The organism is Pseudoalteromonas shioyasakiensis (assembly GCA_013391845.1).
Lineage (GTDB): Bacteria > Pseudomonadota > Gammaproteobacteria > Enterobacterales > Alteromonadaceae > Pseudoalteromonas > Pseudoalteromonas apostichopi.
Map to the genome: position 1 here is coordinate 3,005,658 of CP058414.1, position 115,343 is coordinate 3,121,000.

The following is a 115,343-nucleotide window of genomic DNA, read 5'->3' on the forward strand; positions in this document are numbered from 1 at the left end:
CGAACATCACATCAGATAGATCGTAATCAACTTCTAAGTAGTGATCGGCAAAATGGCTGTTTTGCTCTGGGTCAAGTACTTCAAGTAATGCTGATGCTGGGTCGCCACGCATATCTGATGACATCTTATCGATTTCATCTAATAAGAATAATGGATTCTTCACACCGACTTTAGTCATATTCTGGATTAATTTACCAGGCATAGAACCAATGTAAGTACGGCGGTGACCACGGATTTCCGCTTCATCACGAACGCCACCTAATGCCATACGCACATATTTACGACCCGTAGAACGTGCGATTGATTGACCAAGTGAGGTTTTACCGACACCAGGAGGACCTACTAAACATAAAATTGGGCCTTTTAGCTTATTAGTGCGTTGCTGCACCGCTAGATACTCAATAATACGTTCTTTAACTTTATCTAAGCCGTAATGGTCACTATCTAAAATCTTTTGTGCGCCAGCTAAGTCTTTTTTCACCTTAGAGCGTTTTTTCCAAGGTACATTGATAAGCGTATCAATGTAAGAACGCACAACGGTTGCTTCAGCCGACATCGGCGACATCATTTTTAATTTAGTTAACTCAGCGTTCGCTTTTTCTTGCGCTTCTTTAGGCATACCTGACTCTTCGATGCGTTTTTTAATTGCTTCGAATTCATCGGGTACATCATCAAGTTCGCCAAGCTCTTTTTGAATCGCTTTCATTTGCTCATTGAGGTAATACTCACGCTGCGATTTTTCCATCTGCTTTTTCACGCGAGTACGGATTTTCTTCTCAACTTGCAGTAAGTCAATCTCGCCTTCCATCAGCGCCATTAAGTACTCAAGACGCTCAGTAACATCGGCAATCTCAAGTACTTTTTGCTTTTCAGGTACCTTAAGTGGCATGTGTGCTGCCATGGTATCAGCAAGACGTGCGGCTTCATCGATACCTGACACAGAAGTAAGTACTTCAGGTGGGATCTTCTTATTAAGCTTTACATAGCCTTCAAATTGGCTAATTGCGCTGCGAATAAAGATATCTTGCTCTTGCTCGTCGATATGGCTTGATTCAATGAACTGTGCTTCAGCAACAAAGAAATCATCGTTATCTAAAAACTTTTCAACGCTCGCACGTTGTGTGCCTTCAACAAGCACTTTAACGGTGCCATCAGGTAACTTTAATAACTGAAGTACTGTGGCAATGGTGCCAACACGGTAGATATCATCTTGCTGCGGATCATCAACAGAGGCGTCTTTTTGCGCCACTAGGAAAATTTGTTTGTCCTTGTCCATCGCCGCTTCTAGGCATTTTATTGATTTTTCACGACCAACAAATAGCGGGATCACCATGTGTGGGTAAACCACTACATCGCGCAGTGCCAACACGGGGATTTCGACTCGATCTGTTCTCTCAAGCGTCATTATATTCTCTTCGCACTTCATTTATTTTAAAGATTACTCAAGTATATGGGGATATGTAAGGGAAAGTTCAACATATTTGTAAAAAAAGGAGCCTTTGGCTCCTTTTTCGTGTTTAACTGCTCAACTTTTAAACTATTACAGCTTTATTCTGATGCAGCTTTGTCTTGGTTACCGCTTTGGTAAATCAAAATTGGGTCTGATTCACCTTTAATAACGGTTTCATCAATAACCACTTTGCTAACATCATCCATTGAAGGTAGCTCATACATAGTATCTAGTAATACACCTTCAACAATTGAACGTAAGCCACGAGCACCCGTTTTACGTTCCATTGCTTTATGAGCAATAGCACTTAGTGCATCTTCACGAAACTCAAGCTCAACATCTTCCATAGCAAACAATGCAGAGAATTGTTTAGTTAATGCATTTTTTGGTTCGCTAAGAATTTGAATAAGTGCAGCTTCGTCTAGCTCAGTTAATGTCGCAACAACCGGAAGACGACCAATGAACTCTGGAATTAAACCGTATTTCACTAGATCTTCTGGTTCAACATCTTTAAATGTTTCGCTTAGGCTGCGGCTACCTGATGATTGCTTAACTTCAGCGCCAAAACCAATACCAGTATTCTTATGGCTACGTTGCTCAATCACTTTATCTAGGCCAGCAAATGCACCGCCACAAATAAACAGAATCTTAGATGTATCTACTTGTAAAAATTCTTGCTGTGGATGTTTACGACCGCCTTGCGGTGGCACAGACGCAACAGTACCTTCAATTAGCTTAAGTAAGGCTTGTTGCACACCTTCACCTGATACATCACGAGTAATTGATGGGTTATCAGACTTTCGAGAAATCTTGTCAATTTCATCAATGTAAACAATACCGCGCTGTGCTTTTTCTACATCGTAATCACATTTTTGCAGTAGCTTTTGAATAATGTTTTCAACGTCTTCACCTACATAACCAGCTTCAGTTAATGTAGTTGCATCAGCCATAGTAAATGGAACGTCAAGTAAGCGTGCCATAGTTTCAGCAAGTAATGTTTTACCACTACCTGTAGGACCGATTAATAGGATATTACTCTTACCAAGCTCAATGTCCGCATTGATTGTTTGATTGCGCAAACGTTTATAATGATTGTATACCGCCACCGACAGCACTTTTTTCGCGTGGTCTTGGCCAATCACGTAATCATCTAGGTGATCACGAATCTCTTTCGGCACAGGCAGTTTATCAGACGCATTATGCTTCGGCGCAATGTCTTTGATTTCTTCCCTGATAATATCGTTACACAGCTCAACACATTCATCACAAATGTATACTGAAGGGCCAGCAATTAATTTGCGAACTTCGTGCTGGCTTTTGCCGCAAAAAGAGCAATATAACAATTTATTACTTTTGTCGCCGTCTGTAGGAGTGTCAGACATTCAGCTACCTCATTTATTACGTTGGCAGTAGCATAAGGCTACTGCTAATTCACTATGTTTAACTATATCAAAGAATATCAGTTTTCGCATAGTAAAGGGTGATAGCTAACAATACGTTATTATTAGCTATTCAGATTACTTCGATTCGCGGCTTGAAAATACTGAATCAACTAGGCCGTATTCAACTGCTTCACTAGCAGTCATAAAATTATCACGGTCAGTATCACGAGAAACAACTTCTAGTGGCTGGCCAGTATGTTCAGCCATTAATCGGTTTAATTTATCTTTGATTGATAAGATTTCACGTGCATGGATCTCAAAATCAGATGCCTGACCTTGGAAGCCACCTAATGGTTGGTGGATCATCACGCGTGAGTTAGGTAAACAGAAACGCTTACCTTTAGCACCCCCTGACAGTAAAAATGCACCCATGCTTGCCGCTTGGCCAACACAAATAGTGCTTACATCAGGTTTAATAAAATTCATAGTATCGTAAATCGCCATACCCGCAGTCACAGAACCGCCTGGCGAATTAATATAAAGATAAATATCTTTTTCTGGGTTTTCTGATTCTAAAAACAGCATTTGCGCAAGAATCAAATTTGCCATGTTATCTTCAACTTGGCCAGTTAAGAAAATAATGCGTTCTTTTAAAAGACGTGAGTAAATATCATATGAGCGCTCGCCTTTAGCTGTTTGTTCAACAACCATAGGGACTAGTGCGTTTAGAGGGTCTGTCATACCGCTATTCATTCTTATTTAATTCCTTATCCGCTGCGACTCATCCTTACTATAAGGAAAGCACATTTATAATAATGTTAATTAAGCTGCCTATTCAATCTTTATAACTATATAGGAACTTATCAGAATAATTTCAATCCTAGCCGAAAAAAGTTCTGAAATAACATCAGTATTGTTGGTTTTTTTGAAACTGATACCACAAACTAAAATGGCCCGAGTACGCTGTATAAATACAGGGTAACACGAGCCATTTAATCGCTAGCGAGAGCTTAAGTCAATGACTTATTAAGCACCTTGCTGTGGATTCATGATGTCGTCGAATGCTTTTTCAACGTCAGTCACGTTTGCTTTAGCTAGGATTGCTTCAACTGCTTGCTCTTCCATAGCTACGTTGCGCATTTGCTGCATAAGCTGATCGTTTGCTTTGTAGTACTCTACTACTTCAGTTGGATCTTCGTATGCAGAAGCTACAGTTGCGATTAATTCTTCAACTTTAGCGTCGTCAACTTTAAGCTCGTTCGCTTTAATTACTTCACCTAGTAATAGGCCAGTCTTAACGCGAGTTACAGCTTGCTCGTGGAATAATTCAGCTGGAAGCTCAGGCATGTTTTTAGCGTCGCCACCGAAACGTTGTGCTGCTTGCTGACGTAGTGCATCAATTTCTTGATCTACTAGCGCTTTTGGCACTTCGATTTCGTTGTTAGCTAAAAGACCTTTGATAGCTTGGTCTTTAACGTTAGCTTTAACCGCTTGGTCAAGCTCACGTGTCATGTTCTTTTTAACTTCTTCTTTAAGAGCGTCAACACCGCCTTCAGCTACACCGAATTTAGTTGCGAACTCGTCATTAAGCTCAGGAAGCTCTTGAGTTTCAACTTTCTTAACAGTGATTGCGAAAGTAGCAGCTTTACCTTTAAGGTTTTCAGCATGGTACTCTTCAGGGAATGTTACTTCAGCAACAACTTCTTCGCCCGCTTTTTTGCCAACGATGTTGTCTTCGAAACCTGGGATCATACGACCTTGACCAAGTTCTAGTGGGAAGTCTTCAGCTTTACCGCCTTCGAACTCTTCGCCTTCGATAGAACCAACGAAGTCGATAGTTACACGATCGTTCTCGCCTGCAGCTGCGTCAACTTCAGCCCAAGAAGCGTGTTGCTTACGTAAAGTTTCTAGCATGTTAGCTAGGTCTTCGTCAGTTACAGATACAGCTGGTTTTTCAACAGCGATTTTATCTAAACCTTGAATTTCAACTTCTGGGTAAACTTCGAAAGTTGCATCGAATTCTAAATCTTTACCAGCTTCTAACGCTTTAGGAGCGAAAGTAGGTGAACCAGCTGGGTTAATTTTTTCAGAAACGATAGCTTCGATGTAGTTGCGTTGCATTAATTCGCCAGCAACTTCTTGACGTACCGCAGCACCGTAACGCTTGTTGATGATAGACGCTGGTACTTTACCAGGACGGAAACCATCGATACGCTGGGTTTTAGACAGTTGTTGTAAGCGTTTTTTTACTTCAGTCTCAACGTTCTCTGCAGGAACGGTGATGGTCAGACGGCGCTCAAGGCCTTGAGTCGTCTCAACAGAAACTTGCATGATTTACCTCAATCTTCAATTTTGGCGACTTTTCGCCTTCCTTACAAACAAGGTGATCTCCATGAGTGATAGCAAGTTTTAACGCTGAATATTTCAACTTAAAACGGCGCATTGTAACCATGAGATACCATTGCTGCTTTGCCTCTATGGGCACTATGTTAAACAATAGACGCGGCATTATAACCTAATATTTATGATAGTCGAGTCTGGGGGGCAATTATTTGGCGTATATAGCAGCAAACAGCGTTTAAGTGCGTAAAAAACGAACGCAAAAAATAACAAAAGAGAATTAAGCTGATTTAAAAGGTATTGAAAAGAATTAAGTAGCTTCGGCTAGAGGGAGTGAAGCTTAAATTTTAAAAGAGGTCGGTAATTCAGCATTTGAACCTGCGACTGAATTTGAGGTACCCAAACCAATCGTTCTATGACCTTAAACTTTTTAAAAGTGGTCGGCGATGCAGGATTTGAACCTGCGACCCCTTGGACCCAAACCAAGTGCGCTACCAAACTGCGCTAATCGCCGATACTGAGAGAAGTTTTGAAAATTAAGACCACTTAAAAAGTGGTCGGCGATGCAGGATTTGAACCTGCGACCCCTTGGACCCAAACCAAGTGCGCTACCAAACTGCGCTAATCGCCGATATCTTAGAGTAAATTGGGGTGACTGATGGGGCTCGAACCCACGACAACCGGAATCACAATCCGGGGCTCTACCAACTGAGCTACAATCACCACGGCATTTACATATTTTCAAATGGCGCACCCGGAAGGATTCGAACCTTCGACCAACGCCTTAGAAGGGCGTTGCTCTATCCAGCTGAGCTACGGGCGCATCGAAAACTTCATAAGTTTGCCTGTAAGCACCATTTACAAAAAGTAAAGTGGTCGGCGATGCAGGATTTGAACCTGCGACCCCTTGGACCCAAACCAAGTGCGCTACCAAACTGCGCTAATCGCCGATGCTTACTATTGTTTGCGAGTGACCTCGTTAACAACGGGGTGCATAATAGTGATTTGACCGAGTTAGGTCAAACATTTTTTTAAGAAAATAATTCAATCGGTCACTTTTAGTTCATAATGGTTAAATATTGCAAATATAAGCTAAAATTTGAACTCTTTTTTATAAAGTAGCGCTTTATATAAGATTGCATCTTGGCGCTATGATGCTTTTCTGCGAAAATACGCAACATAAATAAATATGATCAAACAAACATGATTTGTGTATCCACGCCCCCTTTATTGGATAATCATATTTAGATGTATCAGTATCAAGTTAACTAACCCCAATTAAAGGTCACCCATGACGGCAAACATCATCGATGGTAAGGCAATAGCTAAACAAGTACGCAGCAATGTAGCAGAGCGAGTTGCAGAGCGTGTAGCGAATGGATTACGCGCTCCAGGACTAGCAGTTGTGTTAGTTGGTCAAGATCCAGCTAGCCAAGTGTATGTTGGTTCTAAACGTAAAGCATGTGAAGAAGTCGGCTTTATATCTAAGTCTTACGATTTACCTGGCGACACGACTGAGCAAGACTTACTTGCATTAATAGATCAACTAAACGAAGACAAAGAAGTAGACGGTATATTAGTACAATTGCCTTTACCGCAAGGTCTTGATGCTGAAAAAATTCTTGAGCGCATCACACCACATAAAGATGTTGATGGGTTTCACCCTTATAACATTGGTCGCTTAGCTCAGCGTATGCCGGCACTTCGTCCATGTACTCCAAAGGGGATTATTACCCTACTCGACTCTACCGGTGTTCGCTACAAAGGTATGCATGCAGTCGTTGTTGGTGCGTCTAACATTGTTGGTCGCCCTATGTCACTTGAGCTATTACTTGCTGGCTGTACAACCACGGTATGTCATAAGTTTACTCAAGATTTAGAAACGCATGTTCGCCGCGCTGATTTATTAGTTGTTGCGGTTGGTAAACCTGAGTTCATTCCGGGTGATTGGATTAAAGAAGGTGCTATCGTAATCGATGTGGGCATTAACCGTCTTGAATCTGGCAAGCTTGTTGGTGATGTTGAATACGATATTGCTGAACAAAAAGCACATTTCATTACACCAGTACCTGGTGGTGTTGGCCCGATGACAGTGGCAAGCTTAATCGAAAACACGCTTGAAGCTTGTGAAAATTATCACAGCTAAGAAAAATTACTTTAGTAAAAGGGCTGCCAATTGGCAGCCCTTTTTTATTAGCTTGTTTGTTGCTTTAACAATCTTAGCTTTAACATCTGAGGTAGCACTGAAAATATGATCATCAAAAACATCAGTAGGTATTGCCAGTCTTGATACTGTTCGTTTATGAGCACAACAGCACACACTATTCCCGCTATTGGGTTGGCAATGGTGCCAAATGAAAACTCAGCTACACTCATGCGCCCTAATAACCAAACATACAGAGTATAGGCAATGGCTGTATTGGGAACGATTAACCAAAATAGCGCAGTATATTGAAGCGCTGAAATAGGCTCAAATACTACTTGGTATTGCTCTGGGTTTAGCACACTTCCATCAATAAAAGCAGCAAGCAATAATAGGCTGCCTCCAATGATTAATTGCCAAGTAAGTACGACCCACCAATGTATATGCACAGACAAGCTTTGTACTAAGGTACTACCAATTACAATAGTAAGTAAGGCACCAAATAAAGCCGCAACTCCTAATACATTCAATGCCACATAAGCGGGATCAAATAATAGCCATGCAAGCACGACCAATGCCATAGCGCAGAATGCTTGAACTTTTGCTGGGCGCTGCCCTTTAGCAAGCCATGCATATAATAAAGCGACAACAGGCACTGAAACCATTCCCACACCTGCAATTGCTGCTGGAAGGTTGACTGCCATAATAAAAATAAAGGCAAAAAACAGCGCTATATTCACAGCACCTAAAGTCAGTAAACTGGGCCACTGCGAACGAGTCGGCAAACTAGGCTTAAGCAATAAAAATAATAATCCTGCAGGTAAAGCACGCAATGCGCCTAATAAAAGTGGCGGCCAATCAGGTGTGGCATATTTGGTCACTGCATAGGTGGTGCCCCATAAGAAGGCGGGGATCATGGCAAGTATAATATTCAAAGTCTGTCCTTGTTAATACGAAGAGATGCCAATGTAAAACCTCAAGCAAAGTTGAGGTCAATAGCTATACCATCTAAAAACAAAAAAGGTTGCCACGTTGGCAACCTTTTGATGGGTAATGTCTCAATTGAGGCTTATGCTTTACGCCATGTTGTTTTACCAGCAGAATCTTCTAGTACAACACCAAGCGCATTAAGAGCATCGCGCGCTTCATCAGCAGCCGCCCAATCCTTGCTAGCACGGGCTTCATTACGTTTTGCAATTAACGCTTCGATGTGTGCAACTTCGTCATCAGCTTGACCACCTTGTAAAAAGGCTTCTGGATCTTGTTGTGCCACACCTAGTACCTCTGCAACACTGCGCAATACATAAGCAAGTTTTCCTGCTTGCTCTGCATCGCTATCTTTCACACGATTTAGCTCTTTTGCTAATTCAAATAACACTGGTAGCGCTTCTGGTGTGTTAAAGTCATCATCCATCGCTTTTCTGAATTTAGCCACATATTCATTGCTGGCTAAATCACACTCAATTGGTGCTACGCCACGCAGTGCAGTGTAAATTCGCTCAAGAGAAGAGCGCGCTTGCTCAAGGTTTTCTTGTGAATAGTTAAGCTGACTACGGTAGTGGCCTGAAATTAAGAAGTAACGAACTGACTCAGCATCGTACTCTTTTAATACGTCACGTACGGTAAAGAAGTTGTTTAATGACTTAGACATCTTCTCTTTATTAACCTGAACCATACCTGTGTGGATCCACGTATTTACGTACTTGCCGTTATTTGCACAGCATGACTGAGCAATTTCGTTTTCATGGTGCGGGAACTGTAAATCTGAACCTCCACCATGAATATCAAAGTGTTCGCCTAAGTGCTTAGAGCTCATTGCCGAGCACTCAATATGCCAACCAGGACGACCCTCACCCCAAGGAGATGACCATGAAGGCTCACCTGGCTTAGCTTTTTTCCAAAGCACGAAATCAAGTGGGTCTTGCTTATCTTGAGCAACTTCAACACGTGACCCTGCTTGTAGCATAGTTAGGTCTTGTTGTGACAAAGCACCATATTGCTCAAATGTAGAAACATCAAACAATACATCACCATCTGCAGCAACATAGGCATGGCCTTTAGCAATTAAACGCTCAACCATAGCGATGATTTCATCCATATGGTTTGTCACTGTTGGCTCAACATCAGGACGCAGCATATTTAAGCTGTCGAAGTCTTCATGCATCGCTTTGGTCATACGAGTCGTTAAATCATTAATTGACTCGCCATTTTCGTTAGCACGCTTAATGATTTTATCGTCAACATCGGTGATGTTACGTACATATTTTAAATCGTAGCCAATGTGACGTAGGTAACGCACAATCACGTCAAAACCTACAAAAGTGCGAGCATGACCGATGTGACAGTAATCATAAATAGTGATACCACACACGTACATGTCGATTTTGCCATCAACAAGGGGTTTAAACTGCTCTTTTTGTCGCGTAAGTGTGTTGTAAATTTGTACCATTTATAAAATGTCCTTAACGGTGTTTCGAGATTCTCTATGGTAACACTTGCAAAGCCGCCGCTCTAGCGCTTTATCAACTGAATAAGCACTTTGTTAATCCTTCTCAATAAGCACTTTGTTAATCCAAGGCAACTACTATAAAATAGCCCCATTATTAAACCAGATATAGGAAACCTCATGGTTGTACTACACACAAACTTTGGTGACATCACTATCAAGATGCACGAAAGCGACGCACCAAACACAGTTAAAAACTTCTTAGAGTATGCAAACTCTGGCTTTTACAACGGTACTATCTTCCACCGTGTAATTGATGGTTTCATGGTACAAGGCGGTGGTTTTGAGCCAGGTATGGTGCAAAAAGAAGTGAACAACCCTATCGAAAATGAAGCAAATAATGGCCTTGCTAATAAAGTAGGTACATTAGCAATGGCACGTACGCCGGATCCACATTCAGCGACTGCGCAGTTCTTCATTAACGTTAACGACAACGACTTCTTAAACTTCAGCAGTGAAACATCACAAGGCTGGGGCTACTGCGTGTTTGCAGAAGTTGTTGAAGGTATGGACGTGGTTAACAAAATTAAAGGTGTTGCTACAGGTAGCGCTGGTTTCCACCAAGACGTACCTCTTGAAGATGTAATCATCGAAAAAGTAACGGTTAGCTAATTTAATCGTTTAGTCATTTTAAGCGGGCCATTGCCCGCTTTTTTGCGAGTAACCATGAAACAAAGTTATTTTATTGCCGATCTCCATTTAACAGAAAACCGCCCAGACATTACTGCGGCATTTTTTAATTTTCTTGATAGTAAGATTATTAATGATGACGTTGATGCGCTGTATATTTTGGGTGACTTTTTTGAAGTATGGGTCGGTGATGACTATCAAACTGAGCTTTCAAAGAGTGTTGCCGCACGTTTAAGCCAAGTAAGCAAAAGTGGTACTGAGGTGTTTTTTATTCATGGCAACCGCGATTTCATAATGCGCGAAGACTATGCAAAAAGCGCGAGTATGACTTTATTACCTGAGCAGGTTGTTATTGATCTATACGGGACGCCCACAGTTATCCTGCACGGTGATGAAATGTGTACTCAAGATGTTGAGTACCAAAAGTTTCGTAAAAAAAGTCGTGGTTGGTGGTGGCCAAAATTAATGCTCGCTATGCCGCTTTGGTATCGCAAGAAAATTGCCCGCAACGCCCGAGAAAAATCAAAACAAAGCCAAGCTGGCAAAGCGTTAGAAATTCTAGATGTTACTGAGGATGCGGTATTAGCCATGTTCGAAAAACATCAAGTTACGAATATGATCCACGGTCATACCCACCGCCCAAATGTGCACCATTATAATCTAGCCGATAAAACTTTGACGCGCACCGTCTTAGGTGACTGGTATGAGCAAGGTTCATATTTAAGAGTTACGCCCGAGCAACAAAAACTAGTCCACACTCCCTTTAAATCGCTGACATTTTAACTATGCTTTAACTATTATTGTAAAAAACGCATTATCTATGATTAGTCGGTTGAGCCTTTTTTTTTGCTGTTTACTATTTAGTTTTTCAATCAATTGTCAAACTTGGCAATTGGTAACAGAGCCTTATCCTCCTTATTTTATTGATAACTCAAGTAAGCCTGGCTGGCTTCACGAAGTTATAATTGCAGCGCTTAAAACCCAAAAACAAAAAGCCACCATTGAACACACCCATTGGGCTCGGGCATTAAAACTCGCAAAGCGCCATAAACGAGTAGCGGTGCTGGGGGCATTTTATACCGAGCAACGTGCAAGAAATTTTACATATTCGCAATCCTTGGCAACTGCACATACCGTTTTATTCAAGCGTGTTGATAACAAAGTAACCTACACAGGTTCACTATATTCATTAAAGCCTTATACAATTAGTAAAGGTGAAGACTATGTAGTTAGTGAAGAGTTTGAACATCACCCAGAATTGAGTGTGACAACAACAGGAAGCTTAATTGAAAGCTTATTATTATTGAAGCATGGTCGTGTTGATTTAGTAGCAGGCACTAAAGAAGTTGCCTTGTATTGGCTCGAGAATAGCGAACGCTTAAAGCAAGCAAAGCCAACAGAGTTAGAAATAATCACTCCTTACCTTGCAACTCAACAATTGCATGTAATCACCGAAAAAAAACACCCTCAAGGGGAGCTTTTTCAACAAAGTTTATATTTAGGCCTAAAAGCGATTATGGCGTCTGGTAAACTTTTAGAGATAATGGAGCGATATGAGCTGAATGAAAGTGAAATGAGTCATATTACGCAACTATACGAGCAAGCCTACTCTAACTAACCGTGCTCTTCTGCACGATTGGCAAAGTGATTTTAAACTTCGTTGCTATACCCTCAGGTAAGTCAGTATTTGCAACTAGCTGGATTTTTCCGTTTAGAACACTCGTAACCCACTCATGTACAAGGTACAAACCTAACCCTGTATGGCCATGCTTTCGAGATGTTGTAACAAAGGGATCAAATAAGTTGCTACGTAATGAGTCATCAATACCACAGCCATTATCAGAAATAGTAATACAAACGTCACCTTGTTGATTTAAATAAACATGTAATTGAATCAGTTTGTCATCAAGCTCGTTAAAAGCGTGAGAAACTGCATTAACGATTAAACTCTCGATAACCTGCGAGATAACTCCAGGACGACTCGTGATATCTTTTTTGACATCGATGTAAGTTTCTATTGTTACTTGTGAGGCTTTAAAGCGAGACTTTAAACCAAGTAATAGATCACTGATGACTTTTTCGATATTAAAACTAACGAGCTGATCATTTGAGCGGTCATGTGCCATTTCCTTAAAGCTTTTAACATGAGAGATAGCTTTATCTAAATTAACCCTTGATATCAATAGGTTGTCGTCAATTTTTTCAACGCTAGACTCTAAGAACTGCTTAGTGAAGCCTTCATCTATTTTATCTTTGAGTTGTTGATTAATTAATTGCGCATTCGATAATGAAATTGCAGCACCACCGAGTGGCGTATTCATTTCATGAGCTACACCTGCCACCATTAAACCAAGTGATGACAACCTTTGCGCTTCAATAAGCTCACCTTGTAATTGATGTTGCTGCTTTATATAACGTTGTAATTTGGTATTGGCAGCTAACAGTTCTTGCTGCTCTTGCTCTAGGTGTGATCTGGCTTTTATAATTTTACGCTGATCTCGATAACTACGTTTCAGATACAAACCAGAAATTGATATTAAGGTAACAGCACAAGCTAACGCTATAATAAAAGATCGTAAAATAATCTCGTTTTGCACCGAATCATCAGCCTCTACTAGGACAACAATATCGTTTGTGCCAGCTGCGTTTTTATTGCCTAAATTCATTTTTAAAAAGCTAGTTGCATGACTATGTGATGCAATAAGCTCCTGAGATTTAGGCAGCTGGGTAATTGCTTGCCATAATTGGCTATCTTCATTACCTAATGTCAGCATTGATTTTTCTCGCATGAACCCCCACTCTTTTTCTTTCTGAGGGTGTAATAACCAATAACCTTCACCATTAATTAATTGTATTTGTGCTTGTAAGGTACTGAGTGACTTTATTTGCTGTAAGGTTTTCGATAAGTCAAAGTTGACAACCACTAGTCCATCTAATACAAAGTTATCGCTTGTGGTTCGATAAGATGCTCGCAATGTCGGCTCATGGGGTGTAACAACAGCCCCGCGCTCTACATTTAAATCTATTGGGGAGATATAAACTTCACCCTGACTGTGCTCCATTCCCTCGGTAAAATAATAACGGCTACTTTTATTTTGTAACTGTTGTTTTGGTACTAGCTCTGCTTGCCCTGTTTTAAAGTTAACCCGAACCTTTTCTTGGCCTTTTCTATCTAACCAACGTATTTGCGAAATGTTTTCTGCTGCTAAACCAAAGTTCACAAAATGGATTTGTATCTGTTCCTCAAGTAATGCGATTTCATCACTTTGCTTTAATATGTCATCGGCTACCAGCAACTGAACCACTTTACGTACATCACCAAGCTCACGGCTTAAGGTGTTGTGAGCGGCAAGTAAGGTGTTATCTTGCAAAAGCGTGACACTACTTTTTTGTATTTGATATTGAATTACATAAACCATCAAGCTTAATAATAAGCTAACAGCAGCCATGACCATAAATTTAAAAATCAGACTCTTTTTCAGTGACTTATATTGGCTTGTTACTTCTACCATACTAGTTATTTAGACCTGCCCTTTAGCCATTGCAATGCATCATCATAAAACATGGGTTTTGCATAATAGTAGCCCTGCCCTTTGTTACACCCAGCTTCAATAAGCCAGTTATGCTCGGCTTCTGTTTCAATGCCCTCTGCCGTTACTTCAAAGCCAAATTTATCTGCCAGCAACATAATCATTTCGATAATGTGTTGGTTAGATTTTGACTCTTGGATGTTAGTCACAAAACAGCGATCTATTTTTATTATCTGCGCAGGTATTTCACTAATATGGGCAAGCGACGAATAGCCAGTACCAAAATCATCAATACTAATTTTTATACCTAAACCCGCAAAACGACATAAGCATGAGTTAATTTTTTCATAGTCAAAAATCGCTTGAGTCTCTGTTACTTCAAGCTCTAATAACGAAGGCGATATATCATACTCTTCAATACGTGCGGCAATCTCAACAAAGTAATCATCGGCTAACAAATCAAACGTAGATGCATTAAACGCAATTGGCAAGCTAATGCCCTGCTCTGCAAATTGCTTAATCGTTTGCATTATCTTATCGAAAATAAGCTTATCCAACTCACTAATAAGTCCCGCAGTTTCGGCAAGTTCGATAAACTCATCGGGCCTAACAAATGTTCCATCGTCTCTTTGCCATCGCGCCAGTGCTTCAAAACCAACCACTTCATTTGTGGTTAAATTAACCTTGGGTTGTAGCGCTACTTGGAGCTCTTTGTTACGAATTGCGGTGCGCAACTCTTGCATCAATTCATAGCGCCGTGTAATAGCTTTAGTATTGTCTAATGTATAATAAAGAAGTTCAGCTCTCTGTGTGTTTTCTTCGTTAAGGGTGGATTCTGCAAGGTTAAAAATTTGCTCAGCATTATGTTGTTCAAAGGCGATTAGTTGCATAACTAAAATACGCACATCTAAAAACTGCCTTACTCCATCAATTTCAAAAGATTGACGTTTTAAAGAGTCAACAATACTCTCATCTTCAAATGCATGACTTGAAACTAAAACACCTAAACTATCACTTTTAAATACGGCAATACGAGGGTGATACGGCGCCAATGCTTGCAAAATATTCTCGAGCATTTTGAGATGTGTTTTTTTACAAAATTCATGACCAAACCGAAAAGACTTTTCGTCAAACTGGAGTATCTCAAATACCACTAGCTGAGTTTCAGACTGTTCGTATTTGTTCATATTATCGATTTCGCGCTGTAACCAGTTTCTATTGGGTATATTTAGCGTTATGTCGGTATATGCAAGCTCAGTAAGGCGGTTCATCAGTGCGATATTCGAAAAGCCCGTACTGACATTTTCACTAAAAACTTTGAGTAAAAATACATTATGCTCATCAATTGGCGTATCTGATTTTACAATCGTGATGTAGAAGCTAATATCAACATCACTGGTATCAAAGTAAAAAACACTATAATGCTCAGAGAAAACGTGTTCTTTTTTTTCTCTGGCTAAAATATAGGATTGTTGTGCTTCTTCACTGAGCAAATCTGTGCTGAGGTCTTTACCATCAAGCCCCCTAAAGCAGCCGATACTAGTAAGAACTTTAGGATGTTTATCAAAGTGCTTTTCATTACCAACACATAACACGCCGCCTCCCTTAGATAGGTGCAAAATTTTACCTATCTCATCTAACACCGCATGGGAAAACGCACGTATATCGTGTTTACTATTAATGCTTCTTGCTGCATCGAGTACTAGCTGAAGCCCTTGTTTAGCATTTGAGATTTGCGAAATGTATTGATAAGTACGAAGGTGGCTACTAACGATAGATTTAAGCTTATCTACCGTCATGTCTGACTTATTCCAATACTCGTCGATATCAAGCGATTGCATGACTTGTGGTTCAGGGGCAAAGCTTGGCTGCCCTGTTAATAGCACTATGCGTATATCGTTGTTACCTAATACATGGCGAATGGTATTCACAAGCCGTAGGCCAGAATCATCTTCTTCCATCACCACATCAAGAAATACAATAGCGATGTCTTTATGTCGGGATAATACAGATGATGCCTCTGACACTGAATTCGCGGTCAGTACCTCCAGTGACTGATTGTCATCGAAAGATATAGCATTAAAACTATTTAATAATGCTTGTTGATAGTTTAGGTCGTCTTCAACCGTTAATATTTTCCATTTTTTTTGAGTATGCGTTTGTTCAGAAGCACTCTCTTTAAACTCGAAAAACTCATTAGAATCACGCATAACGTCTCCTTTTGACAACTTATGATTCTATTTTACGAACATTAATAGATATCTAGGTCAAACGTAGTACAAAATATTTAAAGGTACAAATATTTCCCTGAAGATAAAAATAAGTAAGTCTCGGAAAAGTAATAAAAATTATAAACTACGACAAGGATAAGGCTTAATTATTAAGAAAACGGATTGTATAAGGTAGGATGAAGCAAAAGAGCGCCAAGCAAGCGCTCTTGGTTATTTTTACGCAGGCACACCGCTATGGAACTTAAAATCTTCATCTGGGGTTGAAATAAGATCGGCTTCAAGCTGACCAAAGAATTCAACACGCTCTGTAATATCAAATTCACTGATTTCTTGAGCAAGGGTTAAATAGTCTTGGTAATGGCGGGCTTCAGAGCGCAGTAGTGAAATATAAAAATCACCTAAACGCTTATCTACATGTGGCGCTAATTTAGCAAAGCGCTCACATGAGCGGGCTTCGATATAGGCACCAATAATTAACTTATCAACTAAAGCATCTGGCTCGTAAGTTTTTACATGGCGCAGCATACCTTTTGCATAACGACATGGGGTAATACTTTTATATTCAACACCGTACTCATCCATGATCTCAAGTACTTGATAAAAGTGATGCAGCTCTTCTTTAATCAACATAACCATTTTATCGATGAGGTCTTGCCCATAAGGTGAGTTCGATTTTGGGATCATTGATTTAGTTAGCTTATTTTTATCTACAAGCTCACGCCAATCCCCTTCTCGCTTATAAATAAGCGTCTCAAAAGGTTTTAGCCACTCAAGTAAAGCGTCACTACTTTGCTTATCAACCGCGTACTTACGAATTAAAAACATCGCACTTTGCGCGGCCTTTAATTCACTGAATGTAAATATGTGCATATATGATTTAATTTTACATATTAAGGTAAAAGCTGTGCCACAACTTTTTATAACAAAAAATACATTGTATTAAATCAACTATAACAAAAAGGAATAACGAAAAATAAAATCCTAAAAAAATATTATTTCTCTTTTGTACAGTTTTACTCCACCATACAAATGTCACCACAAACACAAATTTTCTAAGATTTTATTTAAGGAAATAAAAATGAAATATTTATCAAAAAGTTGTGGTGAAAAAGTACAAGATCTTAAAAAATCATTACAAAGTTCATCTCAAAATAATGAATCCTTGCCTTTCGCTTTCGGAAGTGATGGCTGGGATACTCCACCTTCTTGGCTTCTTGAAAACTATATTACAACCCCCTCCGTTGGCTTTTACATAGGTAACTCTCAAGATTTAAAAACATTCATTGTTACCCAAATTGCATTTTGCGTCGCGACTGGCATCAACTTTGGAGGTTTGAAAGTAAGTAAAGGTGGTGTAATTTTTGTGTGTGCTGAAGGTGCAAATAGTTTTCCGAGAAGGTTAAAAGCTATAGAGGATAAGCATAATATAGAAGTAGGCAATAACCTCGTTAGAATAGAAGAGCCTATATCATTACTCAATACACAAAATGTCGATGCACTTGAATCTTTTATAAAAAAATATATAGAGGATTTTGGGATAGATTTAAAACTAATTGTTTTAGATACATTTTCTCAATGTAGTGCAGGGATAGACGAAAACAAAGCTGGTGACGTAGCAAAGTACATAAATGCGTGTAAAACATTATCTGAAAAATACTCTCTATCGATTTTAATTACTCATCATAAAAACAAGGACGGTAACTATCGGGGCAGCACGGCCCTCTTCGGAAACTCAGACTTTATAATTGAAACAAAAAGTGAGAACAATAAAGTAGAAAACAACAAAAAGGTAGTACGCGCGCACATGAGCTTAAAGAAATCGAAAGATACTTCTACTTCTATTGCTCATACACTTGAATTCAACGTAGTAACTTTTGATAAAGAATCAAAAAATGGAGGGAAAGAGAAGCTAAAAGATAACTTCGGGAATATTGTAACTAGTCTAGTTTTTGACAAGCTCTACGAAAAGCCAACTCACCAAGAGAAATCCACACAAAAAAATGACATCTTCAATAAAGCTATTATAGACATTATAAAAAGTAAAGAAGGCTTACCTATATCTCAAAAAGACATAACTACTGAAATAAACTCCTTATTCCCAGAAAATAGAGAAAGCACTAATGAAAAAAATGTTTCAAATGCATGTAGAGAATTATGTTCAAGAAAAATAATAGAGAAAGAAATTAAAGGCAGAAGTAATGTTTATATGTTAACTAGAGACCCTGCAACAGATTCTGTGGACCTTGAAACATAGTAAACGGCCTTTACTCCTTTTATTAAGTCTTACTTACCGTTACCCGTATATATATACGGGTAACGGTAAGTAAGACTTAATCTATGAAAGGTAGGAGATATATAAAAAATCCAATTAGCTCATTATCAAACCTAACGGTAATCATTATGATTTAACCATTCAATCTTATTCGATTCAAAATTATAATGAACAAAAACCATATAACCTTGAGCCATATTTTCAGTGCTACAAAAGCCGATTGAATCTAAACTTTTTAGACCTAAATGGTAATCAGTTAAAAACTCCATAAACTCTTTAACAATTAATTTATAGTCACAATTTTTATCATACTTCGGAAGTAACAATTTGAATGTGTAGCCATCTTCTGTATCAGCGTGCAATGCGCAAGCCAGAGAAAATGGATTGTTAGAGCTTAACTTTCCTCTGGTAGCAAATATCGTTGGTTCTATTCTGGGCTCAGACATTACTGTTGAAGTTAAATTTGATATGTTTTCTTTTAAAGATAAATAATGATCTTTTCCCATCTCTTTTAGAAAACCGTCAAAATAACTTTTGCCAACAAATATCATTATTGCTGGAAAAATAAACCATTCGGCACACATCATTGCACCCATAGGTTCTTTATTAGGTTCTACTATTAAATTTAAACCATCTGCTTTTACAGAGCTTTCAAATTCTCTAAAGATATCTTCGGGAATATGTTGATCAAAAATAATTCCAATATGCGGCTTATGCATTTTTTGTCTCTCCAACATACAATGTAACTGATAAGATAAATGATATTAAGATCAAAAGATAGATACACTGCTCAAGCTGAACTAGTGGAAAAAGTAAATAACTCATTGCCGAGCATTAACCCTAATACAAACGCAAAAGAGGTTTCTGCAACACTAAATGAATTATTTTTAAATAATATAATAAAGAAAAAGAAGGAAGATCCAATTCTTATTCGTTAATAGAATTTTAACTTTATAAGTTCCACAAAGAACAAAATTGTTGGGAAGATAAAAAGGGCCGAGCGAAACGTCCCTTTTTTATTTATTTCTATTTCTGAGATTTAAACTTTCATAGCCAATCATGCTAGCTATATAAAGTTACAGCATTACATTACATCCCTTAAGGAACAAAGTTCAAGCTATCAGATAGAGACTAAGTGATAACTGAAAAATCTACTCTGTAAATTTTTCTAAATAGCACCCAACAAAATTTTCAGCATTAAGAGGAGAGCATGACAACAAATGATTACATTGTATTTTTAAGTCTTCACCTGATAATTGCGACTCAATCAAGTGTTGAAGCAAAACCCTGAGGTCATCAATTAATTTCGCTAAATTTATATAAGTAAAAGCATGAGAAGCACCAGCAACTGCAGCTTTTGTAGCAATATTCTCCGGATGAACACTCACACGTATACATTTATAGCCTGGGTAATGTTTAGCGAACCATTCAGCTGCTACTAATAGCTGCCCATGCTCATCTTTAGTTAAAGCATTCTTTGCTTTTTTCCTACTTTTGGCCTCAATAACTAATCCGATATTGTTAGGTAACAGCCACAGAACATCTGGACCTTCTCCATTGTCATCATGTCTTTCTGCATAAAACCCTAACTGTTTTGCGATATCACTCAGTGCTTGTTCAAACTGATTTGCAGATGCATTCTTATTTAAACTTGCTACAGTATCCTCAAATGACTGAATTAAACCTCTTCTCAAACGGTACTCACTTAATGCATCACATATCACATCCGCCTGTAAGTTAGATATAAATGCGGGTCTATAAGGTGGTAAAACTTTTGGTCTCATGAGGTTACGATTTAAACCATAAGCAATTCGCTGTAACTCCTCAGCTCTTTTAGTATGCCCCCATTTATCTGCGATTCTGGCTGAAAACTGTTGAAGCCAGCCCGCAATCTGGGGATCTAAGCTAACTGAATCAACCACCTTTTCTATTCGTGAAATAGCTTTGTCAGGATATCCATCATACCAAAGATTAAATGCCTTTCTCTCACCACTAGCTTGAATAAATTCACTGCTATCATTCACTGTTTCACCAACCAAATCAGCAAGTGTTTCCGCATGATACTCAACCCAATCCTGATCTCTGATTATGCTTCTATGTATAGTCGTTGCAAGATCTTCAAAACTAGATACCTCACTACTGATCTCAGCTCCCATCTGCAACTGTGCTCTCGTAGCATTAGTAAGATATTTAAAATTATTTTTTTTTGCTATCCATGCCGCCAAATCAGAACCAACCATAATAACAACACAATAATCACCTGCCCCTCTAGCACCTCGACCTACTCCTTGTTCAATTCTTTGTGCTAGCATTTTAGTTATTGTCTTGCCTCCAAAAAGTGAACTAGCTCTAAATAGCTCGTAGTTTGAAGTCCCTGAAGGAAGGCCGCTCATAACTAATAGACGACAAGAATCCCCTGGCAAATCTATTCCATCATATCTGTTTGCGAAAATAGCAGGACCAAAACATTGCTTTAACTGCAAAGATTCGACCATGGACTCCACTTCTTTAGACCCTTTAGCAACGGTTCCAACCCCCTTCCATTTATCAGCGGATCTATCAGACGATGTAAGAACAACCGATCCTAATTTATTAGATTTAGCCCAATCAAGCAGTACATTCACTTCATTTAAGTCAGTGGAATAGTTCATCAAATCTGGTATTAAAATCATTCGTTCACTTATACCAGCAAGTGAACGAGAAGTAAGTGGATTTTCAACAAACCTTGGGTCAGCATTGAACATCCTGATGATGTCACTATCATCAGCAATTGTTGCTGACATATAAATACGTCTTGATGCGTTTGAAAATGATGGGAATAACTCTGTTAGGGGTAAAATTGCTGTTATAGTAAAACTGTCTTTACTTATTAAAGCATGACATAAATGGAGATTATCTCTTAGTAGCGGCCAAACTAAGGCAAAATAATTAGAGTTTTCTTTTAATATTTCTCTAACTGTATTCAGCTTCTGGTGCCAGGACCAATATGGAACTTCAAGCACTGAAAACTCATTTCCACTTCGTACATCATCAAACGTACCCAACTTCTCAATATCATCAAATGCCTTTCTGAACAAATCAGATAAAGTATTGTATATATCAAGATGCTTATCTTTTTTTATCTCGAGCGTAAATGAATCTCTGACTACAGAAAAGGCTGCATGAGCATCATCTAAAATCACAGTGCCAACATTTTGTGGAGATGAAGAACCTCTGATGCCAAACTTGCTTTTCCCATTAAATAGAGCTTTATAAGTTCCAACCATAAGCGAGTTTGCATTAATAAAATCATCATTTAAGGGCTTGCCTTTTTCATAAGGAACAGCATGTATTCCTAGTGATTTAGCTTTTTCAATAGTTTGATTTACTAACTGTGTCGTGGGTGCAAGATACAACACAGGTTCAGATGTTTCATTCAATGCAGACTGAGCCATAAGTAAACCAACAAGTGTTTTCCCCCCTCCTGTATGAAGTTTTATTACCACATCCTGTTGGTTCCTCAATGAAAACCAAGACTTTAAGACTTCAGCCTGACTAGTATAAAGATCATTTATACCTATAGGCTTCGGCAACCTTCTAAATATTTCGAGTGGTTCTATAGCTTTTGGTATTTTTTTTTGATTTCTTAACTTATTAAAATCAACCATATTATTGCAACTCCTTTTACTAAACTAACTTAATTTCAGACTATATAGCTACTCAGACTCGTTAACTAAGCTCTCTGCAACCTTCGAACACAATACATAGACTACAAGTAACTGTAAGATCTTTACCTTATCAAGTCTCAGTTTGATTTCATTTATACTATCGATATTATCAAACATGTTTCCATGAACAATTTTATGTCTATTTTGATTAAGATTATCCAAAAACTCCTGCCAAAGAGTACGATTTCGGTATTTTTCTTTATTCAAATTAAATCTGTTTATAGAGCCATCGTAAGGAAACTTTGAAGTTACAATATTGATAATGTTCTTTAGACGATTCAAATTTCTAGATGCTTTCTGACTTGACTCAAATGTATTATCAAAAAAAGAGCTGTGCAAATTTTGAAAAATGTCAGATATACCAAACCCAGCCAAAATATCTTTTATTAATTGTGGTTTTGGGTTTTTGTTATCTTTTACCAAGAAATGTTCAGGCTTCAACTTAACATCTTTGTATTCACTGAAGTCAGCTATCATATTTTCAATTCGATGTGCTGAGCTATTTTCAGAGCCTAAATACCCGATGCAAAATGTTCTTTTAATACTGTGTGGTATTTGATGAAAATCCAGGTTATTGTTTATGTCTTGAATCACATTCCTTGTGATATCTTTCATAAATCCTTCCATGTGAGAAACCATAAGTATTGATATAGAGCGACAAAGTGCATTGTAGAGTAGAAGATTTTCTTCTATACATTTCTCAGCTTGCTCTATGAGAATATCCACTTCACCCCATCGCTGATCTAATTCAGAAATGTAGTCTCTTACAAACGTATCCATCTCTAAATAAGCTCTTTAGCCATATTTATTCTTTTATGAACTTTTGAAGCATCATTTGTGCTCCCTTCTATTGCTGCAAAAAAATCTTTGTTGCTGAATAAATTGTTTAAAGCTTCTCTGTTTAAAACTTCGTTTTGAATACTAGCTTTTATTGATAAGCCTACAACAGCATCATAAACTGAAACATTAAAATCAGACATTTTTTTGAAAGACACACCATCATTTGATCTGTACTTTGCAAAAGGTAAGTCATCAAGTTCGTCATGAATTTTCTTCATTACAACTTCAAACTCGTGCTTGAGGCTATCAATTACATTTTCGTCTAGTTTATTAAACTTTATCATTTGAGATGTTAAGAATGTTTTAAGACCTCCTTGATAAGAGAGATAACCATTATCATGACCAAATGCAAAAAAACGCAATACAAGCTCTTCGTCTTCCATTTTTTCTTTTCGTTTGTCTGTAAGCTTAGTATTAAGTACGAAGTGTTTATTTTTTATCAACTGTTTGATTAGGGTTTTGAAAGGTCCCCTGCATGTTGCATTTCTCAACTCTTGTGGTTCAAGTTTTACAGACCCAGAATTCAACCTTTCAAAAATATCGTACTTAACTTGTTGATCTAAAGTTGAATCGATTCTTAAACACCTAATACTTCGTTCTTCTAATCTTCTAACCAAAAAAGGTGGAAGGTCTCTATATTTACATCCGTTCAGCTGGGGCAAAACTTCAAGGCTGTTAAGTTCAATTTCATTTTTAAAAAATTTAAAAATGGCTGTTAATCGCTGCTGCCCATCAATGACAGAATACCGAGCAACATCGTCATCCACTTCATCATCGACATCAATATCCTGCGAGATGTAAATAAAAGGTACTGGAATATTCAAGATTAAGCTCTCGATCAATCTTGATGAAGTCTCACCGCTCCAACGGTGCTTTCTCTGATACTCGGGGTTCAGCTTTATAACATTATTTGCTATTTTTTTTACTATCGTATCTAGATCATATTCGATTGTTTGAGTTTTAACTGTTCTTTCTTTAGCCTTTGACTGTAGGTCACTTAGATTATCAATTAGAGAGGTCATCTTTTGCCTTTATTTTAAACTCAATAATATATTACTAGACCAGTTTTAATGTCATAATTCAACTCATTTTTTTCTAACATTCTGTTTTTTAATATAAGTTTACCTTTAAGCTCTTAGTACACTTAAAAAACGGTTAAATAAACTGACCCCTCTTACCTTGAAATTTCACGGAATCAATTACTTACAACTTAGGTTTGTTACCACTATGGAGACTGACTCTTTTAAATAGGCGACTAACAGTTCTTCTACAACGCACTTTAATTGCAATCTCTAGTTCTTCTGCGAAGCTATGTAACTCATTAATTTTACTTTCTAGCCAACTCTTTTTGGTTTCTTGTATCTGAATTTCATTTGAAAGTTGATCTGACTTTTGTTTTTGTAAAGTTAATTGACTCTCTAAAGCCTTATTACGACTACTAAGTTCTTCGACTTTTTGCGCAACTTTATTGAGTTTTTCTTTTACAAATTTCTCTTTTTGTAGATGTTCACGGCCAGTAACATTTTTTGACACCCCACGTTCAAATCCAAGCGGTTTAAATGCATCAGCAACAACATCTTGCATTTTCTCAAAGTGTGGATTTAGTTGATTAGTCCTTGATTTGAAATTTTTCCCTTTAGCTGAAATTTTGCGTAACGGTGAAATCCTGTTTATAAAGTCATAGTTAAAAAAAAAGCATGCGCATGAATGTTACGAACAAAGCGCCCTCCTTCATATCGCCCTTCATCTAAATGTAAATCAATCCCTATTGGCTCAAAGCCAAATTCATTTTTTATCTGCACAGCGTATTTACGTAAATAATGAATTAAAAGCTGCTTTGCTTTCTTTTCTCCATATTTTTTCTCAATTTTTACGTATTGATGTTCACTTAAAATAACGATGTGTTCAAACAATAGATTGAAATCTTTTCTAACTTTTTTACCAGTGACCAGCTTGTATCGGGCGCATGCTTGATTAAGAGCTTCAGCGCCGTTCTTACAGCCTTTGGTATACAAACCGAGGTTGTTATGACTAAACTTAGGGTTTACGTTTGCTGAGCATGTAAAGCCATTCCTACTCGGATTTGAGTGATCTAAAACAATGAATGCTTTATCCGCTTTGTAGTACTGAGTTCTAACTGAAGCAAAGGCTTTAAGATTACTCATCTGCCCCCCTATTTCCCTCAAATGAGGTACAGCTTTGATATGTAGGGTATTCAATTTTGATGTCTACTGCGCAGTTAATAAATCTAGCTTGAGTAGAATCTTCATCTCCGAGAAAATTACCATTCTGACAGAAGGAACATGTCGATAATAACTTAAAAGAACGGCAAGCATTCTGTAATTTTTCTGAGTCTATAGCAGCACTTTTATTAAGCCACAACTCTGAAAATAAACAAATATTCTTTTTATCAATTCCTTCTAAATTAAACTTAAGCATTAAATTTCGCCATTCTTCAATAGTTACATATGGGGGTTTCCCTAAATGAATAGGTATTTGATCACGAGCAATGTATAACTCCATAAAATCCATAAACTCTTTAGTTCGACTCACCTTTACAGAAAAATTAGACTGAAGATGGTACTCACGTAACTTCTTCTTCAATGCCTCCTTAACTTCTGACACAAATAATTCAGCGCCTTCGTCTAACAGAATATTTTTGAGTTCTTCATCCATAATTTTCAATTTTAAACAGCTCATAAACATCTCCTACTATGTTATAACGTATTATATCATATTTTCTTTTTTTCAATTTTTTTGCAAAGCAAAAACCCACCGCAAGGCGGCCTATGAACATAGGCTTTAGTGGGTTAAAGTTTTAGGGGAGGTTTTCAAACGCTTCAATTTACATTATTGGATATATGAAATTTATATATGTGAAGGGACACCACTATGAAACTTAAAGTCTTCATCCGGACTTAAGATAAGCTCAGCTTCAAGTTGCCCAAAGAACTCAACACGTTCGGTGATATCAAACTCACTGATTTCTTGCGCAAGAGTTAAATAATCTTGGTAATGACGCGCTTCTGAGCGCAGTAGCGAGATATAAAAATCACCTAAGCGTTTATCAACATGTGGGGCTAATTTAGCAAAACGCTCACACGATCGGGCTTCGATGTAAGCACCGATAATTAACTTATCAACCAAGGCATCTGGCTCGTATGTTTTCACATGGCGCAGCATTCCTTTGGCATAACGACATGGGGTAATGCTTTTATATTCAATACCGTATTCATCCATGATCTCAAGAACTTGATAAAAGTGATGCAGCTCTTCTTTAATGAGCATCACCATTTTATCGATAAGGTCTTGCCCATAAGATGAATTCGATTTTGGGATCATTGATTTAGTCAGCTTGTTTTTATCTGCAAGCTCACGCCAATCCCCTTCTCGCTTATACACAAGCGTCTCAAATGGTTTTAACCACTCAAGCAACACATCACTACTTTCTTTATCAACCGCGTACTTACGGATTAAAAACATGGCAGACTGAGCCGCTTTCAACTCACACACGAGATGGTCTAATAAAACTATGTCGAGATTTTCTTTTTTTTGTGCTTTTTTAATCCACTCTTCAGGTGTACCACACTTTAAAAAACTATCTATTGGCTTCAATAGTTTGTCTATATCATTTATGTTCATTATTCATCATCTTGTAATAATATATCTAAATTGCTACTTTCTGAATACAGGTTGCTATAATTGAAAATACGGGCCGCATCTTTAGCAGAAAAAGCTCTATCTCGATTTGGTTTCAATAATCGGTCGACATCCCAGTCGCAAGTACGAACTTCAGTAACAAATTCACTCTCTTTATAGTAATCTTTTGAACCGTAAAAAATACATTTATAGGCTTTTGACTTACGATCGTAATTCGTAAATTTGAGCCTAGCGATCACTTGATTTTCTTCTAAGCTGAAAGATAATTCTTTATCCTTTAAAAAAATCTTATTACCTATTCGATTTAGTTCCAGATTATACTGTAAAGGGTCACTATGTGATAATTTAACTATTTTTTTTGAAATGGCAGCTAAATTAAGACTTTTTTCTATTTTTGATTGTATTACAGATAGTTGAGCTTCAATATCATTTATTTCAGCATCTAAATCTTCCATCAAACTAAAAATCGTTACTGAAACTTTTTCACTTTTTCTATAATGCTCCTTTAGATCTGCCTGTTTTACTTGAAGCTCTTTTAGTTTATGTATTAATTTAACTTTTTGCTCATGATTGGCAGAACTACGTTTTAAATCTGTTATTTTTGCAAGTATTAAATGTTCAACATAAACAGAAAAGAAATGATAAGCTACTACATAGGGAAATGTTGTTGGTGCATCACAGCTCTCCCCCCCAGATCGCTGTTTTCTACTGCATCGAAGCAGTGGTAAAGACTTAGCCGATTGTTGGATGCTCATACCTGAGCCACAATGCCCACATTTAACTAGACCATGCAGAGGCCACTTTCTATCGGGTCTAACGCTCGTAAATAATCGCTCTTTACATATCCGCTGAGCATTATAGTAATCTTTATCACTTACAACCGACTCGTAAAGCTTTTCATTATAAACCAAACCGATACATTTTGGGTTTTGAATTATTCTTATAATTTTTGTCGGATTGATGTTTTTTAAAGGTTTTATATCACCGTACTTTTTCCTTAACGACCTTTCAATCAAAACTTGGCCAAACCCTTCGGCATGCAATTTGAAAATATCTCGGACTACATCGGCGTATTCATTTAAATTTCCTTTTTTGTCTAACCAAAAAGGCATCCGCATTTTTGGCGCTATTTTATTTTCTTTTGCGTTGTACTCTCGTCGACTCCAAGAACTTTTTACTTTTTCTGAACGCCATTTAGAATCTGAATGAGCTTTATCAATCTCAACGATTAAACGCATACGTGTAGATAAGTCATTTCGCTTACTTGGTGAGTAAACACTTTGATCTCTAGCTGTAACGATAGAAATATCATTATCCCAAATTTTATCTAGTAGCTTCCCTGTTTCAGTAATGGTCATACGAGACAATCTAGAAAAGTGCTCAACAAGGATAATAGAGCCTCTAGGAACTACTTTTGACTCTATTGCAGCTACAAGCCTCCCCAAAGAACCCGAACTTAAATGCTTTCCTGAAAATGCTGATACACCGGCATCAATAAGAGGTTTACCTTCAAGTTCAACTACTTCACAGTCAGGATGATTACGCAACCACTCTCTTTGCGCCTCTCCCTGCCTATATAAGGAACTATTCCCTTCTTGTGCTTGAGAACTAAAGCGCTGGTATAAATAAACGTTACCAGATAATTTATCGTCTGACATAGTTGTTACTCACTGAATTATATATGCACATATTATCATTAAGCTCACAAATTAAGTGGTCAATTAGAACTATATCTAAGTTTTCTTTTTTAGTTGCCGCAGCAATCCACTCATCGGGTGTTTCACACTTTAGAAAAGAATGAATGGGTGCTAACAAATCAGAATAAGGCACAGAATAACTTCTCATCAAAAATCTTGGTTTGATTTTACCACATAAATAAGTCCGCATTCCATGACCCACATCAGTGCAAAGTAATTTTCTATATGCACTAAAGAGTTACATTTAATCGACTATTTCGTCTATTTCAGCTTCTTGACAAGACTTAATTACTGAACCATAACTTAATCAAAGCTGTACAAAAATAAAACAGCTCATATTCCTTTTTTACAGGGGCAATAATTATGATTCTAAACCACTTATGGGGCTTGTACGCTCACCCACTCGAAGAATGGCAGACAATTGATAACCGTCACGAAAGCTTGCGCTATAGCTTATCGCATATATTATTAATTGCCTGTATCCCTTCTATTATGGGCTACTATTCATCAGTTTATTTGGGCTGGAGTATCGGTTCAGGTGAGGCAGTATACCTCACCCATGATAGTGCATTACTTATCGCAGTTGCGATGTACTTTGCACTGATTGCGGGCGTTTTTGCTCTTGCTTATTTAGCACATTGGATGGCTGTGACCTTTGGTGCAAAACCTACGTTTACACAAACTCTAGAGCTTGCAGCTTACACAGCAACGCCGGTGTTTATGTCTTCATTTGCCGCATTTTTACCTGAGCTATGGTTTGTGGTATGTGTTGGTCTTGTTGCTTTAGCTTACTCTGTTTACTTGCTTTACACTGGAGTGCCAATTTTAATGCACATTCCTGAAGAGCGAGGCTTTATTTATGCCAGTTCAGTAGTCACTTGTGGGCTAATATTACTGGTAATTATTTTAGCTGCGACGGCTATTTTATGGACTAACGGAATTGTCCACCCTATGTTTGCTTAGTTTCATTGTTACTATTCATTCTTTCGATAACAAAAAAGCGGCTGAGCCGCTTTTTTTATTTTTGGCTGTTGCGTCTCGTTAACGCTATCTCGCCATCGATATGAATATCTCTCTGAGGGAAAGCAATGGTAATGTTATTTTCTGCAAATAGTTTATAAATGCTAAAACGCAGCTCACTTCGCACTTGACGAAGCGGCGCTTCTGATTCAGCACACACCCAGAAAATAGCGCTAAAGGTTAGAGAACTATCGGCAAAGTCATCAAATAACACTGACGATGCTGGCGTTTTTAAAATAGCTGGATGCTCATCAAGAATTTGTTTCATTAGCTTCTCAACCAACACAACATCTGAACCATAAGCAACACCAACGTTCACAAAAGAACGTGCATTACGGTCAATCAATGTCCAGTTTGTCACCGTGTTCTCTAATAAGTGACTATTTGGTACAAGCATATGCACGCCATCATTACGGCGGATACGAGTTGAACGAGTATTAATTGTCTCGACGACTCCTTTTGCATTGCCCACTTCTAAAAAGTCGCCAATACGGATTGGTCGTTCCCACATTAGTATCCAACCACTGATAAAATTGTTGATAATGTTTTGCGCACCAAATCCGACGCCTATTGCAATTGCACCAGAAACAAATGCAAAAGCTGTTAGAGGAATATTAAGTACTTCCAGCGAAGTAAAAACGAGAACGGCTATGGTAACGACCAGGTAAATGCGGGTGAATAGATGAACCGTGTCAGGACCTAAGTTTTTTGCCAGTAACGCTTTTTTAATTAATCGACCAATCCAGGTGACCACAAACCACATTAAAAACAGCGCCAAAGGGACTTGAATTACTTTAAGCACAGTAATTTGCACATCATTGTAGGTGAACAAAACAAACGATAGTGCAGATTGCAGATCAGCAAGGGTCATAAATTAACATTCCTAGTAAAAATCAGTTTGGTTCAGTTGTGACTAAGTTTAGCACGGCATAATAGGTGAAAACTTGGTAAATACTAAGTTCTTTATGCGCAATATGCGCTAATTATTAACTATTTTAGTCTACAGCTGCTATATACATAGAGAGAGCTTGAGGTTTCACAGGCTTTGAATAGCACGAGGAGAGCACAATGTCACAAATGACACTCACACAAAAACTTGCCACTTTACAACCTTTGGTTGATCTAAACTTATTTGAATCAAGTTTAGAGTACCGTAACCGCATCTTAAACTTACTTGCTGAGCAAGAGCACTCACTGAATTTAATAAACAAAGAGTTTGGCAACGCCATGCCAGAAAGCTTTGGCTCAGAGAAAAAGTTTGTGTTGGGTTACAACTAACCTATGGTGATGTATTACCAACAAGATTTAAATTGGCAGCTAGTGCCACTTTTTACTTAAGTGAGCCATTAATAAACAATTGATGGCTTTTTACACACCTTTATCCCTTCATTGTCATTATTTGCGTTCAAATTCCCCAATAAAACGACAAACTTGATTGTTTCTAGCCAAAAATTTGATAAGTTAGAAAAGATTTATCCACATTTTTGGAGCTCTCATGCGTAAGACCTTAGTAGCAACTACAATTGCTAGTGTGTTTTTATTATCTGCTTGTAGTTCACAGCAAGCTGACACTCAAACTCAAGTTGAAACTGCCGCTGAAACACAAACAGCCAATGTTGCAAACGTTCTTTTCAAGCCAAGCCCTTTACAATACATGGCCCCTGAGTTTGATAAAATTTCAACCAAAGATTACGAGCCAGCGTTTGAAGCAGGCATCGCACAGCAAAAAGCTGAAATTGCAAAGATTGCAAACAACCCAGAACCAGCAACATTTGAAAATACCCTTGTTGCAATGGAGTTTTCTGGTGAGCTATTAGACCGCACATCTGCGGCATTCTTTAATTTATCTGGTTTGATTTCTGACAGTGAGTACCAACGTATCGCCGCGAAAATGGCGCCGATTATGTCAGCTCACACTGATGACATTTACTTAAACAAAGCCTTATTTGCTCGCGTACAGAGCATTTACGACAACAAAGCCTCATTAAATGCTGAAGATCAACGCCTTGTTGATTACTACTACAAAAAGTTCGTTAACGCGGGTGCAAAACTAACTGAAGCTGAAAAAGCCAAAATGCGTGAAATCAACGCAGAGCTTGCCAAGCTTTCAACCGAGTTTTCGCAAAACATCTTAAAATCATTCAAAGAAGATGTAATTTTAGTTAAAGATAAAAGTGAATTAGCAGGTTTATCTGAAGGTGAAATCGCAAGCCTAGCTGCCGCTGCCAAAAAAGCAGGTAAAGAAGGTTACATGATCACCCTTGTGAACACGACTCGCCAACCTATCTTACAAAGCCTTGAAAACCGTAAGTTACGTGAAAAGATTTGGACTACCTCTTCAACGCGCGCCCAAGCAACAAACGGCCCTATCATCATTAAAGAAACTAAGCTACGTGCGGAAAAAGCCGCATTACTTGGTTATAAAGATTGGGCTTCGTATGTAATGACTAATCGTATGGCGCAAACAACTGAAAATGTTTACGGCATTCTTGATGACTTAGCACCGAAAGCGGTTGCTAAAGCAGAAGCAGAAGCAGAGCAAATCCAACAAGTTATCAAAAAGTCAGGTGAAACATTTGCACTACAGCCTTGGGACTGGGCGTTTTACGCTGAAAAAGTTCGCCAAGAGAAGTACGACTTAGACCCAGCTTTAGTTAAGCCTTACTTTGAAATGCAGTCAGTGATCCACGACGGCCTATTTTTTGCGATGAATAAACTTTACGGTATTACCTTTAAAGAGCGTAAAGACCTACCTGTTTATCACGAAGACGTAATGGTGTTTGAAGTATTTAACGAAGATGGCAGCGCTATCGGCCTATTCTACATGGACCCTTATGCACGTGAAGGTAAACGTGGTGGTGCGTGGATGAGTGCCTATGTTAGCCAAAGCGGTCTAAAAGACACCATGCCTGTGATCTACAATGCACAGAATATTCCTAAGCCAGCTGAAGGTCAGCCAACATTGATGACTTTCTCTGAAGTAACTACGATGTTCCATGAGTTTGGTCATGCTGCACATGGTCTATTCTCTAATGTAAAATACCCAAGTTTAGCGGGCACAGCAACAGCACGCGATTTCGTTGAATTCCCTTCACAAGCAAATGAAGACTGGAATATTGAACCCACAGTACTTGCAAACTATGCCAAGCACTACAAAACAGGTGAACCAATTCCAAAAGCGTTACTTGCAAAAGTACTAGAATCACAAAAGTTCAACCAAGGCTTCGATACAACTGAATATTTAGCCGCGGCACTACTTGATATGGAATGGCACTCATTTGGTGTTGATGCTGACATTACAGACGTACAAAAGTTTGAACATGATGCGTTAGACAAGCACGGTATTGCTTACTACCCGGTACCACCTCGTTATAAGTCTTGCTACTTTAGCCACACATTTGCCGGCGGTTACTCTGCAGGGTACTACGCTTATCTTTGGACTGAAGTGTTCGCAGCTGATGCGTTTGCACACATGACTGAAGAAGGTGGTTTAACACGTGAAAACGGTGATAATTTCCGTAAAGAGATTTTATCAAAAGGTAACAGCCGCGACTTAATGCAAAGCTACATTGAGTTCCGTGGTCAAAAACCAACAACAGATGCGTTATTAAAGCGTCGAGGTTTGGTTGAATAACCTAAAATTATTCGCAAAATGATGAAAGCCCGCAATTAATGCGGGCTTTTTGTTATAGTGCAATTTTTAAAATTACAAATTAATCAAACATGACCTACTTATTTGCTGTTACCCTGCTTTGGGCCTTTTCGTTTAGTCTTATTGGCGTTTATTTAGCAGGCCAAGTGGATGCATGGTTTAGTGTGTTAATGCGAATTGGCTTGGCAACTTGCGTATTTTTACCATTTTTACAATGGCGTAAGACCCCTAAGGCCCTAGCACTCAAGCTAATGGCGATAGGTGCGGTACAGCTTGGCGTGATGTACAGCTTCTATTACCATTCATTTTTGTACCTCAGTGTGCCCGAAGTACTGCTATTTACGGTAATGACACCGCTTTACATTACTTTGTTAAATGATTTGCTTGAAAAGCGTTTTAATGCCAAGTTTTTATTCGCCGCAATGCTAGCTATTTTGGGCGCCGTCGCTATTCGTTACGAAGGGGTTGATGAGAACTACCTCATTGGTATGTTAATGGTGCAGGCAGCCAATATTTGCTTTGCTACCGGGCAAGTAACCTACAAACGTTTAATGCAAGATGAGCAATTACCTCACTCTAGAGTGTTTGCTTGGTTCTTTATTGGCGCGTTAATTGTCGCACTGATTTGTTACGGTTTATTTGGCAATACTAGTAAGCTACCCACCACAACGACGCAATGGGGCGTGTTAATTTACTTAGGCACGATTGCTTCAGGGCTCGGTTATTTCGCTTGGAATAAGGGGGCAACCATAGTCAATGTAGGTGCCCTGGCAGTAATGAATAACTTACTAATTCCAGCTGGGATAATCGTTAACATTGTTATTTGGAACCGTGATGCCGATATCATCAAGCTTGCCATCGGCGCAGCGATTATCTTATTAGCACTTATTATAAATCAGAAACTTAATAAAACTGCCACGCAGACATGATAGGCTAAACTCTATTCGATTAGAGGGATGCTGTTATGCGCGCACTGGTTTTATGTTGTTTAGTTTTCGTTATTCAAGGCTGTAAAAACCTGCCTGTGGAGCAGGCTGTTCAAGTTGGCGCGCGGCCTTATTATTTAATCGACAAGATGGCAGATGGGCCCTTAAAGCAGCAACTTGCGACATGTGGCAATGGCCCTTTTTACAAAACTGACTTTGTAATTGGTCATCGCGGTGCCCCCATGCAGTTTCCTGAGCACAGCAAAGAGTCATATTTAGCCGCTGCAAGAATGGGCGCTGGCGTACTTGAATGTGACGTTGCCTTTACTAAAGACAAACAACTCGTGTGCCGTCATTCACAGTGTGATTTACACACCACTACCAACATTTTAGCGATTCCTGAGCTGGCAGCAAAATGCAGCCAACCTTTTACCCCGGCCAAAGACGGCCAACCAGCTCAGGCTAAATGCTGCACCAGCGATATCACTCAAGCTGAATTTTTAACCTTAAAGGCTAAAATGGATGGCTCCAACCCAAATGCCAAAACGGTCGCAGAGTATTTGCAAGGAACACCAAACTGGCGCACTGATTTATACGCAAACAGTGGTACCGTAATGACCCACCAGCAAAGTATTGAGTTATTCAAATCACTGGGTGTAAAAATGACACCCGAGCTAAAAAGCCCAGAAGTCAGCATGCCATTTAACGGTTTTAGCCAGCAAGATTATGCACAAAAAATGCTTGATGAATATCAGGCCTTAGGGGTGAATAGCCAAGATGTTTATCCACAATCATTTAATCTTGAAGATGTGAAGTATTGGCTAAACAATCACCCTGAATTTGCAAGCAACAGTATTTATCTTGATGGCCGAGATGAGCAAGCACACTTTGATGCCATGGATGAAACAACTTGGCAGCCTTCAATGCAGACTCTATATAACGACGGAATACGCATTATCGCACCGCCAATGTGGATGCTTTTGAGCCTTGATGAGTCAGGTGCAATCGTGCCTTCCCTTTATGCTATTAAAGCTAAACAAGCAGGGCTGAACATTATTACTTGGAGTTTAGAGCGCTCTGGTCCATTAAATAATGGCGGTGGTTATTATTACCAGTCGATTGCCCGTGTAATTAAACAAGATGGGCAAATGATGAAAGTGGTAGACGTCCTTGCTAAGCAAGTGGGTGTGATGGCTATTTTCTCAGACTGGCCTGCTACTCTTACCTATTACGCAAGCTGTATGCAGTATCCTGCCTCAGAGAGTTAACTGAGCATCAATAAATTTCAAGGGCTTTTACTCGTCCAAAAGGTGGGGCTGAGGTATTATTAACTAAACCGTTTTTTACAAGGATTAACATGATTATTCAGCACCATAACCACGACATAGCGACTAAAACAGGCGCAATGCGCACCAGTATTTATCGCCCTGTAGAAGAAGGTAAATACCCGTGTGTTATCTTTTACTCTGAGATTTTCCAAGAAACAGCACCAATTGCACGCTCTGCGGCAATACTTGCTGGTCATGGTTTTGTTGTGTTAGTGCCAGAAGTTTTTCATGAGTTAAATCCTATTGGGACGGTACTCGCCTATGATGATGCAGGTAAAGATAAAGGCAATGCCGACAAATGGGCAAAACCGCTTGAGAGCCATGACTCAGATACTGACGCTTTAATTGCATTTGCGGCTCAGCAAGATTACTGCACAGGAAATGTAGGTGCGATGGGCGTATGTATTGGTGGTCACCTTGCGTACCGTGCTGCTTTAAACCCAAATATCAAGGCCGCTTTTTGTTTATATGCGACAGATATACACAGCGATACCTTACCAGCACAAGTGGGTAACAACTCATTTGAGCGCATGGCAGATATTAAAGGTGAGATCCACTTTGTTTGGGGTAAACAAGACCCACATGTACCAAAAGAAGGCCGCCTCAAAATTTACCAACAAGCGGTGGCAACAGGCATTAATTACCAGTGGCAAGAAGTGAACGCCCAACATGCGTTTATGCGCGACGAAGGCGACCGATACGACCCAGCTCTTGCCATCAGCATGTATCAACAAGCAGTCGCTTTATTTAATCGCACACTTGTTTAAATCGTCATAGTGGCTACTTGATTAGTAAAATAATCCTTCAAGTAATCAAGTAAAACCCGCAGCTTTTTACTTCCCGCCGCCCCTGGCGGGAATACGCCATAAAGTTCAATATCAGCAGTCTTGTAATCATCTAATATTGTGCGTAGTAATCCCGCTTTGATCCTTGGCAATGCATCATAAACAGGGATCTTCGCTAAACCATGCCCAGCTTCAACAAAGGCAGTTCGCGCAGCAGCGTTATTTGTACTTATGCCACCACTAACAGCCACCTCAAAGCGGCGTTTATCTTTTTCGAGCGTGACAACAGCACTACTTGGTTGATACACCACCCATGTATGCTCTGCTAAATCGGCAATGCTCTTTGGTATAGGGTATTTTGTAAAGTAATCGGCTGAGCCGCATAAGCAGGTCGCCATACTTGCTAGTTTAGTCGCTTGTAAATTTGAGCTTTCAAGGGCTACGCCTCTAATCGCTAAGTCATAGCCATCTTTGATGATATCAACCACATCATCACTGAGCTGTAAATCGATATCTATTTTCGGATACAAACGCTTAAACTGAGCAAGTGCAGGTACCACAAGCTGCAAACCAACATTTACCGGACAACTTAGCTTAATAACCCCAACCGGTTCACTCTTTAAGTTCTCAAGATGTAAGTTAGCAGCCTCAGCGTGCTCGGTGATAGCCTGACAACGTTCATAATAAGCTATACCCGCTTCGGTAAGGGTCATGGTGCGCGTTGAGCGATTAAGTAACGTAAGCTTTAGTTGTTGCTCTAATTTCTTTAAGTGGTAGCTGACAACAGCCCTTGATAAACCTAGTTGTTGAGCTGCTTTAGTTAAGCTGCCTTGCTGCACAATATGGGCAAACACCACCATGCTTTTTAATTGCTCGAACGATACTTTCATAGAGACTCCTAATCTAACCTGAATCATTGTATCAATTATTAAACCAATGAAGTCAAATTTATCTGCGTTGTTTAACTCTATTTTCGCCCCTATAGTGTTATTAACGATATTTAATAAGCAAAAAGGGATTCACTATGTCAGCTAAGAAAATTTTAATGGTACTTACTTCTCATGATGAGCTTGGCGATACCGGCCATAAAACAGGCTTTTGGGTGGAAGAGTTTGCAGCCCCCTACTACGCCTTTATTGATGCCGGGGCAGAGGTAACTTTAGCATCTGTTAAAGGTGGCCAACCACCAGTTGATCCAAATAGCGCAGCGCCTGATGCTGCAACTGATGCGACTAAACGCTTTGAACAAGACAGCGCAGCACAAACATTAATGGCAAATACTAAACCATTAAATGAAGTAAAAGCCGGTGATTTTGATGCCGTTTTCTACCCAGGTGGCCACGGCCCTTTATGGGATTTAGTTGATAACCAAGATTCGATTAACTTAATTGAGCAATTTCTTAACTCAGACAAGCCAGTGGGTGCCGTGTGTCACGCCAGTGCAGTACTGCTAAATGCGAAAAATTCAGCTGGTAAATCTGTAGTATTTGATAAAAAAGTCACAGGCTTTAGTAACTCTGAAGAAGATGCCGTACAGCTTACCAATGTCGTACCATTATTGGTTGAAGATGAGCTCAAAAAGCAAGGCGGGCAATATCAAAAAACCGATGATTGGGGTGTACTAGCCATTGAAGATGGCCTTTTAATCACAGGGCAAAACCCAGCAAGTTCTGAGCTTGCTGCGAAAAAACTGCTTACCAAATTAGGTTAGCCCTAAACCTTAGGTAAATACCTTGTACGTCAAGGTGTTTACCTTCACTTTTAATAAGTTATACTCATTCGGTCAAATTGATTTAAGAGCTTCTCATCATGACTGAAAAAAAAGCTGCCAAACTTCCTCCTATCAGTAGTAAGCGATTCGCAATTTTAGGCATTATGCTTGTGTGCCTTGTACTGCAAATAATTAATAGCCTACCCGGCATAAACTTAAACGGTTTAGGTATTTTGCCACGACAAATGTCAGGCCTATCAGGGGTGTTTTTTGCGCCATTTTTACATGGTGGTTGGGCACATCTTTTCAGTAATCTAGTGCCATTTGCTATTCTCGGGTGGCTAGTTTGCCAATTTAGCGTTAAACGTTTCTGGCTGGTGTTTGCCGGTACAGCAATTATTGGCGGTTTATTAGTTTGGCTATTTGGTCGCAGCAATATTCATGTTGGACTAAGTGGTGTTATTTACGGTTTATGGGGCTACTTAATTTGCTATGGCATTATGCACCGCTCATTCAAAGCCATTTTAATTAGTATTGCGGTTGTAGTGTTATACAGCGGCCTGATTTGGGGTGTCTTCCCGCAGCGCATTCATATTTCATTCGAAAGCCATTTATTCGGCGCAATTAGCGGCGCACTCATCGGCTATATTATGGCAAAGCGTGATAAACAAAAGTACCCTAAGCTTTAAACTGAAAGCTGAGAGCTTCTAGTCTCGCAACTTCATTGTCACCATCACGACACCATGATCCGTACTTTGATCATCATAGGCAAACTGGGGGTTGATTAAATGCTGATCATAGGTGTGATAATCAACTACCTCAAAAAAGCTGCCCTGAAACCCGGCATCAAACTCACGGGATAACAGAATATAATCAAATACTGAGCTGCTACTACCAAAATAGTGGGTGGCTTCTCTGTCGTTCTCGGTGACAATATGGCGCTGATAGAGTTGCCAACTATCTTGTAGTTTGAACTCTGAACGAGACGGGCTATTTTGCCTATAACCGCTAAAACGAAGGTGGTCAGCGATTAAATGGTTAAGCACACCATCGTGTAACTCATTATTAAAGTCCCCCATCACAATCACAGGGTTATTGGTGTGCGCTCTGCGCTTAATGATTTCTACGAGTAACAGCGCTGCTTCACTGCCACGCTGCATGCTTGATGCCCAGCGTCCAAGAACTTGCGATTTTAACTGCATAACTAAGTTTTGCTGTTCGCTGTGGCTTTCATCATCTTGGTGATGGAGCATGCTGCGCTTTGATTTAAAATGCACTACATAGCAATCGACGTGTCCTAAGTGAGGTACTTCAAGTGTCGCGCGAATAATACTGCGGCTAAAGTTAAAATTATCACTCAAGCCCATCGCTAAAATATCACCTTGCTCTGCCTCAACCTGACTGACAGCAACAACTTTATAGCGTGAAGCAATGGCAACAACCGGATCGCGATAAATAAAATCATCAATCACCGTTGGCTCATCAACCACTGCAAAATAAGGGTAACCCTGCGCGTTAACTTGTTGTTTTAGTTCATTGATACTGAACACTTCTTGAAAGCCAATAATATCTGGCTGCTGGTTTTTAAGGTAATCGGCCAACCAGCGCTGCTTTTTAGCCCATTGCTCAGCGCTATAAATTCGCTGAAAATCATAAAATGCGTCAGGTGGCGCTAAATAATTATATAAATTAAACGTCGCGACCTTTAATTGATAGTTTTCTCTCACTCAATTCCTTATTCGTCTAACCACTGTGTGGCAATAATTGGATCTTCAAAATATTTCACTTCGCCACTAATAAACCAGTTGCCCACTTTACTTGCCACTTGTTGCCAGTTTTTGTTGCCAAGCACTGCAATACGGCAAAATTCTTTGTTGTGTTTAAGCCCCAATTTGAAGTCATCCCAAGCGGCTTGCAACTCCCAGCCTTCTAGTTCAGTAATATCAACATAGGCTCTTATTTTTGCACCTGGGACTGCGGCTACTGCATTATCAATGAGAGGGGTGAGGGTTTTGTAATCGTCGTGCGTTAACTTACCCACCACTTTAATAGTGAGATAAAAAGTCGTACCTGTTCGCTCAAGCCCTATAGCTAAACCATGCTTTTTCATGTCATCCTCCTTATTATTCATAATTAATAACTGTACTTCCCTTGATCTATCTGATCAACTAGGATGGTAGTCTCGTAATGACATTCATTAAAGCACAATTTAGGAGTTTCAATGAGTAATACCGACAGTTATACGCCACCTAAAGTGTGGCAATGGGATGCAGAAAACGGTGGTGAATGGGCGAAGACGAATCGTCCGGTCTCAGGTGCGACCCACGAGCAAGACTTGCCCGTTGGTAAACATGATCTTCAACTCTACTCTCTTGCGACACCGAATGGCCAAAAAGTGACTATCATGCTCGAAGAGCTATTAGAGCTTGGTATTGATGAAGCCGACTACGATGCATTTTTAATTAAAATTGGCGATGGTGATCAATTCTCTTCAGGGTTTGTGAGTGTAAATCCTAATTCAAAAATTCCAGCCTTAATGGATCACAGTACTACACCCGTTACGCGCGTGTTTGAGTCAGGCGCAATTTTACAATACCTGGCAGAAAAGTTTGATTCACTAATACCAAGCGATCATGCCAGTAAAACAGAATGTCGTAATTGGTTATTTTGGCAAATGGGTTCTGCCCCCTATTTAGGCGGTGGCTTCGGTCACTTTTATAGTTACGCGCCTTTCAAAATGCAGTACCCGATAGATCGCTTTACTATGGAAGTTAAACGCCAGTTAGATGTACTAAACCGTCATTTGAGCGACCATGACTACATGGCAGGTAGCGAATATTCGATTGCTGATATAGCGATTTGGCCTTGGTATGGCAATTTAGTGCTTGGTAACCTATATGATGCAGCTGAGTTCTTAGATGTTGAGTCATACAGCCATGTTCTTCGCTGGGCGAAACAAATTGAGCGTCGCCCTGCGGTAAAACGTGGTCGCAGAGTCAATAAAACATGGGGTGATGAAACTGAGCAACTAGCTGAGCGTCACTCTAAGGATGATTTTTAAGGGCTTTACTAGCCCTTTTTTATAACTTTAAACCACATGAATAAACTCAGCAAAGAAGACATTTACCAACGCCTCAGTAACACTGAAGATGCCCGTGCTTGTAAGGCAATTGATGAAGCAGCTTGTAAGGTAGTACCCGGCAATTTTATTACCTTATTAGTTAGCCAGCTATTCAGTAAATTTGCCGATGCTCTATTAAACCCAAAAGTAACCCTGCCCTGGCTTTTACAAAGCATTAATGTACCAACTAGTTTTATAGCATGGCTTGTGCCTATCCGTGAGTCTGGTTCAATGCTGCCACAACTGGCAATTGCAAGTTTAATTCGTCAGCTATCGGTCAGAAAGTGGGTGTGGGTGATTGGTGCGATTGTGCAAGCTTTATGTATTGTTGGCATGCTAGTTTGTGCTTTGACCTTACAAGGCCCAAGTGCTGGTTTTGCTATCATTGCTATTTTGATTGTCTTTAGCCTCGCTCGCGGCTTTAACTCGATTGCCGCAAAAGATGTACTGGGCAAGGTCATACCTAAACAACAACGCGGCAGCATTAGTGGTCTTGCTGCCAGTTTTGCCGGATTTGCGACGCTCACCTTTGGTCTTGGTCTGTGGTACCTACAAAGCCTTGGCTATGAAAATGGGGTTTATGTCGCATTAATGTTGGCTGCTTTGATGTGGTTGTTTGCAGCACTCAGTTATAGTCGTATTCAAGAATACAAAGGCGCAACCGAAGGCGCTGAAAACGGCTTATTACATGCCTTATCAAAATTAAAACTGCTTTATCAAGATAAGCAATTTGCACATTTTATTGTCACGCGAGCATTGTTGTTATGCTCTGCTTTGAGTGCACCTTTTTATATTGTCCTTGCCAGTGAACAAGCTTTCGACTTTTCATTGCTTGCTACGTTTATGGCACTTTCTGGGCTTGCCAGTTTAGTCTCTGCGCCTATTTGGGGTCGACTAAGTGATTTATCGAGCCGTAAAGTATTAATGTTTGCTGCTATGCTTGTTACTGTTAATGGCTTCGCGGTGTATTTAGTTGCTTATTTCAGCCCACAAACGCTCAATGAGTTTCTGGCTATTACCACTATGTTATTTTTTACTCACAGTAGCTCATCAAGGGGTTCGACTTGGGCGTAAAACCTACCTTGTTGATATGGCTGAAGGTAACAAGCGTACTGACTATGTTTCCGTCAGTAATACGGTGATTGGGGTTATATTATTATTACTCGGTAGTGTCGGCTTACTAAATAGCTATTTAACAACTGCTGAGTTGATTTTTTTCTACAGTATCTTAGGCTTAGTTGGTGCTATCAGTGCGTGGTTTTTGCCTGATGTCTAGATCCTGCCATAAAAAAGCGCATAATCGCGCTAATTTTGTTCCCATAAAAAGGATTTACTATGAAAAAGGCAGCTTTTGCACTTCTTACGCTACTTACACTTTCTGCTTGTAGCACCAGTGTGCCTATTCGTAACTTTGACGCTAACCCTGTACCGCAAATGGCCTCTGGCCAACATGACCTTGAAAGTATCAAAACCAATATTTTAAAAGCATGCATGAAACTAGGCTGGACATGTCGTTCAAATGCCGAAGGTCAAATCTTAGGTAAACTTGATATACGTAAACACCAATTACGCGTTGATATTACGTTTAACGAGCAAGAATACTCTATTGATTACAAAGATTCGATAAACCTAGATTACAATGGTGAAAAGATTCACCGCCAATACATTAACTGGGTTACCAACTTAATGCGCAATATTGACGCTGAATTAGCCTATAAATAAAATTGACGCAGAATCAGTAATTAAAAAAGGCGACCTAGGTCGCCTTTTCTCTGCTAGTTTTAAACAATTTAGCTGATGTAAAAGGTGGTAACCCCCGCTATGAAGTTTAATTGGCTAATATATTTACTTTATAAAGCCTGTTCCAAGTTCTATTTCACAGCTATGAAAAGCAGCCTAAAAACTAACCCACCCCATTCATTCGTTTAAAACGAATAAACCACTCGATTAATAGCATTATTAATTTATTTATTGCTAATTATAATGACTGCACAACTTCAGTTTTCTTAGGTGACATGATGAAAAAAGTACTTGTGTTAAATTCATCTTTAAATGGTGAACAAGGTAATTCAACCAAGCTTAGCCAACAATTTGTTGAGCAGCTTGCTAACAACCAACAAATTTCAGTAACAACTCGCGATTTAAGCGACAATGCGATTGCTCACTTAACGCAGACAGAAATGGCTGCTTGGATGACTGATGCAAATGAACGTAGCGATGAGCAAAAAGCCCTTGCTGCAATTTCTGACGATTTAATCGCTGAACTTAACGATAACGAACTTATCGTTATTGGTATGCCAATGTATAACTTTGGTATTCCATCAACATTTAAAGCTTGGATTGATCGTATTGCTCGTGCTGGTATTACATTTAAATACACAGAGCAAGGCGCTGTAGGTTTAATTAAAGACAAAAAAGTAGTGGTACTTGCTGCTCGTGGCGGTATGTATCAAGGCACCGACATGGATACACAAACTAAATACTTAAAAGATGTACTTGGTTTTGTGGGTATGACAGATGTTAACTTTATTTATGCTGAAGGCTTAGCGATGCCGGGCGCAGAGGAAAGCTTAGAAACGGCGGCAAATGAGATTAAATCTTTCGCTGCTTCAATCTAAAACGCCAATACCTTAAAGCTAAGCAATAAAGCGGTCATCATGACCGCTTTATTATTATCTGTACTCAACTCTTAGTAATCTAAAACGCTTTATAACCCGTATTGCTGCTCAGAAGTTAAAAGTAGCAATAGTCATGAGTAATTTAAAAAAACAAGCAATTAATATAGTGTGGTTTAAGCGTGATTTAAGGTTTTCTGATCACACACCTCTTGCCAAAGCAGTACAATCTGATCTCCCTTGCTTGTTAGTTTATAACTTCGAGCCTTTGCTGATTGAAGACCCTCATTACAACTTAAGACATTGGCGCTTTGTTTATCAGTCATTAGTCGATATGAATAAACAACTTAAAAAGTATCAGACTCAAGTTGCTATTTATAATCAAGAAATGATCAGTTTATTTAAAACACTTAATGATGAATTTGAAATAAAGACCGTATACAGTCATCAAGAAATTGGCCTACTAAACACCTACAACAGAGACAAAGATGTTAGGCATTGGCTTGAAAAAAGAGCAATTACATGGAATGAAACACCTCTGGGCGGTGTAATTAGAGCTCGTCCCAAACAATGTGACTGGCAAGATCACTGGCACACAGTGATGAATGAATCCCTTGATAACCCTGACTGGCTCAAGTTTAAAGCAATACTACCTAAAAAATATCAAATACCGAACTACATAAATAAATTAGCATCCCATGATAAATATTTTCAATATGGCGGACCTCATGCTGCTAGAGCTACCCTGAGGAGTTTTATCGAAAGTCGTGCTGCAGGTTATCAAAAAGGAATTTCCAGCCCATCACAAAGTAGGTATGCATGCTCTAGGCTCTCTCCTTATTTAGCATGGGGAAATTTAAGTCTGAGACAAGTTTATCAGACATTAAAGTATTACCTCCCAAAGCAACCTAGAAGCTGGCGTCGTTCATTACATGCTTTTGAGTCTAGGCTTCATTGGCATTGTCATTTTATGCAAAAGTTCGAAACTCAATGCAGTATGGAGTTTGCACCGCAAAATGCAGGCTACCTGCGTAACCCTTATCGCGATGATGAACTCGTTGCAGAGCACTTAAAGCGCTTTGAGCAAGGTCAAACAGGTATTCCTATTATTGATGCTTGCATGCGCTGTCTAGCAGCAACGGGTTACATTAACTTTCGAATGCGCGCTATGTTAGTGAGTTTTATGACCCATCATATGAATATCCATTGGCAATCAGTCAGCTTTATTTTATCGCGTTATTTTTTAGATTTTGAGCCAGGTATTCACTACCCACAAATCCAAATGCAAGCATCGGTCACAGGAACTAACACTATTCGTTTATATAACCCAATTAAGCAATCAAAAGACAAAGATCCTGATGGCTTTTTTATTAAAACCTGGTGCCCTGAGCTTAAAGAATTACCCATAGAGGATCTCCACCAGCCATGGCAACAGCCACCAATGGAAGCCGTGTTTAATAATTTTAAACTCGGCGAGGACTACCCAGAGCCCATGGTCGATATAGAACGCGCTGCCGAGGATGCTCGTGAGCGATTATGGTCATTTCGAGAGCGTGATGATGTGAAGCGTGGCACAAAAGCCGTACTACGCCAGCATATTACGAGCCTTAAAAGGCAACAGCATGGTTCATAAAAAGCTTAATTTACCCAGCAAAACTTGCCCAGTTTGTGACAGGCCATTTATGTGGCGTAAAAAGTGGCAGCGTGACTGGGAGCATGTTAAATACTGCTCTGAGCGTTGCAAGCGCGAAGCGAAAAGAAATATTGGCGTTTAAGTTGCACTTATATCGTTAACTCACAGTTTTCGGCACAAAACCCTGAAAGCCTTTCACGGTAGCCGAAAAAATTTACAAAGGAGATGACAATGACGATTAAAAAATCTGCACATACGAGTTGGTCTGGTGATATTAAATCTGGCAAAGGCTATATTTCTAGTCAAAGCGGTGCGCTTGATAAACAGCCATTTGGTTTTAATACTCGCTTTGAAGATAAGCCAGGTACTAACCCTGAAGAACTGGTTGCAGCGGCACACAGTAGCTGTTTTAGCATGGCGCTATCGCTGGCATTAACAGAAGCAGGCTTTGTCGCTGACGACATAACTACCAAAGCAACAGTGAGCCTTGATGAAGTTGATGACGGCTTCGAAGTGAGCCACATTGCACTTGATGTCAGCGCGAAAATAACTGAAATTTCGACCGAAAAGTTTGAGCAACTTTGCGAGCAAACCAAGCAGGGCTGCCCTATTTCTAAACTGATGAATGCCGAAATATCACTCACCACAAAGCTTAATTAATCACACTTGGCCAAGCGTTGCTTGGCCTTTTCATACCAATATGCTTAATTAAGTATTATGGCGATTAGGTATGCGACTCTTACAAACCCACAACACTTTATTACAATGTAAATACCAGCTTGTTGTATTATGTTTCTGAAACAAAACCAAATACAACAAGGATATGTATGTTTAAACAACTAGCCCCTATTGCTCTTGCAACACTTGCTTATTCAAGCTGCTCAATCGCAACAGAACAACAAGTAAATAAACAATGGTTCAATAGTATCGACTATACGCACATCGAGAATAACAGATATAGCTTTAATGCTTACCAATTAGTGAGCCATTACTACTTTGAAGAGCAGCAGAGCTCGGGTGTGCTCGATGATTATGGCTACCTAGATACAGATTCAAACATCCGAGTGAATTACTTTAATAGCGATTACACTGATTATCTTGGCATGTTTGGTGAAGGTTATTATAAAAATTGGTTTGTTACAGGTGAAATTTACGATGTTGATGATACTGATGACTATACCTTAGGAATAGGCTACTTATTTATTGATGCCTTAAAAGTCTCTGTAAATAGGGATGTGCGTGAATATGGTGATGATTATTTTCGCTTAAAAGCCCAGTATAACCTCCAAATCAACGATAAGGATTACCTTGGTTTTAGCGCAGAAACAGATGATGAACTCGACGTTTGGAATGTCTCTGCCAGATACTTTAATCATTTAAGCGGCAGCCATTACATTACCGTCGATGTTGGCCACCAAGACAGCCTTTATGAATCAGCAAGCAATGCCATGATCAGCTACTACTTCGGCGATCACTATGCCATAGGTGCAGGGTTGGATGACTCTGAACTCGTTTTACAAGGTAAGTACTTTATTAACGATCGCTATTATTTAACCGCGAATTACACTGAAAGCGGCTCTGCTGAACTTTATAACCTTAAGTTTGTTGCCCAGTTTTAAACTGGAATGAGTCACCAGTTTAAAACAAAAACGCCACTTTAAAAGTGGCGTTTATTAGTATGTAGAATTACATATTACCTAGCTTCATCATCATTGCAGTGTACATTTTTAAGTTCAGTGCTAACTGCTCTTCAGTAATAAACTCATGCTCTGAGTGGCCTGTGTACTTTTTACCTGGCATTGATGGACCGAATGACACCGCATTATCAAATAGCTTAGCATTTGTGCCACCACCGATTGATACAAAGCCCGCGTCTTTATCGCCGGTAAAGTGCTTAAAGATATCGAGTAGCGCTTCTGCATGAGGCGCACCATCTAACAGCATTGGCGTACCAATTACCACTTTAGTGTCTTTTAACGTGACATTATTCGTGGTTTGCCAAGCACTAAGCGCTTCATTAATTTGCTGCCTAAGCACGGTTTCTTGTTTACCCACTGGACGACGCATATTAATCGACAGTTTAATGTCGTTACCGTCGCGGCTTAATAAAGTTGGCGAAACGGTCATCGGACCCATAAAGTCATGCTTGTAACCGATTTCACCGAATTGCGCGCCATATAAATCAAGACCAATTAGCTGATTGATAAACTCAATTGCTTGACCATCGCTATTGTTCTCAAGATCGATGCCTTTGAAGATTTCAGCAAGGTGAGCAATCGCATTTTCACCCGCTTCTGGCTCCGATGAATGCGCAGAAATCCCCTTCACTTTCACTAACAAACCATTTGCTTGCTCAGTCATCGCCACTTTGACGTTTTTAAGCTTAGCGACATTATCATGTAATTTAGCCACAGTCGCCGCATCAGCGTTATGCACTAACACACTGGCATCTTCAGGGATTTGGCTAACAAAGGCGCCGCCTTTTAAGTCACTGACATATAAACCTGTTTGTGCTGAGGTTGCTGAGAAAGTCGGCGCAATTAAGCTCCAGCCTTTTTCTGCAACAACCACAGGGTATGAAGCATCAATAGTGACAGCATATTTAGGTTGCTGATAGGTTTTCATGAACTCTTCGAGTGGTGCCCAATCAGATTCTTCAGCAAGGTAAACCATTAATTCAATGCGGTTATTTAAAGTAATGCCGTTGTCTTTAATCGCCTTCATTGCATGCAATGCAGTCGCAATAGCACCTTTGTCATCTTCTGTCCCACGGGCTATTAGCTTTCCTGGCTCAGAGGTTTTATCCATTTTAAATGGACTTTGCTGCCATTTACTGACATCTGCTGGCTGCACATCACCATGGGTTACTATGGTTACTTTGTCAGCTTGGTTACCCATGCCAATTAATACTGTGTAGCCTAAATCTTGGTAATCAAAACCAAACTGCGCCGCTTTCATTTTTAAGAACGACTTAAAGCCAATGAAATCAGGGTTATCAGGAGTCGCTAGACCTTCTTTATTCACTGTTGGGTACGAAACTAAATTCTCTAAGGTATGAATTTGCGCTTGTTGATATTGCTCTACCGCGTAGTTAGCCAGCTTTTCACTTTGCTCAGACACAGCTGCCTGACTAGAGAAAGCACTTAATAAAAATGCAGCAAGTAATGAATGTTTCAAGATAAGCTCCAGAGTTTAAGAAGGTTTTTAGAAAGTCGCCTTGATTGTAACGCTTATAACGCCGACATAACATCTCTAATTCAAGCAAAATAGATCGCTTAAAAATACCAACAAGGTACAATAGCCACTCACCCTATTAATTCGTTTGTTAGACTCATGAACCGCAGAAAAAAGATCTTCACTAAACTTAAGCAAAAAGATAAGCGCGCCAATGCAAAATTGCATAAAAGCAATAAACCGGCATATATCTCAAAAGCAGAACGCGAAAAATTAGCACAGCAAGAAACTGAGCAGGAAAGTTAAAATACCTAGCGGTCAGCGGTAAGATTGTAGGCGCGATTTTACATCGCGCTACACAAAGAAACACTAAACCCCATAAAGAGAATAAAAAGCGTTGCGCTCTAGATAAAAAAGTATTTATTCAATTATCTTACCCTGATTTCTTCAAGGAGCTTCTAACGCTTTCTCTGGCTTAAAAGCACCTGCTACAATTCGTAAATGTTAAGCAAAATGCGCAATTTCAATCAGGTAACGACTTAGGGGCCATGGCAAACTGGCCTCACTTCTGAAAAGCATTAACGAGTAACTATGAAAACGAGGCAACAACAACGCATTGAGCTAGTCTGTGACTATATTAGTCAGCATCTTGATGAACCTTTATCACTGGAGACACTCAGTGAGGTGGCATGTTGCTCGAAATATCATTTTCATCGTTTATTTGTCGCGGGGGTTGGCCTAAGTGTCACCAAATATGCGCAACTTGCGCGCTTAAAGCGGGCCTCATTTCGAATTGCATTTGAGCATCAACTTAAAGTTATTGATATTGCATTAGAAGCGCAATTTGATAGCCCAGAAGCATTTAGCCGTGCTTTTAAGCGCACATTTAAGCAGTCTCCAAGCGAATTCAGAAGCAAACCAAACTGGCCTAATTGGCACACACAGTTTGAATTTTCATTACCCGATAAAAAGGTTTGCCCTATGAACGTAAATATTGTTGATTTTAAAGCACAGCCTGTGGCGTTACTTACCCACCAAGGCGCTGCAAATACCCTTATGAATACCGCTGCACAATTTATTGAGTGGCGCAAAGAGTCAGGCTTTTCACCCGTTAAAACGAGTAATACTTATGGGATCCCATATAGCGATCCGGCAACGACTGAAGACCATGCATTTCGTTTTGATTTTGCAGGCAGTATCACCTCACCGATTACTGAAAACCCGCAAGGCGTGCGTAATGGTGAAATCCCAGCAGGACGCTGTGCAGTAGTACGTCATAATGGTTCTCATGACACCATTAGCGATACAGTTTACTACTTATACCGTGAATGGCTGGTGCAAAGTGGCGAAGAGGTCCGAGACTTCCCTTGCTTTTTTCATTACCTCAACCTCATCCATGAGGTAGATGAATGTGACCTGCAAACGGATATATATTTGCCGATAAAATGATTGCGAGTTGCGAGACAAAGATTGTAGGCGCGATTTTATATCGCGCAATATAAAAAGATAACGCGCGAAATAAATTTCACGCCTACGACAGCTTATTTCACATTTTTATCGGACACGTGACCTGACTCGCTAACTTTACTCTCGTAACTAGAAACTCTGATTTTTAATCTGAAAGCTGACGGCTGATAGCTGACAGCTCTCTTTCCCCTAGCAACTCGCTAACTCCCTTCCCTAAAACCTATAACTCACACTGGCATTATACGAGCGGCCTTGTCCTGCAAGTTGCTCAAAGCCATTACTCATATCTTGCTTATAATTAGCAATACTTACACCGCCAAGTGGCTGTTGGTAGTATTCATCAAGTAAGTTGGTAATTGCTAACTTAAAGGTTAAATTTTGCCACGTTTTCTGACTTGAGATAGCCAATAGCTGATAGCTGTCGGTTTGGTTTTCTAAACGACGCTCATCAACATTAGTTTTACTATCAACCCACTGCCAGCTCAGTGCGTTTTGCCAGCCTTTGTATTCGTGCTCTAGGCTCAGCTCAGTGTGCAGTGGCATAATTTGATATAAGTCTTCATTGCTATCATCACGTTCGCCATGAGTACTGGTTAGTGAGCCTTTTAGCTGCCACTTTCCTGCTTGCTTTGTGTTGTAAAGTTCAATCAGGCCCGCCAGTTTTGCACCGTAAAGTGTCGCATCTAGGTTCGTGAAAGTAAGAATATTACGCTTAGTATGCGCCATGTCGGTGCGATTAAAGCTCTTAGTAACTTCAGCATCAATATAATCATTTACTTGCGTGTACCAAACATTCGCCGTTACTTGCCAGCTATCGTCTTTGGCTAATTTGGTGTAGCTAGAGCTTAATGTGTGGGCTGTTTCGGCTTCTAAATCTGGGTTACCAATATAACCGTTACCATCGCCAAACCAACCAATCATGGTGGTTGCCATCGTGCCGACACCCCAGCTATAACGCTCATATAAATTGGGTGCGCGATTTTTACGAGATAAACCAAATTGCAGCTCATCGTTGTTCGATAATTGATAGCGAGCAAGTAAGCTAATATCAACTAAAGTGTCGTCACGTTTACGGTCTAATTGGTTAAACTCCATCGCAGCTTGGGCATCGGTTTTTGACATATCCATCATCGATCCCATATGACCCATGCCGCCCATACCACCTTCGTTATAAGCCTGCACTTCGCCAGTATCTGTGGTTACTTGCTCAACACGAACACCTGCCGATACCCACCATGCTTGGTTTACTTGGTTTTGATACTCAGCAAATGCCGCAAGGCGGTCACGTTTGCCATCATTAATGTTTACGTATTCATTTGGGCCCATCATCATTGACCCTGCAACCGCTGGCCACCAATCATCAATTCGATAACCGTAGTATTCTTGCCCTATCATTAGTGACGACTGTTTTGATAAATCAGTGCGCCAGTGAATTTGATAACTGTAATCTTGTGCATCGGTATTCATTGGCATCATGCCGGTTTTCTCATTACTGAAAAAACCCATTTCGTGTTTTACATCATGCGCATTCACTTGCACCTGCAAATCACCATTTTCAAGCTCACGTTGATACTGAGCAACGAAACCATAGCTGGTGTTATCGGTCATATCCATGTATTGATTAGGAAAGCCTTGGTAAGGAATTTTTTGATGCGTCAACTTAATTACAAGCTGTTGTTTATCATCACGAATAGCGCCCGTTAAAGCATGATTTTGCACTCGATATAAGGTATCAAGTACACGCTCACCATGGCCATCATCATAACTGTTAGCATCTTCAAAGCTACCTTGGTAAGACAAGCTAAACTGTTTGCTAGCAAGGCTTGCACCTAGGGCGTATGCTTGGCTGTCGTTAACGCTCTTATACTGGGCAGTAACATAGCCAGCACGCCAGTTAACTGAGTCTGTATCACTAAATTCAGGGGCAATCGTATTTACCCTGATAACACCAGCAATATTATCACCGCCACTGCTTACCGGTGATACACCAGCAACAACACTATAAGAGGCAATTTGGTTTGCCGACACATAAGAGAGTGGCGGGTTCATTTGGTTAGCACACGCTGCTGTGACATCAGCACCATCAACTAAAACTTTAACTCTATCTCCCATCATGCCGTTCATCACCGGCAAGTTAGACACCCCTCCGGCTGCTGAAAAATCAACACCTAAATCTTTCAGTAATGAGTCAGCAGAGCCAACTAATTGATGGTTATTTTGGGCATGACCTTGCACTTCTATAACTTCAATAGAATCATCAGCAAAGGCAGAAATACTTAAAACACAGCTAAGTGCTGCAGCAATTTTAGAAAATAAAAAACCAGGGCGAGAAGATTGCGTGTTCATAACTCTTTTAAAATCAAAGCAAATAATTAATGACGCCGATTATAAAACTCATTAATTAGTCTGAACACGTGACATATTGTCGCACCCTGTCACAGGTAAATAACTTAGCGCAGCACCACTAAAGGAATACGGCTATCTTCAATCATTTTTAAGGTCGTGCTGCCTAAAAAGAATTGCCGCCATTTAGAGTGACCAAATGCGCCCATCACCATTAAGTCAACGGCATGGTCACTTTTATATCGCCACAAAGCTTGGTAAACATCGCCATCGAGCATGCGCGCTCTGACATTAAATCCGTTTTCAGCCAGCCTTGCTGAGGCGGTATCAAGTTTGTCTTGGCTGTGACCATCTTGTTTATCCACCATCACCAAGTGGCAATCTAAGCCAGATAAAATGCCACCATTGATAATTTGTGTAATCGCTTTGTCGGTACTTTCGCAGCCATCATAAGCCAGCATAAAATTTGTAGGCTCATGAAATTGCGGCGGCACAATCGCAACCGGGGTATGCACCTGACGGATCAGCGTTTCAATATGCGAGCCCAGTACTTTAAAGTCATCGTAATGGCCTTTACCTGAGCGGCCAATAATCATCACGCGGGCATTGTCTTCATGTTCAAGTAAGGCATCAACAAGACTCATTGAAAGCTGCTGTTGCTCAATCTCGGTTAGGCCTGCATGCTCGGCTTTTTTCATTGCTTCATCAAGCAATAATTGACCATGCTGCGACGCTACTTTGTTGCGCTCTTGTTCAAGTTTTGCCAATTGCTCTAACAATGAGGTTTGCGAGCCTAAACCAATAATTGCGGTTAAATCATCACTGCCCTGCGGCAAAGGTGGCTCTAAAGCATGCAGAAAATTTATCGGATGGCTGGAGCGCTTAGAAATCCAAATAGCCGCTTCTGTCACCGCATCGGTCATGCATGAACCGTCGATACAGGCAAATATCTTTTTCATTGCGCTCTCCTTTAAACCAATTTAATTAACCAAGTATAGTTCGCTTTTCATCTGTATTTAATTTGAACAGCAAAGACTTAAGAAGTTCAGGTTATTTTCTTATAGCAAACAAATATAGAACGTTCCAAAAAGTACTGTATCAACCCCGTTAATTTGTATTACAATAGCGCTGGGCACACATCTCTACTCCAGAACAAAGTATTTGTTACTGGCATTTTCAATTATCAAAAATCTATTTTGTTTTTAAATTTATTTTTAAAGGAATTACATGACTAACGTAGCCAACCCCCAAGGCAACGCAAGCACGTTTACCATTCTGATAGTATTGGCTTTAGGCACATTCATTTTAGGCCTATCAGAATTTTCTATGATGCCAATGTTGCCCTTGATCAGCGAAACATTTTCGTCTACGCCAGCGCAAAGTGGTTATGCCATCAGTGCTTACGCAATAGGCGTAGTCGTCGGTGCCCCGCTATTTATGATCACAACCGCCAACATGCGTAAGCGCAATGCACTGTTGATGTTTGTCAGTATGATGTTTTTATTCAATGGTTTAAGTGCTTTTGCAAACTCACTTGAGCAACTTATTTTATTTCGCTTTTTAAGTGGTTTACCACACGGTGCCTACTTCGCCGCTGCTATTTTATTAGCCGCCGATATCGCCCCTGCCGATAAACGGGCAAGCTTTATGTCAAAAGTATTTATGGGTTTAACCATTGCTACTATCGTTGGCGTGCCCATGGTCACCCTTGTGGGTCAAAACTTTAGCTGGCGTTATTGTTTGGCGGGCACCGCTGTACTTGCGTTAGTTGCCTTGGTATTGATTGTGAAATACGTACCTAACGTAAAAAATACCGCACCAACATCGATTCTCGATGAGTTAAGTGTATTAAAGAACAAGCTCGTATGGACCATTCTAGGTATCATCATTATTGGTTTTGGTGGTGTATTTTGTGTTTACACTTACATTGCTGACACTATTTTAGAAGTCACCCATACCCCTGCTTACACTATCTCTATTGCCATGATCATGTTTGGTATTGGCTGTACTTTAGGTAACTACGTATTAGGTAAAGCCGCCGACCACTCACCGCTGAAAACCACAGGCGCAGCGCTAATTGGTGCTATAGTATTTGCTGCCAGTTATGTAAGCGCCAGCCACAATATTTGGCTGTTATATGCGGTTATTTTCTTTATTGGCTTTAGCGTGGGTTTAGGTACTGTGATCCAATCGCTATTAATGGATGTATCACCACAAGGCCACGCCATGATAGGCGCACTTGTGCAATGTGCGTTTAATACAGCCAATGCCATTGGCCCTTGGCTTGGCGGCATGGCTATTGCCGAAGGCGCACTGCCAAGTCAAACAGGCTATGTTTCGGCGGCACTATTCTTAGGTGGCTTTTTAATGTGGTCGTTAAGTGCGATGCAGATGAAAAGACAAAGCTGTAAGCCTTAAGCTCTCAAAAATGTAGCAGCGATTTTATATCGCGTAGGATAAGTGGCGTTTAACCTGAATGATTTAACATTCGGCGTTAAAACGCCTCCTACGCTATCAAACTTACTCATCCTGAAATATCTCTTCGATACTCAGGTTAAATAAACGCGCGGCTTTAAATGCTAATGGCAAACTTGGGTCAAATTTACCTTTTTCTATCGCATTAATGGTTTGCCTAGACACATCCAAAAGCTCTGCGAGTTTCGCTTGGGTGTAGTTGTGCTCAGCACGAAGCACTTTCAAGCGGTTTTTCATTCTTCGCCCTCGTCGTTTAACTGCTTATTCATCATTAAAAGACTCACTAAATAGGTTAAGCTCATAAAGATTACGAGGTGCGATATATCTTCTTTAAAGCTTATTAAACCGCTTGATTGCACCACCGAATAAGCTAAACCAAATACCAAGCTTGCACCCAAAGTAATGGCCATTGCATTAAGGTGCATACGCTGCTGAAGCTCATCCATTCCTTGTAGTTGTCGCTTGTTCGATAAAATCATCTTGATGCCAACTACGACATTAATTAAGATTGCTACAACACTAAAAACAGCCTGCTCTTGCCATAAAAAATGTGGTCCAAATGAGGCAATTGCTAAAGTAATCACCCATGCTGATGTCCATTTAGCGAGATTTAGCGTGTTCTGCTTATTACGCTGTTTAAAGGTTAATCCTGTTCGATTCATTATTCTCACCTTAAAAGTAAAGTAAACTTGACTAAAGATTAATCTAGCAACACAAAAAGTCAAACAAACTTTACAAAAAGTTTTATATACACGACATCAATATGATTTTTTAATGTCAGAAAAGGCAAGGTGCTTGCTGTTAATCTCATAATATTGTATTAATCAAAGTATCGCGTAGTCTTATAAAAAATCGGTCCAATCGGACTGCGTTTCTAACAATAACAATGAAGATAACACTATGAATACGGCACTGTTTTTCGTTGGAGAATGGCAAGTTACCCCGGCTACCAACTCAATCCGACGCGGTGAGCAAACAAAGCATCTTGAACCCAAGGCGATGGATGTATTACTGCTGCTTTGCGAAAAACAAGGTGAGCTACTAACGAGCGAAGAAATCATCAGCCATTGCTGGCCAAATGTAGCGCTGGGTGACAACCCCCTGCATAAAGTGATCACCCAATTACGTAAAGCCTTTGACGATAAAGCAAGCGATCCGCATTACATAGAAACCATTCGTAAACGCGGTTATCGAGTAATTGCCGAAATCAACTTTCCACTCAACGAAGAACAAAAAGCCAGCCAAACCAGTTGGCAAGGTGACTCGCCTTTTGTTGGCTTAAGTGCGTTTGCACCAGAGCAAGCCGATGTATTTTTTGGTCGTAACAAACAAATTGCCACCTTGTTACAGCGGGTATCGGCTCAAATTGAGTTTGGTCGCGCATTTTGCTTAATTTTAGGCGCCAGTGGTTCAGGTAAATCATCGTTAGTTAACGCAGGTGTATTGCCCGCTTTAATGTCGAGTAATGGCTACGATGGCATTAGAGTACACAGTTACTGCCAACTCGACTTTGCCGATGTGAGCAAAGAGCGCTTACTGCTTGATTTAGCCTCAACCTTGCTCGATTTAGAAGTAAACGACGCACCTGTACTTAGCGATATAAGCGCCGATGCGTTGGCTGAATTGTTATTAACAGATCCAGAACAGGTTATTTCCCGCTGTAAAGCAGCACTTGCAGCGCTAAATGCAGAGCGCACTACGCCCTATCTATTTTTATTTATCGACCGGCTCGAAGTGCTATTGTCATCGCCGCTATTTAGCGATGACGAGCGCAACCAGCTGTTAGCACTTATTGAGCGCCTAGCAACAAGTGGCTGCATGATCATTTTTAGTGCCTGTCGTAATGACTTTTACCCGCAAGTAGTCAGTCAACCAAGTTTAATGGCAGGCAAAGCCAATGGCGCACATTTTGATTTATTAGCGCCAACTCGCTCTGAGCTTAAGCAAATGATCCGTTTGCCAGCACTTGCAGCAGACTTAAGTTGGCAACATCACCCAGAGCATCACACACCGCTTGATGAACAACTTTGTAACGATACTGCCAATAACCCTGATGCATTGCCGATGCTGCAATACACCTTGCAGCAGCTTTATTTACAGCGCAGCCCAGACAACGAATTATTGTTTTCTGAATACCAAGCCCTAGGCACTATCGAAGGAGCCATCGGCCAAAAAGCCGAACAGGTATTTTGCCAATTACCCAAAGACCAACAAACTGAACTTGCTGTAGTTCTTTCTAAGCTGATCACTTTAAACCCAGATGGCGAAACGCTCACCAGCCGTGCAGCACATTGGAGCGAATTAACCAGCCCTGCTGCGACCAAGCTTGTTCAGGCTATGGTCGATAGTCGCTTGTTTGTATCACACCTTAAAAATGAGCAAGCCTGCTTTAGCCTTGCCCATGAAGCCCTGCTACGCCATTGGCAACGCGCCATAGATTGGGTGCAAGAGCACCAACAAAGCTTAGCAATTCAAAGTCGTGTGCAACTAGCCACCGGGCGCTGGCTGCTTGAACATAAACACAGCGACTTTTTATTAGCCCAAGGCAAACCGCTGCAAGAAGCACAAAGCCTAGTTAAAAACCCTATGTTTAGCTTATCGAGCGACGAACAAGCGTTAATTAAAGCTTCTAATAAAAAAGCCAAACGTAAAAAACGCGTGTTACAAATAACGGCGGCTGCACTTGTGTGCTTAACCTTTATTGCCACATTTATGAGCGTGCGCAGCTATCACGCCGAACAAATAGCAAAACAAAAACGCCAAGAAGCTGAGAGTTTATTGGGTTTTATGGTCGGTGAATTTGCCGATAAACTCAGAAGCGTTAAGCGTATGGATTTACTGGATGGTATTAGCAATAAAGCCCTTGAGTATTTTACCAATCAAGACGAAGAAGCGGCCTCGTTGTTTGACTTTAGCGATAAACAAGCCGAGTTTAATAACCGTTTTCAATACGCTCAAACCTTAGAGGCCATGGGCGAAGTGGCGTACTCGCGCGGCAAAACCGACGAAGCCTTCACCGCCTTTGAAAATGCCCGTGTTCGACTAGAGTCTTTACTAAAAATTCAACCTAATAACCTTGATTTACTAATGCTCGCTGGGGCTAATGCTTTTTGGCTAGGGCAATTAAGCTTTGATAGCAGTGACTATACAGGCGCCGAGCCTTGGATAAAGCGCTACCAAGAACACAGCGAACAAATGTACAAATTAGCACCCAACGATTTTAACTCAATTATGGAGTTATCTTACTCTTATAACTCGTTAGGTTCATTATACTTAAAACAATTTGACTACGCGCTCGCAAAGCAGAGCTTTACTGAATCTTTAAAACTTAAAAACCAAGCCCTTGAGTTAAAACCTAATAACAAAAATTTATTACGTGATAAGACAGATACCATCAGTTGGATTGCAAGTACTGAAGAAAACTTAGGGCATTTCAATGAAGCTCTCAAGATTTTTGAACATGCAGAAAATGAAGCAAGTAAAATGTTAACTAAGTATCCGGCCGATGCTAGTGTATTAACATCCCTAGCATATAAACATATCCAGCAAAGCTACTTGTTAAGTTACTTCCCTGATAAATCAAAATCTTACGAAAAAGCAAAGCAAGCAACAGAAACGATTAACAAAGCAAGATTGCAAGATGTTCAAAATAAAACTATTGAACGGACATACTATCAGTTTCTAGCTTATCAACTTTCTCTCTCTGATAACCTAAATATAGACATTAGAGTTAGTGAAATAATAGAATTTTTAGACACCAACAAGTCATCTAAAAGTCAAATAATCAGTATAAAAATCAGCTTAATAGAATATTTAATTAATAGAAAAAATATGAAAATGGCTTTAGAGATTTTAAAAAGCTTAGATGAAAATAATATGCTATCCAATGCGCTTGACATAGAAAATGTACGACTTCATACAAGAATTTTGTTAATTAAAGCGAGTTTGGCTGAATCACAACAAGAAAAGAACTCTTTATGTACAAATGCAGTTACAACTCTAAATAAAATAAGTAAAAAAACTAAAAGTATAAATTTTACTTTCCCATTAATTCAGGCATATACCTGCCTAAATAAATCACACGAAATAGAAGCAACCATTGTTCCGGTAAAAAAACTGGGAATAATTAATTTTCAACTATAAAAGCAAAGGAAAAAACATGAGTGAAGGTAAAGTTTACAATTTCACAGTAAATATTGAATTAGATAGCAACAAAAAAGCTGTATTTACATACTTCCAAGATGGTCAACAAGTATCTGGTGGTGGGGTTGTTACAGAAAGAGATAGTCTTGGGGTTTACACCCTAAATGAAGAAACTCAAAAAAGAGGGTTCTTATTTTCTGCCGCTACATTTAGTAATCTTAAAGGTGACTGTGCTAAAGATTTCAGTTACGAGGTTACAAACGCTGGCACGGTAATCAATATTTCAGATACCGATGAAAACAGCGGTACAGCATGTATGATCTTCACGGTTAGCTGCAATGGTGAGGAATATCAAAGCGAAGATCCGCAATTTGAGAATAAAGACCGAGTTTAGTTAATAGAAATAACACCAACAAAAGGCTCCACCAAGGAGCCTTTTATCAAGCCCCACAACCTATAAAATCATCAGCTAAATACATACCAAAGGTTGTCACCAGAACAGAAAAGTGACACTATTGTATTATTAAAATAACTTTAATAATCATAACACTACATATTAAAAGGATTGTGTAAAAAATGTATGTAAAACACGCACTATTAAGTTTTTGCCTCCTCGGTACTTTTAGTACGATTGCGGTTGAAAATCTTAACAACAATGACCCACTGACTTCTCACCAATGGCATCTAAATACCAACGATTCTGCTAGTACTGGTCTTAACCTCGTTGACTCTGATTTAGTGGGTATAAAAGGTCAAGGTGTCACCGTTACAATTATCGACGGTGGTGTAGAGTTAACCCACCCTGATTTGTGGTCAAATGTGACCTCTGGATCAATGAACTTACGTGATAGCAATCAGCCCCTTACTGATAGCAAAGGCCATGGCACAGCTGTTGCCGGTATTATTGCAGCGACCGAAAACAACAACCTAGGTGGCCGAGGCGTTGCTCCTTCAGCAAAAATTATTGGTTTTAACTATTTAGAATCGCAATCAATCAGTAACTGGCTGCTTTCTCATGGCTTTTCAGATGATGAGCTTGCCAGCTCGCGCGTGTTTAATCAAAGCTATAGCAGTAAGCCAACATTGTTCACTAATGTCGACGCATCACTAACCATGAGCTTAAAAGAACACGCAATGAAGCAAGTTGTTTTAGACAGTAATGATGGTTTAGGTGCATTGTTTATAAAATCCGCTGGTAATGCTTATCAACAATACAATACATTTATTGGCGATACTGAATTCCAGATTATGCCTTATGAGAACCAAGAGCGTTTTAACAATTTTGGCCTTCCATTTCACAATGCCAATATTAGCGCTGACAATGCGAGCTTTTGGAACTTAGTGGTTTCTGCATACAATGCAGAAGGAAAATTAGCATCTTATTCTTCTGTTGGTGCGAATGTCTTTTTAACTGCACCAGGCGGAGAATATAGCCAAGATGGTGTGGGTATCACAACCACAGATTTAACAGGTTGTGACTTGGGGTATAACAGAGGTCATGATAATACGCTAAATAACTTAGGTATTGATCCTTCTTGTGATGCGACCACAACAATGTATGGTACATCGGCCGCAGCGGCTAACACCTCAGGTGCTGTTGCACTGGTAATGTCTGCCAATCCTCAACTGGATGCGCGCACCGTCAAACATGTGTTAGCAAAGACAGCTCGTAAAATAGATCAATCAAACCAAGGAGTCGCCCTTACTTTTACCGATAACAGCGATAATTTTGTGAGCTATTCAGCTATTGATGGCTGGCAACAAAACAATGCAGGCTATAACTATCATTATTTTTACGGTTTAGGTGCAATTGATGTAGATGCAGCGGTTACCTTAGCGAAAGAAACAACCAGCAACTTACCCCCTTTAAAAATAACTGCATGGCAAACACATAATAATCACACCATCATTCCTGATGCGAGCTTAAATGGCGCGCAAAATAGTATGTCTAGCAATGAGGCGTTAACGATTGAAGCTGTACAGTTAAAGGTGTCGATTGATCACGCTCGTTTTAGAGATCTCGCTATTGAATTAATTTCTCCAGCAGGTACACGTAGCGTTTTATTAAGCCCTCGTACTGGCCTTATTAACATTAATAACGATAGCATCGAGAATGCTGTTTTATTAACTCAGCATTTTTATGGCGAGTCATCGTTAGGTGATTGGAAAATTCGTTTAATCGATACTGATAAAGGTGATAGCCAAACGCTTTTATATAATGAAAAAACAGGTTTATTAAGTATGAATGACGAAAATAATAGCCTTGATGGCGTATTAAAATCGTGGTCGCTGCGTTTCTATGGTCATTAATAAAGGAGTTATGATGAAAACTAACAACTATTATGTGTATGCTATTTTAATTTTTTCTGTTCTTTTTTCTGTCAATGTAAGTGCGGCAGGTATTACCTCAGGCAAAGCTATCTTGACTCAATTAGCAAGTTCCAATAATTCTAATTTAGCAGTGGGTAACATTATCACTGACCAACAAAATGGAGCTGGTTTACAGCTAACGGGCGATTTAGTGTTAAAACTTACAGAGTCAGTTTATTTTGCTGACATTGCAACTCGCTATCAGTTAACACTCAAACATCAGGTCAGTGATTTTTTTGTTGTGAGCGCCGATTCAGCTAACCTCAGCCAATTATTAGCTCAATTAGCGAATGAACAAGCGATTATTCAAGTACAAATGGATACGCGAGAACTGGGTGAAAGTGCCGACCCGCAAGTAGAAAATAAAGAAGAAGTATAAAACCTAGAAATAACACCAACAAAAGGCTCCTTAATAGGAGCTTTTGTATAACAAGAAAACAAGTTTATTAAATATGAATGATGTAAATAATAATCTTGATAGCGTATTAAAATCGTGGTCGCTGCGTTTCTATGGTCACTAATAAAGGAATTATAATGAAAACTAACAACTATTTTGTTTCTGCTATTTTAATTTTGTCTGTTCTTTTTTCTGTCAATGTAAGTGCGGCAGGTATTACCTCAGGCAAAGCTATCTTGACTCAATTAGTAAGTTCCAATAATTCTAATTTAGCAGTGGGTAACATTATCACTGACCAACAAAATGGAGCTGGTTTACAGCTAACGGGCGATTTAGTGTTAAAACTTACAGAGTCAGTTTATTTTGCTGACATTGCAACTCGCTATCAGTTAACACTCAAACATCAGGTCAGTGATTTTTTTGTTGTGAGCGCCGATTCAGCTAACCTCAGCCAATTATTAGCTCAATTAGCGAATGAACAAGCGGTTATTCAAGTACAAATGGATACGCGAGAACTGGGTGAAAGTGCCGATCCGCAAGTAAAAAATGAAGACTAAAACTAAAAAACTTCATAAAAAGCTCCTTTCAAGGAGCTTTTTTACATTTAAAAACAACAACTTAAAACCAGAAGATTACCAGAAGGTTAATTTGCACTTTTTTAAGTAACTTTATAGACACCAAAATCGTTTGCATCGGCAAAAAGGAAACGAACGTGTCTACTAATAAAAATGAACAACCAAGCACTGCTAAATCAGAAGCGAAAAGCTCACTTGCGCAGTCTATCAATTCAGAGCAACTTGCGCTGATTGCACAAATGTTTCAGAACATTCCTGAAGGAGTGTTTATCATTAATGGTCAAGGCACGTTTGAATTTGCAAACCCGATGGCGGCACAGCTTTTAGGTGACAACCAAGAAGCGTTAATCGGGCAAAACATTTTACATTACCTACACGACACCGACCGTGATAAATACATGTATACCCTACTTAGTTGGTTAGACCATAAAGACTCGCCGATAAGTCTTGGGCCAAACGAAGTTAAAATAAACCGTGCCGACAGTAAAACCCTTGAGGCGGATTTATGTATATCGAGCCTGCCAAAAAACATTGCCGTTGCAGAAAATTTATTTATTTGTGTATTACATGATTTATCATCACATAAAGAACAATATAATCGTTTAATTAAACAGGCTACCACTGACCATTTAACCGGCCTTGCAAATAGATTAACCCTTGAGGAATCATTAAAAGAGCATTGGCAAGAAAGCGTACAAACCAACCAAGCTATTAGCACTATATTAATCGACATCGATTACTTTAAATTATTCAATGACCGATTTGGTCATGTAAAAGGCGATAAATGCTTACAAAAAGTAGCAAGTATAATCGCAGAATCACTCCCTTCTCGCGATTGTTTAGCAGCCCGTTATGGTGGTGAAGAATTCGCCATTATATTACCCCGCTGTCAAAAAGACACGGCCGCCGCCATTGCTAAACATATTCAAATAAAAGTAAATAACATGCCATTTACTGATATAGGTTTACCAAGTGATTTTAGAATAAGTGTAAGCCAAGGAATTGCCTGTGAGTTTAATAATCAATATCGTACTTCAGAGGCATTAATTTGCGCAGCAGATACTGCTTTATACCGAGCAAAAACAGAGGGTAGAAATAAAATAAGCATTAGCGCTTAACTAAGTTAATATAATGTAAATATAGTGAGCTAAATAGCTTGTTAAGATAATCATATAGTATACTTTTATGTTATTTGTTTGTTCCTTTTTTATTGATAAACTGCGAAGCGAAATCAACGTCAGAAGGGATCCAACAATGACATTTTTTAAAAAAGTACCTTTGCAACTCGCAATTGCAAGTACACTCGCTACATCAGTGACTGCAATCGCTGCTGAGCAAACAACTGACAACACCGTTCAAGATGTTGAAGTTATTTCTGTTACAGGTACTCGCCGTAGCCTTCGTAGCATTTCTGAAAGTACCGTGCCTGTCGATTTATTAACAAGCCGCGATTTATCAAGCACAGGCCAGCTTGATATGAGCCAAGTATTGGCATCACAATTACCAAGCTTTAACTACCCGAGTGCCACCATTGCTGATGGCACTGACCACGCGAAACCGGCTGTTTTACGTGGCCTTGCCCCTGATCACACATTAGTTCTTATTAATGGTAAACGCCGCCATGCCGGTGCATTATTAAACTTAAATGGTACGGTTGGCCGTGGTTCAACGGCAGTAGATTTAAATAATATTCCTACCTCAGCAATTAAGCGCGTAGAAGTACTGCGTGATGGCGCTGCCGCGCAATATGGTTCTGACGCGATTGCTGGTGTAATTAACATTGTACTAAAAGATGCCGATGAAGGCGGTAGTGTAAGCTACACATACGGTGAGTACGACACTCAAATGGCAGGCTCTCCTCAGCTACTAAACACTACAACTGATAGCGAAGGAAACCTAAGCTTTGAAACTGGCAGCGACCGTGAAGTAAACGACGGCATTTCGCGCACAGCAAGTGCTAATGCGGGCTTTGCGCTGGGCGATAACGGTTTTATTAACGTGTCGATTGAGTCACGCAATAACGAGCCAACAAACCGCTCTGGTTTTGATGCACGTGAGCAATATAGCCGTGATGAGAATGGCAATTTAGATTCGCGCGAATTTGACTTTGACCGCTATAACCACCGCTTTGGTAAAGCCGCTATCGAAGACTTCGCGCTTTTTTATAACTTAGGTTATGAGTTTGATAACTCACTATCGCTTTACTCATTTGCAAGTTACTCAAACCGTAAAGGTAATTCAGGTGGTTTTTATCGTCGTGCGAAAGACTCTCGTAACTTACCTGAAGTATATCCTGACGGTTTCTTACCACAAATTGATACCGACGTAGATGACTACTCATTTGCGATTGGTCTAAATGGCGAAACTAATGATTGGGCTTGGGATGTAAGCACTAATTATGGTCGTAATGACTTTGGTTTAGGTGTTAGCAATAGTTTAAACACTTCAATGGGCGTAAATAGCCCAACAGAGTTTGATAACGGTGCGCTTGTGTACGAGCAATACCTAGTGAACATGGATGCTAGCAACACGCTAGACTTAGGTTTACCTGATGATGTGTTTGTCACCATTGGTGCTGAGTATCGTCACGAAAACTACCAAATTAAAGCAGGTGAAACAGCCTCTTACCTAACTGTATTAGATGACGATGGCAACCCTGTTGCTGCCGGTGGTGCACAAGTTTTAGCAGGCTTTTCACCTGACAGTGCAACCGATAAAAGCCGCCATAATGTCGCTATTTTTGCTGAGTTTGATACCTACCTTACAAGCGACTGGAATGTGGTTCTCGCTGGCCGCTTTGAAGATTACAGTGACTTTGGTAGTACTTTTACATCAAAACTGGCTTCTCGTTACAGCGTGAATGAATCATTGTCTCTACGTGGTGCTATTAGTACTGGATTTAGAGCGCCATCACTTGCACAAACGTCTTACAAATCGGTAAGCACGGTATTTGAAAATGGTATTCCAAGTGAAGTTGGTTTGTTCCCTGTTGATGAACCTGCGGCGCGTGCACTGGGTGCTCGTGACCTTGATGCAGAAGAATCAGTCAACATGACGGCGGGCTTTATCTTTACCCAAGGTGGTTTTAGCTTAACCCTTGATGCATATCGCATTGAAATAGACGACCGTATTGTATTATCTGAAAACTTAAGTGGCCCTGAAGTTGAAGCGATTTTAGCCGAAGCAGGCGAAGTAAATACACAGCGTGTTCGTTACTTTACTAATGCCATTGATTCACGTACGCAAGGTGTTGATATTGTTGCGACTTACTCATTAGGCTTAGAAAAATATGGTGATTTACGCTTAAGTGCTGCGGTTAACTTTAACGACACTGAAGTGACGAATGTTAAAGAAAACCCAGCAGAGCTTGAAGCGCTTGGTGATAGCTACGAATACTTTGCGCGCCGTGAAATAACCCGCTTTGAAGAAGGCACCCCAGCAAATAAGTGGAACTTATCTGCAACATGGGATTATGAAAACTTCCAAACAACACTTCGTGCCACGCGTTACGGTGAAGTGGTGGATACATCAAGCACACCTGAAGGTGATGAAGTACTTGATGCTAAATGGATTGCTGACTTAGAAGTGGCTTACCGCCCTGATGAGCAGTGGAAGTTCGCATTAGGCGCTAATAACCTGTTTGATCAGTATCCTCAAGATACTGTAAGTAATATTGGTTATAGCGATTTCAACCAAATTTTCCCTTATAGTGGCTTTGCGCCATACAGCTTAGATGGCCGTTTTATTTACGGTAACATCACTTATAGCTTCTAAAAAAAAGCGGTGATGACCTAGGTCATCACCGCTAGCTTCTGAAACTATAATCTCAAAAATAATTAAAAAAATTTTCGGATAGATAAACTATATGCAAACTTGTTGCGACTAACTAAATAACATAACCCATTAGGACATCATTATGAATTTAGTACGCATCAGCGCAAGTGCACTCTTAATCACAGCCACTACTGCCTGTATTGGCCTCTCAAATGCCAGTACAACAAGCAACCAAAACGATTATCGTGTTATTACTTTTAAAGATTGCAAAAAGGTAAGCGAAAGCACCCTCAATAACGAACAGATTGCTGCATACCTAGAGCTTGAACGTGAGCAGGTAAAACTAGAAGCGCTAGAACAACCAATTAGTGACATAGAACTACAAGTCACTGAGTACTCTGAGCAAATAGAAGCGATCACCGACGAAGCAGTTATTGAAGACGAGAACCACTTGCGAATTAATAAAAGCTTATTAAAAGAGCAAGATAAGCTGGCTAAAGAACTAAATAAACTTATGGCCGCTCATGATGCCGATTTTAAAGCACTAGAACAGCAAGCAAAGTTAATCGAACATGCCGCTAAACAATTTGATAAAACAATGAAGCCTTTGATGGAACAAGGTGAGTCAACCCATCTACAAATTTTAGCGCCGGGTGAAGACGAAAAGCCTGGGTGTTTTTACAATATCTAAAGTACATTAGCGAGATGTGCATAAAGTTTCGCATGTGATTGCCGTATGTCTTCTTTATGCACTTGCTTAAACCATTTTAATGCTTGATCTTGCTTTCCTGCTTGCCAATTGATTTCAGCTAAGCGTAACTTATAAATAGCTATCACATTTCGATCTGAGTCTGAATTCATGTACTTAAGAGACTGTACATAAACTTCATCTGCTTGAGCATAATTTGCCAAAAGTTGATGGGTGCGAGCTAAGTTACCTAAAGCCACAGAGATTTTGCGGTTATGATTGGTTTTTAAAATCCAATCGGCTGCGATTTTTCGGTTTGCAAGCGCACCGTCTACATCACCTAATGAGTGAAAAACATTCGCTTTATTCGACGCAAGTTCAAAGTGAAAAATAGGATCTTTGCTTTTGCCAAAGCGGCGCTCTGCCCTATCAAGAATTTGCAGTGCTGTTTCCTTGTTACCAAACACATATTGCAAATTAGCCAGCTCGACCATGCGCATAGGGTTACCAAAGGAGTCGAAGATTGCTTGCAGTTTTTCAAATGCTTTTTTGGCATATTTACGGCCTGTTTCAAAGTCGCCTAAATAATGCATTGATTTTGCGTAGTAAAAGTAAACTTGAACTTGAAAAACGACTGGTAACTCTTCACTCGCAACAAAAGGCTCAGTGCTATCTTTCAAAATCTCATATTCCATCTTATCGTAGAAATAATCAAACTGATAAGATTTAATCTCATACCAATGTGCAGAGCCAAGCTCACTGCTTGCAAGCTGTTGGTTAATGTAATCTAAGCAACTAATTTGTGACTGTTGCTCACAAAACATTTCATGATCACTAAAGTTTTCAGAGGCGCTGGCATTAAGACTAGATAATCCTAGTAATAACAAAGCTAACTTTTTCTTCATTCACAACTTTCTCAGTGATAATTCACTCAGAAAACTAACAAAATTTAATACTTTATAACAGTATTTTTTAATTAAATTGATAATTGTAACCAAATGCTAGGTTTTGATCTGAGCCATAATCACTGTCTTCTGTTGCGGCAAATACCTTGAAACTTTGTTTTTTATCAAATTGATAACTTGCACCAATGGCAGCGAAATAACCTGAATAATCATTAGAGCCTACAGAATAAGCTGCGGCTGCCATTACTGTCCATTTTTCAGATAAGGGTTTTAAAGCAAAAGCGCCTAAGTACCCACCATCACTGCTGTTTGGAATCAACACCCAACCTTCTGAACCAGTGATTACTGTAGTTAAACACGCCCCCTGTCCTGCTAAACAAGCAATTTCACCATCAACATGGCTATAACCACCCATAGCGAAAATTTGCCAACCATAGGGCGCAATATCAAAGTAAGTCAGTGGCATAAAGGTGCCAACGCTATAGGTTGTACGCTCAGCTCCTTGATCATAACGTTGTTTGCCAAAGTTAAAATTAACAATGCCAATATCAAATAGCCACGAGCCACCAACACGCCACTCATCACCATTAGCACTCACACTAGCATTAAGCTTTTTTACAGCACCCAAACTCAGCGAACCGGTGATCCTTAATTCATCTGAGTAACTTGCACCAAACTGAGTGACGACCTTGGTGGGATCTTCACTCAGTTTAGCAGGTTCGCCTACTGCGGTTTGTGCTGCAGATGCGCTGAACACAGAAACTACGGATAAAGCGGCGAGTACTCCTTTATTACCTAATGCCATATTAACGTCCTTTTAGTTTGACACAGTCACCATTCATAATAACTGTGTATTAGGTAAAGAAAAGTGTTTGTTTTTTGTTCACAAACATTATTCACTACAACGCAGCGATACACTCCACCTCAACCTTTGCGCCCAGTGCTAAGCCACTGGCTGCAAATGCGCTTCTAGCAGGTAATTTAGTAAAAAATGGCGTGTAGGCTTGATTGGCTAAAGGCCAGTCTTGTATATCTGCCAACATAAGGGTGCATTTAACAACATCGTTAAAATCTAAATTGTGATCTTGCAAAACAAAGCCAATGTTTTTCATCGCCTGCGTCATTTGGGTGCTGATGTCATTGCCAGCCAAAGCCATAGTGGTTGGCAAGTTGCCTAATTGCCCCGATAAAAATAATAACCCCGCCGCTTCACGGGCCATCACAAACGGTAATTTTTCATTATCACCCAAGTGGATAAATTGGCCATTTTTAATCACATGAACAATGTTTTGGCTATTGGTAATCTCGTTACTTGGATCTCTGCTAAGCACCACAAGATTCGCCGTTTTACCTGCCTTTATCGAACCTGTTTTTTTCTCAATGCCAATCACTTTTGCACCATTAATGGTTGCAGCCTGTAGAGCTTCTAAAGGCGTTAAACCTGCCCGTTCAACTAATAACTGCATTTCATGGTGGACCATAGGCGTTACAGTATTAAACCTGTCACTAGTCACATCGGTACCTGCTGCTATAGTCACACCGGCTTGATGAGCCAACTGTGTAAACAGCCCGCCCCACTCATTGAGCAATAACCCTTTTTCACCACGAGAGGCTTTGGTTTTATCAAATACCGTTAGGGTCGAGTCTAGAATAGTGTCCTTTTTTTTCATCTGCTTTATTAATGTTTGATAAGCTTCTAGTTGCTTTGCATCGCTTTTTTGCTGTTCTGTTAAGGCAACATTTTTACGGCGCATATCATAGAAATTCTCAATAACTTGCGCAGCAAAATCAGCAGCATGTGAAATTGTTTCAACACCACCATTAACCGCTTCAAGCGGTGTTGCTGGGCCAATAAAAGCATGCGACCATACCTTGAGGTCATGTTTCTTAGCAGCTTGAGATAACTTTGCTACCACTGCCCCTGGCACATTTGCATAAATTTTGATGCCGGTTGCCCCCAGCCCTTTGCTACGCAGCATAATGGCATCAAAGTCACTGTTTTCATCAACGGCTCGCATCCAATCCACAGTGCCCGGGATTTCACCTTTTGCAGAGGCGACTGTGCGGGGGTCAGAAAAGAACGCTTTACCACCAATAATCACAGAATAATAAATATCCGGTGATTGAATAATATCGTTATCGGCTCGTCTTTTAAGTGAGCTCAAAGCGCGGGTATCGCCGCCCATATCGCGCACACTTGTCACACCCCCCTGTAAAAGCTGACGCAAGCGAGTGCGCGTGATTTCATCGTTATCTGAATCATCAGGTGATGTAGCATGGTGCACATGCGTATCGATTAAACCGGGTATTACATACTTACCTGCTAAATCGATTTTAATGACATCGTCGGCAAAGCGACGATAGCTTGCAGGAACAATTTGTTTGATTTTGTCATCTTCTATGATGATGGTTTGTGCTTCATTAACCGACAGTGCTTCCACGTCGATTAGGTTAACATTTTGTAATGCAATGGTTTGAGCCACCACCGACGACGATAAACCCAATGCAATGCTGGCAAGTAATGTGTTGATACCCGATTTCATGATCACCTCTTATTCTTGTTCTAGCTATCAACTTACACCTGAATTGCTTGGTTTTACATCTCACAAAAGTTTATAGTGTATAAACTTATAGTTTAAAAATAATAACAATGAACAAACTAGAAGCCGTCAGAGCCTTGTGCTTAGTCGCTGAATATCAGAGCTTTACTCAAGCTGCTAAGCAAATGCAGCTCTCTACCACCATGGTTAGCCGCTATGTAAAACAGTTAGAGCAAAACTTAGGCTGCTTGCTGTTAAAGCGGAACACCCGCAAAGTGTGTTTAACCGATGCAGGCCAGAGTTATGTACTGCAAATGAAGCCTTTAATTAATAAATTTAATGAAGTTGATGAAGAGCTTAGTGCGCTTAGCCAAGTGCCTAGCGGCAAGCTTGCTATTTCAACTAGTATAGAATTTGGCTGTCAATATTTAGCACCTTTAGTCAGTCAATATCAGTGCGCTTTTCCCGGTGTGAAATTAGATATTGTACTGTCTAATACGCCTGTTGATTTATTTGATAGCCAAATTGACTTAGCATTTAGAATTGCCCCTTCATTACCAGATGCCAGCCACATAGCGCAAACTGTTTGCCACTCATCATTATCTTTGTGGGCAAGCCCTGCATATTTAAAAAACCATGGCGTTCCAAAAGATATAGCAGCCTTATCTGAGCATAGATTACTGTTTTTCAACCATCATATTCGTAATGAACAATGGATATTTTGGGTAGATGGCCAGCATGTTTGCCGCAAGTTTAATTGGGCAATGACCTCAAATAATGGGCGATTTTTAAATGAAGCAGCGGCGGCCGGTGATGGGATAATTCAAGCACCCCGTTATTCAGTAGCCCCGTTTATAAAATCAGGTCAATTAGTTGAAGTGTTAGCAGAGCACACTTTAAAACCATTAACGATTGCTGCGGTTTATCCACATAGGTATGCGCTGTCAAATCGAGTTAAAACATTTGTTGAGCTGGCTAAACAGTATTTTAGCCAGCATCCGATCCCTTAAAGAAGTAGCAAGCTACCTAAACCTAGGAAGGTGACAAAGCCGACGATGTCGGTGACTGTGGTAAGGATCACAGAGCCAGAAAGGGCTGGATCGATTTTAAGCTTATCTAAAATCGATGGGATCACTACTCCTGATAACGAAGCAGCAACTAAGTTAAGTAAGATAGCGATAGTAATGGTTACACTTAACATGCCATCGTTGAACCAGAAATAAGTGAGTACACCAATTACAAAGGCCCAAACACAGCCATTTAGCGCGCCCACTCTAAGCTCTTTTTTCAACAGCGCTCTACGGTTGGAGTCGGTAACCTGACCAAGCGCTAAACCGCGCACAATCACCGTTAACGTCTGACTACCCGCAATACCTCCCATAGAAGCGACAACAGGCATTAGTACCGCCAGCGCAACCACTTGTTCGATAGTTGCACCAAACAAACCGATAAACCAAGAGGCTAAAAATGCCGTTGCTAGGTTAATACCAAGCCAAATACCGCGGTTTTTTGCCGACTTAGTGACGCTTGAGAACAGATCCTCGTCTTCACGTAGACCACCGGCTTTTGCAGCGGCTTCGTCGGTGACTTCTTGACGCAATTCATAAGCTGATGACACTGATAATCGGCCTAATAGTTTGTTGTCGGCATTCACAACTGGCATCGCCATTTGTTCACTATGAATAACCACTTCAGCCGCTTCGTATAGGTCGTCATCAGCATGCAATGCCGACACATCAAGGTTCGCGTAATCCAGCAGGCTGTCGCTATCATTGGCTTTAAATAACGCATTAATTGCCACTTCACCAATGAGAGTGCCCTTACGGCTGACTAGATAAATCACCTCGGTATACTGCGGTAAACCTTTTTGAAAAATTTTACGCGCGCCAGCCACGGTGAGTTTTTCTGACACTTTTAGCGCATCAAAATCGAGCCAGTGACCTAACTGCTCTGGATTATATTGCTGTGCAAGGTCGTACTGCTTTGTTTGAACTTCATCAAGTTGTCTGCGTGCATAATCAACAAAGCGCTCAGGAATAATTTCTTCAAGTTCAAGTAGCTCTTCTACACTGACTTCGTCAAGTAGCTTAAAGCCAGCGGCTTCTTCTAGACTTTGCAATAACCAGCGGCAACTATCCCCCCCTAAGTTAATGAAGATTTCATGCTGGGTATCTTCATCAAGTAATTGCCAAATTTCTAAGCGCTGCTCTTTGGGTAACGCTTCAAACAATAACGATAAATGCTCGGTAGAAAGCTTTTCTTTAGCATCAGCAAGTAACTTATTTTTGCGCGTTGTGGTGTCACACTGAAGCAAGTCATCAATTAACTGGGGAAGTTGGTCAACAGGATACTCAATCATTTGAGACCTCGGTTAATTACATCAATAACAATAGTCTAACGCAGCTTGAGAAAAATAACTGCCTAGGAATTGATATATTTTTATCTACACTTCATCCGTAATAAAGATGTACATAAAACCTTTTCTCCCTAAGTAGAGAATAAAAAATAATTACCCCTTTAATTGACTTGGCGTAAGCCCAGTCCAGCGTTTAAACGCTCGTCTGAAATTAGCAATATCATAAAATGATAAGCGCATGGCGACTTGCTCATTGCACTGCTCACGCATGGCAAGCAGGTAAATCGCTTTACGCTTACTTTGCTCATCATACAAAGTAGAAAAACGCACGCCATGAGCTTTTAGTTTACGCTTGAAAGTTGCGGGGCTCATGGCAAATTGACTGGCTACTTGTTCTAAATTTAAGGCCGGATTTTGATAAATTAACCGGCTTACTGCTTCCACAAAAGTGCTGTTGGCAGAACTTAATGCCGCTAGTTGCGAGTTAATTTGTGAAAACCTAAAGCTACTAAACGCCGGATTAGTAAGCCTAAGCGCTTGTTTATTCAAAATCCAACGAGTTATTGGCTTTTCAAAGGCGACTTTAAGGCCTAAATGTTGTTCGTATTCTTGGCTATGTCTGGCTCGTTTGTAGGCAAATTCGAACTGACAAGGTACCCGCTCACCCGCCACTTTTTTAAGGATTTGATAAAAAGCGGCGCTGTAAATCTCCATAACATACTGGCTTATTTCATCATCCAAACCTACTGCGTTTTGCAGCACAATGTAATACTGCTCGTTATGTACATAACTATAACTAAATAACAAAGGTGCCAGTTGCATGCGCAAATTGTGTAACTGCTTTAAAGCTTGCCCAATATGCTCTGCATGTAACACGCCTTGGGCGGCAACAGAGGTATCGTTTGCTAGTTGACTGCCTAATAAAAAGCCGCTGTCGGCTGATTTCATCAATTGCTTAAACTGCGTTAATAAGCGCACTTGCTGCGAGATACTAAACTGATGCTGCACACTCATTAAGTCTTGCTCAAACACCCCTGTGCCTCTGAGTAACTTATGTAGTGCAATGCCGCGGCTTAAGGCCAGCTCCACCAGCGTGGTGATCAGTCCCTGTGCGGTGAGGTATTTGTCATCTTGATTAAGATACGGCTTCACAATGGCTGACTCTTTGTTGTTTTTGTTGTTGTAACTTAGCGTGTAAACGCGAGCTTAAACTTTGTGGCGTATCGCCTTGAACACTGCCTACTAAGGCCGCTGTTACATCTTGAAACTTAGCGTGTTTTTCGCCTTCGACCTTAAATGCACAATGGTTCAGCGCCGAGGTAATTTGCGCCAGCAGTTCTTTCGCTTGTACTGCGCTGGTATTTGGCATCAGCACCATAAAGCAGTCTCCCGCGTAGCGGCACACTACATCGGTAAGACGGCAATTCATCAATAAAAGCTCGCTCACTTCACCTAGTAAGCGGTCGCCTTCGATAAAGCCAAATTCAGCGTTAAAATCAGCAAAACCGCGAATATCAATGGCGGCCAATTGCAACGGTTGTGGTTCATTCAACTGCTCTTTTAATACCGCTTGTAAATAATCAGCCTTATAAAGTCCGGTGATTGAGCACACTAATTCATGCTCGCGATGCTGTGCTTCACGGCGCTTTAACTGCCTGTTAAGTACGTATTGTTCTTGGTGCCATTGATACAAGCCAAGGCTTGTGAAAATCATGCCAATCGGCGCAGGCAATGATTCTATCCATGTGAGCCATGTATTGGTGGGTTGATGTAACCACTCATCAAATAAATCGAGGGAAGCTGAAAACATAAAAAGCCCAAGCCCAAGCACTAAAAAGCTTGTTACTTTCCCAGGCGGCCTTGAAATAAGCAGTGCAGCTATCCAAGTGAGTGTCATCAGTACAATGCCACCCTCGCCTAAAATATCTAACCAAGCTATATCCGCAAGAGGCTTTAATTCTCCTGCTTGCGCGCTTAGCAAAAACGCAATCACAAACAGAGCAATGACTGCATTGGTTAAAAATCGATGATGAGTAAAAGGGTTAAATCGCATTTTAGATACCTAACAATAATTCACGCTGCCATGCTAACCCGTTAGCGTTTTAAGCAGCAGGGTCATATTAGCTCAATGATGTGACAGCAAAACGACAGTCAAACCTTATTAAACCCCTTAAGCACTGTATTTACCTTAAAAAGATAGGGTTATTGCAGCTCAAAAGTGTTTTTAAAACCCTCTAATCACTTGTTTTTACTACCTGTTAGCGACTTTCTGTCACATTTGCGTCATTTAAGCTGCGTACTTTGCTCGTCAAACCAAGGACAACCAGGAGCAACCCCATGAAACAATTTAAAACGAAGGCGTTAGTTAGCGCCCTCGCCTTATGTCAATTTGCCGCTTACGCACAAGATGAGCAAAGCAGCGAAGAGAAAAAAGTAAAAGTCTCTGAAGAGCTTGTTGTATATGGCGAAATCGGTTATCGCAACCGCTCACAAGAGCTAGCACCGACGCTTGAATACTCACAAGAATACTTTCAGCGCTTTGAACCTCTTACTGCCGGTGATGCATTAAAACGTGTACCCAGTGTGACGTTTTTATCAGATGTTTTAGAGTCTGATGGCGCGCGTATGCGGGGCTTAAGCCCCGCTTACACTAAGGTCCTTATTAATGGTGAAGAAGTACCTGGTGCTGGTGCTGACCGCTCATTTTTTGTTGACCGTATTCCTGCTGAGCTAATTGAGCGTGTTGAAATTATTCGTGCTTCAAGTGCAAACCGCTCTGCAGATGCCATTGCCGGTACTCTAAACATTGTATTGCGTGACGGTTACAGCCTAGATGGTGGTTACCTACGTGCGGGTGGCCTGCGTTATGACGATGGCGAATTAAAAGAAAGCTTTGCCGGTGTTTACGGCACTGAGTTTGCTGGTGGCCGTTTGTTACTTGGCGCTAACTTACAAGGTCGTTATAACCCAAAACAGAAATCAAGCTTACGCTATGGCGACAGCCCTGAAAATAACGCCAATTACAAAACCGAAGAATTCGATAACCGCGAAGATCAATCAGATACTCGTGACGGTGACGATACTTCGCTAAATGCCAGCTACGAAATAGCCTTTGATGATGGCAGCAAGTTCGATATCAGCGCAATTTGGGTTGATACCGATCGAACTGAAGATGAGCGCTCATTCGAATATGATGACCCAACAGCAATCAATAACTCGATTGTTGAAGGCGGTAATCTTGAAACAGACAACGCCAATGTATCTTTCATCGATCAAACCAACTACAACATCAACTCAGGTTATGAGTTACCGCTCTTTGGTGGCACCAGTAAATTCAAGCTTGGTTTTGCAAGCTTTGAAGAGTCTGTTTACGAGCAAGAAGTAGAAATCGATACTTCTGAACTACCTATGGTGTTCGAGGAAGAAGAAGAAACCGTAGACCTTGATGACAAAGAATGGTCATTACAATGGCAACATAGCCTATTTGCAGGCGAGAACAAAACGATTCAATTCGGTGCCTTTGTACAAGGTAAAGAGCGAGATACCGCCGTCTATCAAGCCGAAGATGAAAGCGAACAAAGCTTTACAAGCTGGGATCAGTTCAGCAAAACACCACTGTCACTGGCAGGCTTTAACAACGAGTTTGAAGCAGCCGCTGGTGGTGTAAATAAACTCGAAGAAGACCGCCTCGATGTATTTGCATTAGTTAAGCACGAAGACCAAGACTTCTCGTGGGAGTTAGGTGTACGCTACGAAACAACCGACTCAACCATTACTGACAAAGCAGAAGGTGTGAGCGCTAAAAACGATTATGACTTTTTCTTGCCATCGGCACACTTACGCTACAACGTCTCAGAAAACGGCCGTGTGAGTGCCTCTGTAGCGCGTAGCTTACGTCGCCCTGATTTTGACTACATCACCCCCGCTCTACTTGAAAAAGAACTAGGCGATAACGATTTTTTAGGTAACCCAGACCTACAACCAGAATCATCGTGGGGTATGGACTTAGGTTATGAGTATCGCTTAGGTAAAAGCGGCGTCGTGGGTATCAATGTGTTCTACCGCGATGTCACTGATCTTATCGAAATTGCCAATACAGGCCAGCAAGGGTCAGAAGGTGATGGTACTTATATTTTGCAACCTCGTAACACCGGTGATGGCAATGTTCAAGGTATCGAGCTTGATTTATCAACCCCGTTAAGCGCTATTAGCATGCCAAACACAGGAGTATTCTTTAACTACTCATGGCTCGATTCAGAAGTAGATGACACCTTTGGTAGCCGTAAATTCAACGACCAATCTGACTACGTATTTAACGTTGGTTTTATTCAAGACCTGCCTGATTTAGGCGCTTCATTCGGTGCAACTTACCGTAAACAAGGTGATGCTTATGGCCGCATCGTAGGTGAAGAAGTAACCACACACTACGGCGCAGACCTTGAAGTATTCGTAGAAAAACGCTGGCAAGACGTCACGCTTCGTTTAGTAGGTTCAAACCTACTAGATGCAAGTAAAGACGAAACCTTTAACAAGTTCGACACCGTTGATGACCAAATCAACCGCGACTTTGACGAGTATGAACTGGAGTCTGAAGAAGCAGGCCCTGTTATTCAGTTAATGCTGCGCTACGCATTTTAATACACAAAAGAGTTATTAAGGCAGCGCATTGCTGCCTTGTTTTATATTTGGGGATCCCATGAATTTTACAAAACCACTTAACCTTGTAGCCAGTGCAGTGATGCTAAGCACCCTAGCAGCCTGTAGCCAAACAACAGCGACCGAGGCGCCAAGTAAAAACCAATTAACAGCCTTTGGCACAACTGAAAATATGCAAGGCTCACAAGCAGCAGCCCTTGCTGATGACGCTTGGTTATTGAGCTCACAAAGCCAAGGCTTACAACTCATTGATGCCACAGGTAAACAGCACGCATTACAAAAAGGTAATTTCGAAGCGCTCTCTGTTAAAGCAATCAACAAAGATAGTTACCTTGTTGCCAGCATCGATAACGAAGCTGACCAAGCAGTCATTTTTAGCTTACAAAAAGCACCAAAATGGCAGTTAACCGAAATTAGCCGTATCAGCCCACCTAAAGCAAAACCTGAGGCTGTGTGCTTATTTGCTAACCCGACAACTCAAGCTGTGTCAGCATTTGTGGCTGATGCCCGCGGCCTTATCCGCGAGACTTTAGTGTTTGATATTGCAAACAAACGCGCATTAAACCTTGAATTACGCGAGTTTGCCGGTGTAAGTGAAACATCAGGCTGCGCGGTTGATGATAACAGCAAAACCCTTTACCTAAGTGAAGGTGAGCTAGGCATTTGGCAAATTAACGCAGATGCAGAATCTCGGGCTGATAAAAAGCCCATTGCTATGATGTCGCCATTTGGCAGCTTAGCGCCTGAAGTTGGCGGTTTAAGCACATCAGATGATGGCAGCTTATGGTTCACCACTTCTGAAGATAACCAATTACATCGCTACGAAAGCAATACTAAACGTTTTAGCAGCTGGCAATTTGCTGGAGAACTGGCAATTGAATCTGCCGCAGTGCGCTTTAATAATAATCAAGCTGACATCGTGTTATACGATGATGAATCTGGTCATTATGTAAAAGGTCAAATCGAGGGCCAAACCCAGAGACAAGCTAAGCTAAAAAATAGCGCTAAAACAACTGCTGTTACTTACATTAATGCACAAGCGCAAACCGATGCAGTACGTGCTTTTGGTGATGCCGCCGATGATCCTGCAATTTGGATAAACCCAAGCAATGCAGCAAAAAGCCTGATTTTAGGCACCGATAAACGTCGTGGTTTAATGGTGTATGACCTTACTGGCAAAGAGCTACAAGCGCTAGAAACTGGCCGTTTAAATAATGTTGATGTGCGCCAACATGCAAGTATCAACAACGCAACGAATACGTGGATTGCTGGCAGTAACCGTACTCATAACAGCATCAGTGTTTACAGCGTCGATACTCACAATCAGGTGCAACATATTGCAGAGCTGCCAACGACTCTAAAAGAAATTTACGGTATGTGTATGTACTCATCAAACACAGGCAACTATGTGTTTATGAATGATAAGTCAGGTCTGTTTCAGCAATACAAACTAACTGGTAATAATGAGAGCGTATCAGCACAACTAGTCCGCGAATTTAGTGTTCCAAGCCAACCTGAAGGTTGCAGTGCAGATGATAAAACCGCACAGCTATTTTTAGGTGAAGAAGACGAAGGTATTTGGTTTATTGGTGCTGAGCCTACAGCAGAAAATAAACCTGTAATGCTACAAACCGTGAACGATATGCTGGTGGATGATGTAGAAGGCATGGAAATCTACCACGCTAAAGATGCCCGTTATTTAGTGGTTTCTAGCCAAGGTGATTACAGCTATGTGCTTTATAAAATTATCGATGGCAATCCCCCTAGCCTTGAGTTTGCGGGTAAATTTGCAATTAGCAATAACCTAGAGTTAGCAATCGATGGCGTATCAGAAACCGATGGCCTAACGGTGACACCGGCTGCGCTACCAGGCTACCCTGAAGGGGTGCTAATTGTGCAAGATGGTTACAACCGTATGCCACAGGCACCGCAAAACTTTAAGATTATTGACTGGCGCGAAGTAAAAAAAGCCATTCAATAAATTACTCCGTAAAGGTGCTCGGTTTATCTGGGCACCTTTTTTATCTGAACATGTTTAATCAGTAAAATAGATAACTAAAGCCCCCTACTATTGCACCGTAAATTAGCATAGGCAAAAAGGTTTTCTTAAGCACTGGCCCTTCTTGATTATTAACTCCAACAATACTGGCTACAGCAATAATATTGCTAATGCAGATCATGTTCCCCATAGCCGCACCCGTTGATTGCAACGCAAGCACTAAAGTTTCTGATAAGCCCACTTGCTCTGCTATGCCATATTGAATACCGCCAAAGGTAAGATTAGACACCGTTGCCGAGCCCGAAAAGAAAGTCCCGAGCGCCCCCAAATATGAGGCAAATAATACCCAATGTTCACCACTTACATTAGCAAAGGTGCTCGCCATATAAAATATGGGCGCATTATGGCCACCTTGCATTAAAACATTAACCATCACCAGCGCCCCAATTAAGGCAATACATGGCAGAGCAATACGCCCTAAGGTATCGGTGCACATCTGTTTAACTTGTAGCTTGCTCATTTTAAGTAACGGTACACAGATCAGCACAACCAATACAAACGGGATCAAGGCCGGTACAAATAAGGTTTTATACGACCACCCCACTGACGTACCAAATATTTCGTGTAATGAAAGGATTAGGGCTTTACTTAATTCAAATTGAGCGAAGCCCAAATGCATGCTTATCCAGAGTGTTTCGTCGTTAAGCAATGCTTTAATGCCTAGCTGATGAATACGGGTTATGACCAGCACAACAATTAACAGTAATAACGGGAATAAAGCTAAAAACAGCGCTTTTGGTGTGAGCTCAACCTTGCCTTTCATGCTTTGTATATTTACAGCTGAGTTATCTAACCCCACTCCCTTATTCGCTAAAAAGATAGTGAGCAATAGCCCCACTGCACCGCCAATCAGTGATGGAAACTCATAATTCCACTGGGCAAACAACCAATAAGGTAATACACATGAAAACACACTTAAATAAATGAACACACTATTTTTACGAACCGTTTTCAGTGGCTGCACAATACACAGCGCAATCATAGGAATTACCAAAGCAGCAACAACATGACAAAGTGCCGTCCATCTTGAGATAGCGAGCACTTGTTCATCATCTAATTGTAGCGCCGAGAAACCAAACCAAGTAGGCGTGCCAACAGCCCCAAAAGACACGGGAATCGAGTTTAGAATCAAAGTAAAAACAATCACTTTAAAAGGCGAGAAACCAAGTCCGACCAAAATAGGTGCAGCGATGGCCGCTGGCGTACCAAACCCAGATGCGCCTTCGAGCATAAATGCAAATGCCCAACCTATGATCATCAACTGTGCAACCTGATTACTGCTAATAGATTCGAGCCAATGTTTAATCGTGGTTTCGGCTCCAGATATTGCCAACATGCGATTAAGTAAAATAGCCCCAGCAATAATCGAAATAGGCGTCATGACAGACAATACACCGGCAAACGAATTTGCAAGCAATAGCCGTAAATCAGCTTGAAAGTAAAACAGTTGCAGTAAAGCAGCGAGTAGCGCCGTTATTGGTAAGGCAATATAGGAAGCGATGGGGCTGCGATTTACCATCATCCAGATCAGCACCAAAATAGGTAGTGCAGCCACTAGGGTATTCATGGGTCATCCTGTTGTTTTTATTAAGCGCTTTCCTTAATTCAAAGTATAGACAGGATAATCATAATCAGTATTTTTTATTTGTTAAATGAGTGTATTAAATAAGTGTACTGAGCCACCAAAGTAACAGTACTAACACAGAAATAGCGACTAACGCTTTGGTTTTGTGCTTTTGAATAATTCGCTCAGCCTGATTACCCGCGTAATACACAACCGCGGCAAGGGCAAAGTACCGGATTGAACGAGCAATGACCGTTGCCAGTAAAAATAGAAAAATTGAATACTTAGTTGCTCCAGCTGCAAGCATGGCAATTTGAAATGGAATAGGAACGATGCCGAGCGTCAGTACAAACCAAAAGCCTTGTGCTTGCATTTTTTGTTTAACTTGCTCAAATTGCTCTGGGTTTGAGAAGGTATTAATAACCCAATCCCCAACCACATCAAATAGATAATAGCCGAGGGCATAACCAAAAATAGCGCCGACAATACAGCCAATCGTCGCCATTAATGCAATTAACCAAAGCTTTTCACGACGGGCTTGCATTAACGGAACAAGTACAGCTTCAAGAGGTATTGGCACTATGGTTGACTCTAAAAATGATGCCACCGTAATCGATTTAAGCATATGTTTTGAGTCGATAAACTGCCGTGTTTTTTGCTTAAGCTTTTTAGCAATCGCCATTATTCATCCTTAATTTTTTTGTTGCGTTTTAGATTACAACAAAAACCCTTAACCGTACCTTACGGATTATGAATATAACGGCTACGACCTTGGTTTTTAGCCAAATAAAGCGCCTGATCGGCACGCTTCATAGTATTGCTAAACGTTTCTGTAGTACGTTTAATTGCTGACCCCACACTTACGCTGAGCGTTTTACTAGGAGTAACCAAAACGTTACTTGCCATACATAGCAGTTGTTGACAGGTCTGGCTCAATATTACGCGATCATCAGTTGGTACGTATAAAGCAAACTCTTCTCCACCTATACGTGCAAATAAAATAGTTTGCTCTAATGCCTTGTGGCACTGCAGCACAAAATCAACCAGTACCTGATCACCCACATCATGGCCGTACTCATCATTTATCGCTTTAAAATGATCAATATCTACAATCACAATACTAAATGGTCGGTCTTGATTCTGTTGTACATAGTGATAAAAATATCGGCGGTTATAAGCCTTAGTAAGCACATCGGTTTTAAGCTCTTCCTCTAGCTGTTCACGAGTTTTTGCTAAATCTGACAATACTAAAAACAAACCAAAACCAGTGACCAACATACCAATCGTTCGACTAATATCTTCAATATAAATCCCAACCCAGATAGGTTGGAACACTAGCTCATCAAGAAAGTCAAAAGTCAGCCCAACACTCCACAAAAAAATACCAATACTTAAAAATATATAGCTTCTTTTTGCAACTACCGATGTTTGTACAAAAGCGAACATACATATGAGGATCAGTAAATTAATCGCATCTGTTAATACGCCATTGAGGTAGATATCATTTTCTAATCGATAAAAATGGTAGAGGTATATCACCACAATCATTAGTAATGACATAATAAACACGCTGATAAATAACTGCTTTATAACTAGCGGTACTGAACTTAACTCAGCTTTCACTTTGATTGTTGGGGGTTGTTTACTCATAAGAGATCACGACAACTTACTGCAATTGAACCAACATTAGCAAAGCGTGTTTAAAAGTACATGGCAAAGCGCCTGTGAATTTCAAAAACCAGCATTTTGACTGAAGAACTCAGCCTAAAAACAACCCCTTTTGCTCAGTAAAAAGTTCTACATTTACGCTATTTTCTGATAAATATCGCATTTCTGGCATCATTTTTTTATCATCTATGCGGATTCTGTTTAATACATTTACTAGCATAATGACTAACACACGATTTATTCCTTTTCGAAAACACGACATTATTAATCTTTGCCAAGTCTACTTGGGCGAACGGCAGAAAGCGTCATTTATAGAGTTTTGTGTATTACTACAAAGCGTGACACATTATCAATATCACGAGCTGTTGGAATCATTAAAAGATAATTACGCGCCATTTGACCCAAATAGCGACACCCGCACACTAAAACCGATTACCAACGAGCAACGTGCCTGCTATCAATCTGCGTTTGCAAAAGATTTTGCCACGGTACTCAATGCTGCCAACTTTGAAACCATTACCAATCAAGACTTACAAGACGCGCTTAATGAAGAGTCATTATTTAAAGTACGTTTGGCCGTTGAGTTTGATGATTTTGCTGAAGTGGTATTTTACCGTCGTGGCGAATCGCAAAAAACCGAGACTTTGCGAAGCTTCTGGGGGCTTAAGAAAAAGCAAATTCAGTTTACTAACTACGACCGCGTTGCCGTATTCATCCGCTTTAAAGACGAGCAGTATTTTTTAAAAAAAGGCAAAATGCCGCTAGGCTTTGAGCCAAACTCAACTATCGTCAAACTATTCCAGAATGTACCAAAAGCCGATTTAGAAATGCTGTTTCCCAATAGTGAAGTAAAAATGCGCCCTATAGATAAACTCATTATTGGCTCATCAGCACTAATTGGTGGTGCTGTAGTTTTAGTAACAAAATTAGGCGCCTCAATTCTACTTCTTATTGCTATGATTGCTTTTTGGGGTGGTTGGCGTAGTGAAGAAGTGCACATGAGTCAGCAGCACTTTATAACCTTTGCAATCGGCATGGGAGTGTTTGGCAGCTTTATCTTTAAAGAGTGGAGTAAATTTAAAAACCGTAAAATTCGCTTTATGAAAGCACTGGCCGACAACTTATATTTTAAAAACTTGGATAACAATGCTGGTGTTTTTCATACCCTTGTCGACGCAGCTGAAGAAGAGGATGTTAAAGAAGCTCTGCTTGCCTACACCTTTTTATTAAAAGCCAACACAACAATGAGCGCAGAACAATTAGATAAGAGAATTGAGCAGTGGTTCAACGAACAACACAATTGCCAACTCGATTTCGAAATTGATGATGCCTTAAACAAGCTCGTAAAGCTTGAGCTGGTTAATCAGCAAGATGACGTTTATACAGCAGTTGATTTAGATAAGGCCAAACAGCGCTTAGATACGCGTTGGGATGACTATTTTAAGTTTTCCTAAGCCTTTAAAATCAGCTACTAGCACGCACAAATAGACTTTGCGTTAATTCAACTGGGGTAAATGCAACTTTATCTCAATGTGCTTGCGCACAGAATGCTCTGCTTTTAGGATAAAATTTTACGGCTAAAAAAAGACCATTCCATGCAATTAAAAAAAACAATCCTCATTGGAGCCAGTTTGCTATGCGCAGCAACCACGGCTCAGGTATATGCTAACGACAAGTTTGTCTCAGAAGATATTTTTCAACTTGAATACGCAGGTGACCCACAAATAAGTCCAGACGGTAAAAAAATCGTTTATGTGCGCAGCGGCTACGACATCATGAAAGATGGCAACAAGCGTAGCTTTTGGCTGTACGATATAAAATCAGGCCAACACACACCGCTTTTCTCTGATGAGCATAACTATAGCCAACCTACTTGGTCTCCAGATAGCAAGAAAATTGCTTTTACCAGTAACTCAAGCGGCTCAAATCAACTTCACGTTTATTGGTTAACGCAAGACAAACAAGCATTATTAACGCAACTGCCAAAATCAGTACGTAACTTAACCTGGTCGAATGACTCTGAGCAAATTGCTTTCACTATGAGCATTCCTGAAGGTAAATCTGCGTTCGCTAAATCAGTAAAACTGCCGAAGAAACCAAAAGGTGCCGAGTGGTCAAAACCTGTTAGAGTTTTTGAAAAGGCACGCTATCAAGCTGATGGCGCTGGCTTTTTAGAGCCTTCATATCGTCACGTTTTTGTTATTCCGGTTTCGGGTGGCACACCACGTCAGTTAACATCGGGTGATTATCAGCATTATGGCCCACTAGCATGGGATCCAAGTAACACAAAACTGGCTTTTTCTGCAGATCGCAATGATGAGTGGGAGTACCGCACAACTGAGTCAGACCTTTATGAAATTAATGTAAAATCAGGTGAGCTTACGCAGCTAACTGATTTGCCTGGCCGTGAAACTAAGCCTCGTTACGCTAAAGACGGTGATGAACTTGCCTTTGTTGCCCGTGACAACGCGCCTGTGCCTTATATTAACTCAACACTATCTATGCTCGATTTAGATGATAAATCAATCAAGCATATTACTGAAAAATTAGACCGTTCAGTGGCTGATTATAAGTGGTCAGGCGATGGCGACTTTGTTATTCAGTACGATGATTTTGGTAAGCGTAAGCTCGCTAAAGTAAACAGCCGCGGTAAGGTAACTGATTTAACTGATACCGTGTCGGGCACTTCAATTGGTCGTCCGTATATCAGTGGTAGTTTCAGCATGGCCAATAATGGTGCCATTGCTTACACTACTGGCAGTGAATACCGCCCAGCTGATTTAGGCTACCTTTACAAAGGTAAAAAGAAAACGCTCACTTCATTAAACGAAGATGTGTTAGGTCATAAAAAGCTTGGTAAAGTGCACGAGCTGAATGTTAAATCGCAGTTCGATGGCCAAGCAATTCAAGGTTGGTACATCACACCACCTGATTTTGATGAAAGCAAGCAATATCCATTAATGGTTGAAATTCACGGCGGCCCACACCTGGCCTATGGCCCAAGCTTTACTGCTGAATTACAACGTTATGCCGCTGAAGGTTACGTGGTTGTGTATGTTAATTACCGTGGTTCAACAAGTTACGGTAAAGACTTTGCATTACTGCTAGACGGTAAATACAGCTCTGAAGAGGACTTTGCCGATCATAACTCTGCGGTTGATGCGATGATTGCTAAAGGCTTTATCGACAAAGATAACTTATTTATTGCTGGTGGCTCAGCAGGTGGTATTGCAACGGCTTATGCTGTTGGTTTAACAAACCGCTTCAACGCGGCTGCGATTACCAAACCGGTGATCAACTGGTTAAGTAAAACTCTTTCAGCTGACAGCTACATTGGTCAAATTCGTAACCAGTTCCCTGGCATGCCTTGGGATAATGTTGAGCATTACTGGAAACGTTCGCCGCTTTCATTAGTAGGTAACGTAACCACGCCATCATTGATCATGACAGGTGAAGAAGACCGCCGTACGCCAATTTCAGAATCAGAGCAATTCTACCAAGCACTAAAACTGCAAAAAGTAGATACCGTACTTATTCGTGTACCAGGCTCGCCACATGGTATTGCAGGTCGTCCATCACGCATGATTTCTAAAATTGAATACACGCTTGCGTGGTTCAAACAATATCAGAAGTAATAATTTAAACAGGAGTGAGCTGCTCACTCCTGTTTAAAAATAATGACGACTAAGCGCGAGTTGAGCAGAACCTATCGACTGCGCTTTTTCTCCACAAATACCTAAACTCACTTCACACGAGCGCAACCCACGACTATCTAACTTTGTAAATGCTTCAACAGATAGCTGTTTGAGCAGTTGTAAAGCCTTACTTGGCAGTGGCGAATCAATAATCACCGCTTGCATATCTAACAAACTCAAACTGTTATGCATTGCTAGGCTTATTGCCTTCGCAGCCTGCTCTAGCCAAGGGCTAATAAGCGCTTTATGAGCAATAAATTGACTTTCTGTTAGTTCATAGACCGATATATTTAGCTGTCGTTGATCAAATAACGTCTGTAGCGTCAATAGTGAACACTGACTAAGCAATTGCTCTCTTTTAGTGTTAAGCATCGAACCAATGGCACCAGCATTGCCACTTTTTCCCTCCAGAACTTGGTTATTAATAACCACTGCGCCACCTAAAAAAGCGCCTAGATAAACATACAAAAAATCATTGTAATTTTTGGGGTTGCCAAAACTTAATTCAGCACAGCAAGCCGCATTATTGTCGTTACTAATAAAAGCAGGTAATCCAAACTGGCTTTCTAAATAGGTTTTTAAGTCAAAATTCTGCCATTGCGACAACGAACTTTTGCAGCTCTCCATCGACGCCTGCCATTGCCAAATATCAAACGGCATAGCGACCCCTAAACCACACACACGCGCCCTTAATTCAGGCTCTAGTTGAGTTTTTAATTGTGGGATATGTATTTCTAAAAATGCTTTAAGTTCATCGACAGAGGGCTCTTCCACTTCAACTGATATGCTGGCTCTTTGGTTACTTTGTAGGTCAACTAAAATAAGGTCAAAACGACGTCGACCAATTTTCAAACCAAAACTAAATGCGCCATCTGGGTTGAGTCTAAACGGCACGCTAGGCTGCCCTACTCGTCCCTTTAAAGGTGCTCCTCGCAGTAATAAGTTGTCTTCTTCTAGCTTATTAATATTTACCATCGCAGCTTGAGCAGATAAAGATAGCGCCTTAGCTATTTGCGCTTTAGGCATACTTTCATGCTGCCTAATTAAGCTTAAGATGGCACGTTCGTTACAGCTTCTCACTGTTGGGTTTAGACTGCGATTCATAACATCCTTCATAGTAAAGTCTCATGAGCGGCCTATTAGACCTGTTTGTCATACTATCTGCCACTATAAATAATAAATCAACCTAGTTGATTTATTATTTATAGTCGTGAATACTGTCGCTTACAACAATATGAACACATTAAACTGGTGAGCTATGCAAACACAGTCCGCTATTGTATCGCGCCAAATGCTTTGGCCTTTTATTCTACTTACAATTTGCTTTGCAGCTTGGGGCACTGCAGCCAATATGACAGACCCATTAGTTAAAGTTTTTAGCAAAACATTTTCGATGAGTGCGCTGCAATCTGCCTTAGTGCAATTTAGTTATTATGGCGCTTACTTTTGCTTGGCTTTACCCGCTGCAATGATTAACAGACGGTTTAATTACAAAACTGGGTTGCTAGTTGGTTTAGCCATGGCCGCATGTGGAGCATTACTGTTTTATCCCGCCAGCCAAACCATGCTCTATAGTCACTTTTTATTAGCCTTGTTTATTCTTGCGGGCGGTTTGTCTATTTTAGAAACCTCTGCAAATCCTTATGTTATGCAGCTTGGATGCGAACAAACAGCAACTCGCAGGCTCAACCTAGCCCAAGCCTTCAATCCTGTGGGTACTAATATAGGTGTGTTTTTGGCTGCTACTTTAATCTTGCCAAACTTAAATCAAGCAGATAGTGCTGGCCGCGCCCTAATGAGTGAGGCGCAATTAAAAACAGTTGTGAGTGCTGAACTTAATGCCGTAATGGTGCCGTATGTCGGTATGGCGTGTTGTTTAATCTTGCTGTGGCTATGTATCTTTTGTAGCCGATCGCCTGCAACAGTAGCAAAAGCGGCAACACCAGCTCGAAAGCTTAAAAAAACCTTTCAACATTTGTACCAAAATAAGCATTATCGATTTGGTGTGCTAGCACAGTTTTTTAATGTTGGAGCCCAAACTTGTGTGTGGACTTACACCATCGGCTATACGATGGAAGCTCTTAACACAACTGAAGTTACGGGCGGCCAAGTCTTACAGTATTCTATGTTGGTGTTTTTAGTGTCACGCTTCTTTATGACTTGGCTAATGCGCTTTATAAACGCGGCTAAATTGCTCCGTTTTATGGCCTTAGGTGCAGCCGTACTTTGTTTTGTTGTTGCAACCCAAGTTAATTTAGCTGGTGTGATAGCACTCGTTGCTATTTCAAGTTGTCTCTCTTTGATGTTTCCAACTATTTACGGGACGGCACTTGAGGGTTTAGGCGATGATGCAAAGGTCGGCGCGGCAGGCTTAGTTATGGCGATTTTAGGAGGAGCATTTTTACCCCTGATCCAAGCCGCAACTATCGATGCATTTAACACTGCTGTGTCATTTGTTGTTCCGCTCATTTGCTTTTTGGTTGTAGCTTTATATGGTCACCACAGCAAAGTAGCAGCTCACTTCGTTAAGCAAACTGATATAAAACTCCACGCAGGGCAGTTGCAGGACTAAACGCATCAATGAGATAATGCACCTCGTTTACCTACTTAAGCGAGGTGTATCATCAATTAATGGCACATATTACATTTTTCTTGGTCAAATTTTTGGCCTTTTCTGTTGGCTGTTTTGCCTGCTTTTTGCTTCATGACCAAGCCAATGTTGCCCTTGTTTTATCTGCCGCTGTTACCGGTTTAGTTGGCACATTTATTCCTTTCCCGGCTCGTTTTGGAAATCACCCTTATGCAGCTATTTACGCAGGAAGCTTTGCCGGCATGTGCTCATCAAGTTTAATTGATAGTTACTGGGAACTAAGTTTTATTTCTTTGATCGGTGCCTGTCTTTATATGCTAACTATGAATCTATTTGCAGGTTTTGGTGGTCGCCTTGGTAGTGTTGCCTTTGCCAGTGTTGCTCTGTTTATGATGGCTAAAGGAGTCTTATAGTGGATATATTTATAGCACTAACAGCTTTAGCAGGTGCATTATCTACCTACCTAATAGCACATCATAATCGCTTTGATGCCATTCGAGCATCTGCTGCCTCAAGCATTATTGCTTATGGCATTTTGAGCTTATTACCAGTAAATTTAGCGCTTTACTCTGTGGCATTTTTTGGCGGGACGTTTATTGGTATGAGCGCACCAAAGCGCTTTGGATTCTTCACGTTAACTATTTCTTCTTTACTATTTTCTATCTTATTTGAATACTTAGTCCCTCTATTGGATGGCTATGGTGGTGCACTAGGCTTGAGTGCCTTTTTATCGGTCTGTATTTGCCACATAGGCATTTTAATGGGCGCACCACGCAGTAAGAAAAGCAATTAAATATTCCAGGCCTTTTAAAAGCCTATACCTTTGCATTAAGATTTATTAGTATGTTAATTGTTTATTTATAAATAATGGATATTTATGCCGTTTCGCTCATTACTGATTGCTATCATGCTTCTGTGCATCAGTTGTGCAACTGCTGCGGATAATTTGACCTTTATTGCTGAAGACTTGCCTCCATACCACTTTATTAATCAGCAAGGCGAAGCAGATGGCGCACTTATAGAAGTTATTGAAGCTACTTTAGCGCAGGCAGATCTAGCGGGTGAGTTTAGAATAATGCCTATGGCTCGGGCTTTTCATGAGCTTGAAAACAATCCAAACATACTAATGATCTCGCTTTTAAAAAACCCAGCTCGTGAAGCTAAATTTAAATGGCTGGGGCAAACGTATTTCTCTGATGCTTATTTAGTTGATCTGGCTTCTCAAAGTCAAAACCATGAAGTACAAAGCCTAAAACAAGCTGAGAAATATCGCGTTGCGACTATACGTGGTTATTCCAGCGAACATTATTTAAAGCAAGCAGGATTTAGTGAAGATAAAAACTTAGTGTTAGTAAGTCATTATCATCAGCTGTGGCAGATGCTTGAAAAAGAACGAATCGATTTTGTACTAACCAATACACTCACCCTGCAAAATGAACTTGTTTTATCAAATGTAGAAGCTAAAAAAATTCATAAAAGCCTTCACTTAGATGACTTTCCTTCAGAGCTTTATTTAGCTGCAAACTTGAATTTAAATCCTGACACGGCAATGAGGTTAAGCATTGCACTTTCGACACTTAAAGAAACAGGTCAATACCAAGCCATTTTAGAAAAGTGGCAGCTCCCTCTACCCACAGCCCCTAAATAACGCAAATTTGAAATCATTTTTTAATTCGAGAATAAGCATATCTTCCCGAAAGTTGATTGATTTTGTAGCTAAATTTCAATAACACCAGCTATCTTTCCAAGAATAAATGAAGCTGATGCCGACCAAGGTCGCATATTATTTAATCAAAATCCCCCTTATATTTTTTTATACGTTGTACAAATCTCTCACTAAAAAGTATAGGAGCCTCATTATGGCGGGCGAATATCAACAACAATATCAACAATTTCAGCGCAATCCGGGCCAATTTTGGCTTGAACAAAGTAAACGGGTTCCTTGGTTTAAAGAACCTAGTACACCCTATCAATATGACGATAATGATTTTTATCACTGGTTTGCTGATGGTCAGCTAAACACTAGTTACCTAGCCCTCGACCAACACGTCGAAGCAGGTTTTGCAGATCAAATCGCTCTGATTTACGACTCCCCTGTTACCAATACTAAACAACAATACAGCTATGGCGAGTTACAAACTCAAGTTGCCAAATTTGCGGGACTTATGCAGTCCCTTGGCGTAAGTAAAGGTGACCGTGTCGTTATTTATATGCCAATGATCCCACAAGCCGTTATTGGTATGCTGGCATGTGCGCGTCTTGGTGCCATTCACTCAGTCGTATTTGGTGGTTTTGCACCGCACGAGTTAGCAGTTCGTATTGATGATGCAAAACCTAAACTTGTGCTTACAGCGTCTTGCGGGGTTGAAGTCAACCATGTGATTGAATATAAGCCTTTGCTTGATGAAGCTCTCGAAAACGCCAAGCATGTAGTTGAACACTGTGTTGTATTTCAGCGTGAACAAGCTATTGCCGAGATGCAAGATGGCAGAGACATCGATTGGCAATCAGCCTCAGATGCAGCGAGCGAAGTGGGTGCAGTGCCAGTGGCAGGTGATGATCCGCTTTATATCCTTTATACCTCAGGTACGACAGGAACACCTAAAGGAGTGGTTCGAGAAAATGGGGGTCATGCTGTCGCAATGCATTACAGCATGGAAACTGTGTATGGTATGAAACCCGGCGAAGTATTTTGGGCCGCCTCTGACATCGGTTGGGTCGTTGGTCACTCTTACATTGTTTACGCGCCACTTATTTATCGCTGCACTACAATACTATATGAAGGCAAACCAATTAGAACACCTGATGCAAGTGCCTTTTGGCGAGTGGTTGAAGATTACAAGGTCACCGCATTATTCAGTGCCCCTACTGCGTTTCGCGCAATTAAAAAAGAGGACCCTACAGCCGAGGGCTTCAAACAATACGATACCTCTAGTTTAAAACGCTTATTCCTTGCTGGTGAGCGCTTAGATCCACCAACTTATGAGTGGCTCAAAGACAACACAGGCTTGCCAGTGCTCGACCACTGGTGGCAAACAGAAACAGGTTGGGCTATCGCTTGTAATCCAATTGGTATCGAGCAACTTGCAACTAAACCGGGCAGCTCAACGGTACCGACACCGGGCTTTGATGTACAAATTCTTGATATGAATGGTGAGCAGTGCGCTGCAAACGAAAGTGGTGCTGTGGTCATTAAACTGCCCTTACCACCTGGATGTTTACCAACAATTTGGCAAAACAATGAACGTTTTCAAGCGGGCTATTTAAACGAATATCCAGGTTATTATCTCTCTGGTGACGGTGGCTATATTGATGATGATGGTTATCTGTTTATTATGGGCCGTACAGACGATGTTATTAATGTCGCAGGTCACCGCTTATCAACAGGTGAAATGGAAGAAATTGTGGCTGCTCACCCAGCTGTTGCTGAATGCGCAGTGTTTGGTGTTAACGACGCACTAAAAGGCCAATTACCGATGGCGATGATTGTGCTCAAAGACGACTACCTCGGTGATAGCAAAGAGGTGGAGCAAGAGCTTATCCACACTGTCAGGCATCAAATTGGCGCTATTGCCTGTTTGAAAACAATCGTTCATGTTGAGCGCTTACCAAAAACCCGCTCAGGGAAAATACTCAGAAAGAACTTACGCCAACTGGTCGATGGTGAAGAACTACAAATTCCATCCACCATTGATGACGCGAGTATTTTTGATGAGATCAACCAACAACTTAACAATCGCTGATCAGCTTTTGTAATGTTACCCAAAGGCCTTGTTGTAAGGCCTTTATTCGTTTTGGCCTACGCCTTGCAACTTCACTAGTAAGTTAGCAAACGAAAAGGTAGTTAACATGGCTGTTATCGCAGGTTATATCCAATTCAATGAATTAGGCAAAACAGAATTTCATTATATTAATCAACTATCTGATGCATTTAATCGCTATAAAAAAACAGATGTTAAGCGCTTTGATTGTGAGAATGGAGCTATTTTTCACTATGATTTCGATGCATACCAACAAGCAAGTTGGTTGCAAACTGAGTCGCAAATTGCAACGCTGATTGGCCATCCTTTACTCAGCAGCTCCCGTAGTGATGATTTAAAGGCCATGGCAAATGCAACCTCACTCAACACCTGTTTACAGCAGTGTGAAGGGGTTTTTAGCTTTTGCCAGTTTAATAGCCAATTAGGCTGCTTAGTACTTGCTACTGATCCACTTGGGTTAAAACCATTTTATACCTTAAAAACTGCACATGGCTTACTATTTTCGACCAACTTAGGCTTATTTAAACAGTTGAGTATTGAGCTTGAAAGCGATGCAGAAGCCCTCACTGAGCTTGCTGTGCTTGGCTACCCGCTTCTTGACCACACACCTTATAAAAACATTAAATGCTCATATCCAGGCGAAATATTACGGTTTGATGTCAGCCATGGCGTGGTAAAACAACGTTACTTTGACTGGGTCGCCCTTGCCAAACAAAACCATGAGGTGACAGATGCAATTGATGGAGTCACTCAGGCTTTTCGCAGTGTTGTTACAAAAGCGATGCACACCGATAAAAAAGTGCTGAGCACCCTCTCTGGAGGTCTAGATTCGCGACTAATTAATTGTGAACTGTTACGCCAAGGGGTTGAGCTCAAATCGTTTAATTTTTCAAAGTCAGATAGCCAAGATCTCTATTGCGCAAAACAATATGCTTCGCAAAACGCCCTTAAGCTTGAAGTAGTGCAAGTACGAGATACGCAAAAGCTTTCTGTTGAACAGCGGCTTGGTAAATACTGGCGTAAGGCGCATCACAATGAATATAAAACCGTTACAAGACCACAGATCAGTTGGTCAGGAAATGGCGGCAGTGTTGGCTTAGGTGCCGTATTTTATGGCGACGATATTTATGCAGCAGCAAAAGAAAACAATCTTGATAAACTCATTCAAGCTTATTTAGATCAGCAGTACGCTTATTTGCCAAAGTCAGTAGTTCATAATGCGGCTATGCTGCAACAAAAATTAATAGATAACCTAAAAGTTAGTTTTAAACCCTTGGCTGAATTACCACTCGAAAAAGCATTTCAGCTATTTTTACTTCTCAATGATCAACACCATCATTTGAGCATTCCAAATGAGCAAGTATGCGACTTTAAAATGGAGTTCTTCCATCCATTCTATTCATGGAAAGTACTGCAATATCCTCTAGCTGTCCCTGTTGAATATGTACGTAAACACCGCTTTTATCAGCGCTGGCTGAAAACCAGTTACCCACGAGCCATGCTTGCACCATGGCAAGCATACCCAGGTCATATGCCTTGCCCAATTAAAGTAAACTACCAATCACAATGGCAATTTAACAATAACAACCTGATGCGTTTTGGCGAGCTATTTAAGTTGTGGTACGAGATTATGCGCTTTGACCGCCATCAATTGATCAAACGCAGTCACTTTACTGCGTTATGCTTATTACAATTAGCACACTTAAAAAATGCACAGTCAAATATTCGCATTGCTCAGCGGTTCTGTCAGTGGTAATTAAAAGCGTGTAATGCCCTCAACTGAGGGCATTATTACGAAATACAAAAACTACTTTCTAAAAAAATACATTACAGGCTAGAATCTAGTCAGTTATTAATAATTTAAGCCGAGACTTTAATGAGAAAATGGACACTTCCTCTGCTGTCATTAATCGTATTAGCAGGCTGTACCTCTGTCAGCAAAGATGAATGTTTGCAAGCCAATTGGCAAGGTATAGGTTATAAACATGGTGCTGATGGAACGGAATATCACGATGGGCTAGATGCATTATCGCAATGCGGCGAATATGGCGTTAGTGCTGATATTGCTGAATATAAAGTGGGGTACGATCTGGGTCTGGCTGTATATTGTGAGCCCGAAAATGGTTTTACCCTTGGCATACAAGGGGTCTCTTACAATGGGGTATGTAACAGCACCGCTTTTCGTAAAGCATGGCAAGAAGGAAACGACAGATATCAAGTACAGCAAAGGCTGGCATACATAGATGACCGAATTGACGATATTGACCGGCGCTTAAAAAATATTCGCGCTGAGCTTAATAGCAATCAGCTCGATAATGGCCAACAAAAAGAGTTGTATAGAGAACGAAAAGATTTAGAACATGAACGCAAAGATTTACGCAAAGAGCGCGCATTGTTACCTCTTTTAAATAAACTACCTAGTGTCGAAATATCAACCCAATGGTGAGGCTTTATGTTTAAGCTTCATCTGATACATTTGCTCGTCAGCATTGGCGAGTAACTCTTTCGCGTTTTTACCATTCTCTGGGTAAAGCGCGATTCCAAAACTAGCACTGACAGGCACTTTGGTTGCGTAGCGCTTTGCTACGTCCTCAACCGCTTTTTTGCAACGCTCAGCAATGTCTTGGCAAACCAAATGTTTCGATAAATTCGGCAATAAAATGACAAACTCATCGCCCCCAATGCGGGCTAATATATCCTTATCACGTAGCTGAAGTGAAAGCTGCTCACTGATTTCAAGAAGTAGATTATCGCCCTGCTCGTGACCAAAGGTATCGTTCACCAGTTTAAAGTTATCAAGGTCTACATAAATCAATGAAAACCAATTTTCTTCACTTGTCGCACTAAGAGTAAGTGAATGCAACTGGATATCTAAACCACGACGATTTAAAAGCTTAGTGAGTGGGTCTTGATTAACTAATTGAGCAAGTAGCTGGCGCTTTTCTACAGCTTGCGAAATATCATCAAATGCCCCAATGAAATGACTAATATGGCCATGTTCATCATACAATGCATCGATAGTTAACAGTTCAGGAAATACTTCACCCGTTTTACGCTTGTTCCATACTTCACCTTGCCAGCGGCCACTCTTTAAGAGAACTTCCCACATCTGTACATAGAACTCTTTTGGCTGCTGATTAGCTGAAAATACGGATGGATTTTTTCCGATGACATCCGATTTTTTAAACCCGGTTATCTGCTCGAATGCAGGATTAACATCCACAATTTTAGGCTCTGCCGTTGTAATCAAAATACCGCGACTAGTTGTTGAAAAAACCGCTGTAAGCAGTTGTATTTTCTCGTTCCTTTTTACTTCTTCTGAAACATCTTCGATATAACCATTCCATTCAACGCTTCCATTCACACGGGCTATGGGTGACGATTTTCCTTCAACCCAAATCACACCTTTTTTTGGGTGATTAACTCGGTATATCTCGTGCCAATCACATAATTCTACTCGTGATTTTTCAATGCTTTTAACAACTCGGGCTAAGTCATCAGGGTGAATAATCTGCATAATTAAATCTGCAGATTTTTTTATTTCATAAGCAGTACAGCCATAGATATCAAAGACTTTTGAACTAGCAAAAGGAAAACATGCCTTACCGTTTTTATCGACTACATACTGATAAACAAACCCGGGTAAGTTATCAGTAAATTTTTGCAACTTGGCATGTAAAAAATCAATTTCACGCTCTTTTAACCACTGCTCAGTAATATCGATATGAACACCAAGCATCCACTCTGGATTACCATCTTCATCCCAACTGTGCACCTTTCCTTTATCGAGCACCTTAACCCAATGTCCCTGTTTGTGTTTCATGCGCGCTTCACAGATATAGCGCTCTGACTCCCCTTTGAAGTGAGCATGTAAAAGTTGTTCTGATTTTGGCAAGTCGCCTGGATGAGCATAGCTGAGCCAGGTTTCAATTGAAATTGGCGATAACTCTTTCAGTGTATAGCCGATAATGTTCGCCCATTTATCATTGAAAACAGTTTCGCCTGTTTTTACATTCCAAAGCCAAATTCCCGCATCACTACTGTCGAGAATTAGCTGAGATAGGTCAAAACCAAGCTGCGATTTTATCGCATCATACCCTTCACTAAATACCATAATTAGCCTTGTTAACTAGGCCTTTCAAAATTAAAGCAAGCCTTAATTATTATTCTAGTTAACAAAATAAAAAATACTAAAAATCCGTGAAGAATATTGATCTAACACAGGCTATGAAGATATCGGCCAATCCACCTCATTGACACTATCCACACTGTTTGTAATTGTTTGCTCTCCTTGCCATATATCAATATAACGAGCCAAGGGGTCATATAGCGCTGTTTGCTTATTGATATGAAAATGCCGCCCGCCTCTAGGATCAACACCGACGCCCGCAATATATTGCCAATTCCCCCAGTTCGCAGCCACATCATAATCTATGAGTTGTTGTTCGAAATAGGCCGCGCCATAACGCCAGTCAAGAGCAAACTCATTAACCAAACAGCTTGCCGCAATTTGCCGCGAACGGTTAGAAATATAGCCTGTAGCGTTTAGCTCATGCATTATTGCATTTACCAAAGCAAATGGTGTGCACCCTTGGCACCACGCATTAAAACGGTGACTGTTAAAAGTGGTCAGTGGCGCACTGTGCTTTAGCCCGTTAAAGTGGAAAAGTTTTGCGCCAATTTGCATTGCGTGCCATTTAAAGTATTCGCGCCAAAGCAATTCAAACTTTATCCAATAACTAGATTCATTAGCAACGTTTTGCAATTCATATATTTCAACTTCTCTGTACAGCTGTTTTGCGCTAATTTCACCACCAGCAAGCCATATACTAAATTTAGTACTATTGCTAAAACCGTCTAACTCATTACGTGTTTCTTTATAACTGCTCGGCGCTTTTGACGAAAAGTACTGACGACAATGTTGTTGGGCAGCAATTAAACCACCTTTAAAACTACATGACCTAGTTGGGGCATCATCAACAGTGTTCTCAGGGCATAGTTGTACGGGATGAGGTAAGTAACTTACAGGCTGCAGCGGCGCTGCTATAAATGTTGACTCTGCTTCTACCTTTTTACGAAAGGCTGTAAAGTTTTTAGGTAGGTTATCAAGTTGGAATGGCAAGTCACTTTCTTTAAACAAGGTATCTTGCTGATAGGTTTTCACTGTTACTTGAGGGCATAATGCTTTGATTTTGCCAAGCAGTTTTTGCTCATAAGTACCAACCTGCTCAGTACAAACCAATGCTTCAATTTCATATTTTCGCAAACGCTGAGTTATAACTTGCTCTGGCTCTCCGGTGATCACATGTAGAGTTTGCCCAAGCTTCTCAAGCTCTTTTGCAAATGCAGCTAGACTCCCAAGTAAAAAGTTGTACTTGTGCGTGCCATACGGTTTTGACTGAAAGTTAGTTTGCCTAAACCAGCGTGGTTCAATCACATACACTAAATCTAGCTCGCCGTTAAACTCAGCTAATTCAGATAAAATTTCATTGTCGACCAAACGTAAGTCATTTTGCAGCCAGTATAAAACACGCTTTTTCATTATTTACTCTACTAGAAACTTTAAAAACTCATACGTAAGCCGACAATTTAAAGATTAACTTCGCCATAATGAGTTAGCACACGGCTTATTAATCAACACCTTATAATATTCAATAAAGTTTAAGTTTTAGTTAAGTTTTTCTTAAGTTAGCGATTTTATGCTGAGAACTGTAAAGAATTTAAAAGGTTGATAAAGCAAACAAGCTGCGTCTCCTTCGTATTTAGTAGGCATAATAAAGATGAATAAAATAACACCTGTTTTATTATTAACATGCACTGCTACAGGGACAGTATACGCAAATGAACCTTTAAGCTTAGACGTCGTCTGTGAAGTAAAAAGTAAACCAACTGCTGAGTTAAGCGAAGAAAAAGATATCACTGTTGATAAACTCAACATTGATACACATACGATTTTTGATCCAAATGATCCTGAAACAACCGCTCTACATCGCTTTATAAACTGGCTGCACATAGATACCAAAAACAAAGTTGTCAGTGAGCAAATTACCTTTAAAGAAGGCGATCTAGTCAGTGAGCGTCAACTGCAAGAAGCAGAGCGTATTCTACGCAGCAAAAAGTACTTAAGAGATGCCAAAGTTAGCTATACAAAAGACTGCCTTGAAGATGAACCACGCGTGGTACAAATAGATACGTGGGACACGTGGAGTTTATTACCAACTATTAATTTTGGCCGTAGTAGCGGCAATAACAAATACAGCTTAGGCTTTAAAGAAGAGAACTTTTTGGGGTACGGGATCCGCGCATCATTAAAGTATAAATCAGATCACGAACGCTCAGGCTATCACTCTGTGCTGCAAATGCCTGTTCCTTGGCAGCCTCATGCGACCCTCACTTTACAAGCTGATGACTACGATGACGGGCAAGTCTTTTTAGTGGATTATCATCAGCCTTTTTATCAACGTAGTAGTGACGCACTGATGCGCTACTTTGCCAAGTCACAAAAACAAAAAAGCTATATTTATCAAAATGGACTGACTCGTTCAGAATTTTTCACTGATGAATTAATCGCACAGTTCGCCTATGGTGGAATTTTGTCACAGGACAGAAAGCAAACCTTTCACTGGCTAGCTGGGATTGATTACGAAGATGTTAGTTACCGCCCTTTCGATACAAAACCTTTACCCGCAGGTCTTAGCGATTACAGTATTGCTGCGCCGTGGGTCGGATTACATTGGTTAGAAGACAACTATACTGTTTTACAGGATATTGACCTCATAAACCACAACGAAGACGTTAACCTAGGCTGGGAGCTAAACTCAAAGTTTGCTATAGATACCGTTAATTTGGGGCAAGGATTTTTGTTTGATACTAATCTCACCAAAGCTTGGTTTAACAATAACACTTTGTATCGCTTTGCCACGGGTATCAAGGGCAATGTAGGTACTGAGCTTGATGACCGCTTTGCTATATATTCAAAAGCACAAATGAACTATCGCTGGTCAGATGCATTTGCCTTTTATGCTCATGTAAATGGTCATTGGCAAAACCATGAGTTTGCAGAGAAACCGCTGGCTGTTGGCGGTGAAGAAGGCATGCGAGGCTTTCCAGAAAGTTACCAACATGGTACTTCAAGCTTACAAGCAACTGCTGAGCTAAGAATGTACCCAAACATCAATCTATATCAGTTTGTGGATGTTGGCTTTGTCGGTTTTGTCGATGTAGGGCAAGCATTCGGCAGCACTGAAACGGCGAATATTTCAGATTCAATGCTAACCAGTGCTGGTGTGGGTATTCGTCTATATTCATCGCGTTCAAGTAACGATAACGTTATACATATCGACTTTAGTTCGCCTCTTGGAAGTTATCAAGATGTTGATTCGTGGCAAATAGGAATGTCAGTAGAAACAACCTTTTAAGCATCTTGTTCTTTACTCATGAGTTCCCCCATGCGCTCGATTAGCTCTTGCTCTGTGAGGTCTTCTTTATGCGTTGCAATATTCCAGATATGACCAAATGGATCGGCTAAAGTCCCCAATCTGTCACCATAAAACTGATCATGAACCGGACGTAACTCTTTTGCACCTAACGACAACGCTTTAGCAAAGACAGCATCGACATCCTCAACATAAAGCATCATATTTACAGGGGTGCCACCAAGCTGCTGTGGAGATTTATATTCCATTTCAGGGTAAGCATCAGAAAGCATGATGTAGGAGTCACCTATTATTATCTCGGCATGTGCAACCCCTCCGTCAGGCATAGGCATTTGCATTACTAGCTCAGCAGCAAACGCCTCTTTGTAAAATTCAATAGCTTTAGAAGCGCCTTCAATAATCAAATACGGGGTGACCGCATGAAAACCTTTAGGAATTGCAGAAACAGCCATGTTAAACCTCAATGTTTAATGTTTGAGCTATAAAGGTAGCAGCTGTTCTGCATTTTCACTTTATATATTTACTTAGATAATGGATTTGCAAAATCAGGTCTAGGTAGCTTTTCAAGAATGGCGTATAAATAAATCACGACTAGGCATAACCCTCCCGCAACAAAGAACAAGGTTGGACCACCGTAATAATCTAAAATTAAGCCACCACCAAGCGGTGCAAAAGCAAAACCTAAATCATAAAACGAAGCTGCGCCAAAGTACGCACCACGAAGGTGTGATGGCGCGAGTCTATCAAGGTGAACATTCATAGTCGGAAATAAAATAGTCTCAGCCAAGCTCATGACCACTATCGCACCTATCCATCCCCAGAACAGGTCTATCGGATTGAGTGCCAACCAAAATTGCGACCCCATTAAAAGTACCAAACCGATTTGAATACGCACTGTTAAGTTAAATCGCGCCATCATTCTCAATAGCAAAAATTGACTTGAAATAATCACCATCGCATTGGTAAAAATCAGCGCAGAAATCAATGCAAGTAAATCAGGAGCTTCTGCACGAGTCAGGTATTGTATTAGTGAACTATCCATTTGCGCGTAAATAAACATGCACAAAATATTGGCTAAAATTAAACATTGCAACAGCTTATCAGCAAACAAAATGCGCAATAATTGCTGGCCCTTTATTTCTGGGCTTTTAGTTTCAACCTCGTCGGCTGCGGCGCTATTTTTTGACGCTTTATCACTAACATTGAAACCCCAAACAAGTAGTACTAACAAGATAGCAAATGCGCCTGCGGTAATATAAAAACTTGACTGCTCGCCTGTTAAACCCAGCCATACGCCTGCTAATGGACCAACCGCACAACCCACATTAACGATAAAATACAGCGATTGCATGGCAAGCTCACGAGTTGCTGCATCGTCAATAATATCACCAATTGCAGCGCTGGTTAATGGCCGCCAAAGCGCGGTAGCAATCGAACATAAGGTCATCACAATCACATAGCCTGCCACTGTTTCAACCTCAGCCAACAACGAGAAAGAAATGATATACAACACGCCTGTAATATACATCAGTGTATGACGACCGACTTTATCTGAAAGGCTGCTGCCAATAAAGCTGGTGAACACTGAAATTATGGCAGCACTGGAAAGCACCAAACCGACCTCTGTCGCCGTTAAAGCAAATTTTTCGTACAAGATAACCGCGAGAAATGGCCAAACCATATAATAGCTGCCACGGGTAATAAACGAGCCGAATAAGAAGATCCACATAAGAGAAGGAAACTGCTTAAAGCGCGCTAAAGAGATATCCGAATTCATTGTTTTAATTTTTATATTAATAATTAAAACACTATACAGGAGGTGAACCTGTCATGGATATTTAATCTAAATCTAGTTTGTAACACCGTATTTACTGGCTAAAAACTCAACTTAATCATAAATACTGTAAATTGAAACCGAAACACCTTAATCTAAATAAGAATAGTTATTGATTGTATTTTTAATTTCTGTAGTATACCCGTCGTTCCTTAAAAGGATAACCAACAAAAAGAACTGGAAATCTACAATGAAATCAATAAAACCAAGTTTACTGGCCCTTGCCATAGCAACACATTTTTCAGCCTCAGCTGACGACGCTAAGCCTAAACAAGATATGGAACGCTTAGTTATTACAGCAACTGGCTTTGAGCAAAAAGTTACTGAAGCACCTGCAAGTATTTCAATTATCACTAATGAAGATATTAAGTCTCACGCCTTCACCTCAGTGCTTGATGCAGTGCAGTATTTAGAAGGTATCGACATTGGCACAACCCGTGATAAAACAGGCCAAGGCAGTGTGAGTATGCGTGGTTTAACAGGCGAGTACACCCTGTTACTTATTGATGGTAAACGCCAAAATAATCATGGCGATATTTACCCAAACAATTTTGGAGGCAACGCGTTTAACCACGTACCGCCTGTCGATGCCATTGAGCGTGTCGAAGTTATCCGCGGCCCTGCATCAACCCTTTATGGTGCTGATGCGCTTGGCGGTGTAATTAATATCATCACTAAAAAGCATACTGATAGCTGGAGCGGTGCTGTTTCATTTAGCCGCTCATTACAACAAAACGATGATTTTGGTGATGACATTACCACTGACTTTAGTGTGATGGGGCCGCTGATCAAAGACGTATTAAGCTTAGGCGTACGCGGTAGTGTTTACGAGCAACAGGCATCATCACCGACATTTGAACCAGCTACCGACCCTAATGGCGTTGTTCATGTTCGCTCTTTAGGTTTTGGTAGTGGTGGGCGTACTGTTGATAACACTAATGAGCAGTATGGTATTACCCTAACTTATACCCCGTTTGATTCTCATCATTTACGCTTTGATTATGATAACTCAAGTCAAGTGTACGACAACACACCAAGCTACAACATTGAATCAGGCACCATTACTTACCCACTTGGTACTAAAGATAACATTGAATCTATTTGGCAAGATCGTCGTGGCCAAGTAAACCCGCGCGCAGGCTATGCTGCAGACCAAGAGTTTGATCGTGAATGGTGGTCACTAAGTTACGATGGAGAGCTTAACTGGGCAACGGTGAAGGCCTCTGTTTCATATGTTGATACGCAAAACAATGGCCGTACTTTACCGCTAAGTGTAAGCGAAACGATTAGAGCTGCAAGCTATGTACGATGGTACTGGCGAATACGAGGGAATGGACGAGCAAGCACGTAAAGACTTAGCTGAAGAAACTTTCTTACCACGCCCTACTCGCCCGCTAGAAAGCAGCCAATATACGTATGATTTACGCTTTGATATTCCTATCACTGGCAGCTTTGGTAGCCATAACCTTGCAATTGGTGGCCAGCTTATCGATGGTGAGTTAAAAGACGGTGTATTTGGCCTTGAAAGTGACCAAGCAGGTCAAGTGCAAGAGCAAAACATGTACTCGCTATTTGCCGAAGATAACTGGATGGCAACTGACAACTTTACCTTTACATTAGGCGCTCGTTACGATGACCATGATGTATTTGGCAGCCAAGTATCACCACGCGTTTATGGTGTATACAACATATCAGACACTTGGACGATAAAAGGGGGTGTCAGTACGGGTTATAAAACACCTCAAACAACTGACCTTTACGACGGTATCACCGGATTTGGTGGTCAAGGCACAAGCCCATTTGCGGGTAACCCAGATTTAGAACCTGAAACAAGTGTGAACTCAGAAGTTGCACTTTACTGGACTTCGCTTGATGGTGATCACAACATTAATGTGACTTACTACAACACCAAGTTTGAAGACAAAATTGCCCGCGGCGATACTATTTTAAGCTGTGAGCAAACTAATGATGTGCGCCCATGTGTGAACTTAGGTCAGTACGATCAGCTTGGCTACGATAGCTACAGCCAAAAGATCAATATCGACGAAGTAGACTTGCAAGGTGTTGAAATTGCAGGTCAATACACTATCACTAAAACAGTGTCTGTTAACGGTAACTACACGTGGACTGATAGCGAACAAAAGAGCGGTCCTGAAGAAGGTCAACCATTAACTAACTCAGCTGAGCACATGGCAAACCTTACCCTAAACTGGGAAGCGACTGACTTTATGAACCTATACCTACAAGGTGTATATCGTTCAGACCGTTATCGCGGTTGGGATAACGTGCACGACAAAGCACTGTACTACAAAAACTACAACCTACTTAATTTAGGGGCGCAGTTCTATGTAAATGAGTATGTGCAAATCAATGCCCGTGTGAACAACCTATTAGACGAAGATTTCACCTCTTATAGCACGAGCTATACCGACCTAAATGGCGATGGTGAATATGAGTACCTAACAGGTCGTGGTGTAGTTAGCGAAGTAACATTCACAGACGACTACAACGTTAAAGATAAAGGCCGTAACTTCTGGATTGGCGTTACCGCTTACTTCTAAACTCCCTGAAAATAGGCAGCACGTAGTTAGATGCTGTCTATTTTTCCTACTGTCACTAAACTGCCAACTTCACCTACTATGCTGATGATACCTGCGTAAGCTTATTTGTCAGTTTATGGAACATACCCTTACAGCCAGCGGTATCAGTATTAGTTATCAAGATGAAGGCGATAAAAATGCGCCGGTGATCATCTTAATTATTGGCTTAGGTGCTCAATTTACCGTTTGGCCAGAGTCGCTTTACTTTGGCTTGGTCGAAAAAGGCTTTCGGGTTATTCGTTTTGATAATCGCGATGCAGGGCTATCCACATCGTTAGATGAGTTAGGTAAGCCAAGTCTTGTAAAGCACTGGCTTAGCCGCCGATTACCCATTCGTGCAAAGCTGCCCTATTCGCTCGATGATATGGCTCGCGACGTAAAAGAGTTGATGGATGCTCTTAATATCAAAAAAGCACATTTAGTGGGTGCTTCTATGGGTGGTATGATTGCCCAAATTTTCGCAGCAAAATATAAAAAGCGCGTGCTGAGCTTAACCTCTATTATGTCGAGTAGTTCGCCCTTATCGTTTTCGGGTTCAAACATAAACCTACTAGTAAAGCTCGCAAAAATACGCCCCCGAAGCAGTAATAAGGAAGCCGCGATTGATTACAATGTTAGGCTAAACCAACTCATTGGCAGCCCAGCCTACCCACAAGATGAACACGCTTTATACGCCAACGCCGAGCGTTATATAGCGCGTGCCCACACTAATCAAACGGGTTTTAAACGTCAGCTTGCAGCCATTGCCGCAACACCCTATCGCGAGCAACTTTTAAAGAAGATTAAAGCCCCGACGTTAGTGATCCACGGCAGTGCTGATCCTGTCATGCCATTGTCTGCTGGTATCAACACCGCACTGTTAATAAAGCGCAGCAAATTAAGAGTTGTGCCCGGTATGGGCCATGACTTTCCACCCGCTTTAATGAAAAAAATGACTAAATGGATTGCTAAACACGCACATAAAGTCAGTGCCAATAAAGCCGCTAAAAATAAAGCTCTCAATACTTAAAGTCGCTAATTTTGGCTGTGCTGATGAGCACTTACTCATATAGGGTTTTCTATTATTCATTAATGATAAATTAGAGTCATAAAAAAGCCACTTTGCAGTAGCTTTTCAAAATAGGCTTTAACTAAACACTAAACTGATGCCATGGGCCTGTTATAGCGAGTGTCTTTGAAGGTGAGTAAACATTCACAAACAAAGTGCTACCATCTGGTGAGAAACAGGCACCTGCCAGCTCGGTTTGCGCAACTAAACGGGCAAAATTATAAACTTGGCCTTGCGGTGTAACACCACGAAGATGATTATCAACCACATCAGTATATTGGTCTTCACACACAATTAAATGACCATTAGGTGACACAGTAAGGTTATCGCCAAAGTTGTAGAAGGTTTTGCTGGTACTTTCTACAAACAACGAGATTTTACCTGGTTGCTCTGCTTCTTTTGCCGTGCCTTCAAACTCTGATGGCTGATATTTCATAACCTGACCAAGTTGCTTTTTACCGCCATTGGTACAGCAAAAATAAAGCTCTTTATCACCCCAGTGAATACCTTCACCACGGGCAAATAATGCCGCACCTTGTTTGTAACCGCGTAGGCGTAAGTCATCCTTCGGGCTTTCTGGGTTATCTAGATTGACCCACTCAACCTCTAGTTCTTGATGTAACACCATGGCTTTGTTATTCCAGTTACGGCTATCAAATTGTGGCTTACCTTTCACCATCATAGCCTGTAATTGCCCGCCTTTGTGTAGCTTGCCATATTCATTTGGAATAAATCGATAAAAGACGCTATCACCTTTGTCTTCGGTTAGATAAACAATACCTGTGCGCGGATCAACAGCAGCCGCTTCATGGTTAAATCGACCCATGGCTTTTAATGGCTCAGGTTTGATTAAGCCTTTGCTATTTGCGGGTACTTCAAAAATATAACCATGGTCTTGGTTAAACCCATCAGCTTTAGTATCAGTGGTTTCTTCACAGGTAAGCCACGAACCCCATGGCGTGATACCACCAGAGCAGTTACGAATTGTGCCGACCAATGACAGATATTCTTGCTCTTTTTGATGGGTTTTTAAGTTATAAACTATATGACTTGTACCACCCGGTAACGCCACACCGTCACTGTTGGTATCAAAAGCCAGGGGCGTTTTATGGTTGGCAATACTTGCTTCGGCTTTCGCTAAATCTTTTGGTTTTAACTCATGGTTTCGCACTAATGCGACGCGGTCATTACCAAGTGCTAGGCAGCCCATACCATCAGCTTTATCAGGTACCGTAAATCCATCAGACATTTTCTCACCGAGGCTTGAAACGACTTGATAACTAAAGCCCTCTGGTAAATCGAGCAATTTATCTGGATCAGGAATTAACGGGCCAAAGCCGACAGCCGTTGTTTTTAAATCTCCTAACGACACCTTACCTATGGCACTTTTTGATAATCCTAAAAAGGCTATTGTGCCCGCCCCTACTAAAAACTCTCGACGTGAAACCATGTTAACTCCAAGCTAAAAACCAGCTTTATCATACAAATAAAAAAGGCATTATAAAGCAATGAAACGATAAAAAGTTACATTATCACAATATTCACGAAATTGTCATAAAGCTTCTTATACCTGATAGTACCCCGCAGCATTAAAAACAATTGATCTACGCTTGATATAATTGCGAATAATTTATAATCTCATGATGCTTTTATCATACAAGTAAACCGCTTAAACTAAGACTTAATGTATTTCTAAGAAACAACTATGTTACTAAAATCAAAAACATTTATTGCATTCTCATTGGCGCTTTTAAGCTTTAGCCAACACGCCTTTAGCTTGCAGTTTGGCAGTAAAGTCGACAGTGACAAACTCATTAAAATTTCGACGGTTATGGCCACGCCAGACGATTACCTAGCAAGTCCAATTACTGTAGAAGGGACTATCACAGGGGTTTGCGAAAAACGTGGTTGCTGGATGACGCTTGCATCAGACAAACGCTTTGAAAACTTACGTATCAAAGTTGAAGATGGCGACATGGTATTCCCGATGACGGCTAAAGGTAGTAAAGCTATCGTAACCGGTAAGCTCGATAAAATTCAGCTTAGTCTAGGCCGCACTAAAGCGCTACTTGCTCACAAAGCGCAGCAAGCCGGCGAAAGCTTTAATGCAAATTCAGTGACTGAAGCCATTGCTATTTATCAGCTCGTTCCGAGCGGAGTTGAAATCATTGAGTAACAAATCAAGTATCAACTGGTTTAAGTTAAACAGAAACTTACACCGCGATATTGGTTATTTTTGTGTTGGTTTAGTGATTATCTTTGCGGTTTCTGGCATTGCAGTAAACCACAAAGATGATTGGAACCCAAACTACCAAGTAAGCCACCAGCAAATCAATGTGAGCGATGAAACTTGGCAATTAGATAATGACGAGTTGCTGATTGAACAAATTATTTCCCATGCTGATGTAAGCGAGCCGGTAAAGGCTTCTTATTGGGCGTCGCCGCAAGAATTTAAAGTGTTTTTAAAAAACGGTAACAACCTCAGCCTGAAACTCAATAAAGATATCATAAGCTATGAAGCCATTGAGCCTCGCCATGTGATTCAAGCATTTAACCGCTTACACTTAAACGAGACAAACGCTTCGTGGGTTATTTTTTCTGATATTTTTGCTGGGCTGCTGCTGTTTTTAGCGATCAGCGGCTTGTTTATGATCAAAGGTAAAAATAGCCCATGGGGCAGCCGCTCAGTATTAGTCATCTGCGGTATGCTGCTTCCAGCAGCTTATGTGTTTTTATAACTACAAAAAAGGCACTAGCGCTTGCTAATGCCTTTTTCTCGAACAGCCGAACCTAGAACCTAAATTCAAAGTTTACATTTGCTGCAGTCTCACTTTCACTACGATCAAACCAATTCATCGATTTATAGACCGCCTCACCTGTAATGGCGAACCAATGTGTGAATGCATACTCAAGAGCAATGCTGACACCGGCATTGTGGCCGTCGTAATCAGCGCTAAAATCAAGGCATTGCTCTGGCGTATCACCACATGCTCGAGTTAACATAGCCCCTTCTTCGCTGGCAAGATAATACATCTGCGTATAATCAACATCGATAGAGCCTTTTTGATAAAAGACACTGCCATATAACAAGGCTTTTGAGCTTAAACGGTAACCTGAAATAAGTGCAATATCATAAGTATCGTGCGACAAATCCCAATCATAGGTATCGTCATCGTAATTACCCGCTAATAGTGGACCATACCCCGAATCTTTACTGCGAATATAGCCAAGGCTAACCGCCATAGAGAGGTTTTTCTCGGCGGCAGACTCTAAAGGGCTGCCATAAAACTGATGCTTAATAGCGTATTTTTCATAATCATGATCGCCGCCAATACCTGCACCTAGGCTAAGCTCCGTCGAATAACCTAAGGTCATACTCATCGAAGTAGTTAACGCGGTACTCGTTGATGTGCTCTCACTGGTATCTTTAGCAATAATCTTGCTTGTATCAGTACCAACGGTTGCACGAAAATGAAAGGGGTCACTGTTGATCTCGGGGCTCTCAAAGCGGGCCATCGATACACCTGTTTCGGTTGTAGATTGACAGCCAGCTAATAAACCTAAAGCTATAAACGCCAAAAGAGGCTTTAACGTTTTCACTTAATTTCCTTATATATTATTATTTTAACGCGAAGATTCTAGACTAAGGCCTGGTAGCTCGCAATAAATTAATAACAAAAAAGGTACAAACTCTATATTAAGCGCGTTCATCCTTGGGTGATTCCATCACGACATGAGTTGTAATGGTTCTTACTTGTGGGATAGAGCCAAGTACATCAGCATGAAACGCTTTATAGGACTTAAGATCTGTTGTTTCAATTCTCAGCAAATATTCAAACGAGCCAGTTACATTGTGGCACTCTTTTACTTCATCAATAAACTCAAGAGCTTGTTCGAATGCTCGCTGAGATATTGTTGAGTGTTCATTTAAACCAACCCCAACATAAGCGATAAATCCTAGGCCAACAGCCTGATTATTAATAACCACTCGATACCCCGCAATAACCCCAAGCTTTTCTAATTCTTGCACTCTACGAAGGCATGCTGATGGCGATAAACCCACTTTTTCTGCCAGCTCTGCATTGGCAATTCGGCCATTGCGCTTAAGCTCGCGCAATATTCTATCGTTAATTTTGTCTTTTTTCATTCTTGATTGTGAATTTCAAATATCAATAACAACATTAAGCGCAATAATTGTGCATATTACAACTTATAATTGCATCATAATTTAAATGGAGAAATAGTAATGAGTTTTGAAATTTTAACAGCCTTGGCATTATTTGCGTTGGTGTCATCAATTACCCCAGGACCGAATAACTTAATGTTGATGAGCTCAGGTGCTAACTTTGGCTTTAAAAGAACCATGCCACACTTACTTGGCGTGACGTTTGGCTTTATGTTTATGCTGGTTTTGGTGGGCCTTGGCATCATGCAGCTATTTGATTTGTTTCCACCAAGCTATTTGATATTAAAAGTATTTTGCATTGCTTACTTACTCTATCTGGCGTTTAAAATTGCCACAAGTAATGCACAACAAAAAGCCAGTAGTGAAAGTAAGCCACTTACTTTTATTCAGGCTGCACTATTTCAATGGGTGAACCCAAAAGCGTGGGCAATGGCGTTAAGCGCGGTTAGTTTGTATGCCCCAGACAAAAACCTCACCTCAGTGTTAATAGTAAGCCTTGTATTTGGCTTAATTAACCTGCCATGCGTCAGCTCATGGACTTTACTTGGCGAAAAGCTTCAACATTTGCTTGCCAGCCCAAAGCGCTTGAAAGCATTTAACTACCTAATGGCAATACTATTAATCGCTTCAGTGATGTTTAGTTTGTTTTGATTTGGGCAAGCTTTGCTTGGCTTATTTTTCACATGGCACTTAAAAAATCAACATGGTAATGCTCATCATGTCGTACCCAAGATGGTCTAGTCGAAAACTGGATGTGCTTTTTAAATCATCTGCATACTTGGTTTTATAAAGCCCTGCAGGGTTGGGTCAAAGGTCACCCGCCAAAGATCGTAACCTTTTGCTGTTGCCGATGTATGCAGCTCAACAATATGAGCTGCTAAAGCGGTGTAATCAACCTTAAACTGTTCAAACTGGCCTTGTTCATAAAATTCAATGTCGTAGCCAAAACGATTGAAAACGAGAGTTGGCAAATGAACGGATTGCCCCTTTTCGTTAACAACAGATGTCATAAAATCAATAGACAAACCATTTTGATGGGTCTTGTGCGAGTTAAGTTTACTGCCATTTTCTAAGCCCGTTTCAGCGTATTTGTATCGTTTATCTGAATGGGATTTCTGGAGCGTTTGGTAAGCATCAACAATGATGTTTTTTACCTGCGAATGAACATACGTACGCCCTACCAGCTCAGCCACTTTGCTGTAACTGGTAAAGTTATCGCCATTGCTTGGCAGTTTTACTGCATTACGTACATAGCCATTGGCAGTAACCACATAAACTGTTAGCCATAGCCGACTGAGAGCTAATTAATAAGACTACAACTAAACACGTTAATGCGGCAAAAAATAACGGTCGAAACCAAATTAAAATAAACGCTTAAAGCATACTCTTTAAGGTCGCGTCTTTATCTATGAAATGATGCTTAAGCGCCGCTAAAATATGGATTGAAAGGGCCGCTGATAACAAATAGCCAGATAAAATATGAATTTGCCAGCCAAAATCGCTTAACCAAGCATTAAACGCAACGGCCTGACCCGTTTCATTGTAATTACTAGCAATTAATTGCCACGAAAAAACAGCAATACCAAAACCGCCAAAACCACTATAAAAAGCACCTGACAGTAACATTACAGCTAGCAAGATTAGCAAGCCCCAATGATAAAAATGAAGCCACTTAGTTAAGCTCGTTTGTATGGCAGATTGAAACGGCTGATAGAGCCTATAAACTATCCTTAATAACCAGATGATAGCAATGATCACCGCGATTGATTTATGCCAATGATACAAGCTGTAATCAGTCACCCAGGTCATGTAGTAACCCAACACAAGTACGCTCAGAATTAATATCGCACTTAGCCAGTGCAAAATCTTATGTGTTTTCTGTGTCTTTTTTGTCATGAACTTTATCCTTAAAAACTATATTCATGACTTAATAGTAAAGATTAAGCTTTTGTTTTAAATAAGATTGTGACGAAAGCCATCATTCTGTGACGAATGCACTCGACTCACTTAATACATTTGCTAGAGCAGGCTTAAAAGTTTTGCTAACAGGAATGCAAAACCCTAGTTTCATCTGTAAAGTTGCATTTGCTTTATGAAGATTAAAATCTTCAATGTGGGCTAAGTTTACAAGGTAGCTGCGATGCACTTGCTTGAATTCATAGCAAGGCAAGTGAGCTTGGCTGTTTTTGATGGTATCTCTTTTTAAAAAGCATTCAGATAATGTTTGTATTTCGACATAGTTGCCTGCAGCTTTAATAAATAATATTGATTCTGGAGAAAGTCTCTTAACAACCCCTTTGTGGTTTATTTCAATATACTTAGGTGGACCTTTCTCTGGCTTATCTTGCTTCGCTTGTGGCAAAAACGACATGCTGCATAATCGCCACAACGCCAAAACTAAGCAACACGCTATTAAGTACTTTGGTAAAAGCTGGATAAATGACGCTGCAATTGCATAACCATAAAAAGAGTAATCAATAAAAATACGTAAGATCACCAATGAACAAATAGCAACTGTGCACGCGATAATAAAAACAAATAAGTTATTACGGACTCTGCCTTTTAAATCAACAAAAGCCACCAATGCAATATTTAAAGCACATAAAGCCCCCCACTCTTTGAACCAAAAAACCTGTGAGTCCATAAACTGATATTGGCCTCCTGCAGTTAAATGGCGCCAAAAAAAGCAATATACATTAAATAAAATAAAAAAAGCCCCCCATAAAAAAGCCGCTTTTTGCCAAAGTTTTGTTAATTGCTGCCAGTATTTATAAATAATCATAGCCACTCCATTTGAATCATAAAAGATAGCAAAAATAAGTACTTCCTTATAAAGGCTTTTTAATTATATGTTAAAGCTTGTTAGTTCATACAATAGCTCTCTGGTAAATTCTAGCTAGGCCACTATAATTAGTTCGTGCTTATAATAAAATTGCAATATGTAGTGCTATGTCTTTAAAAGTATTATTAAATTTTAAATTAAACTGGGTGTTTTTGTGCGCCTGTTTTTGGCTTTTTGCTCTGCCAATTCAGGCCAAATATGTGGTGGCTGTTGTGGGTAAAACCAAGAACGATAGCTTTTATCAGCAAGCCTTTAAAGGGTGTGAGCAATTTGCAAAACAACATCTCGATTTTGAATGTATTTACGACGGCCCTAAAGACTTTCAAGATATTCGCACCCAAGTGTTAGTGATCACCGACCTCATTCGTAGAAACAATATTAGTGGTTTATTAATCGCAACCACAGACTCTAATTATCTTGTTGCAAGAGCTCTTAAACAGCTTAAAGATAACAACATTCCTGTAATTACTTTTGACTCTGATCTGCTCGAAGAAGATCAGCAATATCGTTTAGCCTATGTAGGTACTAATAATTTTGATTATGGTGTTGCGTTAGGCAACGAATTAAAAAAATTTACTAACAAAACAACCAACCAAGTGTGTATTCAGTCAGGGCATTCAACGACACCTAATTTAAACAAGCGTATTGAAGGTGTGCGCTATGCATTATCAGGGCAAAAAGATAAACGTTTAAGCGGTGAAAATGGCTGGAGTGAGTTTGATCGATGTCCTTTGTATAGCTTAGGCAAGCGAGAGGTATCCCTCGGCCAGCTCGACAAACTTCTTAACCTCGAAAATCCACCACTATTTTTAGCTGTAGCAGGTTTTGCCCAATTTAACCCTAACTATGCAAACGTAATTGCTAAACATAAACAGCGCATTGCTAATCAAGAGGTAGTGATCGTTTCTGCCGATACAGAGCAAATGCAATTAGACATATTAAAGCAAGGATTATCATCGGCTAACATTGGTCAAAACCCATTTGAAATGGGCCGTCTGTCTGCTGAATTGATGTATCAGTACCTAACTAAAGGTGAGCGACCCGCTAAGTCTCACTATTATTTAGACTTTCACTATTGCCAGCAAAGTAATGCTGGTACTTGCACCGTTAATCACTAAAACTTTGATCTCACTAAAGTGCAATTAACTAGATAAGGACTAGACTTACAACAACTTGATTAATTGAAAGGATTTAGCAATGACACACCTAGTTAGTGATTTGATGACGCCAGACCCGTTTGCTATTAGTGCACAAAATACCCTGCATGACGCTCATAACCTAATGAAAGAGAAGAATGTCCGTCATATCCCAGTGATCAATGAGCACGGTGGTTTAGTTGGCATGTTAACGCAAAAAATCATGATTGCTCAGGTAATGAATATCATGGCTAATTACAGCGCCAGCGCCCTTGAACGAAAAGAAAAACAAACCAAAGTAGTTGATATCATGGCTACCGATTTTACCAGTATCTCGCCAGAGCAACCGTTGCATGACGTCGCTAAGTTCTTTGTCGAAAATCGCCACGGCTGCATGCCTGTAGTTGATAAAGATAACAACTTAGTGGGAATTCTAACCTCATCTGACTTTGTTCGCTTAGCAGCAGCATTACTCTCTTAAGCCGTTAAATTTAAACTTATATCTGCACACTGAATTTTTTACATTCGGTGTGCAGAGTTTTCATACTCCACCTTAGCCATAGCTACTGCAACAAAACACAAAAAAAATCTAACCAAATAAATTCAACAACTTAACCACAAATCTCTTTTAGGCATAACGTTTGCTTCTATCTAACTAAACGTGCTTTTAAAACTAAAAGCGAAAGGAAATTAATAGATAATCTCGGAGGAGTAATGAGTAATTCATCATCAAAAGTCGCAGAATTTACAGCACCGGGTGTTAAAGACCAAGCTGCAGCTGACACAATTGCTATTTTAGACCAGCGTATGGTCGCTTTAATCGATTTACACCTCACTTTAAAACACATTCACTGGAATGTTGTTGGACCTAATTTTATTGGTGTACACGAAATGCTCGACCCGCAAGTAAGCGCAGTCCAAGAGATGACTGATACGATTGCAGAGCGTATTGCAACTATGGGTGGCATACCTGTTGGCACACCACAATCAATTGTAGATCGCCGTACATGGGAAGACTATTCAATTGGTAAAGGTTTAGTGACTGACCATCTATCTTCACTTGATAAAGTGTACAACGGCGTCAATAAAGACCACCGTGCAGCTATCGAAAAGCTTGGTGAGCTAGACCCAGTTTCTGAAGATATGATCACCGGCCAACTGGCCGATTTAGAACAATTCCAATGGTTTGTTCGTGCGCACATTGAATCGTCTACCGGCGAATTGAAAGGCTAAACCCCCTAGGTCTATCCGAAGACCCCTTGCCCAGCATTTGCTGGGCTTTTTTATGTTTTGTTACAACCAACCTTTATGTTTAAAGAACAAGTAAGGTGCAAAGCCAGACAGCAACATAATGCCAATTGCAAACGGGTAACCCCATGCCCATTGCAGTTCTGGCATGCTGTTAAAATTCATCCCATAGATACTGGCGACGACGGTCGGCGGTAGAAACACCACAGAGGCAATTGAGAAGGTTTTGATAATTTGGTTTTGTTCGATGTTTATAAAACCCTGAGTCGAGTCCATTAAAAAGTTCACTTTATCAAACAAGAAGGTACAGTGAGACATAAGGGTATCAATATCGAGCACAATTTCACGCAGTGATTCGCGGTCTTCTGTTGGTGCTCCTAAGTAGCGCAGTAAAAACGAGATATTCCGACGCGTATCCATCAAACATAAACGCACCTTGCCGTTGTTATCTTCAAGACGAGAGATTCGGCTAACGGCTTCTTCTAAATCTGAGTCGTCTTCTTCAAGTACATAAGCACTGAGTTTTTCTAATTGATGGTGCATGTCTTCAAGCATATCTGCGTGGTTTTCGACTTTTTGGTCAAACAAAGTTACTAAAAGTTGCTTGGGATTATCACACGCCACTTGCCCTTTT

98 protein-coding genes, 5 tRNA genes and 4 pseudogenes (2 of these 107 cut by a window edge) are annotated in these 115,343 nt (G+C 40.4%); 53 read left to right on the forward strand and 54 right to left on the reverse strand.

All coding sequences use genetic code 11. The features are described from left to right. The 9 genes from lon to HYD28_13815 form a co-directional block, all read right to left on the reverse strand. On the reverse strand, positions 1-1,405 hold the 5' portion of the coding sequence (gene lon, locus HYD28_13775; GenBank protein QLE09937.1) for an endopeptidase La. Its footprint begins 956 nt before the window's first position; only the first 1,405 of its 2,361 coding nucleotides appear in the window; the start codon lies at positions 1,403-1,405; its stop codon lies beyond the left edge, outside the window. A gap of 143 nt (positions 1,406-1,548) precedes the next feature. Next, positions 1,549-2,832 (reverse strand): ATP-dependent protease ATP-binding subunit ClpX, encoded by a 1,284-nt coding sequence (clpX, locus tag HYD28_13780; protein ID QLE09938.1) that lies wholly within the window; start codon positions 2,830-2,832, stop codon positions 1,549-1,551. A gap of 135 nt (positions 2,833-2,967) precedes the next feature. Then, positions 2,968-3,585: an ATP-dependent Clp endopeptidase proteolytic subunit ClpP gene (gene clpP / locus HYD28_13785; GenBank protein ID QLE09939.1), complete on the reverse strand. Its 618-nt coding sequence runs from the start codon at positions 3,583-3,585 to the stop codon at positions 2,968-2,970. Between the two features lie 273 nt (positions 3,586-3,858). After that, on the reverse strand, positions 3,859-5,163 hold the full coding sequence (gene tig / locus HYD28_13790) for a trigger factor (GenBank protein QLE09940.1): 1,305 nt from the start codon (positions 5,161-5,163) through the stop codon (positions 3,859-3,861). 446 nt (positions 5,164-5,609) lie between these two features. After that, positions 5,610-5,686, reverse strand: a tRNA-Pro gene (locus HYD28_13795). A 40-nt stretch (positions 5,687-5,726) separates the two neighbouring features. Continuing rightward, positions 5,727-5,803, reverse strand: a tRNA-Pro gene (locus HYD28_13800). A gap of 16 nt (positions 5,804-5,819) precedes the next feature. Further along, a tRNA-His gene (locus HYD28_13805) sits at positions 5,820-5,895 on the reverse strand. 23 nt (positions 5,896-5,918) lie between these two features. Beyond that, positions 5,919-5,995 (reverse strand) — tRNA-Arg (locus HYD28_13810). A gap of 50 nt (positions 5,996-6,045) precedes the next feature. Next, positions 6,046-6,122: transfer RNA gene (locus tag HYD28_13815), tRNA-Pro, on the reverse strand. Positions 6,123-6,463: 341 nt separating this feature from the next. Between HYD28_13815 and folD the strand changes: the two genes are divergently transcribed. Continuing rightward, positions 6,464-7,318: a bifunctional methylenetetrahydrofolate dehydrogenase/methenyltetrahydrofolate cyclohydrolase FolD gene (gene folD, locus HYD28_13820; GenBank protein ID QLE09941.1), complete on the forward strand. Its 855-nt coding sequence runs from the start codon at positions 6,464-6,466 to the stop codon at positions 7,316-7,318. A 47-nt stretch (positions 7,319-7,365) separates the two neighbouring features. Here folD and HYD28_13825 read toward each other — a convergent pair whose 3' ends face one another. Both HYD28_13825 and HYD28_13830 read right to left on the reverse strand, forming a co-directional pair. Next, complete coding sequence (locus HYD28_13825; protein QLE09942.1) at positions 7,366-8,250, reverse strand: EamA family transporter; 885 nt, start codon at positions 8,248-8,250, stop codon at positions 7,366-7,368. A gap of 134 nt (positions 8,251-8,384) precedes the next feature. Then, positions 8,385-9,764, reverse strand: coding sequence for a cysteine--tRNA ligase (locus HYD28_13830; GenBank protein QLE09943.1), 1,380 nt, complete (start codon positions 9,762-9,764; stop codon positions 8,385-8,387). Positions 9,765-9,941: 177 nt separating this feature from the next. On the opposite strand from HYD28_13830, the gene HYD28_13835 reads away from it, so the two are divergent. Genes HYD28_13835 through HYD28_13845 form a run of 3 tightly spaced genes read left to right on the forward strand, consistent with a single transcriptional unit; the run spans position 9,942 to position 12,069 of the window. Next, the gene (locus HYD28_13835; protein QLE09944.1) at positions 9,942-10,433 is read left to right on the forward strand and encodes a peptidylprolyl isomerase; all 492 of its coding nucleotides are present in this window, start codon (positions 9,942-9,944) and stop codon (positions 10,431-10,433) included. Between the two features lie 54 nt (positions 10,434-10,487). After that, positions 10,488-11,234: a UDP-2,3-diacylglucosamine diphosphatase gene (locus HYD28_13840; protein ID QLE09945.1), complete on the forward strand. Its 747-nt coding sequence runs from the start codon at positions 10,488-10,490 to the stop codon at positions 11,232-11,234. Between the two features lie 49 nt (positions 11,235-11,283). Next, complete coding sequence (locus HYD28_13845) at positions 11,284-12,069, forward strand: transporter substrate-binding domain-containing protein (GenBank protein ID QLE09946.1); 786 nt, start codon at positions 11,284-11,286, stop codon at positions 12,067-12,069. On the opposite strand, the gene HYD28_13850 is transcribed toward HYD28_13845, so the two are convergent. The 3 genes and pseudogenes from HYD28_13850 to HYD28_13860 all read right to left on the reverse strand — a co-directional run bounded on the left by HYD28_13850 (position 12,062) and on the right by HYD28_13860 (position 17,061). After that, positions 12,062-13,963, reverse strand: coding sequence for a HAMP domain-containing histidine kinase (locus HYD28_13850; GenBank protein QLE09947.1), 1,902 nt, complete (start codon positions 13,961-13,963; stop codon positions 12,062-12,064). The two genes, HYD28_13845 and HYD28_13850, sit on opposite strands and share 8 nt — an antisense overlap. Before the next feature lie 5 nt (positions 13,964-13,968). After that, positions 13,969-16,191 carry an EAL domain-containing protein gene (locus HYD28_13855; GenBank protein QLE09948.1) on the reverse strand — a complete coding sequence of 741 codons (2,223 nt, stop codon included), beginning with the start codon at positions 16,189-16,191 and terminating at the stop codon, positions 13,969-13,971. Positions 16,192-16,428: 237 nt separating this feature from the next. Further along, positions 16,429-17,061: pseudogene (locus HYD28_13860) on the reverse strand (tRNA-(ms[2]io[6]A)-hydroxylase). Between the two features lie 229 nt (positions 17,062-17,290). Here HYD28_13860 and HYD28_13865 point away from each other — a divergent pair. Further along, positions 17,291-18,466: an AAA family ATPase gene (locus HYD28_13865; protein ID QLE09949.1), complete on the forward strand. Its 1,176-nt coding sequence runs from the start codon at positions 17,291-17,293 to the stop codon at positions 18,464-18,466. Between the two features lie 131 nt (positions 18,467-18,597). Here HYD28_13865 and HYD28_13870 read toward each other — a convergent pair whose 3' ends face one another. The 10 genes from HYD28_13870 to HYD28_13915 all read right to left on the reverse strand — a co-directional run bounded on the left by HYD28_13870 (position 18,598) and on the right by HYD28_13915 (position 28,536). Further along, positions 18,598-19,203, reverse strand: coding sequence for a hypothetical protein (locus tag HYD28_13870; GenBank protein QLE09950.1), 606 nt, complete (start codon positions 19,201-19,203; stop codon positions 18,598-18,600). Positions 19,204-19,635: 432 nt separating this feature from the next. After that, entirely contained in the window at positions 19,636-22,131 is a 2,496-nt protein-coding gene (locus tag HYD28_13875) for a DEAD/DEAH box helicase (protein QLE09951.1), read from the reverse strand. A gap of 48 nt (positions 22,132-22,179) precedes the next feature. Beyond that, positions 22,180-22,971, reverse strand: a complete 792-nt coding sequence (locus HYD28_13880; protein QLE09952.1) for a hypothetical protein — start codon at positions 22,969-22,971, stop codon at positions 22,180-22,182. 2 nt (positions 22,972-22,973) lie between these two features. Further along, entirely contained in the window at positions 22,974-24,053 is a 1,080-nt protein-coding gene (locus tag HYD28_13885) for a DUF262 domain-containing protein (protein QLE09953.1), read from the reverse strand. 181 nt (positions 24,054-24,234) lie between these two features. Next, positions 24,235-24,615 (reverse strand): hypothetical protein, encoded by a 381-nt coding sequence (locus HYD28_13890; GenBank protein QLE09954.1) that lies wholly within the window; start codon positions 24,613-24,615, stop codon positions 24,235-24,237. An 86-nt stretch (positions 24,616-24,701) separates the two neighbouring features. Further along, on the reverse strand, positions 24,702-25,196 hold the full coding sequence (locus HYD28_13895; protein QLE09955.1) for a hypothetical protein: 495 nt from the start codon (positions 25,194-25,196) through the stop codon (positions 24,702-24,704). Further along, positions 25,189-25,731 carry a hypothetical protein gene (locus HYD28_13900; protein ID QLE09956.1) on the reverse strand — a complete coding sequence of 181 codons (543 nt, stop codon included), beginning with the start codon at positions 25,729-25,731 and terminating at the stop codon, positions 25,189-25,191. Before HYD28_13900 ends, HYD28_13895 begins: the two co-directional genes overlap by 8 nt. A gap of 168 nt (positions 25,732-25,899) precedes the next feature. Continuing rightward, positions 25,900-26,673 carry a tRNA-(ms[2]io[6]A)-hydroxylase gene (locus HYD28_13905; protein QLE09957.1) on the reverse strand — a complete coding sequence of 258 codons (774 nt, stop codon included), beginning with the start codon at positions 26,671-26,673 and terminating at the stop codon, positions 25,900-25,902. Further along, positions 26,673-28,349 (reverse strand): recombinase family protein, encoded by a 1,677-nt coding sequence (locus tag HYD28_13910; GenBank protein ID QLE09958.1) that lies wholly within the window; start codon positions 28,347-28,349, stop codon positions 26,673-26,675. Before HYD28_13910 ends, HYD28_13905 begins: the two co-directional genes overlap by 1 nt. Then, complete coding sequence (locus HYD28_13915; GenBank protein ID QLE09959.1) at positions 28,336-28,536, reverse strand: hypothetical protein; 201 nt, start codon at positions 28,534-28,536, stop codon at positions 28,336-28,338. The genes HYD28_13910 and HYD28_13915 overlap by 14 nt, the downstream gene beginning before the upstream one ends. 215 nt (positions 28,537-28,751) lie before the next feature. Here HYD28_13915 and HYD28_13920 point away from each other — a divergent pair, with 215 nt between their 5' ends. Then, positions 28,752-29,351 (forward strand): YIP1 family protein, encoded by a 600-nt coding sequence (locus HYD28_13920; GenBank protein ID QLE09960.1) that lies wholly within the window; start codon positions 28,752-28,754, stop codon positions 29,349-29,351. Between the two features lie 55 nt (positions 29,352-29,406). Here the strand turns inward: HYD28_13920 and HYD28_13925 are convergent, their stop codons facing one another. Beyond that, the gene (locus HYD28_13925) at positions 29,407-30,279 is read right to left on the reverse strand and encodes a mechanosensitive ion channel (GenBank protein ID QLE09961.1); all 873 of its coding nucleotides are present in this window, start codon (positions 30,277-30,279) and stop codon (positions 29,407-29,409) included. 197 nt (positions 30,280-30,476) lie between these two features. Here HYD28_13925 and HYD28_13930 point away from each other — a divergent pair, with 197 nt between their 5' ends. The 5 genes from HYD28_13930 (at position 30,477) to HYD28_13950 (ending at position 36,081) form a co-directional block, all read left to right on the forward strand. Next, entirely contained in the window at positions 30,477-30,686 is a 210-nt protein-coding gene (locus tag HYD28_13930) for a hypothetical protein (GenBank protein ID QLE09962.1), read from the forward strand. A 217-nt stretch (positions 30,687-30,903) separates the two neighbouring features. Continuing rightward, positions 30,904-33,042, forward strand: coding sequence for a M3 family metallopeptidase (locus tag HYD28_13935; GenBank protein ID QLE09963.1), 2,139 nt, complete (start codon positions 30,904-30,906; stop codon positions 33,040-33,042). A gap of 89 nt (positions 33,043-33,131) precedes the next feature. Beyond that, on the forward strand, positions 33,132-33,989 hold the full coding sequence (locus HYD28_13940; GenBank protein QLE09964.1) for a DMT family transporter: 858 nt from the start codon (positions 33,132-33,134) through the stop codon (positions 33,987-33,989). A 35-nt stretch (positions 33,990-34,024) separates the two neighbouring features. Beyond that, positions 34,025-35,254, forward strand: coding sequence for a glycerophosphodiester phosphodiesterase (locus HYD28_13945; protein ID QLE09965.1), 1,230 nt, complete (start codon positions 34,025-34,027; stop codon positions 35,252-35,254). 89 nt (positions 35,255-35,343) lie between these two features. Further along, on the forward strand, positions 35,344-36,081 hold the full coding sequence (locus HYD28_13950; GenBank protein ID QLE09966.1) for a dienelactone hydrolase family protein: 738 nt from the start codon (positions 35,344-35,346) through the stop codon (positions 36,079-36,081). Here the strand turns inward: HYD28_13950 and HYD28_13955 are convergent. After that, positions 36,078-36,989 carry a LysR family transcriptional regulator gene (locus tag HYD28_13955; protein QLE09967.1) on the reverse strand — a complete coding sequence of 304 codons (912 nt, stop codon included), beginning with the start codon at positions 36,987-36,989 and terminating at the stop codon, positions 36,078-36,080. The genes HYD28_13950 and HYD28_13955 overlap by 4 nt on opposite strands. A gap of 134 nt (positions 36,990-37,123) precedes the next feature. Between HYD28_13955 and HYD28_13960 the strand changes: the two genes are divergently transcribed. Continuing rightward, positions 37,124-37,810: a type 1 glutamine amidotransferase domain-containing protein gene (locus HYD28_13960; GenBank protein ID QLE09968.1), complete on the forward strand. Its 687-nt coding sequence runs from the start codon at positions 37,124-37,126 to the stop codon at positions 37,808-37,810. A gap of 98 nt (positions 37,811-37,908) precedes the next feature. Beyond that, positions 37,909-38,499 (forward strand): rhomboid family intramembrane serine protease, encoded by a 591-nt coding sequence (locus tag HYD28_13965; protein QLE09969.1) that lies wholly within the window; start codon positions 37,909-37,911, stop codon positions 38,497-38,499. A gap of 18 nt (positions 38,500-38,517) precedes the next feature. Here HYD28_13965 and HYD28_13970 read toward each other — a convergent pair whose 3' ends face one another. Both HYD28_13970 and HYD28_13975 read right to left on the reverse strand, forming a co-directional pair. Then, entirely contained in the window at positions 38,518-39,537 is a 1,020-nt protein-coding gene (locus HYD28_13970) for an endonuclease/exonuclease/phosphatase family protein (protein QLE09970.1), read from the reverse strand. Positions 39,538-39,545: 8 nt separating this feature from the next. Next, positions 39,546-39,920 (reverse strand): STAS/SEC14 domain-containing protein, encoded by a 375-nt coding sequence (locus tag HYD28_13975; GenBank protein ID QLE09971.1) that lies wholly within the window; start codon positions 39,918-39,920, stop codon positions 39,546-39,548. Between the two features lie 111 nt (positions 39,921-40,031). Between HYD28_13975 and yghU the strand changes: the two genes are divergently transcribed. The 8 genes and pseudogenes from yghU to HYD28_14015 all read left to right on the forward strand — a co-directional run bounded on the left by yghU (position 40,032) and on the right by HYD28_14015 (position 46,798). After that, the gene (gene yghU, locus HYD28_13980; protein ID QLE09972.1) at positions 40,032-40,871 is read left to right on the forward strand and encodes a glutathione-dependent disulfide-bond oxidoreductase; all 840 of its coding nucleotides are present in this window, start codon (positions 40,032-40,034) and stop codon (positions 40,869-40,871) included. 36 nt (positions 40,872-40,907) lie between these two features. Next, a pseudogene (locus HYD28_13985) lies at positions 40,908-42,207 on the forward strand (MFS transporter). A 59-nt stretch (positions 42,208-42,266) separates the two neighbouring features. Then, positions 42,267-42,653, forward strand: a complete 387-nt coding sequence (locus tag HYD28_13990; GenBank protein ID QLE09973.1) for a hypothetical protein — start codon at positions 42,267-42,269, stop codon at positions 42,651-42,653. Between the two features lie 296 nt (positions 42,654-42,949). Then, positions 42,950-43,549, forward strand: a complete 600-nt coding sequence (locus HYD28_13995) for an NAD(P)H-dependent oxidoreductase (protein QLE09974.1) — start codon at positions 42,950-42,952, stop codon at positions 43,547-43,549. A 133-nt stretch (positions 43,550-43,682) separates the two neighbouring features. Further along, complete coding sequence (locus HYD28_14000) at positions 43,683-45,179, forward strand: deoxyribodipyrimidine photo-lyase (protein QLE09975.1); 1,497 nt, start codon at positions 43,683-43,685, stop codon at positions 45,177-45,179. Beyond that, the gene (locus tag HYD28_14005) at positions 45,169-45,321 is read left to right on the forward strand and encodes a DUF2256 domain-containing protein (GenBank protein ID QLE09976.1); all 153 of its coding nucleotides are present in this window, start codon (positions 45,169-45,171) and stop codon (positions 45,319-45,321) included. Before HYD28_14000 ends, HYD28_14005 begins: the two co-directional genes overlap by 11 nt. Positions 45,322-45,410: 89 nt before the next feature. Next, complete coding sequence (locus HYD28_14010; protein QLE09977.1) at positions 45,411-45,839, forward strand: OsmC family protein; 429 nt, start codon at positions 45,411-45,413, stop codon at positions 45,837-45,839. Between the two features lie 167 nt (positions 45,840-46,006). After that, positions 46,007-46,798 carry a putative porin gene (locus HYD28_14015; protein QLE09978.1) on the forward strand — a complete coding sequence of 264 codons (792 nt, stop codon included), beginning with the start codon at positions 46,007-46,009 and terminating at the stop codon, positions 46,796-46,798. Positions 46,799-46,865: 67 nt separating this feature from the next. Here HYD28_14015 and HYD28_14020 read toward each other — a convergent pair whose 3' ends face one another. Continuing rightward, entirely contained in the window at positions 46,866-48,356 is a 1,491-nt protein-coding gene (locus tag HYD28_14020; protein QLE09979.1) for a dipeptidase, read from the reverse strand. A 156-nt stretch (positions 48,357-48,512) separates the two neighbouring features. Between HYD28_14020 and HYD28_14025 the strand changes: the two genes are divergently transcribed. Both HYD28_14025 and HYD28_14030 read left to right on the forward strand, forming a co-directional pair. Then, positions 48,513-48,659, forward strand: coding sequence for a DUF2986 domain-containing protein (locus HYD28_14025; GenBank protein QLE09980.1), 147 nt, complete (start codon positions 48,513-48,515; stop codon positions 48,657-48,659). 285 nt (positions 48,660-48,944) lie between these two features. Continuing rightward, complete coding sequence (locus tag HYD28_14030) at positions 48,945-49,802, forward strand: AraC family transcriptional regulator (GenBank protein QLE09981.1); 858 nt, start codon at positions 48,945-48,947, stop codon at positions 49,800-49,802. A 231-nt stretch (positions 49,803-50,033) separates the two neighbouring features. Here the strand turns inward: HYD28_14030 and HYD28_14035 are convergent, their stop codons facing one another. Beyond that, entirely contained in the window at positions 50,034-52,166 is a 2,133-nt protein-coding gene (locus HYD28_14035) for a TonB-dependent receptor (GenBank protein ID QLE09982.1), read from the reverse strand. Between the two features lie 104 nt (positions 52,167-52,270). Continuing rightward, positions 52,271-53,122: a universal stress protein gene (locus HYD28_14040; protein QLE09983.1), complete on the reverse strand. Its 852-nt coding sequence runs from the start codon at positions 53,120-53,122 to the stop codon at positions 52,271-52,273. 268 nt (positions 53,123-53,390) lie between these two features. Here HYD28_14040 and HYD28_14045 point away from each other — a divergent pair, with 268 nt between their 5' ends. Further along, the gene (locus tag HYD28_14045; GenBank protein QLE09984.1) at positions 53,391-54,581 is read left to right on the forward strand and encodes an MFS transporter; all 1,191 of its coding nucleotides are present in this window, start codon (positions 53,391-53,393) and stop codon (positions 54,579-54,581) included. Between the two features lie 102 nt (positions 54,582-54,683). Here the strand turns inward: HYD28_14045 and HYD28_14050 are convergent, their stop codons facing one another. Together HYD28_14050 and HYD28_14055 are read right to left on the reverse strand one after the other, a co-directional pair. Further along, entirely contained in the window at positions 54,684-54,875 is a 192-nt protein-coding gene (locus HYD28_14050; protein QLE09985.1) for a helix-turn-helix transcriptional regulator, read from the reverse strand. After that, positions 54,872-55,300 (reverse strand): hypothetical protein, encoded by a 429-nt coding sequence (locus HYD28_14055; GenBank protein ID QLE09986.1) that lies wholly within the window; start codon positions 55,298-55,300, stop codon positions 54,872-54,874. Before HYD28_14055 ends, HYD28_14050 begins: the two co-directional genes overlap by 4 nt. 238 nt (positions 55,301-55,538) lie before the next feature. Between HYD28_14055 and HYD28_14060 the strand changes: the two genes are divergently transcribed. The 8 genes from HYD28_14060 to HYD28_14095 all read left to right on the forward strand — a co-directional run bounded on the left by HYD28_14060 (position 55,539) and on the right by HYD28_14095 (position 66,588). Beyond that, the gene (locus HYD28_14060) at positions 55,539-58,781 is read left to right on the forward strand and encodes a winged helix-turn-helix domain-containing protein (protein QLE09987.1); all 3,243 of its coding nucleotides are present in this window, start codon (positions 55,539-55,541) and stop codon (positions 58,779-58,781) included. 16 nt (positions 58,782-58,797) lie between these two features. After that, the gene (locus tag HYD28_14065; protein ID QLE09988.1) at positions 58,798-59,175 is read left to right on the forward strand and encodes a DP-EP family protein; all 378 of its coding nucleotides are present in this window, start codon (positions 58,798-58,800) and stop codon (positions 59,173-59,175) included. Between the two features lie 182 nt (positions 59,176-59,357). Next, positions 59,358-61,091: a S8 family serine peptidase gene (locus HYD28_14070; GenBank protein ID QLE09989.1), complete on the forward strand. Its 1,734-nt coding sequence runs from the start codon at positions 59,358-59,360 to the stop codon at positions 61,089-61,091. Positions 61,092-61,104: 13 nt separating this feature from the next. After that, positions 61,105-61,530: a hypothetical protein gene (locus HYD28_14075; GenBank protein QLE09990.1), complete on the forward strand. Its 426-nt coding sequence runs from the start codon at positions 61,105-61,107 to the stop codon at positions 61,528-61,530. Between the two features lie 155 nt (positions 61,531-61,685). Further along, entirely contained in the window at positions 61,686-62,105 is a 420-nt protein-coding gene (locus HYD28_14080) for a hypothetical protein (protein QLE09991.1), read from the forward strand. Between the two features lie 257 nt (positions 62,106-62,362). Continuing rightward, positions 62,363-63,241, forward strand: coding sequence for a sensor domain-containing diguanylate cyclase (locus HYD28_14085; GenBank protein ID QLE10567.1), 879 nt, complete (start codon positions 62,363-62,365; stop codon positions 63,239-63,241). Positions 63,242-63,377: 136 nt separating this feature from the next. Beyond that, complete coding sequence (locus tag HYD28_14090; protein ID QLE09992.1) at positions 63,378-65,897, forward strand: TonB-dependent receptor; 2,520 nt, start codon at positions 63,378-63,380, stop codon at positions 65,895-65,897. A gap of 142 nt (positions 65,898-66,039) precedes the next feature. After that, positions 66,040-66,588 (forward strand): hypothetical protein, encoded by a 549-nt coding sequence (locus HYD28_14095; GenBank protein QLE09993.1) that lies wholly within the window; start codon positions 66,040-66,042, stop codon positions 66,586-66,588. Here the strand turns inward: HYD28_14095 and HYD28_14100 are convergent. The 3 genes from HYD28_14100 to HYD28_14110 all read right to left on the reverse strand — a co-directional run bounded on the left by HYD28_14100 (position 66,585) and on the right by HYD28_14110 (position 70,033). Beyond that, on the reverse strand, positions 66,585-67,490 hold the full coding sequence (locus tag HYD28_14100; GenBank protein QLE09994.1) for a tetratricopeptide repeat protein: 906 nt from the start codon (positions 67,488-67,490) through the stop codon (positions 66,585-66,587). The two genes, HYD28_14095 and HYD28_14100, sit on opposite strands and share 4 nt — an antisense overlap. A 67-nt stretch (positions 67,491-67,557) precedes the next feature. Then, positions 67,558-68,295, reverse strand: a complete 738-nt coding sequence (locus HYD28_14105) for a hypothetical protein (GenBank protein ID QLE09995.1) — start codon at positions 68,293-68,295, stop codon at positions 67,558-67,560. Between the two features lie 94 nt (positions 68,296-68,389). Then, positions 68,390-70,033, reverse strand: coding sequence for an amidohydrolase family protein (locus HYD28_14110; protein QLE09996.1), 1,644 nt, complete (start codon positions 70,031-70,033; stop codon positions 68,390-68,392). A 107-nt stretch (positions 70,034-70,140) separates the two neighbouring features. Here HYD28_14110 and HYD28_14115 point away from each other — a divergent pair, with 107 nt between their 5' ends. After that, positions 70,141-71,040: a LysR family transcriptional regulator gene (locus HYD28_14115; GenBank protein ID QLE09997.1), complete on the forward strand. Its 900-nt coding sequence runs from the start codon at positions 70,141-70,143 to the stop codon at positions 71,038-71,040. Here the strand turns inward: HYD28_14115 and HYD28_14120 are convergent. The 3 genes from HYD28_14120 to HYD28_14130 all read right to left on the reverse strand — a co-directional run bounded on the left by HYD28_14120 (position 71,037) and on the right by HYD28_14130 (position 74,439). Continuing rightward, on the reverse strand, positions 71,037-72,389 hold the full coding sequence (locus tag HYD28_14120) for a magnesium transporter (protein QLE09998.1): 1,353 nt from the start codon (positions 72,387-72,389) through the stop codon (positions 71,037-71,039). The two genes, HYD28_14115 and HYD28_14120, sit on opposite strands and share 4 nt — an antisense overlap. A 150-nt stretch (positions 72,390-72,539) precedes the next feature. Continuing rightward, positions 72,540-73,538 (reverse strand): AraC family transcriptional regulator ligand-binding domain-containing protein, encoded by a 999-nt coding sequence (locus tag HYD28_14125; protein ID QLE09999.1) that lies wholly within the window; start codon positions 73,536-73,538, stop codon positions 72,540-72,542. After that, positions 73,522-74,439: a GGDEF domain-containing protein gene (locus HYD28_14130; GenBank protein QLE10000.1), complete on the reverse strand. Its 918-nt coding sequence runs from the start codon at positions 74,437-74,439 to the stop codon at positions 73,522-73,524. The genes HYD28_14125 and HYD28_14130 overlap by 17 nt, the downstream gene beginning before the upstream one ends. A gap of 284 nt (positions 74,440-74,723) precedes the next feature. Here HYD28_14130 and HYD28_14135 point away from each other — a divergent pair, with 284 nt between their 5' ends. Then, entirely contained in the window at positions 74,724-77,024 is a 2,301-nt protein-coding gene (locus HYD28_14135) for a TonB-dependent receptor (GenBank protein ID QLE10001.1), read from the forward strand. A gap of 58 nt (positions 77,025-77,082) precedes the next feature. Further along, on the forward strand, positions 77,083-79,023 hold the full coding sequence (locus HYD28_14140) for a phytase (protein QLE10002.1): 1,941 nt from the start codon (positions 77,083-77,085) through the stop codon (positions 79,021-79,023). A 58-nt stretch (positions 79,024-79,081) separates the two neighbouring features. Here HYD28_14140 and HYD28_14145 read toward each other — a convergent pair whose 3' ends face one another. From HYD28_14145 to HYD28_14155, 3 genes are all read right to left on the reverse strand, one after another. Beyond that, entirely contained in the window at positions 79,082-80,668 is a 1,587-nt protein-coding gene (locus HYD28_14145; GenBank protein ID QLE10003.1) for an L-lactate permease, read from the reverse strand. A gap of 94 nt (positions 80,669-80,762) precedes the next feature. Next, the gene (locus tag HYD28_14150) at positions 80,763-81,347 is read right to left on the reverse strand and encodes a DedA family protein (GenBank protein ID QLE10004.1); all 585 of its coding nucleotides are present in this window, start codon (positions 81,345-81,347) and stop codon (positions 80,763-80,765) included. Between the two features lie 59 nt (positions 81,348-81,406). Then, positions 81,407-82,315, reverse strand: coding sequence for a GGDEF domain-containing protein (locus tag HYD28_14155; GenBank protein QLE10005.1), 909 nt, complete (start codon positions 82,313-82,315; stop codon positions 81,407-81,409). A gap of 239 nt (positions 82,316-82,554) precedes the next feature. On the opposite strand from HYD28_14155, the gene HYD28_14160 reads away from it, so the two are divergent. Beyond that, positions 82,555-83,787, forward strand: a complete 1,233-nt coding sequence (locus HYD28_14160; GenBank protein QLE10006.1) for a DUF3754 domain-containing protein — start codon at positions 82,555-82,557, stop codon at positions 83,785-83,787. Positions 83,788-83,928: 141 nt separating this feature from the next. Beyond that, positions 83,929-85,968, forward strand: coding sequence for a S9 family peptidase (locus tag HYD28_14165; protein ID QLE10007.1), 2,040 nt, complete (start codon positions 83,929-83,931; stop codon positions 85,966-85,968). Between the two features lie 33 nt (positions 85,969-86,001). On the opposite strand, the gene HYD28_14170 is transcribed toward HYD28_14165, so the two are convergent. Then, positions 86,002-87,132: an ROK family transcriptional regulator gene (locus HYD28_14170; protein QLE10008.1), complete on the reverse strand. Its 1,131-nt coding sequence runs from the start codon at positions 87,130-87,132 to the stop codon at positions 86,002-86,004. A 154-nt stretch (positions 87,133-87,286) separates the two neighbouring features. On the opposite strand from HYD28_14170, the gene fucP reads away from it, so the two are divergent. From fucP to HYD28_14205, 7 genes are all read left to right on the forward strand, one after another. Then, a complete protein-coding gene (gene fucP, locus HYD28_14175; GenBank protein QLE10009.1) occupies positions 87,287-88,600 on the forward strand; it encodes an L-fucose:H+ symporter permease in 1,314 nt (437 codons plus the stop codon). A 59-nt stretch (positions 88,601-88,659) separates the two neighbouring features. Continuing rightward, positions 88,660-89,031, forward strand: coding sequence for a hypothetical protein (locus HYD28_14180; protein ID QLE10568.1), 372 nt, complete (start codon positions 88,660-88,662; stop codon positions 89,029-89,031). After that, entirely contained in the window at positions 89,031-89,411 is a 381-nt protein-coding gene (locus tag HYD28_14185; protein QLE10010.1) for a hypothetical protein, read from the forward strand. Before HYD28_14180 ends, HYD28_14185 begins: the two co-directional genes overlap by 1 nt. An 84-nt stretch (positions 89,412-89,495) precedes the next feature. After that, positions 89,496-90,266 carry a transporter substrate-binding domain-containing protein gene (locus HYD28_14190; GenBank protein ID QLE10011.1) on the forward strand — a complete coding sequence of 257 codons (771 nt, stop codon included), beginning with the start codon at positions 89,496-89,498 and terminating at the stop codon, positions 90,264-90,266. A 211-nt stretch (positions 90,267-90,477) separates the two neighbouring features. Next, on the forward strand, positions 90,478-92,361 hold the full coding sequence (locus HYD28_14195) for an acetate--CoA ligase (protein ID QLE10012.1): 1,884 nt from the start codon (positions 90,478-90,480) through the stop codon (positions 92,359-92,361). Positions 92,362-92,467: 106 nt separating this feature from the next. Then, the gene (locus HYD28_14200; protein ID QLE10013.1) at positions 92,468-94,135 is read left to right on the forward strand and encodes an asparagine synthase; all 1,668 of its coding nucleotides are present in this window, start codon (positions 92,468-92,470) and stop codon (positions 94,133-94,135) included. Between the two features lie 120 nt (positions 94,136-94,255). Further along, positions 94,256-94,825 carry a DUF2799 domain-containing protein gene (locus tag HYD28_14205; protein ID QLE10014.1) on the forward strand — a complete coding sequence of 190 codons (570 nt, stop codon included), beginning with the start codon at positions 94,256-94,258 and terminating at the stop codon, positions 94,823-94,825. On the opposite strand, the gene HYD28_14210 is transcribed toward HYD28_14205, so the two are convergent. Both HYD28_14210 and HYD28_14215 read right to left on the reverse strand, forming a co-directional pair. Further along, complete coding sequence (locus HYD28_14210) at positions 94,811-96,493, reverse strand: diguanylate cyclase (protein ID QLE10015.1); 1,683 nt, start codon at positions 96,491-96,493, stop codon at positions 94,811-94,813. The two genes, HYD28_14205 and HYD28_14210, sit on opposite strands and share 15 nt — an antisense overlap. A gap of 111 nt (positions 96,494-96,604) precedes the next feature. After that, complete coding sequence (locus HYD28_14215; GenBank protein QLE10016.1) at positions 96,605-97,921, reverse strand: DASH family cryptochrome; 1,317 nt, start codon at positions 97,919-97,921, stop codon at positions 96,605-96,607. Positions 97,922-98,159: 238 nt separating this feature from the next. Here HYD28_14215 and HYD28_14220 point away from each other — a divergent pair, with 238 nt between their 5' ends. Next, positions 98,160-99,797, forward strand: a complete 1,638-nt coding sequence (locus tag HYD28_14220) for a hypothetical protein (GenBank protein QLE10017.1) — start codon at positions 98,160-98,162, stop codon at positions 99,795-99,797. On the opposite strand, the gene HYD28_14225 is transcribed toward HYD28_14220, so the two are convergent. Further along, a complete protein-coding gene (locus HYD28_14225) occupies positions 99,794-100,267 on the reverse strand; it encodes a VOC family protein (protein ID QLE10018.1) in 474 nt (157 codons plus the stop codon). The two genes, HYD28_14220 and HYD28_14225, sit on opposite strands and share 4 nt — an antisense overlap. 68 nt (positions 100,268-100,335) lie before the next feature. Further along, positions 100,336-101,592, reverse strand: coding sequence for an MFS transporter (locus tag HYD28_14230; protein ID QLE10019.1), 1,257 nt, complete (start codon positions 101,590-101,592; stop codon positions 100,336-100,338). A 247-nt stretch (positions 101,593-101,839) separates the two neighbouring features. Between HYD28_14230 and HYD28_14235 the strand changes: the two are divergent. Both HYD28_14235 and HYD28_14240 read left to right on the forward strand, forming a co-directional pair. Beyond that, a pseudogene (locus HYD28_14235) lies at positions 101,840-104,210 on the forward strand (TonB-dependent receptor). 115 nt (positions 104,211-104,325) lie between these two features. After that, on the forward strand, positions 104,326-105,258 hold the full coding sequence (locus HYD28_14240) for an alpha/beta hydrolase (protein ID QLE10020.1): 933 nt from the start codon (positions 104,326-104,328) through the stop codon (positions 105,256-105,258). 121 nt (positions 105,259-105,379) lie between these two features. Here HYD28_14240 and HYD28_14245 read toward each other — a convergent pair whose 3' ends face one another. After that, a complete protein-coding gene (locus HYD28_14245; protein QLE10021.1) occupies positions 105,380-106,747 on the reverse strand; it encodes a DUF839 domain-containing protein in 1,368 nt (455 codons plus the stop codon). A gap of 255 nt (positions 106,748-107,002) precedes the next feature. Between HYD28_14245 and HYD28_14250 the strand changes: the two genes are divergently transcribed. Continuing rightward, positions 107,003-107,473: a DUF4920 domain-containing protein gene (locus HYD28_14250; protein ID QLE10022.1), complete on the forward strand. Its 471-nt coding sequence runs from the start codon at positions 107,003-107,005 to the stop codon at positions 107,471-107,473. Further along, the gene (locus tag HYD28_14255) at positions 107,466-108,035 is read left to right on the forward strand and encodes a PepSY-associated TM helix domain-containing protein (protein ID QLE10023.1); all 570 of its coding nucleotides are present in this window, start codon (positions 107,466-107,468) and stop codon (positions 108,033-108,035) included. Before HYD28_14250 ends, HYD28_14255 begins: the two co-directional genes overlap by 8 nt. Positions 108,036-108,087: 52 nt before the next feature. On the opposite strand, the gene HYD28_14260 is transcribed toward HYD28_14255, so the two are convergent. Then, positions 108,088-108,897, reverse strand: a complete 810-nt coding sequence (locus HYD28_14260) for a hypothetical protein (GenBank protein QLE10024.1) — start codon at positions 108,895-108,897, stop codon at positions 108,088-108,090. Positions 108,898-108,994: 97 nt separating this feature from the next. Beyond that, a complete protein-coding gene (locus tag HYD28_14265) occupies positions 108,995-109,444 on the reverse strand; it encodes an Lrp/AsnC family transcriptional regulator (protein QLE10025.1) in 450 nt (149 codons plus the stop codon). Between the two features lie 99 nt (positions 109,445-109,543). Between HYD28_14265 and HYD28_14270 the strand changes: the two genes are divergently transcribed. Then, complete coding sequence (locus HYD28_14270) at positions 109,544-110,134, forward strand: LysE family translocator (GenBank protein ID QLE10026.1); 591 nt, start codon at positions 109,544-109,546, stop codon at positions 110,132-110,134. 28 nt (positions 110,135-110,162) lie between these two features. Here HYD28_14270 and HYD28_14275 read toward each other — a convergent pair. The 3 genes and pseudogenes from HYD28_14275 to HYD28_14285 form a co-directional block, all read right to left on the reverse strand. Next, positions 110,163-110,754: pseudogene (locus HYD28_14275) on the reverse strand (penicillin-insensitive murein endopeptidase). Positions 110,755-110,857: 103 nt separating this feature from the next. Then, positions 110,858-111,379, reverse strand: a complete 522-nt coding sequence (locus HYD28_14280) for a cytochrome b/b6 domain-containing protein (protein ID QLE10027.1) — start codon at positions 111,377-111,379, stop codon at positions 110,858-110,860. Positions 111,380-111,461: 82 nt separating this feature from the next. Continuing rightward, complete coding sequence (locus tag HYD28_14285; protein ID QLE10028.1) at positions 111,462-112,265, reverse strand: LytTR family transcriptional regulator; 804 nt, start codon at positions 112,263-112,265, stop codon at positions 111,462-111,464. A gap of 167 nt (positions 112,266-112,432) precedes the next feature. On the opposite strand from HYD28_14285, the gene HYD28_14290 reads away from it, so the two are divergent. From HYD28_14290 to dps, 3 genes are all read left to right on the forward strand, one after another. Beyond that, positions 112,433-113,443 carry a substrate-binding domain-containing protein gene (locus tag HYD28_14290; GenBank protein ID QLE10029.1) on the forward strand — a complete coding sequence of 337 codons (1,011 nt, stop codon included), beginning with the start codon at positions 112,433-112,435 and terminating at the stop codon, positions 113,441-113,443. 79 nt (positions 113,444-113,522) lie between these two features. Next, positions 113,523-113,942, forward strand: a complete 420-nt coding sequence (locus tag HYD28_14295; GenBank protein QLE10030.1) for a CBS domain-containing protein — start codon at positions 113,523-113,525, stop codon at positions 113,940-113,942. A 233-nt stretch (positions 113,943-114,175) separates the two neighbouring features. Continuing rightward, positions 114,176-114,694: a DNA starvation/stationary phase protection protein Dps gene (gene dps / locus HYD28_14300; GenBank protein ID QLE10031.1), complete on the forward strand. Its 519-nt coding sequence runs from the start codon at positions 114,176-114,178 to the stop codon at positions 114,692-114,694. 60 nt (positions 114,695-114,754) lie between these two features. On the opposite strand, the gene corA is transcribed toward dps, so the two are convergent. Continuing rightward, positions 114,755-115,343: the 3' portion of a magnesium/cobalt transporter CorA gene (gene corA / locus HYD28_14305; GenBank protein QLE10032.1), read on the reverse strand. Its footprint extends 368 nt past the window's final position; 589 of the gene's 957 nt are visible here — the last part of the coding sequence; the start codon falls outside the window, past its right edge; it ends in the stop codon at positions 114,755-114,757.

What these genes read in the sequence shown, in the direction of transcription:
- HYD28_14220 (QLE10017.1), top strand. Translation starts at nt 98,160, where the DNA reads ATGAATAAAATAACACCTGTTTTATTATTAACATGCACTGCTACAGGG.
- HYD28_14155 (QLE10005.1), bottom strand. Translation starts at nt 82,315, where the DNA reads ATGAGTAAACAACCCCCAACAATCAAAGTGAAAGCTGAGTTAAGTTCA.
- HYD28_13885 (QLE09953.1), bottom strand. Translation starts at nt 24,053, where the DNA reads ATGACCTCTCTAATTGATAATCTAAGTGACCTACAGTCAAAGGCTAAA.
- HYD28_13995 (QLE09974.1), top strand. Translation starts at nt 42,950, where the DNA reads ATGAAAAAAGTACTTGTGTTAAATTCATCTTTAAATGGTGAACAAGGT.
- HYD28_14135 (QLE10001.1), top strand. Translation starts at nt 74,724, where the DNA reads ATGAAACAATTTAAAACGAAGGCGTTAGTTAGCGCCCTCGCCTTATGT.
- HYD28_14060 (QLE09987.1), top strand. Translation starts at nt 55,539, where the DNA reads ATGAATACGGCACTGTTTTTCGTTGGAGAATGGCAAGTTACCCCGGCT.
- clpX (QLE09938.1), bottom strand. Translation starts at nt 2,832, where the DNA reads ATGTCTGACACTCCTACAGACGGCGACAAAAGTAATAAATTGTTATAT.
- HYD28_13900 (QLE09956.1), bottom strand. Translation starts at nt 25,731, where the DNA reads ATGAGCTGTTTAAAATTGAAAATTATGGATGAAGAACTCAAAAATATT.
- HYD28_14075 (QLE09990.1), top strand. Translation starts at nt 61,105, where the DNA reads ATGAAAACTAACAACTATTATGTGTATGCTATTTTAATTTTTTCTGTT.
- HYD28_13925 (QLE09961.1), bottom strand. Translation starts at nt 30,279, where the DNA reads ATGACCCTTGCTGATCTGCAATCTGCACTATCGTTTGTTTTGTTCACC.
- HYD28_14050 (QLE09985.1), bottom strand. Translation starts at nt 54,875, where the DNA reads ATGAAAAACCGCTTGAAAGTGCTTCGTGCTGAGCACAACTACACCCAA.
- tig (QLE09940.1), bottom strand. Translation starts at nt 5,163, where the DNA reads ATGCAAGTTTCTGTTGAGACGACTCAAGGCCTTGAGCGCCGTCTGACC.
- folD (QLE09941.1), top strand. Translation starts at nt 6,464, where the DNA reads ATGACGGCAAACATCATCGATGGTAAGGCAATAGCTAAACAAGTACGC.
- HYD28_14120 (QLE09998.1), bottom strand. Translation starts at nt 72,389, where the DNA reads ATGATTGAGTATCCTGTTGACCAACTTCCCCAGTTAATTGATGACTTG.
- HYD28_14015 (QLE09978.1), top strand. Translation starts at nt 46,007, where the DNA reads ATGTTTAAACAACTAGCCCCTATTGCTCTTGCAACACTTGCTTATTCA.
- HYD28_13850 (QLE09947.1), bottom strand. Translation starts at nt 13,963, where the DNA reads ATGGTAGAAGTAACAAGCCAATATAAGTCACTGAAAAAGAGTCTGATT.
- clpP (QLE09939.1), bottom strand. Translation starts at nt 3,585, where the DNA reads ATGAATAGCGGTATGACAGACCCTCTAAACGCACTAGTCCCTATGGTT.
- HYD28_13950 (QLE09966.1), top strand. Translation starts at nt 35,344, where the DNA reads ATGATTATTCAGCACCATAACCACGACATAGCGACTAAAACAGGCGCA.
- HYD28_14280 (QLE10027.1), bottom strand. Translation starts at nt 111,379, where the DNA reads ATGACAAAAAAGACACAGAAAACACATAAGATTTTGCACTGGCTAAGT.
- HYD28_14240 (QLE10020.1), top strand. Translation starts at nt 104,326, where the DNA reads ATGGAACATACCCTTACAGCCAGCGGTATCAGTATTAGTTATCAAGAT.
- HYD28_13990 (QLE09973.1), top strand. Translation starts at nt 42,267, where the DNA reads ATGAAAAAGGCAGCTTTTGCACTTCTTACGCTACTTACACTTTCTGCT.
- HYD28_14105 (QLE09995.1), bottom strand. Translation starts at nt 68,295, where the DNA reads ATGGCATTAGGTAATAAAGGAGTACTCGCCGCTTTATCCGTAGTTTCT.
- HYD28_13960 (QLE09968.1), top strand. Translation starts at nt 37,124, where the DNA reads ATGTCAGCTAAGAAAATTTTAATGGTACTTACTTCTCATGATGAGCTT.
- HYD28_14150 (QLE10004.1), bottom strand. Translation starts at nt 81,347, where the DNA reads ATGGCGATTGCTAAAAAGCTTAAGCAAAAAACACGGCAGTTTATCGAC.
- HYD28_14070 (QLE09989.1), top strand. Translation starts at nt 59,358, where the DNA reads ATGTATGTAAAACACGCACTATTAAGTTTTTGCCTCCTCGGTACTTTT.
- HYD28_14080 (QLE09991.1), top strand. Translation starts at nt 61,686, where the DNA reads ATGAAAACTAACAACTATTTTGTTTCTGCTATTTTAATTTTGTCTGTT.
- HYD28_14090 (QLE09992.1), top strand. Translation starts at nt 63,378, where the DNA reads ATGACATTTTTTAAAAAAGTACCTTTGCAACTCGCAATTGCAAGTACA.
- HYD28_13975 (QLE09971.1), bottom strand. Translation starts at nt 39,920, where the DNA reads ATGAAAAAGCATGGTTTAGCTATAGGGCTTGAGCGAACAGGTACGACT.
- HYD28_14170 (QLE10008.1), bottom strand. Translation starts at nt 87,132, where the DNA reads ATGAATCGCAGTCTAAACCCAACAGTGAGAAGCTGTAACGAACGTGCC.
- HYD28_14095 (QLE09993.1), top strand. Translation starts at nt 66,040, where the DNA reads ATGAATTTAGTACGCATCAGCGCAAGTGCACTCTTAATCACAGCCACT.
- HYD28_13875 (QLE09951.1), bottom strand. Translation starts at nt 22,131, where the DNA reads ATGGTTGATTTTAATAAGTTAAGAAATCAAAAAAAAATACCAAAAGCT.
- HYD28_14115 (QLE09997.1), top strand. Translation starts at nt 70,141, where the DNA reads ATGAACAAACTAGAAGCCGTCAGAGCCTTGTGCTTAGTCGCTGAATAT.
- HYD28_13930 (QLE09962.1), top strand. Translation starts at nt 30,477, where the DNA reads ATGTCACAAATGACACTCACACAAAAACTTGCCACTTTACAACCTTTG.
- HYD28_14270 (QLE10026.1), top strand. Translation starts at nt 109,544, where the DNA reads ATGAGTTTTGAAATTTTAACAGCCTTGGCATTATTTGCGTTGGTGTCA.
- HYD28_14005 (QLE09976.1), top strand. Translation starts at nt 45,169, where the DNA reads ATGGTTCATAAAAAGCTTAATTTACCCAGCAAAACTTGCCCAGTTTGT.
- HYD28_14215 (QLE10016.1), bottom strand. Translation starts at nt 97,921, where the DNA reads ATGAAAAAGCGTGTTTTATACTGGCTGCAAAATGACTTACGTTTGGTC.
- HYD28_14195 (QLE10012.1), top strand. Translation starts at nt 90,478, where the DNA reads ATGGCGGGCGAATATCAACAACAATATCAACAATTTCAGCGCAATCCG.
- dps (QLE10031.1), top strand. Translation starts at nt 114,176, where the DNA reads ATGAGTAATTCATCATCAAAAGTCGCAGAATTTACAGCACCGGGTGTT.
- HYD28_14085 (QLE10567.1), top strand. Translation starts at nt 62,363, where the DNA reads ATGTTTCAGAACATTCCTGAAGGAGTGTTTATCATTAATGGTCAAGGC.
- HYD28_13965 (QLE09969.1), top strand. Translation starts at nt 37,909, where the DNA reads ATGACTGAAAAAAAAGCTGCCAAACTTCCTCCTATCAGTAGTAAGCGA.
- HYD28_13855 (QLE09948.1), bottom strand. Translation starts at nt 16,191, where the DNA reads ATGCGTGATTCTAATGAGTTTTTCGAGTTTAAAGAGAGTGCTTCTGAA.
- HYD28_14065 (QLE09988.1), top strand. Translation starts at nt 58,798, where the DNA reads ATGAGTGAAGGTAAAGTTTACAATTTCACAGTAAATATTGAATTAGAT.
- HYD28_14030 (QLE09981.1), top strand. Translation starts at nt 48,945, where the DNA reads ATGAAAACGAGGCAACAACAACGCATTGAGCTAGTCTGTGACTATATT.
- HYD28_14250 (QLE10022.1), top strand. Translation starts at nt 107,003, where the DNA reads ATGTTACTAAAATCAAAAACATTTATTGCATTCTCATTGGCGCTTTTA.
- HYD28_13940 (QLE09964.1), top strand. Translation starts at nt 33,132, where the DNA reads ATGACCTACTTATTTGCTGTTACCCTGCTTTGGGCCTTTTCGTTTAGT.
- HYD28_13890 (QLE09954.1), bottom strand. Translation starts at nt 24,615, where the DNA reads ATGCAAGATGTTGTTGCTGATGCATTTAAACCGCTTGGATTTGAACGT.
- HYD28_14200 (QLE10013.1), top strand. Translation starts at nt 92,468, where the DNA reads ATGGCTGTTATCGCAGGTTATATCCAATTCAATGAATTAGGCAAAACA.
- HYD28_14165 (QLE10007.1), top strand. Translation starts at nt 83,929, where the DNA reads ATGCAATTAAAAAAAACAATCCTCATTGGAGCCAGTTTGCTATGCGCA.
- HYD28_14130 (QLE10000.1), bottom strand. Translation starts at nt 74,439, where the DNA reads ATGCGATTTAACCCTTTTACTCATCATCGATTTTTAACCAATGCAGTC.
- HYD28_14145 (QLE10003.1), bottom strand. Translation starts at nt 80,668, where the DNA reads ATGAATACCCTAGTGGCTGCACTACCTATTTTGGTGCTGATCTGGATG.
- fucP (QLE10009.1), top strand. Translation starts at nt 87,287, where the DNA reads ATGCAAACACAGTCCGCTATTGTATCGCGCCAAATGCTTTGGCCTTTT.
- HYD28_13935 (QLE09963.1), top strand. Translation starts at nt 30,904, where the DNA reads ATGCGTAAGACCTTAGTAGCAACTACAATTGCTAGTGTGTTTTTATTA.
- HYD28_13910 (QLE09958.1), bottom strand. Translation starts at nt 28,349, where the DNA reads ATGTCAGACGATAAATTATCTGGTAACGTTTATTTATACCAGCGCTTT.
- HYD28_13955 (QLE09967.1), bottom strand. Translation starts at nt 36,989, where the DNA reads ATGAAAGTATCGTTCGAGCAATTAAAAAGCATGGTGGTGTTTGCCCAT.
- HYD28_13870 (QLE09950.1), bottom strand. Translation starts at nt 19,203, where the DNA reads ATGCATAAGCCGCATATTGGAATTATTTTTGATCAACATATTCCCGAA.
- HYD28_14285 (QLE10028.1), bottom strand. Translation starts at nt 112,265, where the DNA reads ATGATTATTTATAAATACTGGCAGCAATTAACAAAACTTTGGCAAAAA.
- HYD28_13880 (QLE09952.1), bottom strand. Translation starts at nt 22,971, where the DNA reads ATGGATACGTTTGTAAGAGACTACATTTCTGAATTAGATCAGCGATGG.
- HYD28_13865 (QLE09949.1), top strand. Translation starts at nt 17,291, where the DNA reads ATGAAATATTTATCAAAAAGTTGTGGTGAAAAAGTACAAGATCTTAAA.
- HYD28_13895 (QLE09955.1), bottom strand. Translation starts at nt 25,196, where the DNA reads ATGAGTAATCTTAAAGCCTTTGCTTCAGTTAGAACTCAGTACTACAAA.
- HYD28_14025 (QLE09980.1), top strand. Translation starts at nt 48,513, where the DNA reads ATGAACCGCAGAAAAAAGATCTTCACTAAACTTAAGCAAAAAGATAAG.
- HYD28_14180 (QLE10568.1), top strand. Translation starts at nt 88,660, where the DNA reads ATGGCACATATTACATTTTTCTTGGTCAAATTTTTGGCCTTTTCTGTT.
- HYD28_13830 (QLE09943.1), bottom strand. Translation starts at nt 9,764, where the DNA reads ATGGTACAAATTTACAACACACTTACGCGACAAAAAGAGCAGTTTAAA.
- HYD28_14000 (QLE09975.1), top strand. Translation starts at nt 43,683, where the DNA reads ATGAGTAATTTAAAAAAACAAGCAATTAATATAGTGTGGTTTAAGCGT.
- yghU (QLE09972.1), top strand. Translation starts at nt 40,032, where the DNA reads ATGAGTAATACCGACAGTTATACGCCACCTAAAGTGTGGCAATGGGAT.
- HYD28_14160 (QLE10006.1), top strand. Translation starts at nt 82,555, where the DNA reads ATGACTAACACACGATTTATTCCTTTTCGAAAACACGACATTATTAAT.
- HYD28_14225 (QLE10018.1), bottom strand. Translation starts at nt 100,267, where the DNA reads ATGGCTGTTTCTGCAATTCCTAAAGGTTTTCATGCGGTCACCCCGTAT.
- HYD28_13835 (QLE09944.1), top strand. Translation starts at nt 9,942, where the DNA reads ATGGTTGTACTACACACAAACTTTGGTGACATCACTATCAAGATGCAC.
- HYD28_13840 (QLE09945.1), top strand. Translation starts at nt 10,488, where the DNA reads ATGAAACAAAGTTATTTTATTGCCGATCTCCATTTAACAGAAAACCGC.
- HYD28_14010 (QLE09977.1), top strand. Translation starts at nt 45,411, where the DNA reads ATGACGATTAAAAAATCTGCACATACGAGTTGGTCTGGTGATATTAAA.
- HYD28_13905 (QLE09957.1), bottom strand. Translation starts at nt 26,673, where the DNA reads ATGAACATAAATGATATAGACAAACTATTGAAGCCAATAGATAGTTTT.
- HYD28_14110 (QLE09996.1), bottom strand. Translation starts at nt 70,033, where the DNA reads ATGAAATCGGGTATCAACACATTACTTGCCAGCATTGCATTGGGTTTA.
- HYD28_14290 (QLE10029.1), top strand. Translation starts at nt 112,433, where the DNA reads ATGTCTTTAAAAGTATTATTAAATTTTAAATTAAACTGGGTGTTTTTG.
- HYD28_14205 (QLE10014.1), top strand. Translation starts at nt 94,256, where the DNA reads ATGAGAAAATGGACACTTCCTCTGCTGTCATTAATCGTATTAGCAGGC.
- HYD28_14245 (QLE10021.1), bottom strand. Translation starts at nt 106,747, where the DNA reads ATGGTTTCACGTCGAGAGTTTTTAGTAGGGGCGGGCACAATAGCCTTT.
- HYD28_13945 (QLE09965.1), top strand. Translation starts at nt 34,025, where the DNA reads ATGCGCGCACTGGTTTTATGTTGTTTAGTTTTCGTTATTCAAGGCTGT.
- HYD28_14100 (QLE09994.1), bottom strand. Translation starts at nt 67,490, where the DNA reads ATGAAGAAAAAGTTAGCTTTGTTATTACTAGGATTATCTAGTCTTAAT.
- HYD28_14230 (QLE10019.1), bottom strand. Translation starts at nt 101,592, where the DNA reads ATGAATTCGGATATCTCTTTAGCGCGCTTTAAGCAGTTTCCTTCTCTT.
- HYD28_14055 (QLE09986.1), bottom strand. Translation starts at nt 55,300, where the DNA reads ATGAATCGAACAGGATTAACCTTTAAACAGCGTAATAAGCAGAACACG.
- HYD28_14295 (QLE10030.1), top strand. Translation starts at nt 113,523, where the DNA reads ATGACACACCTAGTTAGTGATTTGATGACGCCAGACCCGTTTGCTATT.
- HYD28_14035 (QLE09982.1), bottom strand. Translation starts at nt 52,166, where the DNA reads ATGAACACGCAATCTTCTCGCCCTGGTTTTTTATTTTCTAAAATTGCT.
- HYD28_14265 (QLE10025.1), bottom strand. Translation starts at nt 109,444, where the DNA reads ATGAAAAAAGACAAAATTAACGATAGAATATTGCGCGAGCTTAAGCGC.
- HYD28_14190 (QLE10011.1), top strand. Translation starts at nt 89,496, where the DNA reads ATGCCGTTTCGCTCATTACTGATTGCTATCATGCTTCTGTGCATCAGT.
- HYD28_14040 (QLE09983.1), bottom strand. Translation starts at nt 53,122, where the DNA reads ATGAAAAAGATATTTGCCTGTATCGACGGTTCATGCATGACCGATGCG.
- HYD28_14045 (QLE09984.1), top strand. Translation starts at nt 53,391, where the DNA reads ATGACTAACGTAGCCAACCCCCAAGGCAACGCAAGCACGTTTACCATT.
- HYD28_14140 (QLE10002.1), top strand. Translation starts at nt 77,083, where the DNA reads ATGAATTTTACAAAACCACTTAACCTTGTAGCCAGTGCAGTGATGCTA.
- HYD28_14210 (QLE10015.1), bottom strand. Translation starts at nt 96,493, where the DNA reads ATGGTATTTAGTGAAGGGTATGATGCGATAAAATCGCAGCTTGGTTTT.
- HYD28_13915 (QLE09959.1), bottom strand. Translation starts at nt 28,536, where the DNA reads ATGAGAAGTTATTCTGTGCCTTATTCTGATTTGTTAGCACCCATTCAT.
- HYD28_13920 (QLE09960.1), top strand. Translation starts at nt 28,752, where the DNA reads ATGATTCTAAACCACTTATGGGGCTTGTACGCTCACCCACTCGAAGAA.